This window comes from Draconibacterium halophilum (assembly GCF_010448835.1).
Taxonomy (GTDB): Bacteria; Bacteroidota; Bacteroidia; order Bacteroidales; family Prolixibacteraceae; genus Draconibacterium; species Draconibacterium halophilum.
Genome location: NZ_CP048409.1, coordinates 807,400 through 922,742 on the forward strand (window position 1 = coordinate 807,400; position 115,343 = coordinate 922,742).

General features: G+C 40.2%; 103 protein-coding genes (2 of these 103 only partly in view). 73 read left to right on the top strand and 30 right to left on the bottom strand.

Annotated features, from left to right (window positions below; genetic code table 11):
* From G0Q07_RS03165 to G0Q07_RS03225, 13 genes are all read left to right on the top strand, one after another.
* Positions 1–1,014, top strand: the final stretch of a protein-coding gene (locus tag G0Q07_RS03165) for an inorganic phosphate transporter (protein WP_163344722.1). 1,260 nt of this gene lie to the left of the window's left edge; only the last 1,014 of its 2,274 coding nucleotides appear in the window; the start codon falls outside the window, past its left edge; it ends in the stop codon at positions 1,012–1,014.
* A gap of 349 nt (positions 1,015–1,363) precedes the next feature.
* The gene (locus tag G0Q07_RS03170; RefSeq protein ID WP_163344723.1) at positions 1,364–2,365 is read left to right on the top strand and encodes a hypothetical protein; all 1,002 of its coding nucleotides are present in this window, start codon (positions 1,364–1,366) and stop codon (positions 2,363–2,365) included.
* Between the two features lie 87 nt (positions 2,366–2,452).
* Entirely contained in the window at positions 2,453–3,523 is a 1,071-nt protein-coding gene (gene pstS / locus G0Q07_RS03175) for a phosphate ABC transporter substrate-binding protein PstS (protein WP_163344724.1), read from the top strand.
* Positions 3,524–3,686: 163 nt separating this feature from the next.
* Positions 3,687–4,523 carry a phosphate ABC transporter permease subunit PstC gene (gene pstC, locus G0Q07_RS03180; protein ID WP_163348868.1) on the top strand — a complete coding sequence of 279 codons (837 nt, stop codon included), beginning with the start codon at positions 3,687–3,689 and terminating at the stop codon, positions 4,521–4,523.
* A gap of 1 nt (position 4,524) precedes the next feature.
* Entirely contained in the window at positions 4,525–5,409 is an 885-nt protein-coding gene (pstA, locus tag G0Q07_RS03185) for a phosphate ABC transporter permease PstA (protein ID WP_163344725.1), read from the top strand.
* A gap of 104 nt (positions 5,410–5,513) precedes the next feature.
* Entirely contained in the window at positions 5,514–6,296 is a 783-nt protein-coding gene (gene pstB, locus G0Q07_RS03190; RefSeq protein ID WP_163344726.1) for a phosphate ABC transporter ATP-binding protein PstB, read from the top strand.
* Between the two features lie 30 nt (positions 6,297–6,326).
* The gene (locus tag G0Q07_RS03195; protein WP_163344727.1) at positions 6,327–7,010 is read left to right on the top strand and encodes a phosphate signaling complex PhoU family protein; all 684 of its coding nucleotides are present in this window, start codon (positions 6,327–6,329) and stop codon (positions 7,008–7,010) included.
* 63 nt (positions 7,011–7,073) lie between these two features.
* Positions 7,074–7,763: a response regulator transcription factor gene (locus G0Q07_RS03200; protein WP_163344728.1), complete on the top strand. Its 690-nt coding sequence runs from the start codon at positions 7,074–7,076 to the stop codon at positions 7,761–7,763.
* 96 nt (positions 7,764–7,859) lie between these two features.
* Entirely contained in the window at positions 7,860–9,632 is a 1,773-nt protein-coding gene (locus G0Q07_RS03205) for a sensor histidine kinase (RefSeq protein ID WP_163344729.1), read from the top strand.
* 473 nt (positions 9,633–10,105) lie between these two features.
* Complete coding sequence (locus tag G0Q07_RS03210; protein WP_163344730.1) at positions 10,106–12,847, top strand: TonB-dependent receptor; 2,742 nt, start codon at positions 10,106–10,108, stop codon at positions 12,845–12,847.
* A 37-nt stretch (positions 12,848–12,884) separates the two neighbouring features.
* On the top strand, positions 12,885–14,861 hold the full coding sequence (locus tag G0Q07_RS03215; RefSeq protein ID WP_163344731.1) for an autotransporter outer membrane beta-barrel domain-containing protein: 1,977 nt from the start codon (positions 12,885–12,887) through the stop codon (positions 14,859–14,861).
* A 146-nt stretch (positions 14,862–15,007) separates the two neighbouring features.
* The gene (locus G0Q07_RS03220; RefSeq protein ID WP_163344732.1) at positions 15,008–15,466 is read left to right on the top strand and encodes a toxin-antitoxin system YwqK family antitoxin; all 459 of its coding nucleotides are present in this window, start codon (positions 15,008–15,010) and stop codon (positions 15,464–15,466) included.
* Positions 15,467–15,585: 119 nt separating this feature from the next.
* Entirely contained in the window at positions 15,586–15,939 is a 354-nt protein-coding gene (locus tag G0Q07_RS03225; protein WP_163344733.1) for a carboxypeptidase-like regulatory domain-containing protein, read from the top strand.
* A gap of 157 nt (positions 15,940–16,096) precedes the next feature.
* Here G0Q07_RS03225 and G0Q07_RS03230 read toward each other — a convergent pair whose 3' ends face one another.
* Together G0Q07_RS03230 and G0Q07_RS03235 are read right to left on the bottom strand one after the other, a co-directional pair.
* Positions 16,097–17,095 carry a helix-turn-helix domain-containing protein gene (locus G0Q07_RS03230; protein ID WP_163344734.1) on the bottom strand — a complete coding sequence of 333 codons (999 nt, stop codon included), beginning with the start codon at positions 17,093–17,095 and terminating at the stop codon, positions 16,097–16,099.
* An 88-nt stretch (positions 17,096–17,183) separates the two neighbouring features.
* Positions 17,184–17,603, bottom strand: a complete 420-nt coding sequence (locus G0Q07_RS03235; protein ID WP_163344735.1) for a hypothetical protein — start codon at positions 17,601–17,603, stop codon at positions 17,184–17,186.
* A 213-nt stretch (positions 17,604–17,816) separates the two neighbouring features.
* On the opposite strand from G0Q07_RS03235, the gene G0Q07_RS03240 reads away from it, so the two are divergent.
* Positions 17,817–18,764 carry a lipoate--protein ligase gene (locus G0Q07_RS03240; RefSeq protein ID WP_163344736.1) on the top strand — a complete coding sequence of 316 codons (948 nt, stop codon included), beginning with the start codon at positions 17,817–17,819 and terminating at the stop codon, positions 18,762–18,764.
* Positions 18,765–18,833: 69 nt separating this feature from the next.
* Here G0Q07_RS03240 and G0Q07_RS03245 read toward each other — a convergent pair whose 3' ends face one another.
* Entirely contained in the window at positions 18,834–20,210 is a 1,377-nt protein-coding gene (locus tag G0Q07_RS03245) for a TrpB-like pyridoxal phosphate-dependent enzyme (RefSeq protein WP_163344737.1), read from the bottom strand.
* Between the two features lie 644 nt (positions 20,211–20,854).
* On the opposite strand from G0Q07_RS03245, the gene ybaK reads away from it, so the two are divergent.
* The 6 genes from ybaK to G0Q07_RS03270 all read left to right on the top strand — a co-directional run bounded on the left by ybaK (position 20,855) and on the right by G0Q07_RS03270 (position 24,153).
* Complete coding sequence (ybaK, locus tag G0Q07_RS03250; RefSeq protein WP_163344738.1) at positions 20,855–21,328, top strand: Cys-tRNA(Pro) deacylase; 474 nt, start codon at positions 20,855–20,857, stop codon at positions 21,326–21,328.
* Between the two features lie 235 nt (positions 21,329–21,563).
* A complete protein-coding gene (locus G0Q07_RS20970; RefSeq protein ID WP_262887987.1) occupies positions 21,564–22,031 on the top strand; it encodes a tryptophan--tRNA ligase in 468 nt (155 codons plus the stop codon).
* Complete coding sequence (locus G0Q07_RS20975; protein WP_262887988.1) at positions 22,028–22,474, top strand: tryptophan--tRNA ligase; 447 nt, start codon at positions 22,028–22,030, stop codon at positions 22,472–22,474. The genes G0Q07_RS20970 and G0Q07_RS20975 overlap by 4 nt, the downstream gene beginning before the upstream one ends.
* 112 nt (positions 22,475–22,586) lie before the next feature.
* Positions 22,587–23,162, top strand: a complete 576-nt coding sequence (locus G0Q07_RS03260; RefSeq protein WP_163344739.1) for a PhnA domain-containing protein — start codon at positions 22,587–22,589, stop codon at positions 23,160–23,162.
* Positions 23,163–23,263: 101 nt separating this feature from the next.
* Entirely contained in the window at positions 23,264–23,908 is a 645-nt protein-coding gene (locus G0Q07_RS03265) for a class I SAM-dependent methyltransferase (RefSeq protein WP_163344740.1), read from the top strand.
* A 2-nt stretch (positions 23,909–23,910) separates the two neighbouring features.
* The gene (locus G0Q07_RS03270; RefSeq protein WP_163344741.1) at positions 23,911–24,153 is read left to right on the top strand and encodes a YkoF family thiamine/hydroxymethylpyrimidine-binding protein; all 243 of its coding nucleotides are present in this window, start codon (positions 23,911–23,913) and stop codon (positions 24,151–24,153) included.
* Between the two features lie 109 nt (positions 24,154–24,262).
* Here the strand turns inward: G0Q07_RS03270 and G0Q07_RS03275 are convergent, their stop codons facing one another.
* Together G0Q07_RS03275 and G0Q07_RS03280 are read right to left on the bottom strand one after the other, a co-directional pair.
* On the bottom strand, positions 24,263–27,664 hold the full coding sequence (locus G0Q07_RS03275) for a family 16 glycoside hydrolase (RefSeq protein WP_163344742.1): 3,402 nt from the start codon (positions 27,662–27,664) through the stop codon (positions 24,263–24,265).
* Between the two features lie 53 nt (positions 27,665–27,717).
* Positions 27,718–28,986 (bottom strand): Gfo/Idh/MocA family oxidoreductase, encoded by a 1,269-nt coding sequence (locus G0Q07_RS03280; protein ID WP_163344743.1) that lies wholly within the window; start codon positions 28,984–28,986, stop codon positions 27,718–27,720.
* 224 nt (positions 28,987–29,210) lie between these two features.
* Here G0Q07_RS03280 and G0Q07_RS03285 point away from each other — a divergent pair, with 224 nt between their 5' ends.
* The 6 genes from G0Q07_RS03285 to G0Q07_RS03310 all read left to right on the top strand — a co-directional run bounded on the left by G0Q07_RS03285 (position 29,211) and on the right by G0Q07_RS03310 (position 33,865).
* The gene (locus tag G0Q07_RS03285; protein ID WP_163344744.1) at positions 29,211–30,107 is read left to right on the top strand and encodes a thymidylate synthase; all 897 of its coding nucleotides are present in this window, start codon (positions 29,211–29,213) and stop codon (positions 30,105–30,107) included.
* Positions 30,108–30,579: 472 nt separating this feature from the next.
* Positions 30,580–30,996 (top strand): TM2 domain-containing protein, encoded by a 417-nt coding sequence (locus tag G0Q07_RS03290; protein WP_163344745.1) that lies wholly within the window; start codon positions 30,580–30,582, stop codon positions 30,994–30,996.
* Positions 30,997–31,230: 234 nt separating this feature from the next.
* A complete protein-coding gene (locus tag G0Q07_RS03295; RefSeq protein ID WP_163344746.1) occupies positions 31,231–31,779 on the top strand; it encodes a hypothetical protein in 549 nt (182 codons plus the stop codon).
* Positions 31,751–32,215: a membrane protein insertion efficiency factor YidD gene (gene yidD, locus G0Q07_RS03300; protein ID WP_163344747.1), complete on the top strand. Its 465-nt coding sequence runs from the start codon at positions 31,751–31,753 to the stop codon at positions 32,213–32,215. Before G0Q07_RS03295 ends, yidD begins: the two co-directional genes overlap by 29 nt.
* Positions 32,212–33,054 carry a tetratricopeptide repeat protein gene (locus G0Q07_RS03305; RefSeq protein WP_163344748.1) on the top strand — a complete coding sequence of 281 codons (843 nt, stop codon included), beginning with the start codon at positions 32,212–32,214 and terminating at the stop codon, positions 33,052–33,054. Before yidD ends, G0Q07_RS03305 begins: the two co-directional genes overlap by 4 nt.
* The gene (locus G0Q07_RS03310) at positions 32,993–33,865 is read left to right on the top strand and encodes a tetratricopeptide repeat protein (RefSeq protein ID WP_163344749.1); all 873 of its coding nucleotides are present in this window, start codon (positions 32,993–32,995) and stop codon (positions 33,863–33,865) included. Before G0Q07_RS03305 ends, G0Q07_RS03310 begins: the two co-directional genes overlap by 62 nt.
* Before the next feature lie 14 nt (positions 33,866–33,879).
* Here the strand turns inward: G0Q07_RS03310 and lipB are convergent, their stop codons facing one another.
* Both lipB and lipA read right to left on the bottom strand, forming a co-directional pair.
* Positions 33,880–34,548 (bottom strand): lipoyl(octanoyl) transferase LipB, encoded by a 669-nt coding sequence (lipB, locus tag G0Q07_RS03315; protein WP_163344750.1) that lies wholly within the window; start codon positions 34,546–34,548, stop codon positions 33,880–33,882.
* A gap of 78 nt (positions 34,549–34,626) precedes the next feature.
* Positions 34,627–35,490: a lipoyl synthase gene (gene lipA, locus G0Q07_RS03320; RefSeq protein WP_163344751.1), complete on the bottom strand. Its 864-nt coding sequence runs from the start codon at positions 35,488–35,490 to the stop codon at positions 34,627–34,629.
* Between the two features lie 220 nt (positions 35,491–35,710).
* Between lipA and G0Q07_RS03325 the strand changes: the two genes are divergently transcribed.
* Together G0Q07_RS03325 and G0Q07_RS03330 are read left to right on the top strand one after the other, a co-directional pair.
* Positions 35,711–36,379: a tetratricopeptide repeat protein gene (locus tag G0Q07_RS03325; RefSeq protein ID WP_163344752.1), complete on the top strand. Its 669-nt coding sequence runs from the start codon at positions 35,711–35,713 to the stop codon at positions 36,377–36,379.
* Positions 36,373–37,599 (top strand): tetratricopeptide repeat protein, encoded by a 1,227-nt coding sequence (locus tag G0Q07_RS03330; protein ID WP_163344753.1) that lies wholly within the window; start codon positions 36,373–36,375, stop codon positions 37,597–37,599. The genes G0Q07_RS03325 and G0Q07_RS03330 overlap by 7 nt, the downstream gene beginning before the upstream one ends.
* Before the next feature lie 58 nt (positions 37,600–37,657).
* Here G0Q07_RS03330 and G0Q07_RS03335 read toward each other — a convergent pair whose 3' ends face one another.
* Positions 37,658–38,071 carry a hypothetical protein gene (locus G0Q07_RS03335; RefSeq protein ID WP_163344754.1) on the bottom strand — a complete coding sequence of 138 codons (414 nt, stop codon included), beginning with the start codon at positions 38,069–38,071 and terminating at the stop codon, positions 37,658–37,660.
* A gap of 22 nt (positions 38,072–38,093) precedes the next feature.
* The gene (locus G0Q07_RS03340) at positions 38,094–38,936 is read right to left on the bottom strand and encodes a tetratricopeptide repeat protein (RefSeq protein ID WP_163344755.1); all 843 of its coding nucleotides are present in this window, start codon (positions 38,934–38,936) and stop codon (positions 38,094–38,096) included.
* A 273-nt stretch (positions 38,937–39,209) separates the two neighbouring features.
* On the opposite strand from G0Q07_RS03340, the gene G0Q07_RS03345 reads away from it, so the two are divergent.
* Together G0Q07_RS03345 and ruvC are read left to right on the top strand one after the other, a co-directional pair.
* Positions 39,210–40,115, top strand: a complete 906-nt coding sequence (locus G0Q07_RS03345) for a DMT family transporter (protein ID WP_163344756.1) — start codon at positions 39,210–39,212, stop codon at positions 40,113–40,115.
* A gap of 219 nt (positions 40,116–40,334) precedes the next feature.
* Positions 40,335–40,886 (top strand): crossover junction endodeoxyribonuclease RuvC, encoded by a 552-nt coding sequence (gene ruvC, locus G0Q07_RS03350; RefSeq protein WP_163344757.1) that lies wholly within the window; start codon positions 40,335–40,337, stop codon positions 40,884–40,886.
* Positions 40,887–40,889: 3 nt separating this feature from the next.
* Here ruvC and G0Q07_RS03355 read toward each other — a convergent pair whose 3' ends face one another.
* Both G0Q07_RS03355 and G0Q07_RS03360 read right to left on the bottom strand, forming a co-directional pair.
* Positions 40,890–42,059, bottom strand: coding sequence for a MalY/PatB family protein (locus G0Q07_RS03355; protein ID WP_163344758.1), 1,170 nt, complete (start codon positions 42,057–42,059; stop codon positions 40,890–40,892).
* A gap of 309 nt (positions 42,060–42,368) precedes the next feature.
* Positions 42,369–42,557, bottom strand: a complete 189-nt coding sequence (locus G0Q07_RS03360) for a 2-phosphosulfolactate phosphatase (protein ID WP_163344759.1) — start codon at positions 42,555–42,557, stop codon at positions 42,369–42,371.
* A 261-nt stretch (positions 42,558–42,818) separates the two neighbouring features.
* Here G0Q07_RS03360 and G0Q07_RS03365 point away from each other — a divergent pair, with 261 nt between their 5' ends.
* From G0Q07_RS03365 to G0Q07_RS03410, 11 genes are all read left to right on the top strand, one after another.
* Entirely contained in the window at positions 42,819–43,403 is a 585-nt protein-coding gene (locus G0Q07_RS03365; protein WP_163344760.1) for a hypothetical protein, read from the top strand.
* 491 nt (positions 43,404–43,894) lie between these two features.
* Positions 43,895–44,479, top strand: coding sequence for a hypothetical protein (locus tag G0Q07_RS03370; RefSeq protein WP_163344761.1), 585 nt, complete (start codon positions 43,895–43,897; stop codon positions 44,477–44,479).
* Between the two features lie 230 nt (positions 44,480–44,709).
* Positions 44,710–45,291 (top strand): hypothetical protein, encoded by a 582-nt coding sequence (locus G0Q07_RS03375; RefSeq protein WP_163344762.1) that lies wholly within the window; start codon positions 44,710–44,712, stop codon positions 45,289–45,291.
* A 293-nt stretch (positions 45,292–45,584) separates the two neighbouring features.
* The gene (locus G0Q07_RS03380; protein WP_163344763.1) at positions 45,585–46,478 is read left to right on the top strand and encodes an ABC transporter ATP-binding protein; all 894 of its coding nucleotides are present in this window, start codon (positions 45,585–45,587) and stop codon (positions 46,476–46,478) included.
* Between the two features lie 10 nt (positions 46,479–46,488).
* Entirely contained in the window at positions 46,489–49,830 is a 3,342-nt protein-coding gene (locus G0Q07_RS03385) for a golvesin C-terminal-like domain-containing protein (protein ID WP_163344764.1), read from the top strand.
* Positions 49,831–49,940: 110 nt separating this feature from the next.
* Positions 49,941–51,416 (top strand): TolC family protein, encoded by a 1,476-nt coding sequence (locus G0Q07_RS03390; protein WP_246222976.1) that lies wholly within the window; start codon positions 49,941–49,943, stop codon positions 51,414–51,416.
* 85 nt (positions 51,417–51,501) lie between these two features.
* Complete coding sequence (locus G0Q07_RS20205; protein ID WP_203532663.1) at positions 51,502–52,083, top strand: efflux RND transporter periplasmic adaptor subunit; 582 nt, start codon at positions 51,502–51,504, stop codon at positions 52,081–52,083.
* Positions 52,071–52,559, top strand: coding sequence for an efflux RND transporter periplasmic adaptor subunit (locus G0Q07_RS20210; protein ID WP_203532664.1), 489 nt, complete (start codon positions 52,071–52,073; stop codon positions 52,557–52,559). The genes G0Q07_RS20205 and G0Q07_RS20210 overlap by 13 nt, the downstream gene beginning before the upstream one ends.
* Positions 52,560–52,724: 165 nt before the next feature.
* Positions 52,725–55,841 (top strand): efflux RND transporter permease subunit, encoded by a 3,117-nt coding sequence (locus G0Q07_RS03400; RefSeq protein ID WP_163344766.1) that lies wholly within the window; start codon positions 52,725–52,727, stop codon positions 55,839–55,841.
* Between the two features lie 135 nt (positions 55,842–55,976).
* Positions 55,977–60,701: an efflux RND transporter permease subunit gene (locus G0Q07_RS03405; protein WP_163344767.1), complete on the top strand. Its 4,725-nt coding sequence runs from the start codon at positions 55,977–55,979 to the stop codon at positions 60,699–60,701.
* Positions 60,702–60,755: 54 nt separating this feature from the next.
* A complete protein-coding gene (locus tag G0Q07_RS03410; RefSeq protein ID WP_203532665.1) occupies positions 60,756–61,430 on the top strand; it encodes a hypothetical protein in 675 nt (224 codons plus the stop codon).
* A gap of 369 nt (positions 61,431–61,799) precedes the next feature.
* On the opposite strand, the gene G0Q07_RS03415 is transcribed toward G0Q07_RS03410, so the two are convergent.
* From G0Q07_RS03415 to G0Q07_RS03425, 3 genes are all read right to left on the bottom strand, one after another.
* A complete protein-coding gene (locus G0Q07_RS03415) occupies positions 61,800–62,297 on the bottom strand; it encodes a mechanosensitive ion channel domain-containing protein (protein WP_163344769.1) in 498 nt (165 codons plus the stop codon).
* A 265-nt stretch (positions 62,298–62,562) separates the two neighbouring features.
* Positions 62,563–63,159 carry a DUF4468 domain-containing protein gene (locus tag G0Q07_RS03420; protein ID WP_163344770.1) on the bottom strand — a complete coding sequence of 199 codons (597 nt, stop codon included), beginning with the start codon at positions 63,157–63,159 and terminating at the stop codon, positions 62,563–62,565.
* Positions 63,160–63,192: 33 nt separating this feature from the next.
* Entirely contained in the window at positions 63,193–63,513 is a 321-nt protein-coding gene (locus G0Q07_RS03425) for a hypothetical protein (RefSeq protein ID WP_163344771.1), read from the bottom strand.
* 273 nt (positions 63,514–63,786) lie between these two features.
* On the opposite strand from G0Q07_RS03425, the gene G0Q07_RS03430 reads away from it, so the two are divergent.
* Positions 63,787–63,996, top strand: a complete 210-nt coding sequence (locus G0Q07_RS03430) for a hypothetical protein (protein ID WP_163344772.1) — start codon at positions 63,787–63,789, stop codon at positions 63,994–63,996.
* 121 nt (positions 63,997–64,117) lie between these two features.
* Here the strand turns inward: G0Q07_RS03430 and G0Q07_RS03435 are convergent, their stop codons facing one another.
* The gene (locus G0Q07_RS03435; protein WP_163344773.1) at positions 64,118–64,855 is read right to left on the bottom strand and encodes a hypothetical protein; all 738 of its coding nucleotides are present in this window, start codon (positions 64,853–64,855) and stop codon (positions 64,118–64,120) included.
* Between the two features lie 216 nt (positions 64,856–65,071).
* On the opposite strand from G0Q07_RS03435, the gene G0Q07_RS03440 reads away from it, so the two are divergent.
* Both G0Q07_RS03440 and G0Q07_RS03445 read left to right on the top strand, forming a co-directional pair.
* A complete protein-coding gene (locus tag G0Q07_RS03440; protein WP_163344774.1) occupies positions 65,072–66,331 on the top strand; it encodes a peptidase U32 family protein in 1,260 nt (419 codons plus the stop codon).
* Positions 66,332–66,496: 165 nt separating this feature from the next.
* Positions 66,497–67,360 carry an outer membrane beta-barrel protein gene (locus G0Q07_RS03445; protein ID WP_163344775.1) on the top strand — a complete coding sequence of 288 codons (864 nt, stop codon included), beginning with the start codon at positions 66,497–66,499 and terminating at the stop codon, positions 67,358–67,360.
* A gap of 235 nt (positions 67,361–67,595) precedes the next feature.
* Here the strand turns inward: G0Q07_RS03445 and G0Q07_RS03450 are convergent, their stop codons facing one another.
* The 5 genes from G0Q07_RS03450 to G0Q07_RS03470 form a co-directional block, all read right to left on the bottom strand.
* Positions 67,596–68,504 carry a sugar phosphate isomerase/epimerase family protein gene (locus G0Q07_RS03450; RefSeq protein WP_203532666.1) on the bottom strand — a complete coding sequence of 303 codons (909 nt, stop codon included), beginning with the start codon at positions 68,502–68,504 and terminating at the stop codon, positions 67,596–67,598.
* Between the two features lie 32 nt (positions 68,505–68,536).
* Complete coding sequence (locus tag G0Q07_RS03455; RefSeq protein ID WP_163344777.1) at positions 68,537–69,661, bottom strand: acyltransferase family protein; 1,125 nt, start codon at positions 69,659–69,661, stop codon at positions 68,537–68,539.
* A gap of 131 nt (positions 69,662–69,792) precedes the next feature.
* Positions 69,793–71,433: an AMP-binding protein gene (locus G0Q07_RS03460; protein WP_163344778.1), complete on the bottom strand. Its 1,641-nt coding sequence runs from the start codon at positions 71,431–71,433 to the stop codon at positions 69,793–69,795.
* Between the two features lie 461 nt (positions 71,434–71,894).
* Entirely contained in the window at positions 71,895–74,801 is a 2,907-nt protein-coding gene (locus G0Q07_RS03465; RefSeq protein ID WP_163344779.1) for a sensor histidine kinase, read from the bottom strand.
* On the bottom strand, positions 74,801–75,679 hold the full coding sequence (locus tag G0Q07_RS03470) for a LytR/AlgR family response regulator transcription factor (protein WP_163344780.1): 879 nt from the start codon (positions 75,677–75,679) through the stop codon (positions 74,801–74,803). The genes G0Q07_RS03465 and G0Q07_RS03470 overlap by 1 nt, the downstream gene beginning before the upstream one ends.
* A gap of 189 nt (positions 75,680–75,868) precedes the next feature.
* Between G0Q07_RS03470 and G0Q07_RS03475 the strand changes: the two genes are divergently transcribed.
* The 3 genes from G0Q07_RS03475 to G0Q07_RS03485 all read left to right on the top strand — a co-directional run bounded on the left by G0Q07_RS03475 (position 75,869) and on the right by G0Q07_RS03485 (position 78,267).
* On the top strand, positions 75,869–76,465 hold the full coding sequence (locus G0Q07_RS03475; protein ID WP_163344781.1) for a hypothetical protein: 597 nt from the start codon (positions 75,869–75,871) through the stop codon (positions 76,463–76,465).
* A 439-nt stretch (positions 76,466–76,904) separates the two neighbouring features.
* Positions 76,905–77,486, top strand: coding sequence for a hypothetical protein (locus tag G0Q07_RS03480; RefSeq protein WP_163344782.1), 582 nt, complete (start codon positions 76,905–76,907; stop codon positions 77,484–77,486).
* A 232-nt stretch (positions 77,487–77,718) separates the two neighbouring features.
* Entirely contained in the window at positions 77,719–78,267 is a 549-nt protein-coding gene (locus G0Q07_RS03485) for a peroxiredoxin family protein (protein WP_163344783.1), read from the top strand.
* 78 nt (positions 78,268–78,345) lie between these two features.
* On the opposite strand, the gene scpA is transcribed toward G0Q07_RS03485, so the two are convergent.
* On the bottom strand, positions 78,346–80,502 hold the full coding sequence (scpA, locus tag G0Q07_RS03490; protein WP_163344784.1) for a methylmalonyl-CoA mutase: 2,157 nt from the start codon (positions 80,500–80,502) through the stop codon (positions 78,346–78,348).
* 95 nt (positions 80,503–80,597) lie between these two features.
* Positions 80,598–82,460 (bottom strand): methylmalonyl-CoA mutase family protein, encoded by a 1,863-nt coding sequence (locus G0Q07_RS03495; RefSeq protein ID WP_163344785.1) that lies wholly within the window; start codon positions 82,458–82,460, stop codon positions 80,598–80,600.
* 467 nt (positions 82,461–82,927) lie between these two features.
* Here G0Q07_RS03495 and G0Q07_RS03500 point away from each other — a divergent pair, with 467 nt between their 5' ends.
* The 5 genes from G0Q07_RS03500 to G0Q07_RS03520 all read left to right on the top strand — a co-directional run bounded on the left by G0Q07_RS03500 (position 82,928) and on the right by G0Q07_RS03520 (position 86,776).
* Positions 82,928–84,709: a fasciclin domain-containing protein gene (locus G0Q07_RS03500; RefSeq protein WP_163344786.1), complete on the top strand. Its 1,782-nt coding sequence runs from the start codon at positions 82,928–82,930 to the stop codon at positions 84,707–84,709.
* A gap of 135 nt (positions 84,710–84,844) precedes the next feature.
* The gene (locus tag G0Q07_RS03505; protein ID WP_163344787.1) at positions 84,845–85,348 is read left to right on the top strand and encodes a fasciclin domain-containing protein; all 504 of its coding nucleotides are present in this window, start codon (positions 84,845–84,847) and stop codon (positions 85,346–85,348) included.
* 197 nt (positions 85,349–85,545) lie between these two features.
* Positions 85,546–86,046 carry a hypothetical protein gene (locus G0Q07_RS03510; RefSeq protein ID WP_045031578.1) on the top strand — a complete coding sequence of 167 codons (501 nt, stop codon included), beginning with the start codon at positions 85,546–85,548 and terminating at the stop codon, positions 86,044–86,046.
* Positions 86,047–86,151: 105 nt separating this feature from the next.
* On the top strand, positions 86,152–86,598 hold the full coding sequence (locus G0Q07_RS03515; protein ID WP_163344788.1) for a hypothetical protein: 447 nt from the start codon (positions 86,152–86,154) through the stop codon (positions 86,596–86,598).
* A gap of 13 nt (positions 86,599–86,611) precedes the next feature.
* A complete protein-coding gene (locus G0Q07_RS03520; RefSeq protein ID WP_246222977.1) occupies positions 86,612–86,776 on the top strand; it encodes a helix-turn-helix transcriptional regulator in 165 nt (54 codons plus the stop codon).
* Positions 86,777–86,966: 190 nt separating this feature from the next.
* Here the strand turns inward: G0Q07_RS03520 and metG are convergent, their stop codons facing one another.
* Entirely contained in the window at positions 86,967–89,000 is a 2,034-nt protein-coding gene (metG, locus tag G0Q07_RS03525) for a methionine--tRNA ligase (RefSeq protein WP_163344790.1), read from the bottom strand.
* A 105-nt stretch (positions 89,001–89,105) separates the two neighbouring features.
* On the opposite strand from metG, the gene G0Q07_RS03530 reads away from it, so the two are divergent.
* The 7 genes from G0Q07_RS03530 to G0Q07_RS03560 all read left to right on the top strand — a co-directional run bounded on the left by G0Q07_RS03530 (position 89,106) and on the right by G0Q07_RS03560 (position 94,039).
* The gene (locus G0Q07_RS03530) at positions 89,106–89,759 is read left to right on the top strand and encodes an HAD hydrolase-like protein (protein WP_163344791.1); all 654 of its coding nucleotides are present in this window, start codon (positions 89,106–89,108) and stop codon (positions 89,757–89,759) included.
* A 68-nt stretch (positions 89,760–89,827) separates the two neighbouring features.
* Entirely contained in the window at positions 89,828–90,739 is a 912-nt protein-coding gene (locus tag G0Q07_RS03535) for a DUF2971 domain-containing protein (protein ID WP_163344792.1), read from the top strand.
* Positions 90,740–90,745: 6 nt separating this feature from the next.
* On the top strand, positions 90,746–91,651 hold the full coding sequence (locus tag G0Q07_RS03540) for a S66 peptidase family protein (protein WP_163344793.1): 906 nt from the start codon (positions 90,746–90,748) through the stop codon (positions 91,649–91,651).
* A 106-nt stretch (positions 91,652–91,757) separates the two neighbouring features.
* Complete coding sequence (locus G0Q07_RS03545) at positions 91,758–92,162, top strand: YraN family protein (protein ID WP_203532667.1); 405 nt, start codon at positions 91,758–91,760, stop codon at positions 92,160–92,162.
* A gap of 142 nt (positions 92,163–92,304) precedes the next feature.
* On the top strand, positions 92,305–92,655 hold the full coding sequence (locus tag G0Q07_RS03550) for an MmcQ/YjbR family DNA-binding protein (protein WP_163344794.1): 351 nt from the start codon (positions 92,305–92,307) through the stop codon (positions 92,653–92,655).
* A 98-nt stretch (positions 92,656–92,753) separates the two neighbouring features.
* A complete protein-coding gene (locus tag G0Q07_RS03555) occupies positions 92,754–93,833 on the top strand; it encodes a C1 family peptidase (protein ID WP_163344795.1) in 1,080 nt (359 codons plus the stop codon).
* A complete protein-coding gene (locus tag G0Q07_RS03560; protein WP_163344796.1) occupies positions 93,833–94,039 on the top strand; it encodes an RNA-binding S4 domain-containing protein in 207 nt (68 codons plus the stop codon). Before G0Q07_RS03555 ends, G0Q07_RS03560 begins: the two co-directional genes overlap by 1 nt.
* A gap of 220 nt (positions 94,040–94,259) precedes the next feature.
* Here G0Q07_RS03560 and G0Q07_RS03565 read toward each other — a convergent pair whose 3' ends face one another.
* The 3 genes from G0Q07_RS03565 to G0Q07_RS03575 form a co-directional block, all read right to left on the bottom strand.
* Positions 94,260–94,469, bottom strand: coding sequence for a dodecin family protein (locus G0Q07_RS03565; protein WP_163344797.1), 210 nt, complete (start codon positions 94,467–94,469; stop codon positions 94,260–94,262).
* A gap of 147 nt (positions 94,470–94,616) precedes the next feature.
* Complete coding sequence (locus G0Q07_RS03570; RefSeq protein ID WP_163344798.1) at positions 94,617–94,988, bottom strand: DoxX family protein; 372 nt, start codon at positions 94,986–94,988, stop codon at positions 94,617–94,619.
* A gap of 161 nt (positions 94,989–95,149) precedes the next feature.
* Positions 95,150–96,238 (bottom strand): HU domain-containing protein, encoded by a 1,089-nt coding sequence (locus G0Q07_RS03575; protein ID WP_163344799.1) that lies wholly within the window; start codon positions 96,236–96,238, stop codon positions 95,150–95,152.
* Positions 96,239–96,389: 151 nt separating this feature from the next.
* On the opposite strand from G0Q07_RS03575, the gene galE reads away from it, so the two are divergent.
* The 6 genes from galE (at position 96,390) to G0Q07_RS03605 (ending at position 101,994) form a co-directional block, all read left to right on the top strand.
* Complete coding sequence (gene galE, locus G0Q07_RS03580; RefSeq protein WP_163344800.1) at positions 96,390–97,418, top strand: UDP-glucose 4-epimerase GalE; 1,029 nt, start codon at positions 96,390–96,392, stop codon at positions 97,416–97,418.
* A 73-nt stretch (positions 97,419–97,491) separates the two neighbouring features.
* Positions 97,492–98,547, top strand: a complete 1,056-nt coding sequence (rfbB, locus tag G0Q07_RS03585) for a dTDP-glucose 4,6-dehydratase (RefSeq protein ID WP_163344801.1) — start codon at positions 97,492–97,494, stop codon at positions 98,545–98,547.
* A 108-nt stretch (positions 98,548–98,655) separates the two neighbouring features.
* The gene (locus tag G0Q07_RS03590; protein WP_317165136.1) at positions 98,656–99,300 is read left to right on the top strand and encodes a 30S ribosomal protein S16; all 645 of its coding nucleotides are present in this window, start codon (positions 98,656–98,658) and stop codon (positions 99,298–99,300) included.
* Between the two features lie 166 nt (positions 99,301–99,466).
* Positions 99,467–99,994: a ribosome maturation factor RimM gene (locus G0Q07_RS03595; protein WP_163344803.1), complete on the top strand. Its 528-nt coding sequence runs from the start codon at positions 99,467–99,469 to the stop codon at positions 99,992–99,994.
* Between the two features lie 143 nt (positions 99,995–100,137).
* Positions 100,138–100,839 (top strand): MarC family protein, encoded by a 702-nt coding sequence (locus G0Q07_RS03600; RefSeq protein WP_163344804.1) that lies wholly within the window; start codon positions 100,138–100,140, stop codon positions 100,837–100,839.
* A gap of 450 nt (positions 100,840–101,289) precedes the next feature.
* On the top strand, positions 101,290–101,994 hold the full coding sequence (locus tag G0Q07_RS03605) for a head GIN domain-containing protein (protein ID WP_163344805.1): 705 nt from the start codon (positions 101,290–101,292) through the stop codon (positions 101,992–101,994).
* A 52-nt stretch (positions 101,995–102,046) separates the two neighbouring features.
* Here G0Q07_RS03605 and G0Q07_RS03610 read toward each other — a convergent pair whose 3' ends face one another.
* From G0Q07_RS03610 to G0Q07_RS03625, 4 genes are all read right to left on the bottom strand, one after another.
* Positions 102,047–102,709, bottom strand: coding sequence for an L-threonylcarbamoyladenylate synthase (locus G0Q07_RS03610; RefSeq protein ID WP_317165139.1), 663 nt, complete (start codon positions 102,707–102,709; stop codon positions 102,047–102,049).
* Between the two features lies 1 nt (position 102,710).
* Positions 102,711–103,820 carry a glycosyltransferase family 4 protein gene (locus tag G0Q07_RS03615; protein WP_163344807.1) on the bottom strand — a complete coding sequence of 370 codons (1,110 nt, stop codon included), beginning with the start codon at positions 103,818–103,820 and terminating at the stop codon, positions 102,711–102,713.
* A gap of 89 nt (positions 103,821–103,909) precedes the next feature.
* Positions 103,910–105,169 (bottom strand): diaminopimelate decarboxylase, encoded by a 1,260-nt coding sequence (gene lysA, locus G0Q07_RS03620; protein WP_163344808.1) that lies wholly within the window; start codon positions 105,167–105,169, stop codon positions 103,910–103,912.
* A gap of 95 nt (positions 105,170–105,264) precedes the next feature.
* Positions 105,265–106,806 carry an NAD(P)/FAD-dependent oxidoreductase gene (locus tag G0Q07_RS03625; protein WP_163344809.1) on the bottom strand — a complete coding sequence of 514 codons (1,542 nt, stop codon included), beginning with the start codon at positions 106,804–106,806 and terminating at the stop codon, positions 105,265–105,267.
* 236 nt (positions 106,807–107,042) lie between these two features.
* Between G0Q07_RS03625 and G0Q07_RS03630 the strand changes: the two genes are divergently transcribed.
* The 8 genes from G0Q07_RS03630 to G0Q07_RS03665 all read left to right on the top strand — a co-directional run.
* Positions 107,043–107,828: an ABC transporter ATP-binding protein gene (locus G0Q07_RS03630; protein ID WP_317165137.1), complete on the top strand. Its 786-nt coding sequence runs from the start codon at positions 107,043–107,045 to the stop codon at positions 107,826–107,828.
* Between the two features lie 211 nt (positions 107,829–108,039).
* Positions 108,040–109,197, top strand: coding sequence for an ABC transporter permease (locus tag G0Q07_RS03635; RefSeq protein ID WP_163344810.1), 1,158 nt, complete (start codon positions 108,040–108,042; stop codon positions 109,195–109,197).
* Between the two features lie 27 nt (positions 109,198–109,224).
* The gene (locus G0Q07_RS03640) at positions 109,225–110,496 is read left to right on the top strand and encodes an ABC transporter permease (RefSeq protein WP_163344811.1); all 1,272 of its coding nucleotides are present in this window, start codon (positions 109,225–109,227) and stop codon (positions 110,494–110,496) included.
* A gap of 116 nt (positions 110,497–110,612) precedes the next feature.
* Positions 110,613–111,743 (top strand): efflux RND transporter periplasmic adaptor subunit, encoded by a 1,131-nt coding sequence (locus G0Q07_RS03645; RefSeq protein WP_163344812.1) that lies wholly within the window; start codon positions 110,613–110,615, stop codon positions 111,741–111,743.
* 181 nt (positions 111,744–111,924) lie between these two features.
* Positions 111,925–112,527 carry a TolC family protein gene (locus G0Q07_RS03650; RefSeq protein WP_163344813.1) on the top strand — a complete coding sequence of 201 codons (603 nt, stop codon included), beginning with the start codon at positions 111,925–111,927 and terminating at the stop codon, positions 112,525–112,527.
* Positions 112,479–113,261 carry a TolC family protein gene (locus G0Q07_RS03655; RefSeq protein ID WP_163344814.1) on the top strand — a complete coding sequence of 261 codons (783 nt, stop codon included), beginning with the start codon at positions 112,479–112,481 and terminating at the stop codon, positions 113,259–113,261. The genes G0Q07_RS03650 and G0Q07_RS03655 overlap by 49 nt, the downstream gene beginning before the upstream one ends.
* A gap of 161 nt (positions 113,262–113,422) precedes the next feature.
* Positions 113,423–114,955 (top strand): DUF5916 domain-containing protein, encoded by a 1,533-nt coding sequence (locus tag G0Q07_RS03660; RefSeq protein ID WP_163344815.1) that lies wholly within the window; start codon positions 113,423–113,425, stop codon positions 114,953–114,955.
* A protein-coding gene (locus G0Q07_RS03665; protein ID WP_163344816.1) for a hypothetical protein crosses the window boundary here: on the top strand, positions 114,952–115,343 show its 5' portion. 253 nt of this gene lie beyond the right edge of the window; only the first 392 of its 645 coding nucleotides appear in the window; it begins with the start codon at positions 114,952–114,954; its stop codon lies beyond the right edge, outside the window. Before G0Q07_RS03660 ends, G0Q07_RS03665 begins: the two co-directional genes overlap by 4 nt.

The window sequence follows — 115,343 nt, forward strand, 5'->3', positions numbered from 1 at the left end:
TCGGTAAATTTGGTAGTTGCAAGTATTTTAATCGCCATTGGTACTTCGCTAAAATTACCATTATCTACCACATACGTAACATTTATGGTTGCTATGGGTACTTCGTTATCTGATCGTGCGTGGGATCGCGAAAGTGCAGTTTATCGTATTTCCGGTGTATTTGCAGTAATTGGTGGCTGGTTTTTAACTGCGCTCATTGCTTTTTCCGTTTCGGGTCTTGTGGCACTGATAATTGCAGTTAGTGGCAAATTCATGATTTTTGTATTTGTTGTAATCGCTATTATTATGGTTATCCGCACGCACACTATGATGAAAAAGCGCGATCAGCAAATTGCAGAAGAAGATGAAGATATTGAAGAAGCTGATGCACACGAACAGATACTGGCGAAAAGCTCGAAACAGATGATTAAAGCTGTTAAATCGAGTGACCAGATTATTACCGACGGTATTGATTGCTTTTTGGAGGAGGACAGAAACGGGTTGAGAAAAGTACAGGAGGCGAGTAAGAAGTTCTCGAAAAAGGCAAAACAAAACCGCGACAAGGTTTATTCAACGGTTACAAAATTTACTGATGGGACATTGGATACCAGTCATTTTTATGTGCAAATGATGGAGCATAAACGAGAAATGGCACACGCCGTGCACTTTATGCTGCAACCAATGATAAAACACGTTGAAAATAATCATAAGCCTTTTATTGAAGAGCAGCACACAGAGCTAAAAGATGTAACAAAAAGAATTGACAAGTTCTTTAAATCTGTATTGAAAGATATAGAAGCTAAGACTTTTGAAGATCTTGATCAGATAATAGAGGAGCGTGACGATATTCTGGAACAAATTTATAAGATGGAGAAAAACCAGATAAAACGTATTAAAAATAAGATGGTTAATACACGAAACTCTCAGCTGTTCTTCAAGTTGATTTCAGAGATGGAATATCTGTTATTGCACACCGTAAATCTGGTAAAAGCGTACCGTGATTTTATAACCAATACGCTACAGAAGAACAATTAAAGGCTCGAAGGTTTTTCGATTGTAATTCGAGGAAAAATAAAAAACAATTATAAGGAGGCTAATGGCCTCCTTTTTTTATGCGTTAAGCGGTTCAAAACCGCTATGTGCGTTTACCTGCCGTAAAAGAAAATATCCCCCTGTAATTTATATTCCCCAAAGTAAAAAAAGCGTGTTACAGTTTTGTAATTTTATTGCAACAAATAAAGTTGCGTTGGTACACAGCGATTTACAATATGTTGTGCGAATTAAATTAATCGTTTTGTAATAATTTTGTAATTTCAGTGTAATAGCGTTGCTACACTTTTGCCCATGTAAAAAAAACAGACAAAATTCAATCTTAAGTTATAAAATGAAAAAAATGTTTTTGCTGTTATTATTGGTTCAAGGAATCATATCAGCAGGATTTAGCCAGTCTTCAGAAGAAGAATTTAAACCTTCAGGAAAAGCTGTAATAAAGGTGTTTACGAATTGGCATCAGGGATTTGGAGGAGACTCTGAAATGGACTACGCAGAGTATTCAGGCTTTGAACTGACTCGCGGTGTTATTGGGTATGAACACCAATTCTCTCCGCGCTTAAAGTCAAAAGTAATTGTAGATATGGACAATCCAAAGAGCGGAAAACTAACAGAGGTGGCATATTTGCGAAACGCTTATATTGCCTATAAAGACGACCGTTTGGATGCTGTATTTGGTATTCTGGGGATGAAACAATTCAAAACTCAGGAAAACTATTGGGGGTACCGCTATATTTATAAATCGGCAATGGACGAGTATAAGTTCAATAATAGTGTAGATGCGGGTTTATACTTAAAATACAAACTATTAGATTGGCTTGCAGCCGATATGGCCATTACCAATGGTGAGGGTGCAAAATCACAGCAAGATACAGAAGGAAAATACCGCATGGGATATGGTTTAGAAGTAGAACCTATAGATGGTCTTTCGTTTCGAACGTATTATGACTATTTCTATGCGCCCGATGCAACTGAAGATATTGTTAACGAAAATCAGGATATGATTTCTTTCTTTTTGGGTTATGAGAAAGACAATTATCGCCTTGGAGTTGAGTACGATATGTTAAAAAATTACAAGTTTAATTTGAATGACGATCGCGATATTTTCTCGGCTTACGGATCATTATTATTCAAAGAAAAATTTCAAGCCTTTCTCAGATACGACAAATTAATGGCAGAAAATGCGCTGGCGAGTGAGAATGTTGCTATTGCAGGTATGGAATGGGCTGTTGTAAAAGGAGTAAAGATTTCTCCTAACTTCAGGTATAAGAGTTTTCAGGATACAGCTCAGCCTGATGCCAAATATTTCTATCTAAATTTTGAATACAAATTTTAGTAAAAAATACGCTCTTTTTAATTCTTTAAGCACCATGAATAGAATTTAACAATCTATAGAAAACAGAAAATGATAAAAAAAATAGAAATGAAAAATTTAGCCCTACTGATTTTAACAGTATTTATTCTGGGAGCTTGCTCTAACTCGTCAAATAAACAAGGTGGAGAAAAAGCCGGAATAAAAAACGTGACTTTAACAGCGGCGGGAGCTACTTTCCCGATGCCCTATTACAACATGGTTTTTAAGGACTACACTTCTGAGTTTGGCACACTGCTTACTTATGGCGGAATTGGTTCAGGTGGAGGTATCCGCAGTTTAACCGACAAAGTGGTTGACTTTGGTGCAACTGATGCCTATTTGAGCGACGCTAAACTGGCAGAAATGCCTGCTGAAGTAGTTCACATTCCAACTGTATTGGGTGCTGTTGTTATTGCTTATAACCTTCCTGGTGTTGATGGCCTCAAACTTTCAGACCAATTGCTGGAGAAAATCTTCATGGGAGAAATTACCAACTGGAACAATCCTGCAATTAAAGCCAACAACGAAGGTTTGGCACTTCCTGATATGGAAATTACTTTCGTGCACCGCTCGGATGGTAGTGGTACAACCTACATTTTTAGCGACTACATGACAAAAATTAGCACAAAATGGGCTGATGCTGTAGGAACAGGAAAATCGTTACAATGGCCGGTAGGAATGGGAGCTAAAGGAAATCCCGGAGTTGCCGGTACCATTAGCCAAACCGAAGGAGCCATTGGTTACATCGGTTCTGAATATGCTTTTGCTCAGAAAATCCAAACAGCATTGGTGCAAAACAGCGCAGGAAACTATATCGAGCCATCAATTGCTTCGGTTAGCGCTGCTGCAAAAGCAGAGATTCCTGCAGATACACGTATCATGTTGACCAATTCTGCCGATCCTGAATCATACCCGATCAGCGGATTTACCTGGATCATTCTTTACAAAGAGCAAAACTACAATGGGCGCTCAAAAGATCAGGCGCTGGCAACAGTTACTTTCCTCGATTGGTTGGTAAGTGCCGATGCACAAGGTCAGGCCGAAAAAGTACACTACGCACCGCTTCCTGATGCTGCTGCCGAAAAAGCCAAAGCGATTTTACGTTCGGTTACTTTCGACGGGCAATCCATATTGAAATAATAAAAGCCCCTCCCGACCTCCCCTCGGGGAGGAGTAGGGAAAAAGATACGACAATTGACAACAGTTCAGATTAAAGAATTTAGCCCGAAATGAATAATTCCACGGTAAAAGGTTTTAATAAGTCCCCCTTTGGGGGATTTAGGGGCTTTTTAACAGCGATAAAATAACTAAAGTAGTTCTCCTGCTTTCCTCGTTCGTTATACTTTTTGTAGCCGGAGGGATGATCTTCTCTTTAGTGGAAGGAGCTATTCCGGCATTTAAAAGTTTTGGTCTGGATTTTATTTGGACGAACAACTGGAATCCAACCGAGGGGAAAGAAGATTACGGGGCACTTCCGTTTATTGCAGGAACAATAATAACATCGGTAGCTGCATTAATTATCAGTTTACCGTTGTCGTTCTCGGTTTCACTGTTTTTGGGTGAGTACTACCGGGGAACGAAAATTGCAAAAGTTTTGGGTACCATGGTTGATTTACTTGCCGGAATTCCTTCAATCGTTTATGGATTATGGGGATTTTATGTACTACGTCCGGTACTGATTGATATGGGTTTACCCAACCAGGGATTTGGAATTTTTACAGCAAGTATTATCCTGGCAATTATGATCATTCCTTACGCCACATCGCTTAGCAACGAAATTATTACCATGGTGCCAAACGAATTGAAAGAAGCTGCATATTCCCTGGGCGCTACTCGTTCTGAAGTGATTTTCAGCGTGATCGTGCCATCGGCACGCTCGGGAATAATAGCCGGTTACATCTTATCTTTTGGACGGGCGCTTGGCGAAACAATGGCTGTAACCATGTTAATTGGAAACGCCAATATTGTTCCTGAAGGATTCTTTGGCACCGGAAATACTATGGCTTCTGTAATTGCCAACCAGTTTGGTGAGGCTGATGGTTTAAAGCTCAGCTCACTTATTGCAATTGGTTTGTTGTTATTCCTGCTTACCGGAATAATAAACACCATTGGCAAATTCATTATAAAACGAATGGGTTAAAATGAATTCAGCAGCAAAAATAACAGCGGCAAACATTAGCCAAAGAACTTTAAAAGACAAGCTATTTAAAGGATTGGTACTCGTTTTATCACTAGTAACCATTTCTCCCATTGTTCTTATTATCTACAAACTGGTTGCAAAAGGTTATCGTCAAATCAGTTTAGAATTTATAATAAAAACACCTCCCAATACCTTCGAGGCAATGACTGCTGTAAGCAACGGCGAGTTAATACCGGGAGGTATCGCAAACGGAATTACCGGAACATTGTTAATGGTAGGCTTAGCTTCGCTTATTGCTATTCCCGTGGGAGTGGTTACCGGAATATACCTGTATGAGAATCCCGGTAAATTACTGGCAAATCTTACCCGAAATGTTTCGGATGTGTTGCAGGGTGTGCCATCTATTGTGTTAGGACTTATCGCTTACATGTGGATCGTTAAGCCCATAACCAGTGGGTTTTCTGCTCTGGCAGGTAGTGTGTCTTTGTCAATAATGATGTTGCCAATGATTGTGCGCTCAACCGAGGAAACGCTTAAAATGATTCCGCAGTCGATAAAAGAAGCGGCTGTTGCATTAGGTGTGCCTTACTATAAAGTAATTTTGCGCGTACTAATTCCAACCGGATTTAGTGGATTGCTAACAGGTATTTTGCTTGGAATATCACGCATACTTGGAGAAACAGCACCACTGATGCTGACAGCACTGGGTAGTTCAGTGATCAATTTCGACATTACCAAACCAACTAGTGCGGTGCCATTATTGATCTGGGAATTCTACAACGATCCGAATATGGTGGATCTGATCTGGAGCTCATCATTATTACTGATGGGAATGGTTTTAACCCTGAACCTGGTATCGAAACGAATAGCTGCCGGAACGAAATAGTTAAGAAAAGATGAAACGAGCATTTAAATTACTTACATCTATGAAATTGACTGAAGTTGTGCGAGTTACATACGATACCATACTTAATAAACAATTTTAATCGTATGAAAACAGATACATTAAATATTAAGGACCCTGTACTTTCCATAAGTAACCTATCGGTTGCGTACGATAAAGGAAATTACGCTGTAAAGAATGTTTCGGCTGATATTAAACGAAATGCTGTTACAGCAATAATGGGCCCGTCGGGATGTGGAAAAAGTACCATGTTGCGTGCCATTAACCGCATGCACGAGTTGTACGAAGACATCGAAATAAAAGGGTCGGTCGTATTAAACGGGAAAGACATCAGCGACATGCCATCCATTCAATTACGCCGAATGGCCGGTATGGTATTTCAGCGCCCAAATCCGTTTCCAACATTGAGTATTTACGACAATGTAGTGGCCGGTTATAAGTTGAACGGAATTCGACTGAAGAAAAAAGAGCGCGACGAAATTGTTGAACGATCATTACGCGATGTTACCCTTTGGGACGAAGTAAAAGATACATTACATAAAAAGGGCACATTTCTTTCGGGCGGTCAGCAGCAAAGGCTTTGTATTGCTCGTGCACTGGCTTTCGATCCTGAGGTGATTTTGCTTGATGAACCTACCTCTGCACTCGATCCTGTGGCAACTTCAAAAATTGAAGATTTGTTGGTTAAGTTGAAAGAGAATTATTCGATACTGATGGTGACACACAACATGTCGCAGGCAGCGCGAATCTCTGACTATTCTATGTTTATGTACCTCGGGGAATTAGTGGAATATGGAAAAACAAAAGATATGTTTACCAATCCAAAAGACCGGCGTACAGAAGAATACCTGACCGGTAAATTCGGTTAATTTATATAACTTCATTAAAATTCTACAATCATGACTTTAAAAAAGGATGATGCCATAAGTGCCATAATGAGTGACTTTGAAGATTTTGCCAACCTGGTGCTTCATCAACTCGATATATTGGAAACCCTTCTTTCATCAGGTGAAACAAAATTCCCGAAAGACCAAAGCAAGGAATTGTACGAGAACGAGGATAAACTGGATAAGCTAGAGGTTAAACTAAGCGATAAAATCATTAATACCATTACATTGTATCAGCCGGTGGCTTCCGATATACGTAAGATTATGGCCTGCTACCGAATTATCATAAGTCTTGAGCGGGTAGGCGATATGGTTATTAATGTATTGCGGTTTGTTGAAACCATAAAAACACCTAAAGTTTATAACGAACTTTCAGAAGTGGTTTCCAATATGCTCATTCAAAGTGCCAACATGGTAAGTAAATCTTTGCTTGCCTTTACAAACGATGATAAGGATTATGCCATCTGGACCATTAAAAACGATTCAGTTGTTGATGAGTTAAATAAAAAAATGTTGAAAAAGGCCATCAAAAAAAGTACATCTTCCAACGAGGAGAAGCAGCTGCTACTTAGTTTTATCAACATGAATGGCATGGTTACTACGATCGAGCGTATTGCCGATCAGGCAACCAACATTGCCGAAGCTGCTATTTATTCCATTGAAGGGAAAGATATACGACATAAAGATTTAAAGTAAGCTTGTTTTTATGACGGATAATGTATTTTTAGTATCCTGAATGTAAGTGTGAAAAATATTATCATGGGATCAAATCCAAAAATATTAATTGTTGACGACGAAAAAGATCTTTGTGAAATTTTAGAGTTCAACTTGTCGAGTGAGGGTTTTGAAACATCGGTGGCTCATTCAGCCGAACAGGCACTAAAACTGCCGTTGGATGAGTACGATCTTCTTCTGCTTGACGTGATGATGGGGGAAATGTCGGGGTACAAAATGGCGGATAAGATAAGAAGGGAATTGCAACTTACCGTTCCCATAATTTTTATGACAGCAAAGACCGCAGAAAACGATATCCTCACCGGATTTAATGTTGGGGGCGACGATTATATTTCAAAACCATTTTCTATTAAAGAAATGGTGGCACGCATAAAAGCCATATTGAAACGGGGGCGACAAAACATTAAGCAAAATAAGGTTTATAAGGTTGAAGGCCTTGAGGTTGATGCAAACAGTAAAACGGTACAGATTGACAACGAGCCCGTTAATCTTACCCGAAAAGAATTTGAGATAGTTACGCTTCTACTAAAACACCGCGGGCAATACATTGGACGAGATGATATACTTAACAGGGTATGGAACGACGATGTTATTGTTACCGAACGCAACGTTGACGTAAACATTGCCAGGTTAAGAAAGAAAATAGGAAAATACGGACAATATATAAAAGGGAAATCAGGCTATGGTTATGCTTTTAAAGAACCAAAAAACTGATCCTGCAATAAAAAGAAGGCTTGCAAATTAAAACAGCGCAAATAAGCAATTAGCAAGCAGCGAAAAAAGAAATTTAAACAATTAAAACAATACAAAGTGCCGATTCAGCAGACATTCAGAAAAAAAATATTTTACTACTTTATAGCGGTATTTTTATCGTTCACAGTAGCTATTTTGTTGTTTCAGTTGCAGCGCGAAAAAGATTATAAAACGTCGCAGCTGGAAAATACACTTCGAAATGTTACCGAGGTCGCTCACAACTACATCGAACATTACGAGTTAATGAAAAAGCAGAACTTTAGTAGTGCCGATACCCTAAAAGTTCTGATACCGCAAGACAATATACGATTGACAATAATCGATAAAAGAGGAATTGTTTTGTATGATAGTTTTGTGTACGAATACAAAAAGATGGAGAACCATTTTGAACGTCCCGAGGTGCAGAAAGCACTGTTTGGAGGCGAAGGTGCCAATATTCGTCATTCGGCAACTACCGGTACTGATTTTTACTACTATGCCCGAAACTACGACGATTATTTTGTGCGGGCCGCGATGGTATATGATGTAAACGTCGAGAACTTCCTCAAAGCCGAGCGCCTGTTTATCTTTTTTATTATTGCCATATTTCTGGTTATCTGGTTGGTAATTAACGAGCTTACAAAACGTCTTTCCATATCAATTACCAAATTGAAAGATTTTGCCATTAAAGCCGGGAAAAACGAACCGATAAACGAAGAAGAAGTCAAATTCCCGGATAACGAACTGGGCGAGATTGGTTCGCAGATCGTGAAAATATACAACAACCTTCACGAAGCAAAAGAATCTATTGCACTTGAAAAAGACCGGTTGGCCAATCACATGAATATACTGAATGAAGGAATAGGATTTTTTACCCCTCAAAAGGAGAAGATGCTGGTTAACAGTCATTTTATTCAGTTTATGAGCATCATTTCTGATACGCTGACTATTTCTGCAGAAAACTTTTTTACTATTCCTGAGTTTAAAAAGATCAACAAATTCTTAGAAAAAAACCTGCATAAAGACACTGTGTTTCAGAGTAACGAGCTGCCGCAAATAGAATTCACCATTCAAAAAGACGACAGTTACTTTAAGCTGATGTGTATTGTATTTGCCGATAAGAGTTTCGAAATTCTGATCACTGATATTACCAAACCGGAAAAACGCCGACTGCTTAAACAGCAGCTAACATCAAATATTGCACATGAGTTAAAAACGCCTCTGGCATCAATTAAAGGATACATTGAAACACTGATGTCGAATCCGGATATCGACAAAGAGAAGCAACAATACTTTATTGAACGGGCCAGTCGACAGGCCGAAAGATTGAATCTGCTGTTAAATGACATATCGTTACTGAATAATATTGAGGATGCCGGCGAATTATTCGAGATCAAACCGGTTCATGTAAAAAATATTGTGTCGGATGTGGTTGAGAATCTTGAGAGCAGAATGGCTATAAAAAACATTAAATGTAAGCTGGATATTGATAAAGATGTGGTTGTAAACGGAAACGACTCGCTTCTTTCATCTGTATTCCAGAATCTGCTGGAGAACTCCATTAATTATGCCGGAGAGAATATAAAGATTGAAATTCGAAATTATTTGGAAGACACCAATTTTCATTATTTCAGTTATTCGGATAATGGCAGAGGAATTCCGGAGGAGCACCTTAACCGTATTTTTGAACGATTCTATCGCGTTGATTCAGGCCGTACCCGCGAATTGGGCGGAACGGGCCTGGGGTTGTCGATTGTCAGAAACGCCATCCAGTTACACAAAGGAAATATCTCGGCCCGCAATAAACCCGAGGGTGGTGTTGAGTTCCTGTTCTCATTAGCAAAACAGTAGGTTCCGAGATAATTGTAAAGGATTAGATCAATTGATATATTAAGGCTTCCGGTAGATTCCGGAGGCCTTTTTCATTGAAACCCCAGGCTATTCTAGAACACACTTTCATGGCTTTTAATTAAGAGCCCCAACGGGGCGACAGGCAATAACCCGGTGTGACTGACGCCAGTCAGGAAGCGCCGGGTTAGTGGATGAAGTTGATCTCGTCCGGCGATGGAAGAAGATCGAAGCTGAAAGTTGTTCCGGATGAAAATGAACAAGAACTTGTGTAGAAAGGGTAAATCAGCACAATAATTAAGATTCGAAATCACTTATTACAATAACATTTCACCTTTCTCCCGATAATTACAAAACCGTTAAAACAATGTAATACAAGTTTAAATAGTCTTTAATTCGCCTGTAACATATATCGGGTTGCTTTGCCTGTATAAATTCTATGAGTTTATAAATAAACACTGCAACTTTTAAAATATATGAAACGTTTTTTTATTAGCATTCTGTTGCTAATTCAGGTAATGGTAGTTACGGCTCAAACAGGTACAATTAAAGGAACTGTAACCGACGCCAAAACAAAAGAGGCCCTGATCGGGACCACTGTATTAATCAAAGGAACAACACAAGGAACAATTACCGATTTCGATGGAAATTACGTAATCCCCAATGTAGCAGTTGGTAGTCATATCATCGCTGTTTCTTTTATTTCGTATGATCCACAGGAATTTCAGGTTGAAGTAAAACCGGACAATAACGTAGAGTTAAATGTAGCGTTATTACCGGCAACATTGGAAATTGAAGGTGTTCAGGTGGTGGCAAAAGCCAAGCGCGAGTCGGAAGCCATGTTGCTTATCGATCAAAAAAATGCCTCGGGAATTAAAGAGAGTATCGGATCGCAACGAATGTCGAGCATGGGGGTTTCTGATGCGGCTACGGCAACATCAAAAATTACCGGCGTAACCAAAAACGAGGGCAGCGGCGATATTTATATCCGTGGTTTGGGCGACCGGTATTTAACTACAACGATGAACGGATTACCAATTCCGTCGGATGATGTGGAAAAGAAAAACATCGATCTGAACCTGTTCTCAACGGATATAATCGGCAATGTTGGAATCAACAAAACCTTTGCCGTTGAAACCTATGGCGACCAGGCTTCGGGAGCTGTAAATATCGGGTCGAAAACTTATTCTGAAGATATTGAGTTGGAAGTTTCAACCGGAACCTCAACCAATATTATTAAAGATGGAACTTTTGGCAATTTCAAAGCCACGCAAAACATCAACGATGTAAATGTTTTTGGTGCTTATAGTCGCACTTACACAACCGGCGATGCTTTAAAATATCAAAGCTGGAACACTGAGGATCAGAAATTTCCTTTGAATAGAGGCTTGTCTTTTATGGGTGGTAAAAAGTTTGAGTTATTTGATAACGAATTCTCGGTTTTTGCTACGCTCTCTCATTCAAACGATTTCGAATACCGCAATGGTACCTACAAAAAATACCGGTCGAATGTGCTGGATAATTCGTATACCGATGCCGAAACCTTTCAGACCGAGTTCAACACAACCGGTTTGTTAAACCTGGCTTATGACTTTAGCACCGATCACACCTTGAATTTCAATAGTATGGTCATTTTTAAAACCGTTGATGAGTTGTACGAACAAGGTAGAAATGGAGAAGGTTACGCCTACGACCAGCTGCCGCAACAAGAGGCTGCATTTACGCGCGATCAGAACTTAAAAGAAACGCAGCTAATAATTAACCAGTTACTCGGAACACACAATATTACCGAAAACAACCGCCTGGAATGGGCAGTTGGATACAATATTGTTAATGCCGACGAGCCAAACCGTATTCATAACGAAGTGAATATGCTCGACGAAAATTCGGTTGGTTTTGCCTATGTAGGCGATTTCCAGCAAAAAAAGTCGATGCAAACCATTAGCGACGATGAACTGAACGCTTACCTCAAAGACAACATCACCTTAATCGATAAAGATGATAAGACCTTAAAGTTGAATTTTGGTGGAAACTTCAGAATGAAAGGGCGTGATTTCTACTCGCTGCCTTACGGAGTTCGGGCTAAAAATGTAACCGTACAGTCCATCGATAATTTGGATGAAGCATTCCTGAATCTTGACTTGTACGAAAGCGGAGACCTGAGAATTCGCGAAGTAGATCCGGATTTTTACGATGCTACATTAAATGTATATGCCGGGTATCTTAATGTTGATTTCGGGAAAGGAAAATTGAGTGGTAACGTTGGCGTACGTTACGAGCGCGATGAATTGGAGGTGAACTGGAATGTAACCAACTATGTAGGAAGAGTTGGCAGTCTTGATGAGTCGTACGATAATATTTTGCCTGCCTTGATGTTAAAATACCAGGCTACCGAAAAACAATCGTTACGTTTTGTAGCTAGCAAAACAATTACACTTCCTGAGTTTAAGGAATTAGCGCCCTTTGAATATGTTTCCCCAACCGGCCGTGTAACAAAAGGTAATCCCGAGCTGGTAAAATCCGACAACTATAACTTCGACCTGAAATGGGAGTTTTTCCCTGATCGTGGCGAATTGTTTTCGGTAACCGGATTCTACAAAATGATAAACGACCCGATTAACATGGCACAAACACGTGGTTCGTCGGGTAACTTTTACTTTGCCAACACCGGTGAACAAGCCGACGTTTACGGCGTTGAAGCTGAAGCACGCTTCGGTATCATTAAAGCCGTAACTTCCGGGACACCTGATTTGAACATGACACTGAACGCTACAAAAATGTGGCACAGTCAGGATTTGTACGATATTTTCCAATACAACAACAAAACCGAAACCGAATTACAAGGAGCTGCCGGGTTTATTTTTAACGGTGCTTTAAGTTATTCAACCAATACCGATAATGAGTTTCAGGCCACTTTAACGGGTAACTATTCATCGGATAAAATTCTGGCACTTGGTGCACCCGAAGACTTTGCCAACAGCGCAACCTTATTCAATAACGAAATTATGGAGAAAGGATTTACCACGGTTGACCTGGTAATGAGCAAAGTGATCAATAAAACATTTTCGGTGAAATTCTCGGCAAAAAACCTGCTAAATCCTGAAATCGAACAAACACAGGAAATTAAACCATTGTCGGGTGAGGCATTCACCGATGTGGTTAACTCTTACAAAAAAGGTATCAACCTAAGTTTAAGTCTCAAAATAAATCTGCATTAAAAAATTAGTGAAACGTATAATTAAAATTAGAGAAAAGATGAAAAAACAATTAATCAAATTTTTAGGTCTTGCTTTATTGGCAACAGCAGTTTTTGTCAGCTGTGATGACGATGATCCGATTACCCCAACGCTTACAGTTGTTGAAAAACTCGACAATGGTATTATGGAAGGAACGCTTGAAGAGAATTACACGCTTAGTGCAGGTGTATCGTATAACCTGAGTGGTTCTTTTATTGTAGCCGATGGTGCCAAACTTACCGTGCCTGCCGGAACCAACATTATTGCCGATGCAGGTGGTACAGGTGTTTACCTTGCCGTACTGATGGGTGGTAAAATTGAAATTAACGGTACTGCAAGCAGCCCTGTTGTAATGTCTTCGCCAAATGCCAATCCGGGCGACTGGGGTGGTTTAACCATTTGTGGTAAAGCAACCACTACTGCCGGTGCAAACTCAGAAGCAGAAGTAGGTGGATTTATCTACGGAGGTAATGATGATACTGATAACTCAGGATCGGTTACTTACCTTGTAATTAAAGGTACAGGTGCTCAAATTAACGAAGAATCGCAATACAATGGTGTTTCTTGTTATGCCCTTGGATCGGGAACTACGCTTAATAACATTGCTGTAATCAACGGATCGGATGATGGTATCGAATTTTTCGGCGGAACCGTTTCAGTTACCAACATCTTTTTGCAAAACAACGAAGACGATGCTATCGACTGGACTGAAGGTTGGAGCGGAACAGTAAATAATGCTTACGTTGAGCACACAATCGAAGGTTTTTCAACGGTAATTGAAGGCGATAAAGACAACAACAATCCAAAAATTAACAACCTTACTGCGGTTTCTACCACCGGTGGTACTGCTTTACAATTCAAAAAAGAGTCGGGAATGACCATCACCGGTTTATCGTTAAGCGGTTATTCAGTGTCTATCGATATGAAAGACAATGGCCCGTTGGCAAACGTAATTATCGATGGCGAAGAAGCTGACCCAACAAAATCATACAATGCTCCTGCAACTGTTGACCCAGCTGAGTGGACATGGATTGATGCAGAACTCGCAGAAGTGGTAGAATTGAGTGGGAATGTTGACTCAGATGTAACTCTTGATGCCGGTAAAACTTACCGTTTAACCGGTTCGTACATTGTTCAGGATGGTGCTTCTCTGACTATTCCTGCAGGAACAAAAATTCACGCTGATAACGGTGGAACTGATGTTTACATTGCGGTATTGATGGGTGGTCAGATCTTCATTAACGGTGAAGCAAACAATCCTGTAGTTATTTCTTCAGACCTTAGCCAGCCGGGCGACTGGGGTGGTTTAACAATCTGTGGAAAAGCAACAACTACTGCCGGCGTAAATGCAGAAGCCGAAGTTGGTGGATTTATCTACGGTGGAACCGACGATTCGGATAATTCAGGTTCGGTAACTAATCTTGTAATTCGTGGAACAGGTGCACAAATCAACGAAGAATCACAATACAACGGAGTTTCGTTGTACGCTGTTGGATCGGGAACAACTTTCGAAAACCTTGCTATTTTCGACGGATCTGACGACGGTATCGAATTCTTTGGTGGTACTGCAACGGTTACCAATATTTATGTAGAAAACTGCGAAGACGACGCTATCGACTGGACTGAAGGTTGGAGCGGTGGAATTACCAATACTTATGTATCGCACACTATCGCTGGTTTCTCAACGGTTTTCGAAGGCGATAAAGACAACAATAACCCGGTATTTACCAATGTAACTGCTACGTCGACAGTTGGCGGTACAGGGTTGCAGTTCAAAAAGGAATCGGGAGCTACAATTACCGGCTTACACATGGAAGGTTATACTATCGATCTTGACATGAAAGACGCAGGTGCATTATCGAATGTCCAAATTGATGGTGCCAATCCTGACGCTACTTTAATGGATGGTGAAACCAGCAAATACACGCTAAATTCAGGTAAAGATTCAGATGCCATCGACATTTCAGGATGGACATGGATTAGCGCTGAGTTATAAGATTTCATTAATGTATTTAAATGACAATCAAAAAGAGGTTATAAAAACATTGATTATGCAGTGTTTATTAAAGTCGGCCTAAAAACCGATTTTAAAAGCTCCGGTTCTTCCGGGGCTTTCCTCTTATTGAGTTTACTCAAATTGAAATGAAGAAATTATTGGTTTTAGTTGGATTTTTGGCTTTGATAATCACTGCATCGAAAGCACAAAAAATTGAAGAAATTGATGGAATCTACTACAAGAATTCCAAAAAGTACACCGGAACTTATCAGGGCTATTACGAGGATAATACGCTGCAAAGCGAGGTGAAAATAAAGAATGGCGAAAAACACGGAAAAACAACCATTTACTTTGAAAACGGGCATGTTAACGAAGTGCGTTCGTACAAACACAACCAAATGCATGGCAAATGGGTAATGTATAACGAGCACGGAATTAAGGTGTCGGTTGCACGTTATAAAAACGGCAAGAAAGATGGTAAATGGATTATTTGGAACGACTACGGGCATTTATTGTATGAACTGGAATATGATAATGGCGAAAAAACCGGAGTCTGGAAGAAATACGATGAGCAGGGAAACCTGATTAGTGAGCGAAAGTACTAAACGTTTTGGCTACTCAATTTAGAACGGATTTAATTAAACTGTAATCGTAGTGTAACCACTCCGTAATTGTCATCCTGTATTTTTGTAGTACAAGATCGACAAAACAAAAAATGAATATTATGAAGAAGGTATTAATAGCAGCATTACTTGTTATTTCAGTTTTAGCGGTAAATGCAAAAGAAGACGATAACAAATCGAAAAGTACTGAAACCGAAAGCCAGGCAACAATGATGATTTCAGGTTCTATAGCCGACGAATTATCAGGGGAGTCGCTTGTAGGTGTTGAAGTAAAGCTGGAAGGAACTGACAAAAAAGCTTACACCGATTTTGATGGAAATTTCTCGTTTGAAGGAGTAAAACCAGGAGAATACAAGGTGGTTACAACTTATATTTCTTACGAGAAAAAATCGGAAGTTGTAAATGTTGAAGCTAACAAGAACGATATTAAAATAAAGCTGCAATCTTCTAACTAAAGGTTGTAGTAACTTAAGATTGAATCCGCCTCTGAGAGCAGAGGCGGTTTTTGACGTTTTAGAATTTTTGGGAATTAAAATGTTAGGTTAAACCCGTGAATTAGCAATATGCTATATATGAACCATCCGTCGGTTGACGGGTGGTTTTTTTATGCCGTCAGGAATTTAGTATTTCTCGTCTCGACTTTACTTTAAGCTTTGAAAATATATTGTTAACATGAGATTTTACAGTACTAAGGCTAATACTCAACTCATCGGATATTTCTTTGTTTGATTTGCCTTTTTGAAGCATGGTGTAAATGTTTCTCTCCTGAATGGTTAGTTCCTGAAGTACATTTTTTGATGGTTTTTTTAATAGCCTTGAAATGAAACTCATCGATAAAACTCCGAGTAGCAGCCCTGAAATTCCAAATAGTGCAGGATAATAGTTCCTGTTTCGCTTTATATATACTTTCTTTCTAAATTCATTGAAATAAGGAGATCGTTCTTTTTCCCATTTTTCAAGAAAACGGATGTAGAAATCAGGATTAGTTTCAACATGAAACTCGAAATTACTCTTGTAAATGGCATAGAGGGCCACCAAAGGGAAGCTGCAGGTATCAGCAAATTGTCGTAATTTTTCGTACAACGCGTTTTCTACAAGTTCACGCTTTAAAAATGATCTGCTAAAACTCACGGTGTCAAAAAACAAAGCTATTTTATCGACTTCAGTTAATTGCCGGCTTTCAGGAGAATTTTTAATATCCACATTCCCAAACAAGGTCTCGGAAGGCTTGCAGTTAAAGAAGATATCTGACTCGCTATTGGCAATTAAGAAAATGTGGTTTTCATCTTTTCCACCAATAATTAGTGATGCCGGAGGATCTCCTTTTTTTGAAAGATGCAGACGGTACAATCGATTATCAGCTGGAAGATAAGTGGTCATGAACGAAAACTTTCCATTCTTATCAATCTCAGCCCTATCAATAATCATTTGGTTCGACATGGTGTTTAATTGATCGAAACCGGAGATCAAAGAAAGGTAAACAATCCGGTTCCAGGTAGTATCAACATTCAGTTTCCCTTCAATACGGTCTGCATTTGATTTTAGTGAAGCAAAGGATAAAAATGTAATGATTAAATAGAAATATTTTACCTGTTTACATTTGCTGATCATCTCGAACTCTTTGATTTTTCATTTTGCGTATTCGAAGATTGTTGATTGCGAAATGTTACTACCCCAAACGTATGATTAGGTATAATTTTTATAGTCCATACACCCGATAATGCATTTCGTTGCATAATCTCTCCGCTAACACGTTCAGTACATTCTTTCTTTTGTGCACCTTTATCATCTGTTTTAAGCGTAACAGAAGTTTCTTTATCCTTTGTTGTTCCGGTTGAGAAAACACCCTTTTTCCTTCCACGGGGTCATATATTTCGATTTTAATACTCCCTTTTTCAACGTTTGCATCAATGTCTAAGTTAAAATAACAACCTTCTTCCGTCACTTCAACCTGAAGTTCCCGGGTTTCAGAGCTGCCATTTAATCTGATCGAATTATTTGTTCTAACCAAAGTGAGTTCCTGAGCCTCTCCCTCTTGGTTCTGAATTGTTTGTGCATTGATTGGTCCCACGAACAAAAGGAAAATAATAATTCCAAAAAATACGTGTGTTGTTTTCATCTTAATTAATTTTATGATTTGACGAAACAAATCTACAGGAAGCAAGTTGTTAAGTTAATTTTTTTTGGTTTGAAATAAGAACGAAGAAAGTTGGAAAAAATGATGAGGAACCTTTAATTCTTGTAGTTTTCATCCGTTAATAATATTTTATACAAAAGAATGTTCCATTTTGTAACTTACATTTTGTAAATCGCAAAATGTAAAAATTTAAATATGCTTTGTATCGTACTTAAAAACAACAATCCTTTCTACTGCCTGGCTACCGAAGAGTACCTGTTAAAGAATTTCGATGATGATATTTTTATGCTTTGGCAAAGCGATAAAACGGTTGTGGTAGGTAAACACCAAAACGCGCTGGGCGAAGTAAATTACCGCTATGTGCGCGAAAACGATATAACTGTTGCACGCCGTATTTCGGGTGGGGGAACCGTTTATCACGATGCAGGAAATGTAAATTTTGCCTTTATTAAAAATGTTAAAAGTCCGGCAGAGATTTCATTTAAACAGTTTACGGAACCCGTTGTGGAAGCACTTGCCCAACTGGATATTGAAGCCACAACATCCGGGAGAAACGATTTGCTGATTAAAGGGTTAAAGATATCGGGAAATGCAGAGCATGTTTTTAAAAATCGTGTCTTGCATCATGGTACCTTGTTGTTTAACTCCGATCTGGAAAACCTGGGAAATAGTATAAAAGTTATCCCCGGGAAATACACAAGCAAAGCGGTGCAGTCGAACCGAAGCAAAGTGGCTAATATTGCTCCGTTCCTGAAAAACGAACTGGATATTGAGGCATTTATAGATTTTCTGATTAACGTGCAATTGAAAAAGGATGGCGCTGAAAGTTATACGATTTCTGCAGATGATGAGGAAGCCATAAAAAAGCTGGTTGACGAAAAATTCACAACCTGGGACTGGCGTTGGGGCTACTCGCCAAAATACACTTTTACCAATAAGGCGGGAATTGACGGACGGACACTGGAAATCTATTTAGAAGTGAAGAAGGGCCATATTGAAAACGCCAACCTACATGGCAATTATTTTGTTGAACCTTACGCTACTGAATTATCTGCTTTGTTGCTTGGGAAACCACACTTCTATGAGGATATTCGCGATTTAATGGGAACTGATAACGAAGAGTTGATTTATGCTTTTTTCTAAAAGGAGTAAAGAAAAAGCGCACCACAAAACTGCAGTGCGCCATTCCAATATTCTAATTCTCCAATCTTCCTATTTTGGTAATGGGTATCCTTCAAGTTTTTTCAGGTTAGCTGCAATTTCCGATTCCGGATATTCGTAATCGTGCAATTCACCACCTATGTATTTGTTGTAACCAACAAGGTCCATCAAACCATGACCGCTAAAGTTGAACAGGATTGTTTTCTCTTTTCCTTCTTCTTTGGCTTTTTTAGCCTCGCGGATGGTAGCAGCAATGGCGTGTGTTGTTTCCGGCGCAGGAATAATACCTTCAGTTTTGGCAAACAATAATCCGGCCTCGAAACATTCGCTTTGGTGAACAGCTACCGCATCCATTAAACCATCTCGCAAGGCAGCACTTACCAGCGGCGCCATTCCGTGGTATCGTAAACCACCTGCATGAATTGGTGCGGGAACAAAGTTGTGACCCAGGCTGTTCATCGCCAAAAGCGGAGTCATTTGTGCCACATCGCCGTTATCGTAAATAAAGGGTGCTTTTGTTAAAGTTGGGCAGCTCGATGGTTCTGCTCCGATAATCTGGATGTCGGCACCATGAATTTTGTCGTACATAAACGGAAACGAGAGTCCGGCGAAGTTACTACCTCCACCACAGCAGCCAATAACTACATCAGGGTTTTTAATGCCCACTTTTGCCAGCTGTTTTTTGGCTTCCAAACCAATTATAGTTTGGTGCAACATTACGTGGTTCAACACCGAACCCAACGAGTAACGAGTACCTCCGGTAGGATCGGTAACAGCTGCTTCAACGGCTTCTGAAATAGCAATTCCCAAACTTCCCGGTGTATCAGGAAACTGTGCTAAAATATCACGTCCGGCTTGTGTTTCGGTACTTGGACTTGCAATACACTTGCCGCCCCAGGTTTCCATCATCATCTTACGGAAAGGTTTCTGATCGAAACTGACACGAACCATAAAAACTTTGCATTCAATGCCGCCCAATTGTGCACAGGCATAAGAAAGTGCCGATCCCCACTGGCCGGCTCCGGTTTCGGTGGTAAGTTTTTTAATTCCAAACTCTTTGTTGTACCAGGCTTGCGCCACAGCTGTATTGGGTTTATGACTACCGGCAGGCGAAACACCTTCGTTTTTATAATAGATCTTTGCCGGAGTTCCCAGTGCTTCTTCCAGTTCGTAAGCACGAATTAGCGGACTTGGTCGCCACTGTACCAGAATCTCGCGAATTCCTTCAGGAATATCAATCCAGCGCTCTTGGCTAACTTCCTGCTCAATCAGGTTCATCGGAAAAACCGGAGCCAGCATCTCCGGGCCTACAGGATTTCCATCAGGGCCAAGTGGTGGGTTTAATGGCGATGGCAGATCGGGAGCCAGGTTATACCATTGTTTGGGCATCTCCGATTCTTCGAGAAAGATCTTTTTTTGACGTGTCATAATCTGTTATTTTATTGGTTTATGTATGCATTTTTTAGATTCCTCACTAGGTTCGGAGTGACAAGCTTTTATAGAGCGAAGGAGTTTAGCAGGCGGCAAACCGCCTGCTAAACTCCCAAAAACACGAAGTAAAATGTCATTCCGAGCAAAGCGAGGAATCTATTCCTTTTCCTTATCAGCCCAAAAAAATAAAAAGGGATTTGCCACACGCTTGCAGCAAATCCCTTTTCAGTTTATAGCAGAAAAAAATAAGCAGCATCTCGTGTTTCCATTTTCACGTTACGCCAGTGCCATTCTTTTCCGTATATGTTATTCTTGTACATCTATTTATATCAACAGTACGTAAAGCTAATTAATATTTTATTTTGAAAAAATATTTCAGATTCTTTAACGCTTGCTGAGTGCAGAGATATTGGGTTTTTATTGGATTTGAATGTCTGCAAATAATCACAATCAGGACGTCACCCTGAACTTGTTTCAGGGTCTTTTTTTCAAATCGCTTGAAATTAAATGTGAAAGATGCTGAAACGAGTTCAGCATGACGGACTACCTACTAAACTTGACATAAAAGGGATATTTTTATTGGATTGTTCATTTGCCCAGGCGAGTAAATTTTTCAACTTTTGTGCTCAAATTATTTTGCAATGAAGAAAACAAATGCTGCCCGTTTACTCGACAGCAAAAAGATTTCGTACGACTTGGTTGAATACCATGTTGATGAGGCTGATTTGAGTGCTGCTCATGTTGCAGAGTCGTTGGGGCAGAATGTTGAGCAGGTTTTTAAAACGCTGGTTCTTCGAGGTAAAAAAACGAGTGTGTTTGTGGCTGTAATTCCCGGAGCTGCTGAGCTAAATCTGAAAAAATCTGCAAAAGTATCGGGAAATAAAAGTGTAGAAATGGTGTTGATGAAAGAGCTGCTGGGGCTAACCGGATACATTCGTGGCGCTTGTTCGCCAATGGCTATGAAAAAACCTTACCCTATTTATGTTCATAAAACTTGCTTGAATTTCGAAACTATTTTTGTGAGTGCCGGGAAACGAGGAATGCAGATAAAAATCGATCCAAAAGATCTGATTACCTGCACTGGAGCAGAGATCGCTGATCTTATTGATGAATGATTTCCATCGAAATAAGCTATTCAGTATTAATTTTTAGAACGTAGCGAATTTTAGTTTTTTACTTTCCGTACGAATCTCTATTTTTGCACTCACTTAAAAATCAGAACGCTTTGCGCCATGCGCATTGCACTTCGCAAAAAAGAAAAATGAATAAACCGACAGTTGTTAGCGGTATACGACCGACAGGATATTTACATCTCGGAAATTATTTCGGGCCGTGCAGAATTTCTTAAAAATGCAGGACGATTTTAACTGCTACTTTTTTATTGCTGATATTCACTCGCTGACTACGCACCCAACGCCTGAGAATTTGCAGTCGGGTGTGCGCCAGGTGCTTGCCGAATATCTGGCTTGCGGTATCGATCCTGAAAAATCAACGATATTTATTCAGAGTGATGTTCCTGAGGTTTCGGAATTGTATGCTTTATTAAACATGAATGCCTATTTGGGCGAGTTGGAACGTACAACGTCGTTTAAAGATAAAGCCCGTCAGAATCCGGATAACGTAAATGCCGGTTTGTTGACTTATCCTGTTTTAATGGCTTCGGATATTATTATTCACAAAGCACATTTTGTACCGGTTGGAAAAGACCAGGAGCAAAACCTGGAAATGGCGCGTAAATTTGCCAAACGTTTTAACCGCATGTACAAATGTGATATATTTCCAATTCCGCGTCCGTATACCTTCGGTGGGGCGATATGATTAAAGTTCCGGGACTGGATGGCAGTGGTAAAATGGGAAAATCGGAAGGTAATGCAATCAACCTTTACGAAGATCCAAAATCGATACGTAAAAAAGTAATGCGCGCGGTTACTGATTCAGGTCCAACAGAAATGAATCAGGAAAAACCAGAAGCCGTTCAAAACCTGTTTACGCTGATGGACATCGTTTCAACACCCGATACAGTTGCACATTTCGATGAGTTATACAACAAATGCGAAATTCGTTACGGCGATCTGAAAAAACAACTAGCCGAAGATATTATCGCCTACACATCGCCAATTCGCGAGCGTATTATCGAAATTCTGAAAGATGATGCTTACCTCGCAAAAGTGGCGAAAATGGGTGCCGAAAAAGCTCAGGTGTCAGCTGCAAAAACATTGCAGGAGGTAAAAGATGTAATCGGATTCAAGAAACTGTTTTAGGAAGAACATTAAATAAATTGTCATTTCGACGACGAAGGAGGAGAAATCTGTTTATTGAAGCGTAAGATTTCTTTTTGTCAATCGACGGATTGAAATGACAAGAACAATCAAAATGAGTATAGAAAGAGAATTGCAAAAACGCACTTCGGTTTGTGAGTTGTGCGGATCGGAAGATAACCTGGACGTATACACCGTACCGCCGGCAACACAGGAAAGCGAAAAAGACAGTATTTATATTTGTGCCACCTGCTCGGGGCAAATTACCGAGCCCGAAACGGTGGATGCCAACCATTGGCGTTGTTTAAACGACAGTATGTGGAGTACCGTTCCGGCCGTTCAGGTTATGGCCTGGAGAATGTTAAATCGACTGAAAGCTGAAGGATGGCCGCAAGACCTGCTCGATATGCTTTACCTCGACGAAGAAACTAAAGAGTGGGCCGAAGCAACCGGCGAAGGAATCGATCCGGATGATGTAGTAAAACACCTCGACAGCAACGGCGCTGTTTTACAGGCCGGCGATACCGTTGTGTTGATTAAAGACCTGAACGTGAAAGGCGGTGGATTCACTGCCAAACGCGGAACTGCCGTTCGAAATATTTCACTGGTACACGATAATCCAGAGCAAATTGAAGGGAAAGTAAATGGACAGGGCATCGTTATTCTTACACAGTATGTGAAGAAGAACTAGGAAAACTAACTTTGAAATATGAAAAGATGCCATCTTTATTTACGTTTTGTAGAAAGATGGCATCTTTGTTTTGTAGCAATGATAGGCAAAAACAGATAAAAATGAATGTATTTACAAATAAAGAAATAGCAGGCGCTTACGATGCCTATTATCAAACTCCGGCAGGAAAAGAAATTGATACGATAGAAGAAAAGCTCATTACCAATGCGCTGAAAAAATTGCCAAAAGGGAAAATGCTGGAACTCGGTTGTGGAACCGGTCATTGGACAGAGCTGTTTGTAAACATGGGTTTTGATGTTGTTGCCACTGATATTTCGGATGCGATGTTGCGTAAGGCTATTGAGAAAAACCTGGCGACAGAAATTTTAAAAGCCGATGCAGCAGAGTTGCCTTTTAAAAACGAAAGTTTTGATGTGGTGGCTTCGGTAACAATGATGGAGTTTGTAAACAACAAAGAAGTGGTGTTGAACGAAATCTATCGTGTTTTAAAACCGGGAGGATATTTATTACTGGGGTGTCTGAATGGAACTTCGCAGCTGGCAAAAAATGCGGCTAACGATCCGGTATTCAAAAATGCAGCATTCTACGTTCCTGAAAGTTTAGAGAAAGATCTAATGAAGTTCGGAACGTCTGAGCTGTCGTCAGGAGTGCATTTTGCTCCCGATTTCAAGGTAATGGACCGAACTACTGAGAAAGATAATCACGAACCGGCTTTTATGGTTGCGCTGGTTCAGAAAAACAAATAATCATGCAAGTTGCTGTTGAAATTAGTCTTTACCCCTTAAGTGACGATTTTGATAAACCGATCGATACTTTTTTGTCACTTTTGGCAAACTGCGAAACAATTGATGTTGAGCCCGGTAAAATGAGCAGTATTCTAACCGGCGAGTTAGCTGAGATTATGAAAGTCTTAACTCAAGCCATGGATCAGGTCTTCGCAGAAAATCCGGCCGTTTTTAACCTGAAGATTTCGAATTGCTGCCCGGTGTAGCACTGAATCTTGAGCTGGTGACTTTTAATTCTCCTGTTCAACGGTCATTAAGAAAAGTGATAGCCTCACTCGAAGTGAGACCATCACCAATTATATTGTTTTGAATCGCTTATTCGCTTAATTCCTTAATTCGGATATTCCTGAACCACAATTCCGAGCCATGGCCCAGGAATCCGATAAAACCTTTTTCGCGTTGCAGACCGGGATGTTCCTTTCCATCCGGAGTGCCATTTTTGCGGGCATCAGCAAGATCGCCATCAAGAATCACTTCGCCGTTCAAGGTGATTTTTATTTTAGTTCCTTTCACCACCACTTCCTGCGTATTCCAATCGCCAACCGGATTTAAATAGCCGCGCTTGGCCGGAATAGTACCATAAACTGATCCGTGGTATTGATACTCGTGCAGGTTGGCATAAATAGGTGCCGTGTTATCCAGAATTTGCAGTTCCATACCTACATAAGCCGCGTCGCCTTCAAGCGGGGTACGAATTCCCAAACCATTGTTGGCGCCCGGAGTGAGTTTGAACTCAAAACGGAAAACAAAGTCGCTGTATTCTTTTTCGGTGTACAGGTTCCCGTGGCCACCTGCTTTCGGATTTACAACCAGCTCGCCGTTCTCGGCATAATAATCGGTTTTGTTTCCCTGCCAGCCATCGAGGTTTTTACCATTAAACAACGAAACAAATCCTTCGCCAATTTCTTCCTGTGTTAAGCCTATTTCGTCGGTATTAATTTCGCGCACATACACATCGCGGAAAGCCAACTCGTTGCCGTGTGCCTGCAGTTCAATTGTTCCTTCACTGAAAATCGGAATACTGCGGTCCCAGTAATTATCCATTTTTACGTTGTCAACCACCAGTTCTCCATTCAGATAAACGGTTACATTCTCGCCCACCATGGTAATGCGGAAGGTGTTCCACTCATCAATCGGATTGTCGGCAACCAGCAGAGGATCGCGCACATTGTCAGGATTGTTGTTGTACAAACCTCCTGAACCTACCTGTGCACCCACTTCAACACGCGAAGTATCCCAAACCTGCACTTGTGGTGCTCCGCGCAGATAGATGCCACTGTCGCCCTTTTTGCTAATGCGCCAATCAACAATCATGTCAAAATCCTTGTATATTTTTTTAGAAACCAGGTTGGCGCCCTTCCCGCTAAAAATGATCATTCCATCTTTAACGCTCCAGTTTTCGCGCATTTTAATGTTAGCTGCTTCCTGTTCTTTCGCACGTTCAGCATCAGTGAGTTTGGCAATCTTTATCGGGTTGCCATCCAGAAGCATACCTTGCCACCCATCCAGATTTTTACCGTTAAACATAGACACATAACCTTTGTCTTTTGGCATGTCGTTCAGGTAATTCTGAATGTTTATTTTGTCGTAGGCGCTGTCTTCACCCGATAAAGCTTGTTCTGCTTTGCCCAGAATTCGACGAACAATGTCGCCCGTTAAACCACCTTCTCCATTACTGTCTGGCATGGCGATATTCATAATGGCACGTGCAGTTGTTTCTGTCAGCTCATCTTCTTCCATATATTGTTCAAGGTAAACCAACGAAAGGAAGGTTTTTAAGCGCCCGATAGCAGCAATCACGTTTTTCTTATCGTCGGCTGACGACGCATAATTCATGATCTTACGGTATTGCAACAATTTCTGATCATCGGGAAGATTGGCACTTGCAACCATTCGCACAAAACTGTTAAAAGCCGGCTGACTGAAGGTTGCATTACCCGATTGGCAAATTTCATATAAAGGTTTCGAGGCAGAATAATCCTGCCAGTTGGTTAACGCAGTAAAAGCGGCTTCTTTCTGTTCGCCCGTTGATGAACTAAAATAACCGGTAATGGTTTCCAATGCTGTTTCACCACCAATTGTTGGCAGAATTGGGAACAGGCGTGCTTTTTTATTGGTTTGTTCCAGTCTGCTCAATACTTTGCCGGTTGATTCCTGTTCTGCAGCAACTCCATCAACCGCCGCAATTAGTGCCCATTGCGTTTCTGCTATTTCTTTAGAATCAGAAACTGCAAGCAACAATTTTAATAATGCGTCGGTATTTTCGTATGACGAAACTTGTTTCAACGCGGCAAACGCAGCTGCTTTTTCATCGGCATCGGCAGATGAAGTAGCGGTCAGTATTTCATCAAAATATTGTGTGCCGGCTTTGGCTCCGATAAGATCGATAAAAGCTGCCTTGGTTTTTCCGGTTGATTGGTCGAGATTCCCGGCAATCAGGTATAAATGATCTTTATCGAGCAAGGTATTTAATACTTTTTTGCTCGTTTCAATATCGTTTCCTTTTGCCAGATGCACTGTCAAAATAGGAATTGCTTTATTTCCTTGAAGTTTTGCCAGTGCAGTTATGGCTTCGGTGCGAACAAGGTCTGAGTTGGAATCAAGGCTGGCCAAAACAAAATCGTTTGCCTGTAAGCAACCACGTCTTCCCAGCATGTCGATTATTTCTGCTTTTACTTCAGGTTTTGCTGCTTCAGCTATCGCAATCCATTTGCGTGTATCGGCAACTCCGCCCAGGTTTTCAGCAATATTCAGTGCCGCATAGCGGAATGCTTTATCCGGTGAATCAACCGCTTTCAATAAAAGAGGGGTGGCTTCGTAACCAAGGTTGTCGGCATAAATACGAAGCGCGGTAGAATAATTATGCAGGTGGTTGCTTGCAGAGTTAGCTTTAAAAATTGCTTTACAAGCTTTCTCCATTAACTCTAGTTCGTTTTGCTCACCCAAACGTTTGGTGTAGGTGAGAAATGCTTCAGCGGCATTGGTGGCCTCGTAATTAAAATCCACATCCGATGCAGCTTTTAGCAAGGTTTTATAGGAATCAGGAGATCCGATATTTGCCAGTGCGGCCAGCGTTGTTTTCTGCATCGCCTTGCTTTCTGAACTTACTAATGGAGTAATCAGCGGAACGGCGTGTTTACATTTTAACCGGCCCAAAGCACGAACGATAGTCATTTGTGTTTCACCTTCAATTTTTGGGAAAGCAGCCAGAAATACTTCAGCTGTCTTTGGATCTTCCGTTGACAGAATAGTCTGTGTTGCCGGTTCTGCCAGTTGTTCATCTGTTAAGTAGCTTTTTACCTGCTCAACCGTCTTCTCGCCGGCAACCAGGTTCAGTTGATTGAGAAGATAAGTCTTTACCTCAACGTCATTCGCATTGCTGAGTGCTTTTAAAAGGTTATCTTCTGCAGAAGCACGTTCTTCACACTTGCCAAACTGACTGGCATAACGTGAAAAGCTGTTTAGCGCAAAACGTACGGCTGTGTCGTCGCCGGTGCCCAGCGGAACAAGTTGTGCTGCCAGTTTCTGATAACCTTCGTTGCCCATTAAAAAGATGTCGTTCATCGCTTTGTCGCGGTGTGTGAGATTCTTTGTTGGCATTTGTGCCAGCACATCGGCAACTTTGGTGTCGAGTGTTCGCTTATCCTGCGCAAAACCGGCTAAACTAAAACACGCCAGCAGCAAGATCGTAGTTATTTGAATTCTATATTTTTTCATTGTATTTGTCCTTAATCCTATGTGTTAATCCTTACTAATTCATCCTTCATCCTTTAGATCGTCCACGGTGCACGCATTGGCTGATTGATCAGCCGGTTTGCACCTTCATCATCAATAAACTCCAGTTTTTCAGGATCGAAATGTAATGTGCGTCCCAGTCGAACTGCCGTAATTCCAAGGTTTACCAATGTTGCTGACCGGAATCCATTGGTTTCATTCAGTGCAAACTTCTTACGCGTTTTCACCGATTCTGAGAAAATACCAATCTGAGGTTCAGGATCAGGTAAGGTTTTAATAAAGCTTTGCAGATTAGGAATATCCGAACGGAATCCCTGGTATATTTTGCCGTTGGGACCTTCAATATAGGCCGCATCTTTGTCGCGGTTCTCACCATCGAGAATGATTTGACATCCATCGGCATAGGTATAAGTTACACGTCGCCAGGTACCCACGGCATCGTAATGTTGTTGTGGTGCGTCAACCTCAATTTTTACCGGGCTGGTATCGTCTTTTCCCAGCATGTATTGTACCGGGTCGAGGTAGTGCTGCCCCATGTCGCCAAGGCCGCCGCCGTCGTAATCCCAGTAACCACGGAAATTGGCATGAACACGCGCTTCATTGTATGGTTTGTACCGCGCAGGTCCTAACCACATATCGTAATCAAGGTTTTTGGGTACCGGTTGTGGCGAGAGGTTGTGCTTGCCCTGCCAGTAGAATTTCCAGTTGTAGCCGGTAATTCCGCTAACCGTAACTTTTAGGGGCCATCCTAAAATGCCACTGTCAATTACTTTTTTCAGCGGTTTTACATCGGTTCCCAGTCCGTAAAACTGGTCTTTAAAACGGAACCAGGTGTTCAGCCTGAACATGCGGCCATGCGCATTAACAGCCTCAACCACTCTTTTACCCTCGCCAATGGTGCGTGTCATTGGTTTTTCGCACCAAATGTCCTTTCCGGCTTTGGCAGCCTCAACAGCCATTATACCGTGCCAGTGTGGCGGTGTAGCAATGTGTACAATGTCAACCTCGGGCAGCTGGCACACTTCTCTAAAATCAGTGAATTGTTTTACGTCGTAATCGATCAGGTTTTTGGCCAATTTCAGGTGTTCGGTATCCACATCGCAAATGGCAACAACACGCGTGCCTTCGTAAGGAATATGCCCGCGGCCCATTGAGCCAACACCAATAATAGCTTTTGTTAACTGGTCGGATGGTGCGAGGTATCCGTTACCGCCCAACACGTGGCGCGGAACGATAACCAGACCGGCTCCTACAGCCAGCGCACCTTTTAAGAAACTTCTTCTCGAAGTTGATTTAGTACTCATGGTTAATTGGTTATAGATTAAAATTTAAAATCTTTTAGTTGGATAAAAGTATAAAAGTTTTGAAAATAAATTCCTAAGAAATTAAAGACTTATTAAAAAAATGCAAAACTTAGTCAATTGTTCATGGTGTCAATTTATTTTTTATGCACGCCAAAGTTTCATTCGCTTGCCTTTTTTCTATCTTTAAAACCGATCGATCAATTGTATAGCTTAAACTTACAAAAATGAAAAACATTCCGGTGATATCGGTAACAGGAAAGTCCTTGGCCGAAGCTTACGAAACAGCACTAATTTACTTGTATGGAAAAGGAACCCGTTTTAAAACGCAGTACGACCGGCCGGGCGATCCGTTGAGTATTGACTGCACCATGAATTTAACGATTTTGGAACCGGAAATCGATCCGATGATTCACATGGCTTTTCCCGGTGGTGTTGACGATTTACGGGAATATGTGCTCGAGCTGGAGGGGTTAAAAGATCATCTGATAAAAGACATGAACGACCCGGAAGATAAACATCCGGAATATACTTATCACGGGCGTTTTCAAAACTACGGCGTTTGGAAAGAACTGATTGACGGAGAATCAAAAGAAGTGGGTACTTTTAAGGTTGATCAAATAAAAAATGTAATCGACAAACTGGCCGAACAGCCCTTTACACGGCAAGCGCAAATGATAACCTGGATGCCCAATATTGATTTCACCTGCGACGATCCGCCAAGTTTACAATCGTTGTGGTACAGGATTCTGGAAGACGAAGACGGCATTTGGTGGCTCAACAGTAATATCCGTTACCGTAGCAACGACGCCTGGAATGCCGGATTTCTGAATATGTTCGGTTTTATTCAATTCAGCAAAGATGTTATTGCAGCCGGAATAGCAGAAAAAACCGGAAAGACGGTAAAACTAGGCCGTATGAATTGGCAGGCCGACTCGTACCACATTTACGGAAAAGATATTCGCAGCGCCAAAGAACGCCTGTTTGAGCGCATAAATGATATGGCGTTTGAGGAGCGCACCATGAATTTTAATGATCCGCTAATTCGTAAAGTTTATGATAATGCCGAGGCAGAAATTGTTAAGAAGATTAAGGGAGCAGATGATTTGAAAACTCAGAATTGAGTGTTAATTGCCCAGAGAAATCTGTTCAGGGAAAGCATCGCGAAAGATTAACGAAGGATAACAGCCTGTAATTATTGACAGGCAAATTACGAGATAAAGTATACCTTAATATGTAAAGCAGGTTTAATGTCAATAACCTACATTTAAAACTATTCGAATAACTTCAATGTGGCAATCTGCACTTAAATTGATTTTAAGTGCAAAATTTCATCTGGACCGACAGACTTCTTTTCTGTTATAAAACAGAAAGCAAACATAATGTAAAGGAGATACAAGGTTGTAGAGGAAACCTCAATATAGCAATGAATTGATATGCTTATGTTCGGTTGCGAGGCGCTGTTCTCTATCGTTTTTTTGTATAATACAATAAGATGTAAGCCACAAGGTGCAGCTAAATTTATTTGACATATTACCGGATAGTGATAAAAAAAATTCTATCTTAGATTAACCAAATAATTTTAAAAGCAATAATATGAAGAAAGTTAGCCTTGCTATTTGTTTGCTACTCGCAGTATTCTTTGTGAAAAGCGCAAATGCATCTTCTTACTCAATCGATATGAATTCGATTGACAAGATGTTCTCGGAAGCGGTTGAAACCAGTATGGTTTCAATGAATGCCGGAGCGTTAAGCACGCTGCCGTCAAACGCTCCAGCAACCGCAGTTGTGAAAGAGAAATCTTTCGTAGCGGCAGTTCTGCTCGATTTCTTTTTAGGGGGATTCGGAGTTCACCGTTTTTACCTGGGAACAAAAACCATGACTGGTGTAGGTTATATTTTAACCTGTGGTGGTATTTTTGGAATTGTGCCTTTTGTGGATTTGATTGTACTGATTGTTGACAACGACGATATCAGTCCATACATCGACAATCCGAAGTTTTTTATGTGGTAACATGGTTTTTATTTACGAATAAAGAGATGCCTGTTTTTTGGAAAACAGGCATCTCTTTAATATCTGCTGTACAGTGATTCGAAAAATCGTTATTTTATTAATAGCCTTCGTTTTTAGTGTTTCGGTGAAAGCCCAGAATGGCAATTACATTTCGCTAAAACAAAAACTGAAGTACTCGATAACCGAAAGAAAGCAACAAAGAAAGTTGACTTGTATTTTGACAAGGAAAAGCAGGTGATTACTAAGTACTATTACTCGTCGCCCGACTTTGTGACCGTTGTAAATCCTTTTGGAGAAGTTAAAACCTATTACCCCGAAAGAAACGAAGTGGCTTACGAACAGCTTCCTGAACTCTCTTCAAAACGAACCCTCATTTACTACTTTACGAATAATTTTATTGAAGATCTGGGGCTGGTTGATGAAGGATTTCGTTTGGTTTCAAATGAATTTGAAGGGCAGTACTATGTTACTACCTGGCAGCCTCCTTCTACATTAAGAGGAATTATAACAGTAAAAATGGTTTTCGAAAACGGGCTACCGGTTTATTCTGAATATCAGGCCTCAAAAGAAAATATTCTGAAAAAAATTTATTACACCAATTACAAGGATTTCAAGCAATTCAGGCTGCCAATGAACATTGTGGAGATCAGCTATATTCCTGCAAAAGATTCCATTATCAGTCGTACTACTTTTTCCGATGTAAAGGTTTCCTGGTCGGATGACAGCCCTTACTTTAATTTCAAAATTCCTGAAGATGCAAAACCAATATCAAAAAGCAAATAGAACGTTTTTTTTGTTGCTGGTTTTTGTGTTGGTTTCTTTGGGAGCATACAGCCAGCAAATCGATTTAAAAAGCGACCTGTTGCTTATAGATTCGGTTGTTAAGCAACAAATGCCCGTGACAGGACACCGACCTTATATTTATAAGAATCAACCAAAAACGTTTAGAAACACTAATCCTGTCAGCCTGATTTACGGGGGATCGTTGTATGTATACCAAAATATGTTCTCGCAACACCTTTCGGCCAGTTGTTTGTTTAATCCAACCTGCTCCGATTTTAGTAAACAAGCTGTTGAAAATTATGGTTTAATAAAAGGTACGCTTTTGTCGTTCGACCGACTTAGCCGCTGTAACCGAATAGCAGCAACCGATCTTGATCCTGGCACCATTGATCCCCATGTTCACCGGTTTCATGATGCAATAAAAAAGTATAAATGAGGTATAGATTTCTGTTATTGATCGCTTTCCTGTTCGTGTTCGCTCAAAGCAAAGCTCAGATTCCTTTTATCCGGCATTTGGTGAACAGCGGATTTTACAAGGAAGCCATTTACGTAATAGAGAAAGACACGGCAGATTATTCGGCTCAACAGCGCGACTCCATCAATTACTATAAAGGATGGGCGCACTATTCGCTTAAAAACCTGCAGGAGTCTTCATCTTCTTTTCTTAAAGTAAGCCACACATCGCCTTTTTATAATAAATCATTCTTTTTTGCTGGGTACAACCAAACTTATCTGGGAAATTACAACGAAGCCCGAAGTATTCTGGATCGGGCCGATAGTAGTAAAGAGCCGACATTGTGGTTGTATAATTTTGAAATAAGCGGTATTGAAATGTTAAATGGAAACTGGCCTGAAGCTAAACAGTATCTGGAGCTTGTTTCTGAAGAGAATGCGGTATTAAACAAGCAGGTGCTTGCATTAAATGAGATCTGGAAAGAACATGAACAGCACCGGAAAAAGTCGCCGGTTGCCGCGGGAATAATGTCGGCGATTATTCCTGGCTCGGGGAAAATTTATGCCGGAAAAACCGGTGCCGGAATAGCCTCAATGATTGGCAATATTGGCTTTGGTTTAATAACCTGGGAAAACTACCGGAAATCGGGAATCGCGGATGTTAAAACAATACTTTTTGGTAGTATTTTTGCTGTAAATTATGTCTCAAATATTTATGGATCAGTTGTTTCTGTAAAAGTTATTGAAAATGAACACGAGAATGCAATACATAATCAAATTCTTTTTCAGCTTCATATTCCTCTGCGGAATTTCTTTGATTAGTAATTCTGCAGTATTAAAAGCTGATAGCTTGTATGCTTCGGGAAATTATTTTGAAGCCTCGATTGAATACGAACGCCTGGTATTTCAGGGAGATGCTGAAACCGACCTGAATTGGCTGCGTTATAAAAAAGCATTGTGCTATCGGAAAATGAACGATTTTGGGCGTGCAATAAGCGCTCTTCAAACCACTTATTTTTCAAACCCCGACGACTCGTTGTATCGTTTTGTTTGTTACGAACAATCACTTTGTTATTATCTGAACAATGAACCCGCCCGTGCTTTGTGGAAAATCGATGAATATTTTCATCGCAGTTCCGATAGTGTAAATATTGGTGTTTTTCTGCCTATAAAAATTCTTTCGTTACACGAAACATATAAATGGGAAGAAGCGGAACAGAATTTTGTTGAGTTTATAGAATTGCAGCATTTTACGCCTGAAAAAGAAATAACACTAAAACGATTGACGGAAGAACTTTACAGCAAAAAGAACCGTCCCCGCATAAAATCGCTTAAAGCTGCCAGAAACTGGTCGCGTTTTATTCCCGGATCAGGGCAAATGTATGCAGGTAAATCAGGCGAAGGAATCATCAATTTTTTGATCAATGCATCGGTGCTTACTTTTGCCGGAGTTCAGGTTTACAATGGCTTCTACATTACCGGTTACCTGGTTGGCCTTGGTTTTTTTAACAAAACTTACCACGGAGGAATGAAACGTGCAGAAGTAATTGCTTCACAAACAAATAAGCAGCACATGGTGGAATTTAACCGGGAGGTGAATCAGGAACTTATTTCAATAATTGCTTCGGAGTAAGTTTTTAACTGATTTTAGTAGTTCTGATTAAACTTCTTCTTTGCAATCTCTTTAACTTCATCCATCGATATTTCTCTATCCAGCTCTTGCTTAATGGAAGTTACCGCCGATGAGGCAAAACCACACGGGTTGATGTAATTGTAGTAACGCATGTCGGTGTTTACGTTAAGCGCAAAACCGTGCATGGTAACGTAACGACTCACGCGAACCCCAATGGCACAAATTTTTCGTGCACGCACTTTATGGTCGGCTTGCAGCCACACGCCTGTGGCACCTTCTTTTCTGCCAGCTTCCAAACCATATTCGCCAATCGTTGCAATAATGGCATCCTCCATTCTTTCAATGTATTCGCGTACACCAATTTTGTAATGCTCCAAATCGATTATTGGGTAGCCAACAAGTTGTCCCGGCCCGTGGTAGGTAATATCGCCACCGCGGTTTATCTTAAAATATGTCGCTTCTATCTTTTTCAGAAAATCGGCATTGGCCATCATATTGGCTTCATCGCCACTTTTCCCAAGTGTATAAACATGCGGGTGTTCCACCAAGATAAAATGATTGTCGGCAGTAGGTTTTCCGGTACTGCGTTTTTGGGTGGTGAGCTCCTGAAGGCGCTCTTCCTGGTAATCCCAGCATGCTTTGTATTCTTTTATCCCGAGGTCGACGTAATTAAAATTTGCCATATTTTTTTAGTTACAAGTTACAAGTCTCAAGCTACGTGTTTTACATCTGTTCGCTCCGACTGAAAACTGAATACTTTCTTACGCTTTTACATGTTCCTCTGCACGGTACGAACTGCGAACCAGTGGCGAGCTTTCAACAAACTTAAAGCCTTTACGGATGCCGATTTTGCGGTATTCCACAAATTTTTCCGGTTCGATGTATTCAACAACCGGCATGTGTTTTGTCGTCGGTGCCAGGTACTGCCCAATGGTCATTACTTTACATCCTGCTTCCAGCAAGTCGTCCATTGTTTTTAATACATCTTCTTGCGTTTCGCCCAAACCAAGCATAATCCCTGATTTTGCCCGTCCGAAATTGTCGGCAACATATTTAATTACATCCAGGCTGCGGCGGTATTTTGCAGCAAATCGAATAAACGGAGTGCGTTCTTCGGTAGTTTCTAAGTTGTGTGAGATCACATCCGGACCAGCATCAATAACCTGTTGTATCAATTCTGTTTTACCTCTGAAATCAGGAATCAGCACTTCGATTTTGGTTTCCGGGTTCACACGTTTTACTTCGCGAATGGTTTTGGCCCAAATTCCGGCACCCTGATCTTCCAAATCATCGCGGTCAACCGAAGTAATAACGCAGTGTTTTACGCCCATAATACGCACCGACTCGGCCAGTTTTTTGGGCTCTTCCAAATCGGGGGCAAGGGGCATTCCATTGGGTACGGCACAGAATTTACATTTGCGGGTACAGATGTTTCCCAGTATCATAAATGTGGCTGTTCCTCTGTTCCAGCATTCGCCAATATTCGGGCAGTTTCCGCTGGTGCAAATGGTATGCAAACCATGTTTATTCACCAGGTTCTTCACCTTCGAATAGCTTTCTCCCTTTGGCATTTTCATCTTCATCCACTTCGGTAGGCGTTCTCTGCCATTCAACTCATGTGCCATAATCTAAACTGACTAAAAATTATTATATCGTTTTATCCTGCGTCTTTTCCAATTACTATTTCTAAATGCAAATTCCATTCAGGCAGCTCATGAAAAGTTTCTGCAAATGTAAAAGTTTAAAACCAAACTAAAATTGATTAAACTCCTAACTCTCAAAATTGTTCTTAAAAAAAGCATAGTTCGAACAACTGTGTTATTTTTGTACAACAAGCAGAAAACAATGAGATATATATTCATACTATTGATATTAATTACGGGATTGAATACCGGATTTGCCCAACAGAAGCGATCCGAGATTCAAACAAAATCGAGTCTGGCTATTCGCTACTATAATGCGAAGGACTTTGAAAAAGCAGCGCCTTTATTAAAGGAGGTTCACCAGCTGACTCGTAACAGCACGTATTTCAGATATTACATAAACAGCTTAATCGGATTAGAACAGTATGATGAGGCAGAGTCAGAAATTCAGCGCGAGATAAAAAAGCAAAAAACACCGCGCCCGGAATATTATGTGCATTTAGGGCAGGTTTATAAAAAACAAAACCGCGATGAAGAAGCCGATGCCATGTTTCGCGAGGCGATTGAAAAAATACCTGCCAACCGCGGAGCATTTTTAACTACGGCCAATTCATTTTTAGCGTGGGGAGAATACGGTCTGGCCCGCGATGTTTATTTAAAAGGAAGAAATACCTTGCCCGACCAGTCGTTTAATTACGAGTTGGCACGGTCGTATTTGTATTTGCGCGATTATACCAATATGATGGAGGAGTATCTGAACCTGTTGCGCGAAGGTGAAAAACACCTGGCACGGGTGCAAAGCAGTTTGTCGTCGGCCATGCGGCTTGATATCGATAACGCACTGCGCGAACAGTTCAGGGGCAGGTGTTAAAACGTATTCAAACCGAGCCCCGTGTTATTGGTTATAACCGACTGCTGATTTGGTTCTTTTTGCAAGAAAAGAAATTTTCGAGTGCTTTGCGTCAATCCATTGCTTTGGATAGGCGAACCGGAGCTGAAGACGGGCAGATTGCACAGTTGGGCGATTTGGCATTGCGAAATAAGGAATATGCTCAAGCCCAAAAAGCCTACACCTATTTAATGGATAAAGGGCAAGATACTCCCTTTTATGCGCAGGCGTATGCCCGTAATATCCATGCAAAATACATGGAATATACCAATGAAGCGGACAGTGATTTGGAACAGGGAAAAGCTTTGGCCGATGAATTTGAAAGTGGGTTGCAATATCTGAATATTGGTCCGGCAACCTTAAATCTGGTGCGCGAGTATGCCCATTTACTGGCTTTTTATCTGAATGATACTGAAAGTGCAATTTCGGTGTTGGAGAAAGGTGAAAAAGTGCCACAACTAAAACCCGAACAGCTGGGGCAATTGAAGGCCGAAATGGCAGATATTTATGTGTATGCCGATGATCCGTGGGAGGCGATGCTGATTTATTCGCAGGTAATTGAAGCCAATAAAAAGAATTCGCTGGGCGACGAAGTAAAACTGAAAAAAGCGAAACTGGGCTATTACATGGGTAATTTCAGTTGGGCAAAAGCGCAGTTGGATGTGTTAAAAGCCAGTACTTCGAAACTTACGGCTAATGATGCCATGGAGTTGTCGATGTTGATAGGTAATAACCTAAACCTTGATACTACTGCAGTACCACTGCAACTATTTTCTCGTGCCGATTTGTTGTTTTTCCAGAACAGACCCGACGAAGCGATGTTGGTTTTAGATTCTATTTCCGAGACATATCCGTATCATTCACTGGTGGATAATATTCTGTTTAGAAAAGCAAAAATTGAGGTGGATAACAAAAATTACGCAATGGCTGCCGAATACCTGCAAACTATTGTTACCGATTTTAGCTACGACCTGCTGGGAGACGATGCCTTGTACATGCTGGCCGAAATAAATCATTACAACCTGGGACAGGAAGAAAAGGCAAAAGAGTTGTATAAACAAATGCTGACCAGTTACCCGGGAAGTGTGTTTACCGAAGAATCGCGTGAGAAATACCGGGAACTACGAAAAATATACCCTGATATAGAACCCGAAGGAAAAGACGGTTTGTTTGAACGTGCTATTGAAAGTTCAGAGTTTTAGGGGACGTTAGATTTCCAAAGAACAGACTTCTATTCCCCAGTTTGCTGGAATGTGTATTTTATTCTTTGTTTACGTTTAGCCATTTGTTCCTCCAAATCGTCAATGTTGCAATTATTCCCAGCAACAGTATAATCAGAATTACAATACCAATATTTTTTAATAGTTCATTGCTGCCACTGAAAAATACAATTCCGGTTAAAGGAAACAGAGTTCCAATAAAAGGCATTTGTTTGTTCAGAAATTTGTTACCGCATACTTTTACGGTTTCATCTTTATCGGAATCAGAGATGATTAATTTTTTGCTTCCACACCATAGATTTTTTGCCTGTAAACACGATTTGTCATCAACCAATTCAATAGTTTCTTCTTCTCCGTTTTTTAACTCGGCCACTTTTTCCTCATCGACCAAAATCTTGTAAGCATGATTTTTATTGAACGTTTCATTGGGGCGGTATAATTTAATTTTTTTCATATTTCGTTGGGGTAAAATTAAGTCAGCTTAACAGCGCCTTAAATTCCTTCGTGTCCTTTAGGTTTTCAAAATGTTTTTCAGCCTGAAGTTCTTCTGTTGAAACATCCGATAATTCAAGTGCTGTTTTAAGGTCCTTTATCGCCTCTGCTTGTTTATTCATTAGCGAATATGCACAAGCGCGTTGCCAAAATGCCAGATAGTAATTGCTGTCGAGCTCAATGGCTGTATTCGAAAGGTTTAAAGCCCAGCGTACCTCGCCTATTTCCAATAACGCATCTGCTTTGTAGGTCATGGCTTCAATATCATTGGGGTTTATTTGTAAAATTTCATCATAAATCGAAATCTTTTCTTCTGCACTCTTTTCAAGTCCGGCGCGCATCCACAACGAGTGAATGGTATTGGTGTTTGTAATATCCTGCTGTGTTTCAATGATTATCTTCGATCGATCGATCATTTTCTTTTCAATATCTTCCAGGCGGCTTTCATAATCGCCGGTAAGCATTTGAATTTTCTTCTCCATCTCAGCCTTTATGCTTTTTTTTATGTCGCTAAGCGACCGCCAGCCCAAAAGCACTAGTAACGAAGCTGCTGCAGTTATAATATAAAAGATATTATTGATGGTACTGGTTGTGTATTGTATTGCCCGGTCTGAAGATTCGAGCTTGGCCTCAGCGATTTGTTTTGTTACCTGCGCGCGCAATTGTTGGTTTTCCTGGCGTAAACTTTTTATTTCGTCAAGGATATAGCGCTCAATAAAAGGTTTGTACAAGGGATCGTCAATGGTGTTGGCTGTGCTGTCTGCCTGGTTGGCAAGTAAAACTGCGGGGAAGCTAAACAAAACTATTAGTGCAAATAATCTATTCATATTTTTTAAAGTCTAAATACCTGTGTAATGTTCTGGTACAAACATTAAATAAAAAATCGAAACCACAAGTTTTATTATCTGATTTCTATTTTTTGAATTGAAAATGCACCATAAAATTTGACTTTATTACCCGAAGAAGATTGCAAAGATTTTGTAGCAAGAGGATCATCGTAGCGTACCTGAGCTTTACGTTGTTTGTTTTGCTTGAGTTATTCTTTTAATGTCTGTCAAGTCAATTCTTTTCGTACTTTGGCGTTTTGATTTTTCCTGCTTATGTCGCGAATTGTAAAAACATATTTATATGCCGGTTTAGCCGTGTTGTTTTGGTCGACAGTTGCCACCTCGTTTAAACTGGCGTTGCGCGAGTATGATTTTATTCAGCTTATATTTTATGTGTCGGTAGTAACGGTAGTGCTGCTGTTTGTAGTTTTGCTCTTTCAACGAAAAACACATTTAATTTTCAGGCAAACACCGCGCGAGTGGTCGTATTCATTATTAATGGGGGCTTTTAATCCACTGCTTTATTACCTTGTTTTATTTAAAGCCTATTCTCTGCTTCCGGCACAAGTGGCACAGCCGCTTAACATGGTTTGGCCCATAACACTGGCACTGCTTTCGGTGCCCATGCTCAAACAAAAAATCAGCTGGATAAGTTTTGTGGCGCTGCTGATCAGTTTTGTTGGTGTATTTTTTATTTCGTCGCAGGGAGGATTCGAAGGATTTAGTAACACCAATCCGCTGGGCGTTGTGCTGGCGGTGGGAAGTTCCATTTTGTGGTCGTTGTACTGGATTTTTAATGTGAAAGACACGCGCGACCAGGTGGTAAAGTTATTCCTTAATTTTGCCATCGGGATGATATATCTGGTGCCGGTAGTGGCGCTGTTTTCGTCGTTTAAGGTACATTGGGGCGAAGCATTTATAGCTACCATTTACTCTGGCGTTTTTGAGGTGGGCATTACTTATGTGCTGTGGTTAAAAGCTATGAACCTTACCAGTAGCAATGCAAAAATTGGTAATCTGGTATTTTTTGCTCCGTTTCTGTCGTTGGTTTTTATTCACCTTGTTCTTAAGGAAACCATTTATATTACCACTTTTATTGGTTTGATTTTTATCGTTTCGGGGGTGCTGGTTCAACAACTCGACCGGAGAAAACGTAATGAAATGATGAATTACGATTAACGATTTTAAATTAAATAGGCAATTGGCAAATAGTAATAGGCAATCGAAAATCCTAAAATTGGCTAAATAATCTATTGTAATCTACGTGTCTAATGTGTTTCAATAAAAACAAAACCTGAGTGGTGTCCGAAATATCCTTTTTGAATTCAAGTTCCGCAGGAATGAAACAATATCAGTACTTTTGGCGGCAGCTTAGCAACAAATTACTATTTTCATCGAATGGATAAACCGCTTCGTATATTGGGTATCGATCCCGGAACAACGGTAACCGGCTATGGTTTGGTAGAGGTGAGAAATAAAAAGCCGGTGATTTTACACATGGGAAACATCACACCCAAAAGGTATTCCGACCATTATATGCGTTTGAAATACCTGCACGAACGGGCGTTGCATTTAGTAAAAGAATACAAGCCCGATGTTATGGCCATTGAAGCACCGTTTTATGGTAAAAACGTGCAGTCGATGTTAAAGCTTGGCCGCGGACAAGGTGTATTGATGGCTGCCGCACTGGTGCACGATGTGCCGATTCATGAATACGCACCTTTGCTGGTAAAGCAATCGATAACCGGAATGGGCCGCGCCTCGAAAGAGCAGGTCGCTTATTTTCTGCAAAAAGTTTACGACCTGAAGGATATGGATAAAATGCTCGACGAAACCGATGCGGTGGCAGTGGCCATTTGTCATTTTATACAAATGAACAAGCCGCAAAAATCGAAAGAGTATAAAAACTGGTCCGATTTTGTTAAAAAGAATCCCGGTAAGCTAAAATAACTTTTACCCGAATGCCTTCTCCAGTCGCTCAAGCGCTTCCTGCAATACACTGCGCGGACAACCGATGTTGAGACGAAGAAACCCATCGCCGCCAATTCCAAAACGGCCACCGTCATTCAATGCAACACCGGCTTTTTCTACCGTATATTTTGCCAGTTCTTCGTTTTTCATGCCATAATCCGAAAAGTCCATCCAGATAAGGTATGTAGCCTCCGGTTTCATTACATTTACACGTGGCAGCTTTTTCTGAATAAAGTTTTCAAGCAGTTGATAATTTCCCCACAGGTATTCCAGTAATTGATCCAGCCATTCGTCGCCGTGGGTATAAGCGGCTTCAAGTGCTATTGTCCCGAAAATATTTCCCATGCCCAGATGGCCAACGCCAATGGTGCGTTCGTAAGCAGCCATTTTTCTTTTGTTTGGGATGATCACCAGCGACGACGAAAGTCCAGCCACATTAAAGGTTTTACTCGGCGCCATGCTAACCATACAATTCTGCGCTACTTCGTCGGAAATGCTTGCAAGCGGAATGTGTTTATGGCCTTTATATATTAAGTCGGAATGTATTTCGTCTGAAATAATCATGATATCGTTCTCAAGGCAGATATCGGTAAGGGCAGCCAGTTCTTCTTTTGTCCAAACCATACCTCCCGGATTTTGCGGGTTACAAAGCAGCAGGAGTTTGGTATTTTCATCAATCTTCGATTTCAAATCTTTCAGATCGAAAGTATAGCGGCCATTCTCATTCTTCAGCGGGTTTTGAATCATTTTTCGTTTTGTGCCTTTTACACTGTCGAAGAATGGAAAATATACGGGTGGCTGAACCACAACGCCGTCGCCGGGTTTCGAAAAACTTTCGATGGCGTATGTCAAGCCTGCCACTACTCCCGGGCTAAACGAAATCCATTCTTTTTCAATTTCCCACTGATGGCGCCGGCTCATCCAGTTTATAACCGCCTCGAAATACGAATCAGGGCGAAAGGAGTAACCAAGGATTTCGTGCTCAGCACGCTTTTTAATGGCATCCACAATAAAATCGGGTGTTTTAAAATCCATATCGGCCACCCAAAGTGGCAATGCATCGGCCGAGTTGAAAAAACGTTCAAGTGCATCGTGTTTTAAGCAGTTGGTTCCTTTACGCGGAACTATTTCGTCAAAGTTGTATTGTTTCATTTGTATCAAGGCTTTTAATTTGTCAAAGTGTATGATTTGACAAACCCGTTTAAATTTTAAGTTTTCGAAGATAATTTAATTCACCTTTTTTTTCAACTTTCAGAATAAAATCAAAATGATTGATGTTTATGCATAGATGAAAATCATTTTCCGGCAACCAGCTTTTCGGTAGTCAGATCAACAAAACGACGCCGTCTTTTTCCTTAATCGGTTGCACCATTGTTTTGGCTGGGATTATAGCATCATTAATATGTGTTGGAGAATTGCCAAAACCGAAACCTTCAGGTTTTTGTTCATGATGTTCGTCTACTAAAAGCTAATCGGGACTCCTATTTTTAACAAGTAAGTTAATTCAATATCGCCCACTTGGATAATGGTTTCAATTCCTTTGTTTATAGTGTAACAGGCTGTAGTAAAAGCGCGTAGCACATCTAGTATTACAACTTTTCCTTTTGCAGCTTGCGCTCCCTCAAGCAGGTATAGTATGTTTGCCTTCATTATTAACCGTTTTTTTAAGATATGCTAAAAATTAATTAACATGGCTCGTGTGTAATTGGCACGAAGATTGTATAGTAAAAGCGTCATAAATACACAAAGCATATAAATAAAGGTAGTATGTAGCGTTTAAATTTCCCATGTTAACTCCAATGTTAAATATAAAGGCTTTATTTAATTATTTTAATATGTTATTTGGCATGCATGCTGTAAAACATATATGTTTGCACTGACAATTAAATTTTGAACAGAAAAGAAATGATTATGAAAACAATTAAATTATTATTTACAGTATTGGCAGTTGTTGCGGTGATAGCTGCAACAGCCGTTGAGAGGCCACAAATGAATGTAGTTCCTTTGTCGGGAGACAGAGCGGTGGTTTCTATTCAGAATGAAGAAGCGACTAATTTCGAATTGAGCATTTATGCAGAAGACGGAGAGTTGGTTTATTATAAACAAACTGCTGAGCCATCAAGTGCTTATCAGAAGGTGTTTGATTTTGCAGATCTTGAAAACGGAAATTATACAATGGACCTGCGTGTAAACGACACGCGTTTGCTGAAGGAACTTGAAGTGGCATCAAAAGGAATTTTTGTAGGTGAATCAAAATTAAGAATTGATCCTTATTTTGCATTCGCCGGCGATGTGTTAAAGCTTACTTATTTGAACTTCGACCAGGAGTCGCTAAATTTGAGTATTTATGATGAAAATGGCTTGGTTTACGAGTCGGGACTTGGAAGAGGTTTTAATGTTGCTGCTGGCTATGATCTTTCTGCATTGAAAGAAGGGGAGTATGAGGTGGCTTTGACTTCTATGAATAATGATTTTTCATTTAGTTTAGAGAAATAGTTTAGAAAATGTTATTGGTTTGAATGAGGCTGTCGGGATTTTCCGGCAGCCTTTTTTTGTTTATGGATGCCGATTTGTTAGAGTCGGTTTTTTTGTGTTCCGTCCTTTGTGTGGGGTTGTTGGGGTTGGGTAGTTTTTTTGGGGGTTTGATTCGCGATTTGTTCTTGTTTTGTTTCTTTCGTGGTTTTGCGCGTTGCTTTTTGGTTGTTTTGTGTTGGTTGGTGCTTTGCAGTTTAACTGTTTATTGCAGATATGCTAAAAATTATTTAACATGAATAGCAATAAAGTGGCACGGAAATTGATATGATTTTGTGCTGAGTTTTGAAAGCTCTGGAAACTAGCATTATAAGGTCATTTAAATGTTTTGATGTTAACTTCAATGTTAAATATAATGTAAATAATTAATTTTTTAAATATGTTATTTGGCATATATGCTGTAGAACATTTATATTTGTACTGTCATTCAATGTTAAACAAAAAAAAGAATGGTTATGAAAACAATTAAATTATTATCTACAGTATTGGCAGTAGCAATTGTAGCAATTGCAACAGCCGTTGAGAAGCCCAAAATGAATTTAGTTCCTTTGTCAGCCGACAGAGCGGTAATTACAATTCAGAATGAAAACGCATCTTTGTTCGAGTTGAGCATTCATGCAGAGAATGGAGAGTTGGTGTACTACAAACAAACAACAAAGCCATTAAATTCGTATCAAAAGATTTATGATTTTGCAAATCTTGAAAACGGAAATTACACAATGGACGTTCGGGTAAACGACACACGTATCCTGAAAGATTTCGAAGTTGCATCAAAAGGTATTTTTGTAGGAGAATCAAAATTAAGAATTGATCCTTACTTTGCATTTGCTGGTGATGTGTTAAAACTTACTTATTTGAACTTTGATCAGGAGTCGCTTAGTTTGAATATTTATGATGAAAATGGTTTGGTTTACGAATCAAAGCTAGGAAAAGACTTCAATGTTGCTGCGGGTTATGATCTTTCTTCGTTGAGAGAAGGAGAATACGAAGTTGTTTTGAGTTCATTGAATAATGATTTTTCATTTAGTTTAGTTAAATAGAATAGAAAATGTTATTAATTTAGATAAGGCTGTCAGAAATTCACTGATAGCCTTTTTTCTGTTTACTACTTTAATTTACCCCAAATTCTATTGTAATTAGCCGGTCGTTTGATTCGGTTTTTTTTGTGTTTGTCTACCGTAGCTCGTTGTTCGTCGATAAGCTAGTGTAAGGCCGTAACTAAGCTGTTGTTTTTGTGTCTATTATATAGAAAACAATTAAATAGAAAGTCATGAAAACAAAAATTTGGACTGTAATAGTCCTGGCATTTTTTGTTGCGGGAGCAGCAAGTGCCACCGAGTTACCAAAAATGAGTGTTGTACAGGTTAAAGGGAACACAGCAATGCTGGCCTATAGTTCGGCAAAAGAAGCACCTTTGCAAGTAACCCTCACCAATGCCGATGGAGAAGTGCTTTACCACAATCAAACCAAACGACAGACAGCGTTTAAAAAAATGTTCGATTTTTCGGAGTTAGGCGATGGTTTGTATTGTTTAAGTGTGAACTACGGCAACGAGAGCATTAATCGAATAATGAGCGTTAAAGATGAAAAAATTACGGTGAGTTCTGCCTCGCATTGTTATGAGCCTTATTTTAGGGTAAATGATAAAATGGTGAATGTGTCGTTCTTAAATACCTGGCAAAAACCAGTGTTTATTAATGTATACCAAAACGGAGAACGTATTAAAGGAGCCAATTTGGGCCGCGATATTAGTATTCACACTATGCTGGATTTTGGCCAGTTAAAAAAAGGCACCTACGAGATTGTGTTAACCGACTATGTTAAGCACCATAGTTATACCGTAGCATTATAGCGGATAGTGTTTTTAATCTGTAGTTGTTAACTCCCATATTTGCTTTTTTATGAATGCGCAGGAAAGCTTTGTAATCTTTTGCAGAGCTTTTTTTATGCCTCAATTGCTATTAAAGTTTTAGAAAAATTAGCCCTCATGCCTGATAATAAGTAGCATTTTCTGGCTCTTAACGGTGAAAAACAGAAGAAATGATTCAGAGCCTGTAATTATAGTAATAAAAGTGCACCAACAATATTAAACGATTTTAAGCTTTGTAAGTCCAAAGCAGTGTTCTCTTAAAATTTTATTGCAAAGTGCATATTAAAATAGAAAATCTAAACAAAATTTACAAGGGAGGTAGTTACGCTGTAAATAACCTGAACCTTGAAATTCCAAATGGTATGTTTGGCCTTTTAGGTCCAAACGGGGCTGGAAAATCAACCCTGATGCGTATTTTGGTAACCCTGATGAAACCATCAAGCGGGAAAGTATATTTTAACGATTACGAACTTTCGAAACATCGTAGACAAATTCGCTCAATGTTAGGTTATTTGCCCCAGGATTTTAGTTTCTTCTCGAAGTTGAAAACATCGGAGTTTCTTGATTATACTGCTCGTTTAGCAGGAATGAGAAGTGGCGCAGCCCGCAGGACTGCCGTTGACCAAATGCTTGAAGAAGTAGGTTTGTTTGAAGTGCGCGACAGAAATGCAAATAAACTTTCAGGAGGTATGAAACGGCGATTGGGCATTGCACAGGCGCTGATAAACGATCCGCAGATTATTATTGTTGATGAGCCAACTACGGGCCTCGACCCGGAAGAGCGAATTCGATTTCGGAACCTTCTCTCAACCATTAGTACCCGCGATGTAATTATTATCTTATCGACACACATTGTTGGCGATATTTCAAGTACATGCGATAACATGGCCTTGCTAAATGAGGGGAAGCTGGCTTTTTCAGGATCGCCCGAGCAGTTGGTAAAACAAGCCGAAGGACATGTTTGGCTAATTGAAGCTACTGAAAAAGAATATCACGAGATAAATGAAAAATACCCTGTAATTTCTACCATTCCTATTGACGGAGGTTGGGAAGTACAAGTTGTTGCCAATGAAATTAACGGTTTCCAGTGCACACCTATGGAGCCGAATTTGGAGCACGCTTATGTGCACTTTATGGAAAACAAACTAAACCAATGGTCTAACGCTTAAACCTGGAAGAATGATTTCGTTACATAACATATTTTCAATAGCAAAATACGAGCGGAAAACACTTTTTCGCAGTTGGTTTTTTCGCATATTCAGTATTCTTTCGTTGCTGGTATTGTTCGGAATAAACTTCGGAATGGTGATTGAAGGCGGTGGCGGCGAAAGTTGGGCTATCCGTGCCATTCCCAGTGCTATTCCTTATTTTAATTTGCTGATATTAAATGTGGCCCAGGCAGTAATTGCTGTATTTCTGGCCTCCGACTTTTTAAAACGCGACAAAAAATTAGATACAACCGAAGTTATTTACATGCGATCGATGACCAATGGCGAATACGTTATCGGGAAAACACTTGGTAACATGCAGGTGTTTATGATCCTTAATGTTGCTGTGGTTATTCTTGCCCTGATTTTTAACGCACTCGCAAAAAGTACTCCCATCGATTGGGTTTCGTACGGCGTGTATTTAGTACTGATAAGTATTCCAACCCTTGTTTTTATAATGGGCTTGTCGTTTTTACTGATGAGTGTAATTCGTAACCAGGCCATTACCTTTGTGTTGGTGCTTGGTTATATCGGTATCACGCTTTTTCTGTTACAGGCAAAATATTATTATATATTCGATTACATGGCTTTTAGCATCCCAATGCTAAGTTCCGATATTGTCGGATTTGGTAATCTCGGTGTTATTCTCATTCACCGTGGAATATATTTCGGATTGGGCTCAGGATTTATTTTTCTTACCATATTCTTACTGAAACGTTTGCCGCAATCGGTACCGATGACCTTTATATCACTTCTCTTTAGTCTTGTATTTATTGGAGGGGCGGGATATTTGGCGTTTAACCATATTAATAGTTTCAAAAAAACGGAAGCCTTACGAACTGAGATCATTGATTTGAATAATCAGTATGTCAGCGAACCGTTGGCCGATGTAATTTCGCATGATATTGTAATCGATCATAAAGGCGAATCGTTAAATGTACAGTCGACAATGATGCTGAAAAATAATTTGCAGCAACCCTTGTCTAAACTAATTTTTAGTTTGAATGCCGGCCTGGAAGTTAGCAATCTGACCGTAAATGGAAAGACTACTTCATTTGTACGCAACAAACATTTGGTAGTAATTTCCGATCAGTTTAGTTTGCAACCCGGCGATAGTACAAAAGTGGAATTTTATTACAATGGAACCATCGACGAAGCTTATTGCTACCTTGATATTGAGGAAGAGAAAAGACAAGAGAAATACGGACAATTCGTGCTAAATGTTGATAAACGTTATGCTTTTGTAACGCCGGAATATGTGTTGCTTACCCGCGAGGCAAACTGGTATCCAAAAGTTGGTGTTACTTACAGCTCGGAAGATGTGAGCTGGTATAAACCTGAATTTGTAGATTACACGTTAACGGTGAATACAGCAGAAGGATTACAAGCTGTTTCGGAAGGTGTGATGACCGAAGCTGCAGCTGGTGAATTTCATTTTGAACCCAAAACACCATTAACACAACTTTCTTTGGCAATTGGCAGGTATGAGTATAAAAGTTTAGCGCATAATGATTTCGAGTTTGGAGTGTGGCTTATTGAAGGACACGACCAATTCAGCGATGCTTTTCCAGAGTCGAAAGATACGTTGGCTTCTGTAATTTCCGAACGTTTCGAGGATTTCAAACGTGGTTATAACCTTGAATACAATTCTGATCATTTGGCACTGGTTGAAGTTCCGGCGCAGTTTAAAACCTACGATCGTATGTGGACATCGGTGCAGGAAGTTATTCAGCCCGGGCAGGTTTTAATTCAGGAAAAAGGTTACATGTTTCGCGAAGCTGATTTTGAAAAGCAAAAAGAACGAATGGGCCGTTGGAGAGGTCGTGGCGGAGGTGCCGATATGACTGACGAAGACAAAGAGTTGAGGGTGCTTGGGCAGTTTCTGGAGAAATTTACTGAAGAAAATGAAACTGACCGCCAATGGTCGCGTGGCGAGATGACTATGGAACAATTGCCAAACCCCTATTTTATCTTTCCATGGTTGTATAACTTTCAAAACAATATTCAATCGGATAAGTGGCCGATAACAAACCGTGTTTTTGAGGCTTACTTAAAGAGCCAGTCAACCGATATGCGATCGCTCTTTATGAGTAGCATGAATGGTGAAAGTCCGGAGATCGTTGCAAACATTGCTTTGCAGGACTATTCTTTCCAGGAAATCCTTGCTGATCCGGATCAAAATGAAATAGTAAAAGACGTAATAAAATTGAAAGGCGATGTACTGTTCTCCACCATAAAACTGGAAGCCGGCGAAGAAGATTTTGAAGATTTTCTGCGCTCGATACTGGAAAAGTACAAGTATCAGAATATATCGTTCGAGGAATTTGATGAAGAGATAAAAGCCAAGTTTGGAATTGAACTTGAACCGATGATGAACAGCTGGTTTAAAGCCAAAGCATTACCCGGTTATCTTGTTTCGCCAATAAAAGGAATAAAAGTAAAATCGGGAGATGCGATGAAAACCATGATCTCGTTGAAAGTTACTAATTTCTCAGATATTGACGGCTTGGTGAAACTTACCTTCCGACTTCCGGGCGGTGGCGGTGGTGGTCGCGGTCCGGGAATGGGATCGGAAGATACAGTAGATAAATTGATTGAACTAACAGCTCATCAAACCAAGGAATTGAGTTATTTGTTTGATGGTGCACCAAGAATGGTGATCTTCAATTCGATGACATCGAAAAATATTCCGCAAACCTACATGGAGTTTTTCCGCGATGTGGAAGAAGACCTGAAGGCAAGACCGTGGGAAGGAGAACGGATTAGTTCAACGCCGGTACAAACAAAACTACCGAATGAAACAATCGTTGATAACGAGGATCCCGGTTTTGAAGTAACTGAAAACCACCAGGTAAGTTTACTCGAAAAACTGATAGTAAAAGAAGAAGAGACAAAACAAAAATATGCAAGTATTAACCGGTGGAGACCACCAATTAGCTGGACAGCAACTACAAGCGACGAGTTTTATGGCGAGTACGTTCGTTCTGCTTATTACATTAAAGGCGGAAATGGCGAGCAGGTTGCCCGTTGGAATGTTCCGGTGAAAGAGCCCGGGTATTACGAAGTATATTACCACTTTTATAAAGGGCGCGGATTTGGTAGAAACCGGGGAGAGGAAAAAGGAAGTTTAAACTTCATTATTCACGCCGACGACGGAGAAGAAGAAGCTTTCCTTGATTCGCAAAGTGCCGAAACCGGATGGGTACACTTAGGCTCTTTCTATTTCTCGTCAGAAAAAGCGGTTATAGAGTTAACAGATAAAACCGATTTACGGATGATATATGCCGATGCGGTAAAAATTGTGGAATTATAAAAAATAAATCAACATACGTGATGAAACGAGTCCCGAAAAGTCGGGACGAGTTCCATCTTATCCCTTGATGAATTAACAATTTTAATAAGATGAAAACAAAAATCAAACTTATGCAAAAGCTCGCAATTGCCATTGTATTGCTGGCCTCTGTAACTTTTGCTGTTCAGGCACAAGAGGCCTTAACCCTTCAAAGGGCTTTAAGTATAGCCGAAACGGGAAGCCCCGATTTGAAGCTGTCGTTATTAAATCTTGAACGTTACCAGAAAAACCTGGAGGCACAACGAGCTGCACTAAAATCTCGTTTTTCGCTTCAGGTTGATCCTGTAAATTACAGCAAACAACGACGTTTCGATAATCGTGTTTCAGAGTGGTACACCAACGAAAACTTCGAATCAAGAACGCTGTTTACCGTTGCCCAGCCAATATTAATAACCGATGGTACCGTTTCGCTTACCAACGAGTTTGGCTGGTCGAGTAATAATTCTACATCGTCCTTTACGGAAAGTGAGGTATTTTTTAATAACCTGTATTTAAACCTGAATCAGCCATTATTTACTTATAATACCCTGAAGCTGGAATTAAAAGAATTGGAGCTGAACTTTGAAAATGCAAGGATAAGTTACGCGATGCAGTACTTAAACCTCGAACGAAATGTTACCGAGTTTTTCTACAACGTGTACATGGCACAAATGAACCTGAACATTGCAAAAGACGAGCTGGCCAATACACAAAATAGTTATGATATTATAAAGAATAAAGTTGAAGCCGGATTAGCTGCAAAAGAAGAAGAATACCAGGCTGAGCTGAACCTGGCAACGGCAAAATCGACCTTGCAAAACAGCGAAGTTAGTTTTGAAAATGCCAAAGATCAGTTGAAATTATACCTCGGAATGGATCTTTTTGAAGACATAATGATTTTGGCCGATGTAAGCGTTAACCCGGTTCCCGTTAATTTGGATAAAGCCATTGAAAACGGTTTGGAATCGAGGATGGAGCTACGTCAGCGCGAAATTGATGTGGAAACCAGTCAGTTCGATCTTATTCGAACCAAAGCACAGAACGAATTCAGAGGAGATATGAACCTCAGATTTGGTATCACGGGCGATAACAAAGATTTAGGTAACATTTACCAAAATCCAACAAAAAGCCCGTCAGTAGGAATCAGTTTTAATATTCCGATTTTCGATTGGGGCGAGCGTAAAGCACGAATTGCTGCAGCCGAAGCAGCCATCGAATCGCAGGAGCTGAACCTGAATGAGGAGAAAAAACAAATTGTTGTTGATATTCGCCAGGTTTACCGTAATATTCTAAACCAGTTGAACCAGATTGAACTGGCAAAACAAAACCAGCGGAACGCTGAGTTGACCTACGAAATTAACCTCGAACGTTACGAAAATGGAGACCTGACAGGTATGGATCTTAACCTGTATCAGAATCAGCTTTCATCGCAGAAAGTAGCATTGAGCCAGGCACTTATAAATTACAAAATCGAATTATTAAACCTTAAAATACAATCGTTGTACGATTTCGAAAAAGACGAAGCTATTATCCCATCGGAATTGTATTTAAACGAAGATCAAGAATAAAACAGAAACGAGTCCCGAATAATCGGGGCGAGTTCATAGGATACCAAAAAACAAACAATTTTAATCAGATGAAAATCATACTAAAATGAAGCATATAAAATTACTTATCCTGTTAGGTGTTGTTGTTGCCGCCATTTCGTGTAACAACCAAACCAGTTCTGAATCAACCGAGTTAGCTGTTCCCGTTTCTGTTGAAAACATTAAACTCAAAAGTATTCAGCAATTTGTAAGTACTACCGGTACTGCAAAATCAGTTTACGAAACTGAATTGAGTTCCGAGATTGAAGGAAATTACATTCTGCAAACCAATCCCAGAACCGGGCGCAAATTTCAGTTGGGCGATCGCGTTGCCAAAGGTCAGGTTATTGTAAAGTTGGAAAATGCAGAATACCTGAATGGGCTGAATATCGAATCAATAAAATTAAATCTCGAGATTTCGGAGCAGGAATACGAAAAACAAAAATCATTGTACGAAAAAGGTGGTGTTACCATGCTCGAAATGCGTAACTCCGAGGTGTCGATGATAACAGCCAAGAACAATTACGAAAGTGCTCAGATACAGTTGGCAAAAATGGAGGTTGTAGCTCCTTTTTCAGGGTTATTGTTGCACTGCCTTATTATACCGAAGGCACTCGTGTTGCCGCCGGCGAAAGTATGGTTAGCCTGATGGATTACAGCAAAATGTATGTTGAAATTAATTTGCCTGAAAAAAATATTTCGGAAGTAACAACCGGACAGGAAGTAATGATTACAAACTACACCCTGACTGAAGATACGCTTACCGGACGTGTTGCCCAGCTGTCGCCAATTATCAGCGACGAAACACGAACATTTGCGGGAAAATTGGAGATCGATAATCCAGAGTTGAAATTACGTCCGGGAATGTTTGTAAAAGCAAATATTATTACTGCTCAAAAAGACAGCGCAATTGTTATCCCGAAAGATGTGATTATGACCGGATCGCGCGGGAAATACGTGTTTATTGTTGGACGTAACAGTGCTGCCAACGATCGGCGTATCACAACGGGAATCGCCAACCAGGATGAAATTGAAGTAACTGATGGATTAAGCCAGAACGACCGTTTGATTATAAAAGGATTTGAAACACTCCGCGATAATTCAAAAGTTAAAGTGATATTATAATAAGGCGGAAGCTGGAAGCCGGAAGTCAGAAACACTTCCGGCTTCGTGCTTCGTGCTTCTAACAATATATTATGAAACAACCATAACCAATTTATGCCACAAACGTGCATAATTAAGATTATGGGAGTTCCATCTAATACATCTGAAACTAATAATTATAATTAGATGAAAAAATTAACGCAATTTTCTGTCGATTACCCGGTTACCGTGCTAATGGTAGTGCTTGGCGTTTTGTTGCTGGGCTACATTTCGTACGATAAACTGGGAGTCGATCTGTTTCCCGATCTGAATTCGCCGCGCATTTTTGTGGAAGTGACATCGGGCGAGCGGCCTCCGGAAGAAATGGAGCAACAGTTTGTTGAAAACATCGAAGCGCTTGCCATTCGCCAGTCAGACGTGGTTCAGGTAACTTCTTCTTCAAGGGTAGGATCGGCACAAATAACAGTAGAATACGCCTGGAATAAAGATATGGATGAAGCTTTTCTCGACCTGCAAAAGGCCTTGAATACGCTTACCCAGAATTCCGACATTGATGAACTTCAGATAACACAACACGATCCGAATACAACTCCGGTAATGATAATTGGGCTTAAGCACAACGAAATTACCGATATGAACGAGTTGCGGAAAGTTGCTGAAAACTATGTCCGGAACGAACTGGTTCGTTTGGAAGGTGTTGCCGAAGTTGAATTATCGGGTCAGGAAGAGAGTGAAATAATTATTGAAACCGATATTTACCGACTCGATGCGCAAGGGCTTTCAATGGATGAAGTGGCATCGCGTATTCAGAACTTTAACCGTAACGTTTCCGGTGGACAGATCACCGACATGGGAACACAGTACATTGTAAAAGGTGTATCGATGTTGCAAACTATTGAAGATTTTGAAAACCTGATAGTTGGTTATAAAGCTGTTCGCAGCACCGAAGCAACAGCCAACCAAAACCGGGTTTCAATGGCTCCGGTTTATCTGAAAGATGTTGCAGCTGTTTCTATCGGAAATAAAGAACCAACAAATATTGTGCATATCAATGGCGAACGTTGTTTGGGGCTTTCCATTTATAAAGAAACAAAATTTAATACCGTAAGATCGGTTGAGCAGATCAACGAGGCTTTGGTAAATATTGAAAAAGCACTTCCGGGTTACGAGCTTATTGGAGTTACCAACCAGGGACGCTTTATTAGCAATGCTATTGGCGAAGTGCAGGAAACGGCTTTGCTGGGTATACTTCTGGCAGTAATCGTTTTATTTGTTTTCCTTCGTCGATTTGGAACTACATTAATTGTAAGTGTCGCCATTCCAATTTCAATTGTGGCCACTTTCAACCTCATGTATTTTAATCACCTCACCATAAATATAATGACGTTGGGAGGGCTCGCCTTAGGTGCGGGTATGCTGGTTGATAATGCTATTGTGGTTCTCGAAAATATTTTCCGGAATCACGAAAACGGATTGAGTGTAAAAGATGCTGCAATAAACGGAACTGCCCAAGTGGGAGGAGCTATTACTGCATCAACGCTTACAACTATCATCGTGTTTTTGCCCATTGTTTATTTGCACGGAGCTTCGGGCGAGTTGTTTAAAGATCAGGCCTGGACAGTAGCATTTTCATTACTTTCGTCGTTGGTAGTAGCCATCTTTTTAATCCCGATGATGTATCACCGTTTCTATCGAAACCGAAAAGCTCCGCTGAAATCGAAATCGGTAAAAGTTGGCGGCTATGGCCGTTTTCTATCAAAAGTGATTGATGCGAAGTGGCTGGTGATAATTATAGCAACTTTGGCAATTGGTGGATCAGTATTGTTGGTGCCATACATTGGTACCGAATTTATGCCTAAAACACAAACACACGAACTTACCGTAAACCTGAAATTACAGGAAGGAACAAAGTTGGAACGTACGGAGTCGACAGTTAGAAATATTGAAAATATTTTAATCGATTATCTGGGTGAAAATCTGGATAAAGTCTATTCGCAGGCCGGACCATCCTCAAGTATTTCGGGAGATGAAAATTCTGTTTTTGAAGGCGAAAATACGGCAGAGTTAAAGGTGATTTTAAAACCGGATGCAACAATTTCAACCGAAAGTATTGTAAAAACACTCGACCAGTTAACCGCTAATATTGAAGGATTGGAAGTTAGTTTTTCTCAGGAAGAAAGTGCACTTCAGTCAATTCTTGGAACCGATGAAGCACCTGTGGTAGTTGAAGTACGAGGCGAAGAGCTGGATGAAATTGAGCGGGTTGTTAACCAGGTGAAAGAAAAAATGCAGTCGGTTAATGGTCTTTTTAATATTCAAACATCGATTGAAGACGGTGCTCCTGAGGTTGAAATTCGTGTTGACCGCATGCGTGCCGGAATGTATAACATTGATATTAGTAGTGTAATTACGCAAATGCAAGACCAGTTGCAGGGTAAAGATGCCGGCGAACTGGAACGCAGTGGCGAAATGCAGGATATTACCATTAAAGTTCCGGAGAAAAGTCTTGATGAGATCGGATCTTTAATCATCACATCGGGCGATCAGGTTTTCCGTTTAAGCGAAATTGCCGATATCAGTTATGGTGTATCGCCAAAAGAGATTTTCAGAAGAAATCAAAACCGCATAGGAAAAGTTACGGCACAACTTGAAAATGGTATTCCATTGGATCACGTGGCAAACGATATCCGTAACCAAACAGCAAGCATTGATTTATTGCCTGATTATCGGATAATGGTAACCGGCGAAGAAGAAAAACGTCAGGAATCGTTGAGGAACCTGACTTTTGCATTGCTGCTTTCTATTGTATTGGTATACATGGTTTTGGCTTCTCAGTTCGAGTCGCTCATTCATCCGTTTACCATTCTGTTAACTATTCCGCTGGCAGTGGTGGGAAGTGTTCTTATCTTCTTTATTCTCGGAAAAACATTCAATATAATGGCTATTATCGGAGTGATAATGTTGGTAGGTATTGCGGTTAATGACTCTATAATTTTGGTCGACCGAATAAACCAGCTCATCCGAGAGGGAGTAGAGCGAAAACAAGCCATACTGCAAGCCGGGCAGCAACGTATCCGGCCAATTGTAATGACCAGTTTAACAACCATTTTAGCCCTGATACCACTTACAATCGGTTTTGGCGAAAGTGCATCGCTTCGTTCGCCAATGGCGCTGGCAGTGGTTGGCGGTTTAGTAACATCAACCATACTTACACTTATTGTAATCCCTTGTGTTTACGATGTTTTAGATAGGGTGAGATTGTTATTTGTGAAAGAGAAAAAGCTGGCAGTTACTGATAATTAAGGGACGATTTGAAGATGTTTGACGAACAAATAAAGGTGTCTTGCAAGTTAAAGTTCAAGGTAAAAATTTTGTACTTCGTGCTTAAATCTATTGCTCCGATATTCGGTCTTCAGTCTTCCAACTAATTTATTGCAAATGAAATTTATTATCAATAGAAAAATATTCATCAGTATGCTGTTTTTGGGATTAACCATGTTGGGTTACATCTCTTACAAACAGTTGCCGGTGGAACTCATGCCAAATGCCGAGCTCCCGATGCTGTATGTTCAGATTCAGTCGCGGATTGAGGTGGACCCGAGCTACCTGGAAAACCAGGCGGTTATTCCGGTTGAAGGAGCTATCGGAACAATGGAAGGCATTGAGGATATGGAGTCGTTTATCACCAACCGATCGGCATCTATACAAGTTAATTTTAAACAGAACGTCAACATTAAATATACTTTTCTGAAACTTCAGGAAAAGATTGACCTGATAGCCGGTGAGCTCGACGATAACTTTATTGTTACGGTTAACCGCGTTGATCTGGATCAGCTCACCAACCAGTTTATGGAACTGCAGATACGCGGAAGCGGGGGAGTTGATCGTGTACGTAATATTGTTGATCAGGAAGTTACCGCCCAAATGGAAAATATCGATGGGGTAGCTTCTGTTTCGGTATACGGTGGTAAAGAGCGTTCGATTGAAGTAACCTACGATGCCGGTGCCTGCGAGGCGTATGGAATAACTCCGGCACAAATTCAAAGTGCCATTTCCGGAGGTTCTACCAACCGGACTTTTACCGGCTACCTGCACGATGCACAAAAGCAATATTTTGTGCACGTTACCGCCGAGTACGATAAAGTTTCGGATATCGAAAATATTGTTGTAGCCGATGGGCCGATCTATTTAAAAGATGTGGCCGATGTATTTTTTGGTGTTAAAGAAGAAACATCAATCAGCCGAATAAACGGATTGGATGCTGTTTCGATGAGCCTGGTTAGCGATTCGCAGGCAAATCTTATCGACCTGTCGCATAATGTGCAGGAAGAGATTGCTGAGTTAAATAAGAAGCTTGCCGCCAAAGATGTACAAATTGTGGTTCAGACCAACCTGGCTGAAACCATGGAGAAAAACATCGATCAGATTATCGACCTGGCATTGGTGGGTGGTTTACTGGCCATTTTTGTTCTTTGGATGTTCCTGAAAAATCTGCGCATTGTTTCATTTATTGCTCTGGCCATTCCAATTTCGGTATTTACTGCCTTTAACCTGTTTTATGCCTTCAATATATCGCTGAACAGTTTAACGCTGGTTGGTCTTGTTTTGGCCATTGGTATGCTGCTCGACAATAGTATTGTTGTGCTGGAAAATATTTACCGGCTCTCGGGAAATAAAATGAGTCCGGAACAATCGGTAACGCAGGGAACAAAAGAGGTTTGGCGCTCTATTGTAGCAGCAACACTCACCACCGTAACGGTTTTCCTGCCATTTGTTTTTTCTGCCGATTACATGGTAAAATTACTGGGCAACCACGTTGGAGTTTCAATTATTTCCACACTGGTTGTTTCGTTATTTGTGGCTTTGCTGTTAATTCCTATGGCTGCCCACGTGCTGTTACGAGGCAAACGTCAACACAACATATTTTACGAAAAGGTTACGACCAATAACCGTATTATTCAAATTTATATTCTGCTACTGAAAGCCAGTATGCGTGTTCCGGCACGTACGATAATCGGTGCGTTGGTGTTCTTCTTTTTAACGGTGTTTATTGTGTTGGCAATTAGCGTAACCAATTTACAGGAAGTTGAAGAGGAACAATTCAATATTTATGTTACCATGCCAACCGGTACAACATTGGAAGCAACCGATAAAGTAGTTGCCGATGTGGAAAGCCGCCTGGAAGATGTTGCTGAGAAAGAAGACCTTTCGGCCAATATTGAAGCCGAAGAGGCCATTCTGACATTCATTCTTCGCGAAGACTACAAAGATATTGATGACCGAACCATTGCTGAAATTAAAAAAGATGTTGAAGAACGTATTGGCAATGTTTCGCAGGGAGAAGTTGGCCTTGAGGCACCAACATCGAGCGCAAGTTTTCGCGGCGGTGGCGGCGGTGGTGGTCGATCCGGTACCCAGGGATTCCAGCAATTTATGGGAATTGGTTCCAACCAGGAACGTGTGGTTATAAAAGGCGAAAACTTTGAGGTGATGAAAGGTGTAGCTGAGGATTTACTTTACTACATCGAAGATCTTGAAACCATCCGTAGGGCCAATATCAGCGTGGCGAACAACCGGCCTGAAGTACACATGTATTTCAACCAGATGCTGCTTACCGAATATGGAGTTTCGCTTCAGAATATTATGTCGGAGTTGGGAACTTTTACCCGCGAGTTTACATCGGGAGTAAATTTCAAACAAGGCACGGAAGAATATGAAATTGTAATAAAAGAAAAATTACCTGAAGGTGTTGAAGAAGAAGAGAATAACAAAGGGATTGAAGATCTTCGCCGATTGCAGGTAAATAACGCCGAGGGAGCCACCTACGATATGGATGAACTGGCGGACATGGTGTATGCCGAAGGTATGGCCAGCATTACGCGTGTAAACCAGGAGAAACAGATTGAATTAACTTACAGTTTTGTTGACGAAGCCAGCGACTCGAAAGATTTGCTTGAAGCTTACCGACTTGAAATTGACGACATAATTGGTGCCTATAAATTGCCTTCGGGAGTTGCTGTTGAGGTTATTCACGAAGAAGATCAGTATGCGGAATTTAAGTTCCTGATTGCTGCTGCGTTCATTCTTATTTTAATGATTTTGGCATCAGTTTTCGAATCGGTATCAACACCGTTTGTACTGATTTTCTCTATTCCTCTGGCAGCTATTGGATCATTCCTGGCGCTAATTTTTACCGGGAACAGCCTTTTCAATGCCAATACTTTAATGGGCTTTATTATCCTAATCGGAGTGGTGGTGAACAACGGTATTATATTAATTGATTTTACCAATATTCTCCGAAAACGGGGGTACAGGAAATCGCGTGCCTTAATGGCAGCAGGACTATCGAGAGTTCGCCCAATTTTGATTACAGCAATTACCACAATTGTAGCCTTATTCCCGCTGGCAATGGGACAAGCTGAATATGTTGGTGCCATTGGTGCCCCATTTGCAATAACAGTTATTGGTGGTTTAGCCCTAAGTACGCTGTTAACACTTATTTTCATCCCAACATTGTATGCCGGAATGGAAAATGCACTGACCTGGATTAGGTCGCTGCACCTTGGCCTGAAACTGGGAATGTTAACTGTGTTTATTTTAGGCGCCGCGTTCATCTATTTAAAAGTAGATGGTTTTGTTTGGCAACTGCTCGACTTTGTTTTGCTTATTGTTCTGGTGCCGGGTGTGGTAGCCTTTACAATGACTAGTTTGCGGCAGGCCAGCGAAAAGGTTGTGGATGAGAACGAACCGGTTAGGATTAAAATAAGAAGACTGGTGAAAATTTATGACCGCGATTCGCGATTTATGCGTGAATGGAAATCGGGAATAAAGATCAGAGAACGTGCCGGTTTGACTAAAGACTATAAACACCTACGCGATTTTTCCGATCTCGTTTGGCACATCCCACTCTTTATTTTTACCGTTTATTTCACCTTCTTTTACATCGAAAGCCACTTGTGGATGTGGGTATTGTCGCACGGCGTTTTCTTTTTCCTTTTCTTGCTGCGGGTTCCGCTAAACCAGGTGCTGATCAATAAAAATGAAGCAACAGGTAAAACCTTTTATCTCAAACTGAATAAATGGATTTATAACATCATATTCTGGATCGTTCCGTTAGTATTCTTGTTCTACTTTTTTAAAGAATGGGATAACCTGGGAATGGTAATTTTTATTGCAATTATCTGGTATCTGTTGCTGGCTTTCTATGCAACGGCAGAGTATATTCATAACAAAGATGTGAATATTGCGCGCATTGAAGGGCGTTTTGGAGTTTTGCGCCGTGGTTACTTTAATATGGTTCGCCAGATTCCCGTTATCGGGAAACGTAAGAACCCATTCAGGGCGCTTAACGGTGTTTCGCTGGAGATTAAAACGGGTATGTTTGGTTTACTTGGACCAAACGGTGCCGGTAAATCAACCATGATGCGTATTATAACCGGTGTGCTCGAACAGAGTTACGGAAAGATATGGATTAACGGAATGGATACGCAGAAATACCGCGAGGAGTTACAAGGTTTGATCGGTTATTTGCCACAGGCATTTGGTACCTACGAAAATATGTCGGCCTGGGAATTTCTCGATTATCAGGCAATTCTGAAAGGAATAAAAGACACCAAAACGCGTGAAGACCGATTGGAATATGTATTAAAAAGTGTTCATATGTGGGATCGCCGTGCAGACAAAATCGGGGCATTCTCGGGAGGTATGAAACAGCGGATTGGTATTGCACAAATTTTGCTGAACCTGCCGCGTATTCTTGTGGTTGACGAACCTACTTCCGGACTCGACCCGCGCGAGCGTATTCGTTTCCGTAATTTGCTGGTAGAGCTGAGCCGCGAGCGGATCGTTATATTCTCGACACATATTATCGAGGATATTGCAAGTTCGTGTAACCAGGTAGCGGTAATTAACCGCGGTAACCTGAAATATTTTGGAAAACCAAATGATATGGTAAACATAGGGAACAATTTTGTTTGGCACTTCTCGCTTCCGGCTAAGGAATTTGATGAAATGGCCAATAAACAAATGATTGTTCACCACATGCGCGATGGCGAGAATATAAAAGTTCGTTGTCTGGCCAAAGAAAAGCCGGCACCCGATGCTGTTAATGTATTGCCAAATCTTGAGGATGCTTATTTGTGTTTGTTAAAAGACTTCGTTTAAGGAATTATGGAAAGACAATTCGATATAAAAAACAGACTGTATATTTTGATAAAAATGATACGGTATAATCTAAGAATCATCTTTGCCAACCGGTTTATATGGTTTTTAATAGCAGCACTTGCATTCTTTTTGTTTTTTGCCATACAAACTGTTTATAATGGCGGCTCTATGTCGGAAGATGTGGTGTATTACTTACTGATTTTTCCCGGAATCTTGCTCATTTTCTATCCCTCGGTTTTTGGGATCCAAAATGATGATGATTCGCGAATGCTGGAGATTCTGTTCGGAATTCCAAACTACCGCTATAAAGTTTGGTTAGTACGTTTGATAATGATTTATACCCTCGTATTTGTCATTATCGTACTTTTTTCGGCTTTGGCCTCGGTGCTACTGTACAAAATAAACGTGCTGGAGATGTCGTATCAACTCTTGTATCCAATCATATTCTTAGGATCTATGGCATTTATGTTTTCCACCATTATAAAGAATGGAAACGGAACTGCTGTGGCGATGGTGTTGATTGGTGTAGCGCTGTTAATTCTGAGAGAAGACCTTATGCAGGGAACACAGTGGGACGTCTTTTTGAATCCTTTTGAAATCCCAAATAATTTGAATGAGGTGATTTGGCTGGGAATCATTCGGAAAAACCGAATTTTTATGGGAATCGCCACTTTGGTGTTTGTCTTGTACGGACTTTATAATTTACAGAAACGCGAAAAATTTGTTTAAACTTCTATAAAGTGATGCCATCACTCCGAGTGAGGGCATCACTGTTTTCGCAGCCTTTTGATTTAACTCTTTTCAGCCTTGCAGGCTGAGACACGATTTACAAAATCGCGCCAGCGGGGGAGAAATCTGTATAATGTTTACCGGACACCACTGATTCTTTTCTTGTAAACACATCAAGCCAGTTAACAACAGTAAATGTTAAAAAGTAGCTTGTATTTTGGTCGGAGATGAAATAATTGTCTGCGGGCATTTTTGTTTTAAAGGTAAAGATAAATGTCGATACAATCGACTGAATGCGAGCCCCTCGTTGCAAACGAGGGGCAGGGCGAGGTACGATTTACAAAATCGCGCCAGTGGGGTTATTTTGTTTTAAACAGCTTGTTCCTTTTGAATCATTTTTTGCATAAAGACATTACTCGGGATTGTTATTTTCTTGTCTTCTTTCGTTTTTATGATAATGAAGAAGATACCAATATCATTTAATTTCCCTTCTATTTGGTAGTCTTTATCCATTATAGTTAAAGAATCTCCAATTTTAATTGGATGATTGAAAAAAATTATCAATGTAGAAGTGATATTTGAAATGATTGACCACTGCGCAAAAAACGCAACTCCCAAAATTGTTAATATTGTGGAAAGGAATAACAATAGTTCAGATTGGTCAACTCCCCAAATAATCATTAAAATAATAGTTAGTATTATCAGCAACAAAACACCTACTATTTTATTTGTGATTTTTATTCTTCCTGATTGATATTTAAACCTAACTCCTACTTTCGTTATTATTCTTTTGGTTATTAATTTCGTAATTAAAAAAACAAACATGATAATAATCGTTTCGGCTATTTGAAATTTATATTCTTCCATATTAATAATTTCTTGTTTCTAATGAATGTTAACGGTTGGTGCAAGTGGAGTGCGGAGCTTTGAAACGGCAACCTGTCAAGTTTGCACGGAGCCAAGCCGGCGTAGCACTTAATTTATTTTTAACCGATAATCCGTCAAAGACGGATTGGCGGTGGTTGAACAATGCGAAAACGCTGGAATACCACGCCCGCCCGCATTACATTTGCACTTTGTTATAGCCAGTTTTTTATTCGTTTTGTCTGCAAATCAATTGTTTGCATTTTTTCTACCATTCTGAATCTACTGGTGTGTTCTTTTTATCCATTGAAGAAATTAGGTCTTTCAAAATGATTTTAACCTGTGTGTCCAATTGATTTACAAAGCTTAGTCTTGTTTTTTTATTGTATTTTCTAACCCCCAAATTTTTATTGAAGTAAATATATTCAAAAGGAATGTCATTAAATTCTATTAAAGGAGAGGGTGACTGTTGCTGATAGATAAAGTCCGTCATTTCATATTTATATCTACCATCTTTAAAATATATTGAGAGTGTAAATAATACATTTTGCAAGTCATGTGTTACACCAAAAGATTTGTATATAATAGGAACAATGGCTTTTCCTATTAATACACCAGATTCCTTATCCTCCATTTGGATTACAGCTCCAGATGTTCTGAATGTTTCGGCAAACCATATTCTAGCTAGTGTAAACAGGTCAGCTTTTAAAAGTGTACTGTCGGTATGAACCACGTCTGTGTACATTATTTTATTGGTTGTCAAATCAATCGGTAATTCTGGGGAATTTGATTGGCTATTAACATTAAGTGATATTGAAAATAGTACCAGCAATAAAATTGTACTATTTTTTTGAAATTTTACCATTATCTCAATATTTATGTTTGGTAGTGATTATTGTTAATCTCGCATAAATTTTTCCCTGTCATTATCACACATCGGACAAAGACCGTTCTCAGATATGAAAATTAAGTCAGTCAATGATGTTACGTTTCCATTGGTACATCTATCACACTCATTCCTTTCTCGGTATGCTTCAATAAATTTGTCCACCACAGCACTTTGTTTCGGGCTCATTGAATTTACTCCCTTATCCACAACTTGTTTTGCAATTCCTTCTAAAGCTCCTTTAAATTCATCACGTCTCAACATTTCTTCAAGGAATTCAACAATGTTTCCATTTGCTTCGCTTTCTTCCCATGCTCGTTTTGCTTGTCCCATAATTTTTGATTTTGGTTTTAAATAAATTTGGTTGATTCTATTTTTTTAAAATTGGCTTTAACACTACTGTGTATCATCATTGTTGTTATATCGTTAATAGCCTTTTAAAAAGTGTTGATATCCACCCAAAACGGAGGGATAACAACACATATTATGATTCGTTTGTAAATTGCTATTTCAGGGTGCGTATTCAATGGTTTAAAGTTTTAGTGCAATAAATGTAGCAAAATTGTTGTAAATAGTTGTTGGCAGGGTAAAAAACAGGTTCCGCTGTTGGGGTTGAGCCTTCCGCAGCCAAAAAAAGTGCGTCCGCAGGTGTTGTTGGGCTTTCCGCAGCCGATAAAAATACTTCCGCAGGTGCTTTTTGATCGTCCGCAGTCGCTGGAAGGGTGTCCGCAGGTGCTTTTGGGGTGTCCGCAACCAAAAAACACACGTCCGCATTTACAAATGTCTTGTCCGCAGGTCAGCGGACGAGAAAAATGACAGTGCGGAGATTGTATTAGCAATCAAATATTTACATTTTGTTAGCGATGGCTGTAAATTTTGGCAAAAAAAACGGGACAACATTGCTGTTGCCCCGCACTGTCTAATTAATATACTGTCACTATTCCTCTGAGTCGGTATTATTTCCCGGTTTATTTTTTTTATTCTTATAAATATTTCGGTAACCTTTTAGCCGTTCTTCGTTTTTCCAGAACACATAGCGGCCGCAGTTTTTAATTTCGTCGGCCGCTTGTTGCATGTAGGTGTAGGCGCGGTCGCGGGTAATTTTCACCTGGTGGTCGATTCCCTTTTCGCCGTTGACTTGTGCCAGTATTATTGCCAGTTCGTCGGCAGTAGTAGTAGCCAGCGGGAGTAAGGTAACATCGAAATTAATTACTGCCAGTGGTTCGGGGTTGGCCTCGCCCAGGGCAGTCAGGTTGCTCAAATCCTGTATCATATCGGCATCGTCGTATCCTTCGGCTATAGCACTTACCCGTTTTAATAATCTTTCGTTGTTACGAAATGCATAACGAAAATCGTGTAATAACTGGTTGCGCAGTTCGTAAGCTGCAGGCGAACGTTTCTCCCATTCTTTTTGGGCATCCTGTGATGTATGCTGTTCGCGTTGCCACATGGCCTCGGCCGTGCGGCAGGCACCGTTGCGCACCGTTAACAAATCGATGGTGGTTTCGGGTAAACCCGCTCCCATTAACTCTGCTTTGTCGTCGAGGCTCCATAAATAAAGGTTTTCATTTTCCTGTATTGCCGCATTAACGGGCATATCAGGTGCTTTTACTTCTTCGGCCGGAATGGCCATAAATGCATTGTAACATGCATCGTAATCTTGTCGGTCTGACATGGTTTTTGATTTTTGTTCGTATCGGGGATACGAGGTTAAACATATAATTTGGTACAATTTATAACTTATGGTAAACATATGCACAATTTGTTTTTATGTTTTGTAGCAGGGTGCAGCTTGTAAAGTTATTCATCAGCTTACTTAAAAGGAGAGCAATCGGTAATTCCCAAAAACTCTTAACTTTGCACCGCAATTTTTAAAACGTCAGGTTAAGTAATGGAAAGAAGAGATGTGGAAATAATGGCGCCTGTGGGTTCGTATGAATCGTTAATGGCCGCCATTCAGGGAGGAGCCGGATCGGTGTATTTTGGTGTTGAAAATCTCAACATGCGTTCGCGCTCGTCCAATAATTTTAATCTCGACGACCTGCGTAAAATTGTGCGTGTTGCCACCGGGAATAAGGTAAAAACTTACCTTACCATGAATGTGGAAATTTTTGATGGCGAATTGGATAAAATGCACGAAGTTATTAATGCCGCTAAAGAAGCAGGAGTTTCAGCAGTTATTGCAGCCGATGTTTCGGTAATTCAATACGCCCGTTCGGTTAACCTTGAAGTGCATATTTCAACACAGGTAAATATTACCAACATTGAAGCTGTAAAATTTTACTCCAATTTTGCCGATGTAGTGGTGCTGGCTCGTGAGATGAACCTGGGGCGGGTATGGGAGATCAGCGACCAGATAAAAAAGCAAAATATTACCGGACCAAACGGCGAGTTGATAAAAATTGAAATGTTTGTGCACGGTGCTTTGTGTATGGCTACCAGCGGTAAATGTTACCTTAGTTTGCACGAAATGAACTCGTCGGCAAATCGTGGTGCCTGTTTGCAAACCTGTAGGCGGGCTTATACGGTAACCGATAAAGAAACCGGTGCCGAGCTGGAGATCGACAACGAATACATCATGTCGCCAAAAGATTTGAAAACCGTTCATTTCCTGAATAAAATACTCGATTCGGGCGTATCGGTGCTTAAAATTGAAGGGCGTGCCCGTTCTCCCGAATACGTTAAAACCGTTGTGCAGTGTTACCGCGAGGCGGTTGATGCTTATTTCGACGAATCGTTTACCGACGAGAAAGTGGAAGACTGGAACGAGAGATTAACATCGGTTTTTAATCGTGGATTTTGGGATGGTTATTACCTCGGCCAGCGATTGGGCGAGTGGAGTAATAACTATGGTTCGAGAGCAAGTAAACGCAAGTTGTACATCGGGAAATGTACCAACTATTTCAAAAAAATAGGTGTTGCCGAATTTAAACTGGAAACAAACAACCTGAAAGTAGGAGATGAGATAATAATTACCGGCCCTACAACAGGAGTATTTCAAACAAGTGTTAATGAAATTCGCTTCGAATTAAAGCCCGTTGATGAAGGTTTAAAAGGGCAACGAATTTCTGTACCCATTGATGCTGTAACACGCAGAGCCGATAAGCTCTTTAAAGTAGTTGATGCCTCACAGGTAAAAGAAAGGAAATAGATTTGTTTTACTTTGTTTCATCTTATCAAAATTGTTTATTGACTAAGGTGTAAGATGGAACGCGCATACGCTAAAATATTTGCCAATATGAAAATATTTTAGATGCTCGTTTCCTTTTTTGACAAAAACAGCTTAACTTAATGGCTGTAAGTCAAAGAGATGGATGTGAGAAAATTGGTTTTCATTTTTATGTTGCTTCTTGCTGCGCCCTTTTCTGTTCAAGCTCAGTTGATTGGATTCAGACTGGCAGCTAATTCCGGCATGTTAATTTCCGAATTCGGAACTTCCGACGTGCCACATCCTGATGCTTTATTCGTTTCTCCGGCTACCAGCAGCGAAAAATTTACACCGCAACTTTCGGCTGGTGTCGAAGGCGAAATTTTATTTCAGGTTACCGAAAAAACATATTTTGGCGTAGAGTTCGATTATTCTCATTTGAAGGGTTTTAATGATGATCCTCCCTATTTTAACTATTTTCTTACCCCTTATTTTTCTCCCCATTATCAGGATGAGTTTATGATTTCTCCGCTTGAGTATAACACGCGCTTATTTAACCTGGCTGTTAACTACAAATACTACTTTATGCCCGATAAAACCTTCACGCCTTTTGTAAAACTTACCGGTGTTGTGGTATTTGTAAGAACGGATTTAAGCTATCGGGAATTACCGGATCCGGATTTGGAGTGGGATGTGTTGTATTCACGAGGAACAAAGAATAGCGAGCAAGACAGCTGGCCGGCATTTCATTTTGGCGGCGGAATTGGTTTTGATTATGCCATTAGCGACAGATTGCTATTTGAAGTAGATGGAACCTGCACCGTTTTAAATTCCGGAATAATCGACGGAGTTCCTAATTTTACGTATGTACAGGAAGAAGGTGTTGATTTATTGCGATACAACCGGCGCCTGTCGTTAACAACGCAGATAAGTGCAGGCTTGGTATACTTATTTGAAATTGGCGATGGAAGAGGACGTGGAAGCGGCGGAAGAGTTGATCCGAATTTGCCATTCTACAGAAACAAAAATTAGCATTATAAACAAAGAAAGCGATGAATTTTCATCGCTTTCTTTTTGAAAGACAAACAACTAATTACCTTTTTCAACTTTGTATTAATTTTTTCAATCAACCTCTTTAAGTCCTTTATAAATACAAAGTTGTTTAAACTTACGGTTACACAACTTTATTGTTTCGAAATAAAGCACGATTAACAAAAATTAATGGTAAAAGATAATAAAAGAGGCCATTGTAAGAATGTTATTTTTCTTATAATGTTTTAAATACTTTTTCCAGTAAAGCTTTGGTGGCCATCACTCCTTGGCGTTCTGAGATTTCGCTTCCCTCATATTCAATACCTACAAAACCTTTGTAACCTGCATCGTCAACTATTTCCATCAGGCGGTAATAATCCATGTTGGCTTCATCGCCGTTAGCATCAAAAACATTGGTTTTGGCACTCACCCCTTTTGCGTATGGCATTAAAAGCTCCACTCCTTTATAGCGGTCGTACTCTTCACCGGTTTCGCGGTTAATGATAAAGTTGCCAAAATCGGGTAAAGTACCAACGCGTTTGTGATCAACCATTTTCATTACGCCGGTAAGCCATTCAGCATTGCTCGATAATCCTCCGTGGTTTTCAACAATAATATTTATTTTTTTGTTGTCGCCGTATTCGCAGAGCATGTGCAATCCGTCGGCCGCCAGTTTTTGTTGTTCCTTGTATTCGCCGCGGCTACCCGCATTTACGCGAATGGAATGACAACCCAAAAATGCCGCAGCGTCAATCCATTTTTTATGATTCTCAACTGTTTTTACGCGCTCTTCTTTTTCAGGATGGCCAACCATACCTTCTCCGTCGCACATAATAAGCACGTTTGTTACACCTTCGTTTTTGGTAATTTTCTTTAATTCAGCCAGGTATTTTTCATCCTTAGCTTTGTCTTTAAAAAACTGGTTTACATACTCAACTCCGTCAATTCCTAATTCACGGGTCACCTTTGGGAAATCGAGGTTTGTCATTTCTCCTCCAAACAAAGCCTTGTTAAACGACCACTCTGCTAATGAAATTTGGTAACGCGATTTTGCTGCATTGATAGCAAAAGCAGGTGAAACAAGCATGGTTCCTGCTGTAGCGGCAGCTGTAGTTCTTAAAAAATTTCTACGATTTGTTTTCATCATTTTAAAATTTAGTTGATATGAAGTACGTTTTAAACTCTAAATAAGATTCGTTTTGTAAACAGGTAATAACAAAGTAACCATTCCAGTGAGAGAACACTTAAAGCGGTTATGAGGTTTATTAAAAATTCAGGCGTTTTAAACCAGGCGAAAAAGCCTGTTGTAAAAATTGATACAAATTCGTTTAACCATTGTGCGCCAACGGTATTCGAAAAAAGGTAGATAAAGATGGAGTTGGTGCCAACAACCACAAAAGGAAAAATCCATTGGTTAATTTTTTTTATATCAATCAGCCAGTAGCTAAAAGCCAAAGCCAGTAGCGCCCAGCCACCCGATGCCAATACAAACGACGAGGTAGCTATGCGTTTAATGATGGGTGTTACCGAAGTCCAGTCGAGGATATAACCGGCAAATAATATCGTTAATCCTGCAACAGATAACAGTTGAACCTTTTTTGGCGCTATTTTAGTCGATTGTAATAATTGCCCGGCCACAACGCCCCAAATGGTATGGGCTGCTGTAGGAAGGCAGTTTATAGCTACCCAGCCCCCGCCATTGTTTATTTTCCCCATTAATAGCATGTCAACCCAGCTCCCAAAATTATGGTCTTTTACAAAGGGTTGATTGTAGCCTTCAAGAGGAAAAGTGCGGTAAAGTATTTCTGATAACAGCAGTATTGCAAGTGAAACAACGATTTGTGTCGACCATTTATACCGCATTAAAAAGTAAGCTATTAAAATGGTAACTGAGAGTTGTGATAAAACGTTCCAAAGTTCCCAAACCAATTTTCTGTTGTAAACACAATGCAGTGCAACACCAAATGCCAAAAGAATAATACAACGCTTTATAATATGCCGTGTAATTGTTGCCTCTGAGTCGCCCCGTTTTTTCCTTTTTGCATACGAAAAAGGCATTGCCACACCAACAATAAACATAAAAAAGGGTTGAATAAGGTCCCAAAATCTTAAGCCATTCCAGGGGTGATGATGAAATTGCCGGAAGAAACTTTCAACAATGGTTCCTTCAATGGGAGGCTGAACCAATACCGACCACAGATGCGTACTCTCGGCTACCAAAAGAAACATGGTAATTCCACGAAAGAAATCGAGAGATAATAGACGGTCTTCAGAAAAGAGTTTACTTGACTTTAAGTTCATCCAGGTATTAGTTAGTTAAAACAAATGTAGCAATATTTCCGGTTTGCCCGGAAAATGAAAATGTATTCTACAGGTTAATAGGAAGCACAGGAATTAAAAAAACTCCGGATGAATTGTCCGGAGTTTTTATTTTAGATGTATTTGTAACGTTTAATATTTCTTTTTGGCGTTTTGTCAAATTCTGTATCAACCAGTTCAATGCGACTTACGTTCTCGTAACGTGGCAATTCCGAATTGGCCTTTTTCCGATTATCGGCCATTATTTCTGGTAAATCTTTCTCGTTAATGCCTTCTGTTTTCATCGATTCAAAATCGGGGTAAACCAGAGCTACCAGTTTGTGGTCGCGCTCAACAACCACACATTCGGCAATATAGCTTTGGTTGCTAAGCTTTGCTTCAATTTCTTCGGGGTATATATTTTGACCCGATGGGCCAAGCAACATATTTTTTGATCGTCCGCGAATATAAATGAAGTTATTTTGATCAATTACACCAAGGTCGCCGGTTTTTAGCCAGCCATCTTCGGTGAGCACAGCTTTTGTCTCCTTCTCGTTTTTGAAATAGCCTAGCATTACATTTTCGCCTTTTACCTGTATTTCTCCAACCACACTGTAAGGATCTTCCGAATCGATTCGTACTTCCATACGGTCGACAAGTGTTCCGGCCGACGACGGCATTGTTTTATCCCACGATTCGTAACTAATCAGCGGGCCACATTCTGTCATTCCGTAGCCAATTGTAAACGGGAAATTTATACGTTTAAAGAAAGCTTCAACATCGGCACTCAGTGGTGCTCCGCCAATAACAATTTCGAAGAAGCGTCCGCCAAATGTTTCAATCATTTTCGTTCTAATCTTTTTTAGAATTATATTGGAAATGATCGGAACTTTCAGCATGATTTTTACGGCAGGCTTTTCAATAGCAGGCAGAATACGTTTTTTGTAAATCTTTTCAATTACAAGTGGCACCGATAGAATCAGGTGTGGTTTTATTTCGCCAAACGCTTTTGTTATAACAGCCGGCGAAGGCATTTTGCTAAGGAAAGTAATGTGGCAGCCTTTACTCACCGGAAATAGAAATTCGAACAACAAGCCGTAAACATGCGCCATTGGTAAAAACGAAACAATTTTATTCCCGGCTTCCAGTGGCATGTGCTCCCGGGCAAAAATAATGTTCGAGAGCAGACTCCGCTCCGGTATCATTACTCCTTTTGTAAACCCCGATGTTCCCGATGTATACGAGATAATACACATTTCTTCGGGTTCCCATTCTTCAAAAACAAAAGCTTCTTTGCTTAATTTGTTTTCCTTGTAGTACTGAAATCCATCGTTCAGTTTGTATCGGATGTTTTCATCTATTCCCGAATGAAAGCTAAAATCTTCCAGTTTAACTATTGCCTGCAGGTTTTCCGACAATGTAAGGTCAACTTTTTCTAAAAGGGCGGTTGCTCCAATAACCAGCTTCGATTCGGAATGGTTGATAATGTGATTTGTATCATTTTTATTGAAATCGGGCAGGATTGGAACAATAACCAGTCCGGCAGAAATGGCCGATAGAAAAGTGGCAGCCCAGTGTGATGAGTTTCGTCCCAGAACGGCAATCTTATCACCTCGCTGCAGCCCGGCAAGTTGGTAGAACAGGTGCAGTGATTTTATTGTTGCTGCAATGTCTTTATAATAGTAATCTCCACCATCAAAATCAGAAAAAGCTTGTTCTTCCCAATTTTGATGAAAAGTGGCAGTAAAAATTTTTGCTAATGTTTGATCACGCATTTATAGCACTTTAAAATTTAACTTTTAAAAATACCATATTTAGCATTAAAACAAATTGTTTGAAGGTAAATATGATAACATCGTTGGTGGTGAAACCGCTAATTGCCCGAAAAGTTTGGGGTTGAAGCAAAAAAAAGGCCAACCCTGTAGGTAGCGGGTTGGCTTTGTATTCCTTGTTATGCTTTTTCTTGATCTAATTATTAGTTTGCTTTCAGGGACAGTGAAGGACAGTTTGCGAATGTGAATTTTAAACCGCGGTGTTTTTAACTTCAATCAAGTCCTAACAAGGAAACGAATGCGAGGAGATAAATTTTTATATTTTATCTGTTCAGTATAAAAAGAACTGTTTCTGAATTACGATTCAAAACTACGAAATTGATGTGAAACAAAATGAGGTAATATATAAGCGGTAGGTTCTGGCGAATAAGCGGTAGGTTCTGGCGAATAAGTGGTAATTTGCTTTACTCAACAATTGGAACCAAAAGTGTAATTTTTGCTCCCGGGTTTGTTTTTCCCGGGTATAGTTCTTCATAATAAAGTGTAGTTTTAACATGATATTTTTCGCCAATCAGCTGAATTCTTTTTTGGGTGAGGCTGGAGGCCATATTCAGGTGGCTTTTTGTTTTTGAGAATGCTTTTGATTTCTCAAACCCAATTCCATTGTCTTCAATTACTATTCGAATACTTCTTTCATTCACGTAAATAAATCGGATGATTATTTTTCCATGGCTTTGCAATTGCGATATCCCATGCCAAATAGCATTTTCAACAAAAGGTTGTACAATCATTGAAGGAATGTTATAATCGTCTTGCTGCAATTGCTCGTCGATAATAACACTAAAATCAAAATGGTTTTCCATTCTGAATTGTTCCAGTTCGATATAATTTCTCAAACGTTCTACTTCATCATCCAGTAAAACTGAGTTTGATTTAATGGAGTTCATCGTTTGTCTGATTAGCCGTGCAAACCTCGATAGATAAGTACCTGCTTCTTCCGATTTATTTTGAAGTAAAAATTTCTGAATAGAACCAAGCGAATTGAAAATAAAATGAGGGTTCATCATCGATTGTAAAGCCCTGTTTTCAAGAGTAACAAGCTGGTTGTCCTTTTCGCGTTCGCGAAGTTGCCGGCGATAATAACTCCTGATAATCAGAAATCCTAAAAACAGGAAGATGAGTACCCCTGCAATTTTTGTAATTAGTAGTTGGAAAAAGGTGGGAACCACAGTAACCGGAAGTTCAATTACCTCACTGTAGGGCTCCATGTTTTTTCTTGATTTCAGTTTAAAAGTATAGTGCCCGGGTTTTAGGTTCAGATAAACTACCCGGTTTTCTGTGCCCGATATCCAATCGTCGTTTACACCTTCAAGCATGTAAGCATAATCAGATGGCGACGAAGAGAAATTAAGACTGGAGAATTCAATGCTTAACCGGTCTATGTTTTTATAAACTATTTCTCCGTGAGTTAGATTGATCTCTTTTTCGTCGAGTGCTACTTTCGAAAAGTAGGGTTTTGTTGGTACAGATATGGCATTAACACATTCGCTTACCGGAATAAGTGTTAGTCCGTCGTCGGATGCAACGTATAAAATATTGTTTTGAGCATACAGGTCGTTAATGTTGTTGAATGTAATGTTCAGGCGATTGAGTACTGCTGTTTTACCCGCAATAATTTCTTTCGGATTTGAAATAAAATAAACGGTTCTTTGATTAAACAGAAAAAGTGTTCCGTTATAGTAAATCATATCTTTTAATTTCTGAATGATATGATTTTCAAGGTTATCAATAAGGTTATAAGTTTTATTATTGTGTATTAGAACCAGTTCCGATTTGTCGGCTTCCTCAATTTGCAATACCTCGCTGGTTGAGTCGATTGTAATATTCGAAGCTATCCATTTTCCGTCAAATGCGCTGTAAATTGGATCGGGAATAATGTTTCCGTCTTTAATAACATGGTTTGTATTTCCATTTACAATTAAATCCTGTTTGTAATTAAGAAAGATATTGCGAATTCGTCCCCAGTCGGTATAGGCTATGCGGAATTGCTGAAAATCGTTTTTTAGTTCACGATAAAATAAATTATCATTTAAATAAAAATTCACTCTTGATTCGGAAGGGTCGACTACCGGTTTTTTAACGTAGATATTTGTTTTATTAAACTCGTCGTATTTGATTGTATGGGTTGCCGGGTCGATTCGAAGATTCTTGTATATGTATAGCGGCGTACTGGAACCGGTCAACAGCAATGTATTGTTAGCTAGTTGAGTTATATTATCAAGAATAAATTCACCCACCTCTAATTTATCTTCAAGTATTTTCCCATCTTTAAAAGCAAATACTGATTTGCCATTGGTAAGCCACAAGAAATCTTTATTTGATGGTGAAATTGTTTGTACTCCCTTATCTTCAAATTTATCTGTTTCAATAGTTTTGAATTTTAATATGCCGTTGTTTATTTTATAAACACCATAAGTGGTAGAGCTGGTCCATAAATTATTTTGCTTGTCGATAACGAGGTTTTGAATTTTATCCATCTTATGGTGAAAGATCAGGCTATCGTTTTTATAACAAAACAGGCCGTTGTCGAATGTCGATACCCACAAGAGTTCATCCTTAACCAGCATGTCGTTAATCACCTTTGCATCAATCTTTACGTAGTTCTTCGAAACCAACCGAGACCCCTGGAACAGATGAATGTTTCCCTCCATGTCGCAAACGTAGGTAACTCCTTCGGAATCTGTTGTTACTCTGGTAACATAAAAATCAAGCCGGTGTATTTCTGCAATTTCATCTACTGAATTTTTTTCAACTATGCGGTTACTGTCCCAAAAAAGGAGATTATTATTTGTGTTTCTGGTAATATCAAAAATAATTGAACCGTTTTGGTCGGATGGTATATAATCTATATATCGGTTGCTTTTTATAACAGCAACTTCTCCGGCTCCGTTGTACATGTAAATGGTTGAGTCATTATCCTGGAAAAAATTGTGGTAATAAAAGTTTGTTTTTATTTCATCCAGAAAGGGCGAATTTTTTTCGTTGAATACCTGATTTTTATAGATATAATTAACCGAACCATCAATGTTCATACACCATATTCTTCCTTCCACATCTTCTTTCAAACGAACAGTTCGGTTATAACTCATCCCTTCGTTGGTGGTATAGCGAACATAGCTTGTTCCATCAAAACGAACAAGGCCGGCAGTAGTACCAAACCATAAAAAATCATTTCTATCCTGTAATACACAAAAAACCTTGTTGGTTGGCAATCCGTCGGCAATGGTATAGTTTGTAATAAACGGATTTTGCCCGCAAAGAAGCTGGGTAAAATATAATATTAGTGTTGGTATTAACAGGAGTTTTTTCACTATTCGATTGATTTGGAATAATTTGAAACTGCTTCTTTAAACTCATTGTATTTTCTACGCGATATTGCCAACTCTGTTTTGTCGTCCAAAATAGCGTAGTAACCCTCGAAGCTTGAAAACCCCTTCAGAAAATTTAGATTTATTAAGGTGGATTTATGGATGCGGACAAATATTGAAGGATCAAGAATTTTTTCAATTTCTCCAACTGGTTTACTCGACACCACTTGCTCCAGTCCCGATAAATTAATTACCGAGTAAGCTCCATCGGCCTCAATATACCTGATTTTCTCAACTTCAACTATCTCAAAACCAAACTTTTCAATTACCGTTATTTTAGGGGCGTATACAAAACCATCGTTAGCCTGGCGGGTTAAGTTGTTTAATGATTCGTCATAAGTATTTTGTATTTTCTGATTTTGCCGGCGAAGATCGAGGTGCGAAGTTGCTTTACTTACTGCTTCTTTCAACTCTTCCGGATCGATTGGTTTTAGCAGGTAATCAATGGCATTTGTTTTAATGGCGCGTAAAGCATATTCTTCGTAGGCTGTTGTAAAAATAATAGCGTAGTCTTCTTTTTGAATACTGGCCAGAAAATCAAACCCATTCTCTCCGGGCATCGAAATGTCAAGGAAGATTAATTGCACATCCCAATTGTTCAATAACTCCCGTCCCTGGCTGGCCGAACTGGCCGTATCACAGATATTAATATTCGGGCAATTACGCTCAAGTAATATTTTTAGTGCCTCCTGTACATTCTTCTCGTCGTCAATTATTATGGCGTTGTATGTGGTCATCACTAACAAAGATAGAATTAATTGCAAAAAATATTTTGTTTTTATATAAGCGGTAGGTTCTGGCGAATAAACGGTAATTTTCATTACCTCCGATTGATCTGTTCAAGCGTTTTTCTATCCAAACTCGCCGGTTAACATGGTATTAACATAAGAGTTAGTTGCTGACAATAAAAGACTTAGGGGTCTTTAACAATCGGTTAACGTTATTGCTTTAAACTTTATACATATATTGAAGTCATAGTTAATGAAAACAATAAATAGAAACAACAAGTTATGAAACGATTAAACAAAGTTCTTTTAACAGCAGCTCTTGCACTAATTGCAGGGGCAACATTGGCAACAGGAAATCTAAAAGTAAACATTTCAGAAGGCGAAGGTGCTGAAGCCCACGTTCGAGTTACAAATGCGGTAGAAAGTCAATTTGAAATGGAAATCCGCAATATGAAAAATGATATTATTTACTACAAACAGATCCAGCAGCCATTGAAGATGGTTTTAAATACGTATGATTTTTCAAAACTCAGAAATGGCGAATATACCTTTACGGTAAAACTTGATGAAGAAAAGAACACAACAGTTCTTTCAGTGAATAACGGCGATGTTGAAGTTATAGACCAAACCAAACAGGTTCGTCCGTATTTTGGTTTAAACAACGACCAATTAAACATTACGTATCTGAATTTTGCAACACGTGATGTAAAGTTGTATTTGTACGACGAATCAAACGATAATTTGATTCACGAAGACATGCTTGGATCGGAGTTTGCACTTAATCATGCCATCGATCTTTCGAAACTTAACAATGGCAGCTATGAGGCTGTATTGGTAAGTGATAATGGAATATACGAATATCAAATTAATCTCAATTAATATTTTTCGTAAGTTTAGGTAGTTAAATTAGTTAGTTTTGGTAAAGCGAATCCGCAAGGGTTCGCTTTTTTTATGAGCTAAAATCAGTGGTTAATGCAATCGCTTCTCTTTGGTTTTAGGTCAGTAATTACAATTTTCTTTACACTTCTTCTGAAATTTTCGGATTATGCACCTGCACATGTCACCCCTGGCTGGGCAAACGATAATCTCAAAGAAGGTTCTCATATCTTCAATTTTTAACTCAATTAGCTTCGCGCTGTTATTAATCACGGCAAAATTAACAACTATTAACATATCCCTGAAATGCCTATGTATAAAGCAAGTGAGGGTGTAAAATAAAAAATGTTTAATAAAAAACATAAAAAACTAAACAAAATAGAGCACTTATTCCTTATAGTATTGAAAATGAATTGAAAACAATAATTTAAAATTTAGAAACATGAAAACTTTATTTGTAGGAATTTTTGCAATGCTGATAACAAGTGTTGCTATGGCGTCAGGAAATTTAAAAGTGAATATGACTGACAACGAAAGTGAAACAACTGTAATGGAAATTACGAACGCAGAAGTGGTTAATTACGAAATTGAATTAACCGATGCATGGGGAAACAAAATTTACGAGATGAATACTGAAATCCCGCGCGGTGACTTTGAAAAGCGTTATGATTTATCTGGTCTGGAAAATGGAACATATTGGTATTTTGTAAGAACAGGTGATGAGGAAGTTAGTAAGCAGCTATCAGTTGAGTACGGAGATGTGGAAGTAATGAGTATGCGGAAAACTGTTGATCCTTATTTTCATCAAGTTGGAGAAAAAGTAAACTTGACTTACTTAAATTATGAGAATGAAAAAATTAATCTTTATGTATACGAGAATAGTACTTTGTTAAAAGAGATTAGTTTGGGTAATGAATTTACTATTCACAAAAGAATAGACCTTTCGGATTTAAATCCAGGCGAGTACAGCGTGGTTCTAACCAACGAGATGGATATTTACGAAGAAAGTATTGTAATCAATTAATAAACGCGAAGACAGAAAAAAGGTGATGAGCGGATTTCCAATTGGAAGTCCGCTTCTTACATTTAAAACGTTTGCCAAAAACGAACCCGGGTTCCTTTTACATCTTTCAGTCTTAAACTGAATCTTTAGAATTTGAACATCAATAAGGTTAGTAAGAATATTTTCATGGGCTTACAAAAAAAAGAACTTTTCTGAATTAGGCGTGTTTTAATACTATCAAAAATACTGCATCATGAAAACGATTATTACCATTTTGCTCGCCTTTCTTTTAGTTCCGGCATTTTCGCAACCCGATGCAAAGGTAAAAACCGGAGATAAAATCATTGATTTTAAAGTTCTGTTAATTGACAGCAAGGAAATTCCGCTAAATGAATTATACGGCCAGTCGCCAATTGTTCTAGTTGTTCTCAGGGGGTGGCCCGAATATCAATGTCCGATTTGCACGCGTCAGGTAGGTGAGCTTGTTGCTGAGGCCGATCAATTTAAAAGCTACGGAGCAAAGGTTTTGATGATTTATCCGGGGCCGTCGGAAGTACTGCGGGAAAAGGCAGAGGAGTTTACTGAAGACATTACTTTTCCAGAAGGATTTTATTTTGCACTCGATCCAAATTATTTGATGGTAAATAAATATGGCCTTAGATGGGATGCACCCAAAGAAACAGCTTATCCTTCTACTTTTGTGATTGATAAAGGAGGAGAAGTAGTTTTTGCCAAAGTAAGCTCGGGTCACGGAGGAAGAGCCGATGTAGAAGAAGTAATGGCTGCTTTAAAAGGATTGTAAGCAAAATAAAAGCCAGCCCCAAACGGAACCGGCTTTATATTTTATATCTGGATTCTAATCTTTTAATCCTCCAATATTCTAATCTTCCTTATACGCTTCAATCAAAATCTCAAGAATTTTTTTACCTGCACCGGCAACGCTGGTACCAGGGCCAAAAATGGCTACTGCACCTGCATCGTACAAGTATTGGTAATCCTGATGAGGGATAACACCACCGCAAATAACCATGATGTCGTCGCGACCTAGTTTTTTCAGCTCGGCAATAATGGCAGGAACCAGTGTTTTATGACCGGCTGCCAGTGAAGAAACACCTACAACGTGCACGTCGTTTTCAACGGCTTGTTTAGCACTTTCTTCCGGAGTCTGGAATAATGGTCCCATATCAACATCGAAACCAAGGTCGGCATAACCGGTAGCAACAACTTTTGCACCACGGTCGTGACCGTCCTGACCCATTTTAGCGACCATAATACGTGGCTGACGACCTTGCAATTCTGCGAATTTCTTCGCTAAAGCCTGAGCTTCCTGGAATTCAGACTTGTCTTGTGCTTCTGCTTTATACACGCCTTCAATAGTTCTGATTACTGCTTTATAACGTCCTGCGATTTTTTCGCAAGCATCTGAAATTTCACCCAACGAAGCACGTTTCTGTGCTGCTTCAACAGCTAGTGCCAATAAGTTGCCTTTACCTGTTTCTGCAGACTTTGTAATTGCTTCCAATGCTTTTTGTACATCTTCTTCGTTACGCTCAGCACGCAGCTTCTCCAAACGCTCGATTTGCGACTTACGAACTGCAGTATTGTCAATATCTAAAATATCAATCGGATCTTCTTTATCTAAACGGTATTTGTTGATACCCACAATTGTTTGCGATCCACCGTCAATACGTCCTTGTGCACGTGCTGCAGCTTCTTCAATACGCATTTTTGGTACGCCGGTTTCAATTGCTTTGGCCATACCGCCAAGTTTTTCAACTTCCTCGATATGCGCCCATGCTTTTTGTGCCAGCTCGTGCGTTAATGCTTCAACGTAGTACGAACCTGCCCATGGATCGGCTGCACGACAAAGTTCAGTTTCCTGTTGGATGTACAACTGCGTGTTACGTGCAATACGTGCCGAGAAATCGGTTGGCAATGCAATCGCTTCATCAAGCGCGTTGGTGTGCAAACTCTGTGTTCCACCCAATGTGGCAGCCATTGCTTCAATAGCAGTACGGCCAACGTTGTTAAACGGATCCTGCTCAGTTAACGACCAACCAGAAGTTTGCGAGTGCGTACGCAATGCCATCGATTTTGGGTTTTTCGGATTAAATTGTTTAACCAGTTTCGCCCAGATCATACGCGCAGCACGCATTTTTGCAATCTCCATAAAGTGGTTCATTCCAATTGCCCAGAAGAACGACAAACGCGGTGCGAAAGCATCGATGTCTAAACCGGCTTTAACACCTGTGCGTAAATAATCTAAACCGTCGGCAAGGGTGTAAGCCATTTCAATATCGGCAGTTGCCCCAGCTTCCTGCATGTGGTAACCCGAAATCGAGATTGAGTTGAATTTTGGCATTTTTTGAGAAGTGAACTCAAAAATGTCGGCAATAATTTTCATCGAGAACTCAGGTGGGTAAATGTATGTGTTACGCACCATAAATTCTTTCAGAATATCGTTCTGAATAGTCCCTGAAAGTTGTTCCAGAGTAGCGCCTTGTTCCAAACCTGTAACAATGTAAAATGCCAATACAGGAAGAACAGCACCGTTCATGGTCATCGATACCGACATTTTATCCAACGGAATCTGATCGAAAAGGATCTTCATATCCAGAATCGAGTCGATAGCCACACCAGCTTTCCCAACGTCGCCAACCACACGTTCGTGGTCTGAGTCGTATCCGCGGTGTGTTGCCAGGTCGAATGCCACTGACAAACCTTTCTGACCGGCCGCTAAGTTACGACGGTAGAAAGCATTTGATTCTTCGGCAGTAGAAAAACCGGCGTACTGACGGATTGTCCATGGACGCATGGCGTACATTGCCGAGTAAGGTCCGCGAAGGTAAGGTGCCAAACCTGCTGCATAGTTCAGGTGCTCCATTCCTTCAAGGTCTTCTTTGGTGTAAACCGGTTTAACAGGAATCTGCTCCGGTGTTAACCAATCTTTTTTGATGTTATTTTTTGCAGCCCAGTCAGATGCTTTCGCCTGCTCGGTAGCTGCTTTTATGTTTATGTCTTTAAAATCTGGCTTCATAATTTCAGCTATTTGATACTTGATACTTGATACTTGATTCTCGATACTGGATTTCTTATCCAGCATCCAGTGACCAGTATCTAGCATCTGTTGTTTTATATTCCCAGTTTATTTTGATATCCCTTCAGTTCTTCCAAAATATTGCTTTTCACGTGAATGAAGTTTGTGATTCCTTTTGCTTTCAGTTCGTCTGCACATGCAGGAGCTCCGGCAACAACCAAAATTTCTTCATCCAATTGCTCAGCAAGTTTCGGAGCAATTTCAGCATACTCATCATCCGAACTACAAATAACAACAATGTCGGCGCCTGCTTTTTTAGCTGCGGCAACACCTTCTTCAACTGTTGCGAATCCGTTGTTATCCTGAACACTGAATCCGGCAACTGCAAAAAAGTTGCAGGCGAACTGTGCACGTGCCTTGCGGAAAGTAAGATTACCAATGGTAAGCATAAATGCCAGCGGACGTTTGTTCTCGCGTGCGTACATATCAGTAGTGTAACGTAATGTCTCAAATGGTTGAGCTCCGCGGTAAGGTTTCAGTGTTTCTACTCCAGCACCTTCTTCAGTCAGGTCAACTGCTTCGAAAAGTGAACCATCGAAATCCGCTTTCATTTCTTCCGTGAAATTAGGGAACTGGTTGGTACCCAAAAAGTTTTCGCGACGTTGAGCGATCTTTTTGTCACGATCAGCAGCCATTGCTTTAACCTCTGCCTGAACAAATCCTTCTTTAAAAGCAGCAATAAAACCACCTTTCTCCTGAACAGCAAGGAAAAGTTCCCATGCCTGATTGGCTAACGATTCAGTAAGTGTTTCAATGTAGTACGAACCTGCTGAAGGATCGGCAATCTTATCGAAATGCGATTCTTCTTTTAACAGGATCTGCTGGTTACGTGCAATACGCTCCGAGAAAGGAGTAGTTTCTTCGAAAACCGCGTTAAAAGGAAGAACAGTAACCGAGTGTGCGCCGCCCAAAGTGGCCGACATTGCTTCGGTTTGAGTACGCAGCATGTTTACATACGGATCGTAAACCGTTTTGTTAAAGCGTTGAGTTTCGCTATGAACGATCATTTTAGCCGAACTTTTACACTCCGGTCCGTAAGCTTCAACAATTTTCGACCATAAAAGTCGGCCGGCACGCAACTTGGCTATTTCCATAAAATAGTTGTTGCTGATACCCATGTTGAATTTAATTGCTTTTGCTGCATCGTCAACACTTAAACCGGCTTCGGTTAATTGTGTTAAGTACTCAGCACCCTGAGCCAGCGAGAAAGCCAACTCCTGAGTAATTGATGATCCGCTGTTGGCGAAGAATTTTCCGTGAACGCCAATAACGCGGAAATTCTTTACCGCTTTTGCGGCCTCAATTGCCGGAACAAGTTTTGTTACTGCATCTTTTTCAATTTTACCTTTTAAAGTGAAAGTACCAATGGGATCGATGGATGCCGAAGCAATCACATTATCGTTGTCCCAGTTGCCTTCCGAAACGTAAGCTGAAAAAACTTCGGCGCAGTTGCAGTTGTCGCAAGGGCAAACCAGGTTAACTTCGGCTGCTTCCAGACAAATGTCTTTTAGCAACACTCCCAGGCTTTCCTTGGTAACCGAACCACATTCGCTGAAAAGGAAACCCAAAGAGGTAATCCCTTTTCCAAGAATTTCCAAAGCTTTTTTGTTTGCTTCTTCAAAATCGGTAACAAAGATGTTTTGACGAATGAACCAATCGTTGTTGGTTTTATTATTTCCCCGCACATATGGAAATTCTCCCGGTAAGCTATCCAGGTACTCTTTCCCTGCAAGGTTTTCCTGACGGTAATACGGGCGCACTTTGAATCCCTCGTAAGTTTTCCAAACCAGCGAACGCTCGTAGTCTTTGCCTTTTAAATCGGCATTAATTTTTGCTTCCCACTCTTCTGTTGATATGGGTGCAAAATCGGTGAACAGTTTTTGCTCTTTATCTGCCATGTTGAAAATTGTTATTGAAAATCGAGTGGCAAAATTAGGGATTTAAATGTTTGTACCTCAGAATCACTATGGTTTTTGGCCAATGTTAACAAAAATCATATTAATCATGGGCTCAATTTAATGTTGAGGTAAAGTAGATCATGAACGCAGGTAAATAACTCTGAATTAAAAGCAAAGAACAAAGAGGAAGAATTCTACAAAACCGGGTTCCTAATTTTCTGATAAATGTACTTGTGTAAATTTTTTCACAACAGTTAATTTTTAAATTAACATATATTAACAAAACCTCTGTAAGTGTTGATAGTAATGACATATGGATGTGTTTAATCAGTTAGTGTTTAATGAAAAAAGTAAAAGAATAAACAAAAAGTGTTTAAGATTGTATTAGTTGTAGTTAAACAAATTGAAAACAAGAAAACAGTTTCAGAGAACGAAAACAGAAACATTTAACATTTAAAATCAGAATTATGAAAACAATTGAATTTATCAAGAAGACAAAAATCCGGTTTAGTTTACTACCGGTTCTATTACTGGTAATGACGCTAAGTTTTACCGCATGTAATGATGACGATGATCCGATGCCTGATCCTGAAATGGGAAAAACGATTGTAGACGTAGCTGCCGGGGCAGGTTCGTTTAGTGTATTGATACAGGCAGCCCAAAAAGCCGGGTTGGCTGATTTTTTAAGTACCGAGCAAAATATTACCGTATTTGCACCAACTGACGATGCTTTTGCAGCCTTGTTAACAGATTTGGGTGCAAGCAGCCTCGATGATCTTGATGCAGCTACTTTAGCAGCGGTTCTTAAATATCATGTTGTAGGAGATTTGGCGTATTCGAACAATCTGGAATCGGGTGCAGTGGCCACATTAAACATGGGGTCTCCCGACGGTACTCCGCTTTCACTTCTGGTAAATGTTGATGGCGGTGTTATGGTTAACAATGCCAATGTTACCACTGCCGACGTAATGGCCTCGAATGGTGTAATTCACGTAATCGACAAAGTGTTGATGCCACCAACAGTTGTTGATTTGGCCACTTATTCCGATAATTTCTCATCGCTGGTGAGTGCAGTTGTTAAAGCTGACCTGGCAGGTGCTTTAAGCGCCGACGGTCCTTTTACCGTGTTTGCACCAACAAATAATGCTTTCGCAGCACTTTTTGCAGCGCTCGAAATATCAGGTTTGGATGATGTGAGTGTTGAAGATCTGACATCGATATTAACCTATCACGTGGTTGGAGATAATGTTTTGTCAACCGAACTTTCGGCCGGAGCAGTTGCAGCAATTTCGGGAGAAGAATTTGAAGTGACCATTGACGGTGACGTAATGCTTAACGGAACTATTAAAGTAGTTGCTACCGATATACAGGGAACAAATGGTGTAATTCACGTAATCGATGCTGTTTTGGTTCCTGCAACGCAAATGTCGAATACCATAGCAGACATTGCTGTGGCTAATTCGGAGTTTTCAATTCTGGTTGAAGCGCTAATGAAAGCAGACTTGGTAGGTGCTGTTGCGGATGGTGAGGCAGAGTTGACTGTTTTTGCACCAACCAACGATGCTTTTACGGCGCTTCTATCTGATTTGGGAGCCACTTCGCTCGATGACGTTCCGGTGGAAACGCTGACCTCTATTCTATTGTACCACGTAATTGGCAGCAAAGCTATGTCAACCGATTTGGCTACTGGATATTTTTCAACCCTGTCAACTTTTAGCGACAACAACATGTCGATGTACATTCAGGTGGGTGAGGGCGTAACCATTAACGCGAATACAAGTGTTACCACTGCCGATATTGAAGCGGACAACGGAGTGATCCATGTGGTTGATAAGGTTATTCTTCCGCCATCGGTCGTTGATATTGCTATTGCAAACGAAAATTTCAGCACCCTGGTAAGTGCAGTGGTTAAAGCCGGGTTGGTTGATGCCTTGAGCGCTGACGGCCCATTCACCGTATTTGCTCCAACAAATGACGCATTCGATGCATTATTTGCTGATCTTGAAATTTCAGGAATCGATGAGCTGACTGCTGAGCAGTTGACCCCAATTCTATTGTACCATGTGGTATCCGGAAATGTACTGTCAACCGGTTTGATGAATGGAGAAGTTCCAACCTTAAAAGAGGGCAGTAATATTACCGTGGATCTTACATCAGGTGTAATGATAAACCAAAGTAACGTGGTGGCAGCCGATGTGCAGGGAGCGAACGGAGTGGTACACGTAATCGATAAAGTATTGATCCCATAATTTGAAACATATGGATTGCAATTGAGCCGATCACCTCTCTGGCTCATTGCAATCACCATCTCCACTCGAGTGGAGAACTAAAGAGGGGTGAAATGAGAAGATTACAAGTAAAAATAAATATTAAAATTAAATATCATGAAAACAGTAAAACAAATTTTTTCGATCGCCCTGGTGGCAGTAATGACTTTCGGTTTGACTTTAAACTCAGAAGCCAAGAGTAGTGACGACACATCATCGTCGACAGTAGTAGAAATTGCCGTTTCGAATCCTGATTTTTCAATCCTGGTTGAAGCGGTAACAAAAGCCGACCTGGCAGGAGCTTTAAGTGCTGACGGTCCGTTTACCGTATTTGCACCGACCAACGACGCTTTCAAAACATTGTTTGCCACTTTGGGAGTGAAAGGTGTTGAGGATCTTACAGCTGATCAACTGACCCCAATTTTAACTTATCATGTTGTTTCGGGCAATGTTATGTCGAGCGATCTGTCGAACACTTCGGTGAAAACTCTAAATGGAGAGAAGATTAAAATCGACTTGTCAGACGGAGTAAAAATCAACGATAGCAATGTAATTGCAGCCGACATTAAAGGGAAAAACGGAGTAATACATGTAATTGATAAAGTGCTTATTCCTGAATAGAAATCAGGTGAATAGATTTTGATTGCTTAAATACGCTTTGACACTTAAATTAAGATTTACCATGACTTTGAACCGGCTTCGAAAGGAGCCGGTTTTTTCGTTAAAGATTGTAAAAATGAAATGAAGCTGTCGAATTCCTTTTAATTATTCCTGCTAATTTTTATAAATTGCGTTTCTTGAAATGGAGGATATTTTGAATGGAAGAGCTAAGATGGAGTAAGCAAATATTTGGGTCGAAGCTGGAGATCATGCAGGGCGATGAGAAAGTTGGTAACATTGACTGGGAGAGCATGGTTGGTTCGAAAGCGCAGGCTATTATTAATGGCCGCTACTTTACGCTTAACCGTGAGTTTTTCCTTTCGAAGCTGGAGATCTACGACGGCAACAGCAAATCGCTGCTGGCCATGGTAATGGTAAATATATTTAACCCGCGCAGCGATGTGTTAATAAACGGCAAACGATTTGAACTGGAAATAAAAAACTTCTGGCAATCGCGTTGGAGCTGGAAATATAACGGACAAGAAATTGTCACTTTTACCTCGCACGAATTCATATCAAAAGACAAAGGAACAATCGAACTGGCAACACCAATGAACGAAGAGGTGGAGATTCTTATTCTGCTGGGATTGTTTGTCCGCAACCAGTTTATCCTGTTTATGCTGCTTATTTTGGTGGTATTGTTCTTTGTGATTGTCTGATTTCAAAACAATTGATTTTTAATTTTATAATCCCTCAATTTCTATTTTGTTTGTCTTTTGTAAATTATTCTTTACATTTGTCATGTAATCCTAACTTATTACACAATGAAACTATTACCACACTACTTTAAATGGATCGGATTGGTTATTTTCTTCGGAGGTTTCACCTTGAGCTTAATAGGCAGCATTGGAAGTGAGGACTTTATTGAAGGAATGGAAATGGCACGAGGTGAGCCAATTGAAGTTGTAATGGAACCTTTATTTTCGATGACATTAGTACATGTTTTTGAAGTTGCTCTAATCGTTGGTCTGTTGGTTTACATTCTGGCTAAAAACAAAACAGAAGATGAAATGATGCAAAAAATCAGGAATGAGTCTGCCTTTATTGCATTAATTCTTTCTCTTGTAATTATTCTGATAATTTATGTATTCAACCCAGAATACAGAATATATCCATCAGACTTACTTTCCCTTCAAATGATAGCGTATTTGATAATTCGAGTGACTAAACGTAAATACATTCTTGGAGGGGATTATGAAGAACAAGCTTAAATTTCATCGGGTGATGCTCGATAAAACGCAGCAGGAACTGGCGGATGCAATAGGTGTTTCCCGTCAAACAATTCATGCGATTGAGAAGAATAAGTTTGTTCCTTCGGTGCAAACGGCCATGCTTTTGGCAAAGTATTTTAAGCTGTCGGTAGAAGAACTATTTGAGTTGGAAGATTAAAAAAACCGTTCTTGCGTACAAGAACGGTTGTATATGTTGGGTAAGTTTTCTACCCGTCCGTCAGCTGACGGACAGCAAGAAACCTTACGGAAAAGCGCCAACGCTATGTTGGCACTTGTATTTATAAGCCCCCTTAAATTCCCCCGGAGGGGGAAGTATTCCTCCCCAACGGGGAGGTTAGGAGGGGCTTTTATCGTATTTCCGATCCGTTTTTAACGGCTTTATCCGGCGAAACGATCGACAGTGTTCCGTCTGCATTTTCAGCACACAAAATCATTCCCTGCGATTCGATACCACGCAATTTTTTCGGTGCAAGATTTACCAAAATAGAAACCTGTTTCCCGATCAACTCTTCCGGCTGGTAATACTCGGCAATACCCGAAACAACAGTTCTTTGATCGATTCCGGTGTCGATTTTTAGTTTCAGCAGCTTTTTGGTTTTGGCTACTTTTTCGCATTCGATTACTGTTCCGGCACGAACATCCATTTTTACAAAATCATCAAATTCGATGTTTTCTTTTGCTGGAGTTGCTTTTGATTCCGCCATTTCGTTGGCCTTTTTGGTGTCGGCCAGTTTTTGTAATTGTGCTTCAATTACGCTATCTTCAATTTTTTCGAAAAGTAATTCCGGCTTATTCACTTTGTGGCCTGTTGGCAACAAATCAGTTTCGCCCAATTTTACCCAATCCATTTTCTCCAAATTCAGGAAGCCACGCAGTTTATCCATGCTAAATGGCAAAAATGGCTCAAGGCAAATGGTAAGGTTGGCGGTAATCTGCAAACAGATATTCATAACGGTTTTTACACGCTCAGCATCGGTTTTTATCACTTTCCAGGGCTCTTCGTCGGCCAGGTATTTATTACCCAAACGCGCCAGATCCATTGCATTTTTCAGCGACTCGCGAATACGGAAACTGTCAATACTCTTTTCAACCTCGCCTTTAATTTTTGCAATTTCTGTAAGTGTTTCCTTGTCGTGATCAGTCAATTCGCCACGGGCAGGAACTTCGCCTTCGTAATATTTCTGTGTAAGCACCAGTGCGCGGTTTACAAAGTTTCCGAGCACAGCTACCAACTCGTTGTTATTTCGGTTCTGGAAATCTTTCCAGGTAAAATCGTTGTCCTTAGTTTCCGGCGCATTGGCAGTCAATACATATTTCAATACGTCTTCTTTTCCCGGGAATTCTTCCAGATACTCGTGCAACCAAACAGCCCAGTTTCGTGAAGTTGAAATCTTATCGTTTTCAAGGTTCAGGAACTCGTTGGCCGGCACGTTTTCCGGCAGGTTGAATGTTCCTTCGGCCTTCAACATACTTGGGAAAATGATACAGTGGAAAACAATATTGTCTTTTCCGATGAAGTGCAACATGCGGGTTTCCGGATCTTTCCAGTAGGTTTCCCAGTCTTCGGTCAACTCTTTTGTTGCCGAAATATAACCGATTGGAGCATCAAACCAAACGTAAAGTACTTTGCCTTCAACACCTTCAACGGGTACAGGAACACCCCAGTCGAGGTCGCGGGTTACGGCACGTGGCATTAAACCACTGTCGATCCACGATTTGCACTGACCGTAAACGTTGGTCTTCCATTCTTTATGGCCTTCCAGAATCCATTCTTTTAACCATGGTTCGTACTGGTCGAGTGGCAGGTACCAGTGTGTGGTTTCTTTTAAAACCGGCTGGTTTCCGCTGATTGTTGATGTTGGATTGATCAGCTCGGTCGGGCTCAACGAAGTTCCGCAGCTTTCGCACTGGTCGCCGTAAGCTTTTTCGAAACTACATTTTGGGCAGGTACCAATAATATAACGGTCGGCCAAAAACTGGTTGTTGGCTTCGTCGTAATATTGCTCCGATGTTTTTTCAACAAACTTACCTTCGTCGTACAATTTCTTAAAAAATTCAGAAGCAGTTTCGTGATGAACCGGAGAACTTGTGCGTGAGTAAACGTCAAACGAAATACCAAATTTCTCGAACGAATCCTTAATAATTCCGTGAAAGCGGTCAACCACATCCTGTGGTGTAATGCCTTCGTTTTTAGCCTTCAGCGTAATGGGCACACCGTGCTCGTCAGAACCACCAATCATAATTACATCCTCGTTTTTCAGGCGAAGGTAACGTGCATAAATATCGGCAGGAACATAAACTCCGGCAAGGTGGCCAATGTGAATCGGACCATTGGCATAAGGCAGTGCTGTTGTTATCAGCGTACGTTTGAACTTACTCATTTCGAAATATTTTGTCGTTCTTGAAATATCAAATTTAGGGCTGCAAAGATAACAAAATTCAGGGAGCAATTTTAAAACTATTACCTTCGCAAAAATTTTAGTTGAATGGCACAATTTTCACATATTATATTCGATCTCGACGGTACGCTCACCGACAATACGCTGGGCATAAAAAACTCGCTGAAATATGCACTGGAGCAAATGCAGGTAGACGGTTACCACGAAAATATTCTGGATACTTTTATCGGACCTCCGCTGCAGTGGGGTTTTAGCACGCAGTTTGGAATGAACGAACGCGACACAAAACTGGCCGTTGATTATTTCCGTGAATATTATGGCGAACACGGTTGGCACCAGAATGATCCGTACGACGGAATTATGGAATTGCTGGCCGAGTTGGATGCGCAGGGAAAACGAATGTATGTGGCTACCGCAAAACTGGAAAAATATGCCAATAAAATTATCGAGCATTTTGAAATGGATCGCTACATAATTCAGTTAAAAGGAGCGGATTATCATGCAAAAAAAGCCACGAAGAATAAGATCATCGCCGATGTGCTGACCATGCAACAACTGGTTCCGTCGGAAGAAATTGTAATGGTTGGCGATACGGTTTACGATATTGAGGGTGGTAACGAAAACGAAATTTCTACCATTGCAGTGGGCTACGGTTTTGGAAAAGAGGAAGATTTACGTGCTGCCAATCCTGATTATTTTGTGGAGGATGTGGACGAACTGTTTGAGCTATTAGCCGGGTAGGAAAGCTACGAGAGGCTTTTTTTACGCCTACTTTTTTTATGTTTATCTTTGGGTAAAAAGAAGATAACATGACAACAGAAAATGTTAATCCAAAGCGAGAATTACTTTTTCATTATACTAAATTTGATTCAGCTCTTTTTTATATTCTTGGGGGAAAAGAATATGAAATTGTGGGTTTTAATGGTTCCAGAATGCGAAAAGGGTCATTGCTGTTGAATCCAATTTCAAGGATGAATGATATCTATGAAATGCGCAGTAACCTTAAAGTAATATCTGATGATTTCTTTGAAAAAAATGAAGCAAATAATGTATTTGAGTATTTAAAGAGTAATAAAATTAAAATACTGAGTTTCTCGAAAGATAATTGTATAAAGAGAGGTTTTGATAATGGTTTGATGTGGTCGTTTTATGGTAATGATTACAAAGGTGTTTGTTTGGTTTTTGATAAGGTTAAATTTGACCAATGTTTTAGAAATCAATATGATGATGGATATAGGAAGAATGATGATATTCAATACGGTTACAAACCGTTTAAGCCTGTTACTACTAAAATGATAGAAAATCAAAAGATTGAAAAAGAAGATCATTTTGAAATAAGGATAAGCAAATATGAAAATATGTCTGCTCAGATTTGGGAAGTTTTAAAAAAAGATGAAAGATTAGATGATATATTTTTTCGAAAAGGAGAAGAATGGGACAAAGAAAATGAGTTTAGATATTTGATCTATGATCATAGAGGGAATACTCCAATTCCTGGATCTAAAGAATCTTCATGTTTTATTGATTATGAAGATTCGTTGATTGGTATAATTTTGGGACCTGATTTTGAAAACAGAAATAATAAAATTGAGCTTTTAAAGAATTTCGTTGGCGAAAAAATAAGAATATATCGTTCAAGATTTGAAAATAATAAGGTTCAACTATGGACTTTTGGGGAAAAGACTCAAGTAGATTATAATAAAGCTCTATTAACTGATTAAGAAGGAATGAAAAAGCTACAACCCATACAACCCGGCTCAATAATTCGAATTGTTTCTCCGGCTGGTAAAATTGATAAAAAACATGTGATGCCTGCTGTTAAGTGGCTGGAAGAACAAGGTTACACCGTGAAATTGGGCAAACACGTTTTCGCCCAACATTTTCAGTTTGCCGGCACCGATGAACAACGTGCTGCCGATGTGCAGGAGGCATTTGATGATTCGGATTGCGATGCGATTATTTGTTCGCGTGGCGGTTACGGAACGGTGCGTATTATCGAACGCCTTGATTTCTCTAAATTTCTTGAAAATCCGAAGTGGCTCATAGGTTTTAGCGACATTACCATTTTGCATTTGCGTTTGCATAATCTTGAAGTTCCGACAATTCACGGAGTGATGCCGCGCTACTTTTTTGATGACATAGGTGAACCTCGTGAGGATTTGACCTCAATGATTACACTGGTAAAAGGAGAGGGGATCAGTTACAATGTTGCTGCCACTGAATTTGATCGTCCGGGTGCAGCTTCCGGGCAATTGGTTGGTGGGAATTTATCGATCGTAAACAGTTTGCAAGGCACAAAATATGATATCGACACAGCGGGTAAAATCCTTTTTTTGGAAGATATTGACGAGTTTTTGTATCACACCGACCGTATGGTTCATCAACTGAAATTAAGTGGGAAACTGGATCATCTTGCCGGGCTTATTTTGGGTGATTTTACCGACATGAAAGACAATGAATCGCCTTTTGGCCAAACGGTTCATGAGATTTTTGCAGAAGCGGTAAAAGATTTTGACTACCCTGTTTGTTACGGATTTCCGGGAGGACACGATAAAAAGAACCTTGCACTTACTTTTGGCCGGGATTGGGAACTGGAAGTTGCTAAAAGCGGAACGAGGTTGAGATTGGTGTAGATTGAAATGAGATTGATGCAGATTGAATCTGAGTCTGATCATATTTGATCTTGAATATCGAACTTTTACTTTTGCCTTTGTACTTTTACCTTAAACTTTGAACAACATGGTATCAACACGCGAATTGGGTGATTTGGCGGAGGGCCTGGCACAGGATTATCTCCGAAAGCTGGGTTACGAAATTAAAGCCACCAACTGGTATCACGGACATTTGGAATTGGATATTGTTGCGCTAGATGGCGATGAGTTGGTGATTGTTGAGGTAAAAGCGCGGTCGGGTTTGCGTTACGAACATCCGTCGGAAGCAGTTACCAACACCAAAATTAAACGTATTGTTGAGGCTGCCGATGCCTACATTCTTGAACATGAAAGCGAATTGGACACTCGTTTTGATGTGATCACCGTTATCTTTTTCAGCAAGGCCACGAGCTGGAGCATTTTAAAGATGCTTTTTATCCAACGATGTAATATCGTGAAAACTCACGTTTATTCAAAAGTCACCCCTCTTTAGTTCTCCCCTCGAGGGGAGATGTCGAACAAAGTGAGACACAGGGGTGAATGGTGGAATAATAATTAACCTTCAATTTTTAACCACCACATCATTTTTATTTCTTCCCGATTCTACTATTTTTAGACTTTCCAAAGAACGTATCATGAATGTTGAAGAGATTCGCGAATATTGCATCCAGAAAAAAGGAGTTACTGAAAGCTTTCCTTTTGATGAAACCACTTTGGTTTTTAAGGTGATGAATAAAATGTTTTGTTTGCTGGGCCTCGATGATCATCGGGTGAGCTTAAAAAACGATCCGGATAAAAACATTCAGTTGAGAGCTCAGTACCCGGCAATTTACGAGGGTTATCATTTACACAAGCAACTTTGGAATACCATTGAGTTGGACGGAACAGTTCCATCTAAATTGCTTTGCGAGATGATTGACGAATCGTATGATTTGATTGTTGCGAGCCTCACAAAAAAATTAAAAGAAGAATTGAAAAATTTATAAGCTCTATTATGAAACGAGCATTTGTAGTCAAATCATCAAAGGAAAAGACTAAAGTGCGAGTTCCATATGATACTTTAGAAAATAAAAATTTTAATCATATGAAGTTATTATCGTTATTTGCGGCATTGCTGCTATCTGTATCTGTGGTTTCTGCGAAGGGAGACAAAGAGGATTTTACCATTGTTAAAGAAGTAAAACATACACCGGTTATCAGCCAGGGGCGTACCGGAACTTGCTGGAGTTTTGCAACAACCAGTTTTTTAGAATCGGAGATTATGCGCAAAGGATTTCCTGAAACCAATCTTTCCGAAATGTTTTTTGTGTATTACAATTATAAAAACAAGGCTTTTCAGTACCTGCTTTATCATGGTAAAAATAATTTCGGTGAAGGCAGTTTGTCGCACGATGTTTTAAAAGTTGTAGCTGACGAGGGCGTAATGTTATACGATGAGTTTCCCGGAATTCAAAAGGATGGAAAATACAACCACTCGGCGTTGGTTAAAGAGCTTCGGGATGAAACGGATAAAATTGACAAGGAGAAAAGAGGCAAAATTGATGTGTCCGATTTAAAAGGATTTAAGTCTGCGTTGAAAAACGAACTAGGCAAGTTGCCGGCGAAAGTGGAGTTGGAAGGCAAAAAATACTCGGCAGCAGAACTTCGCGATAAATTCGAAATCAATCCGGATGATTATGTGGAGCTTACCTCGTTTAGTCATCACCCGTTTTGGAAGCAATGTGTTGTTGAAGTGCCCGATAACTGGGCGCATGCGTCGTATTACAATCTGCCGTTAGACGATTTATTGGATGTAATGTATAATGCGCTGAATAACGGTTTTAGTATTGCCTGGGACGGTGATACAAGCGAAAAAACATTTGTACACAAAGAGGGTAAAGCCGATGTGCCAAAAAAATTACAGGGAAAAGTTGATCAGGAAGTGCGTCAGGAAACGTTTTACGACCGCACAACCACCGACGATCATCTGATGCATTTAGTTGGTCTGTCGAAAGACGCCGAAGGGAAAAATTACTTCTACACCAAAAACTCGTGGGGTGGCGAAAGTAACGATTACGGAGGTTACCTGCACATGACCGAAGATTACGTACGCCTGAAAACAATCGGGATTATGGTACACAAAGATGCCATTCCTGAGGCCATAAAATCAAAACTTGGAATATAATGCGCGAATTTCAACTGAGCAGCGAATATATTGAACTGGTAAAACTGTTAAAGCTTTTGCGAATTGCACAAACGGGCGGCCATGCAAAAATTATCGTTGAGGATGGCGAAGTGGTTCGCAACGGCGAACCCGAGTTCAGGAAAAGAGCCAAGCTGGTTAAAGGTGATGTGCTGGAAATTATGGGAGAGAGTATTAAAATTGTATAAAAAGAATAAAGCCGGTAATTAATTATCGGCTTTACTTTTTGGCAATAATTGTAAAAACATTTGCGAGTGTTAAAAAATGCTGCCCGTTCTATTCGTCAGGCTTGTTTTTGCTTTAGCACTGCTACTTTTCGGCCAATCCAAACACCATAAATTTATCGCACCGATAGTGCGAATTGCAATTGCGGGTTATTACTATGTATTGGCAATGGTCTGTAAGCGGCTAACCTTCGTATTTAAACGATACTTTTAGTTTAACACGATAACATTCTATTTCACCTTCGGTAATGTGAATGTCCATTTTGCACACTTCCGCAATTCTTATGTCGCGCAATGATTTTGATGCCATGCTTATGGCATTCTGGGATGCTTGTTCCCACGATACAGGGCTGCTTCCAATCAGTTCAACAATTTTGTAAACACTGTTAGGCATAACGTTTCAGTTTTTTGGTTATTAATAAATCTTTAATAGTTCTATTTTGTACGGAGTGCACAGAGAAATAGTTTTATACGCGCAGCTTTTATTTTCACTGAACAATAAAATCAATAAAAAAACTAAATTATGTAAGTCAAAAGTGTACTATAATCTAACGAGGAATAAACGTCCTGCAACGATAAGCACAAGAAAAACCAAAATAACTATATTTAAGATCACTTCTTTTGTTTCTTTTCTTTTGGAATGAAGAAAAGTTGCCAACACCATAATAATTGTAAGCCCAATGGCTGCTAACGGAATTAAAATCTCGAAAGTAGAATAAACGCCCGGCAGGAAAAGACCTAAACCGCCCAACACCTCGAATGCACCAATTAATCTTAGTCGTTGTTCGGTGAAATCTTCGATCCATTCAAAAACTTTTCTCAGGTTCTCTTTAGGCAAAACAAGTTTAAGAGAACCAGTTGTAAGAAAGAAAACGGCAATAATAATCTGTATAATCCAGAGCGCTATATTCATAATAACAATTTTTAATTAGCGATGAGTTGTTGTATTATGTATTATAAAAATGGATCGACTGTTTAATAGTAACCCAATATCAATTAAATTGTTGCTTTTTGCCTAACAATCCTTTCTTCTCTTTTTCCCGTTTTACAATTATTTGAAATAACTGTTGCTGATTATTTTCTATAAACCCATACTTCCGACCCTGGATTGTCTTCCATGTATTTCATCTTAGCAGTATTAGCCTCGTTAAAAGTTTTATAACTACTTATTCCTACTATAAAGAAACGACCTTTTTTGCCAACATGAAAAGCTTCGTACCCTTTTTTCTGTAATTCAAGCAAATAATTATCCGCATTTTCTTTAACAGAGAAGCTTCCACCAACAAGGTAGTAACGAACCGAGTCTTGTTCCAAGGGCAATGTTTCAGCCGGTTCAGGAATATTTTTAATGGTATCGGCAACCAAAGTTGTGTCTTGAATTGTTGCAGTAGAATCTGCCATTGTGCTATCAATAACTATAGGTTCTTGTTTTGCAGGTAGTTCTACAATAGTGTTTGTGGTAACTATTTTTTCTTCGTCGCCATTGTCATTGTTAAAACCTTTCATAAATATAAAGACGGATACGGCAAGTAACGGAATAATAATGAGTAGAAATAACCAGGGTTTTTTCTTCTTCTTTTCTTTCTCCTCAGAATGAATCTCCGGCTCTGTCTCTTTTGGTGCTGTTTCATCAGTTATTGGTCCTTCAATAACTGTCTTTTTTTCATCCTGCTCTTCCGGTTCTGTTACTTCGGGCTCTGCTTCCGATTGTTGCTCTATCTTGTCATTGGTTGGAACTTCAGGTGGCTCCGGTTCGCTGATCGACATGGCGCCAAGACCAAACGAATCAAGTAGCAAATTCTCTTCTTCCGATGCCTGAAAAATGATCTCCCCCTTTTCGTTGTGCGAAAGCGTGCCTACTCCTTCAATAAAAACCTCGTCGCCTTTGTCGAGTTTAAAAAGCATCTCGTCACGTTCCTTTTCAATACGAACCAATGCATTAAAATGTGGTATATGAAGCTTTTCTGCAATATGGCCAACCAGCACTCCATCATTGTTTTTTAATTGCTGATTAAACGAAATGGTTTTTGAGGGAGGTTTTATTTCGTCGCTTTCATTATTAATGTCTGCGGGGTGGTATTCCGAAACAAAAGCCCCCAGGCCGGGGATAATTACAATGTAGTGTTGTAACAGAAGCGTGTATATTTCTTTTCCGAAGCTCACTTGAATGAATTTAGACGTCAAAATTACAAAACATAAAGTAAACTGCAACTGCCCTAAAATTAAGTTTTTACAAAAGCCTGTTCTGCAATGGCGTAAACTGTCGATTTCTGTATCGATTTTCCTACTTTTATTGCTCAAATCAAAAAAAAACATGGCAAAAAAGATTTTAGTTACAGGCGGAACCGGATACATTGGTTCTCATACAGTTGTTGAATTACAGAATTCGGGTTACGACGTAATTGTTGTCGACGACCTATCAAACTCAAGTATTGATGTATTGGATAATATTGAGAAAATTTCGGGTAAAAAACCGGCATTCGAGCAGTTTGATTTGGCGGATGCTACAAAAACCGATGAGTTTTTTAGTCGTAATTCAGATATTAGTGCAATCATTCATTTTGCAGCTTCGAAAGCTGTTGGTGAATCCGTACAAAAACCTTTGCTGTATTACCGTAATAACCTGGTTTCACTAATGAATTTGTTGGATTGCCAGTTAAAATACAATGTGGCAAATATTGTATTCTCATCGTCGTGCACGGTGTACGGCCAGCCCGATGTGTTGCCGGTTACCGAAGAAACACCACGAAAAGATGCCGAGTCGCCCTACGGAAATACCAAGCGTGTGAATGAAGATATTTTAAGCGATAGCATCCTCGCTTTTCCGCAGTTGAAAGGAATTGCACTGCGTTATTTTAATCCCATAGGCGCACATCCAACTGCTTTGATTGGAGAATTACCGCTGGGAGTGCCACAAAACCTGGTGCCTTTTATTACGCAAACAGCGGCTGGGTTACGCGACGAGCTTAAAGTGTTTGGCGACGATTACGATACGGTAGATGGATCGGCCGTTCGCGATTACATTAACGTTGTAGATTTGGCGAAGGCTCACGTAGTAGCAATTGAGCGATTGCTGGAAGGCAAAAACAAAAAGAGCTACGAAATATTTAATCTTGGTACCGGAAATGGATTGTCGGTACTGGAAATTGTAAATGGTTTTGAGAAAGCAACAGGCGTGAAACTGAATTATAAAGTTGTTGATCGTCGTGCCGGCGATATCGAAAAAATTTGGGCCGACACTACTTTTGCCAACGAAGAACTGGGCTGGAAAGCTGAAAAAGGAACAGAAGAGACCTTACTTTCAGCCTGGAACTGGGAGAAAAAAGTTAGAGGAATAAAATAATAGGTTCGAAATACAGCCTTTGTCAGTTTTATTTTGATCAATTCCTGTATTTTTGTCTGAAAACAGACACATTATGAAGAAAACAATTCTCATTACCGGAGGTGCCGGATTTATCGGTTCGCATGTGGTTCGTTTATTTGTAAATAACTACCCCGATTACAACATTGTAAACCTCGATAAATTGACTTACGCAGGTAACCTCAATAATTTAAAAGATATTGAGGACAAGCCAAATTACGAATTCGTAAAAGGCGATATTGTAGACAGCGATTTTATTCAGCAACTGTTTGAAGAACGTCAGTTTGATGGGGTCATTCATTTGGCTGCCGAATCGCATGTCGATCGTTCCATCTCGAATCCTTCCGAGTTTGTTTTTACCAATGTTATTGGCACCGTTAATTTACTGAATGCTGCAAAACACATTTGGGCAGCCAATTTTGACGCCAAACGTTTCTACCATATTTCAACCGATGAAGTCTACGGCTCGCTGGGCAACGAGGGAATGTTTACTGAGGAAACAGCTTACGATCCGCACAGTCCGTACTCGGCATCAAAAGCCAGTTCCGACCATTTTGTGCGTGCCTACAACGATACTTTTGGCGTGCCAACAGTTATTTCAAACTGTTCAAACAATTATGGGTCGTTTCAGTTTCCCGAGAAGTTGATTCCACTCTTCATTCACAATATTAAAAACAACAAACCGCTTCCGGTTTACGGTAAAGGCGAAAACGTACGCGACTGGCTTTGGGTGGTTGATCATGCCCGCGCTATCGATGTAATTTTCCACAAAGGCAAAATTAACGAAACCTACAATATTGGCGGGTTTAACGAGTGGACGAACATCGATTTGATTCGCGTGATGTGTCGCAAAATGGATGAAAAACTTGGCCGCCCGGAAGGTGAATCGGAAAAGCTGATTACCTATGTGAAAGACCGTGCCGGCCACGATTTGCGTTACGCCATCGATGCCACAAAAATTAAAAACGAATTGGGCTGGGAACCATCGTTGCAGTTTGAGGAAGGTATTGAAAAGACCATCGACTGGTACCTCGAAAATACGGAATGGCTGGAGAATGTTACATCAGGCGATTACCAAAAATATTACGAGCAACAATACGTTAAAAGATAAGTGACAAAAGCGTCGTATAAAATTCGGGGCAAAACTTTCAGGAACAGATTTTTATACTATCTTTGCGCCACATTTTTCAAAATTTAAAATAGAATTATGCCAGTAAAAATGAGATTAACGCGACACGGTCGCAAACGCTACGCATACTACCATATTGTAGTAGCTGATAGCAGGGCGCCACGAGATGGCAGGTACATTGAAAGAATTGGCACGTACAATCCTAACACTGATCCTGCTACTATCGATCTCGATTTTGACAAAGCTTACGACTGGCTTGTTAAAGGCGCACAACCAACCGACACTGTAAGAGCAATTTTGTCTTACAAAGGTGTAATGTACAAAAAACACCTTGCGGGTGGAGTTAAAAAAGGAGCTTTCGATGAAGCTGAAGCTGAAAAACGTTTAGAGAATTGGCTTTCAGAAAAAGAAGCTAAAATTCAGGCAAAAATTGATCGTCTGAAAGGTGAAGCTGATGCTGAGACTCAAAAACAATTGGATGCTGAGAAGAAAATCAACGAAGACAGAGCTGCTGCTATTGCTGCAAGAGAAGCAGAATTAGTTGCTGAAGCTGAAGCTGCCGTTGCTGCTGAAAGAGCAGAAGCCGCTGCAGAAGAAGAAGCAAGCGCTGAAGTTGAAGAAACTCCGGAAGCTGAAACTCCGGAAGTTGAAACCCCGGAAGTTGAAACTCCAAAAGCTGAAGCACCTGCTGCAGAAGAAGGCGCTTCGGAAGAAGAAAAAGGTGCGAAATCTTAAGAAAGAGAACTCATCTTATTATAAAAAACCACTTGTCGATTGGCAGGTGGTTTTTTTGTGTATTATGGTATCATTTGGCCTTCCCGGGAAAAAATTATGTCGCACATTTTTGGAACTTTCTACTGGCAACTAGCGTTTCAAGGTAAAAATGCTTTACTTTTGAAGTATGGAAACGATACCTAAAACCGATTGCCAAAAAGTTGGATTCTTCAGAAAAACGCACGGCGTACATGGTGAAGTAGTTCTGGAGTTTGACGAACAGTTTGAATATTCAGTGGAAGAAAGCGACCGCTTTTTTGTTGAGCTCGATGGTTTGCTTGTTCCTTTCTTTCTTGAAAAAGATGGTTTCCGTTTCCGGTCGTCAAAATCGGCCATTGTCAAATTCGACTGGGTTGACGATGAAAAATATGCCAAACGACTGATCGGCGCCGGAGCTTACTTGTTTCATTCAGAGATTATCGACGAGCAGGAAGAAACAGAATCGATGTTTGAAGGACTGATGCTAATCGATAGCAAGTTGGGCGAAATTGGTATAATCGACCAGGTTGAGGATTATTCAGGGAATATTGTTTTTACCGTTTCGTACAGGGGCGAAGAATTGTTGATCCCGTTTCATGAGGAGATATTGGTTTCGTATAGCGAAAATGAAAGTACCTTAACGCTAAATTTACCCGACGGATTGATCGACGCTTAATTGAGGCTCAAAATCTGCACAAGTATTCCTTAGTATCATTTCGTGGTGGATGAATTCAATAGTCATCTGGCATTTTTCTCAATGCTGTTATACAATGGCACAATTCTTTCAAAAGACATGGTCAAATAAAAAAGTCAACCAGGATGAATTGGAATTTTTATCTAAATTTTTTGGCGGCCATTGTAGCCATTGTCAATCCGGTGGCCATTGTTCCCATGTGGTCAGAGCTCACCCAGGATGTGTCGACACAAGTAAAAACCAGACTCGCGTGGTTAACCATTGGTGTGAGTGTTATTATGCTCGTTATGTTTTTACTGGCTGGAAAATATATTTTGCAGTTTTTCTCCATCGATTTGGTAGTTTTTAAAGTAGCTGGCGGCATCCTGTTATTACTTACAGGGATAAGAATGATTGACGGACAAAATGTAAAAATGGGTTCTCAAGAACTTGAAGAAGGATCAGCCCTGTATATTGCCAAGATGAAATTCAGGCAGATATTTGTGCCTATGGTTATTCCCTTTATTGTTGGTCCCGGTTCAATTACCACACTTATTTTGTTTGGAGGAGGTCTTAATAACTGGACGGATTCCATATTATTAACCGTTGTTCTTGTTTTTACTTTATTCTTGTTGTTGCTTAGCCTGATGTCCTCAAGCTGGTTGGATAAAAGGATAGACCCATTGGTATTCACTGCCATTTCTCGCTTATTTGGTATTATTGTTACTGCAATTGCCATTCAGTTTATTCTGGAAGGTTTAGGCAGTGCATTCCCTACATGGATTAATGGTGCTTCTCCTTTAATTGAAGAAAATGGTACGGTTACAGAGGCCGGAAATAATATTTAACAGGGTATTTCGTGGTTTTCTAAATATACTTACAATCAACATCATTAGAGCGTTGAAATGGGGTAAATATCGTGGAAGAATTTCACACATTGTGCAACATTGTAATCAACATTCTATTCCTTCGTTTTTCAGTTCAAATTAATTTACAAACAACAATCAGCTCCGGATTACTTGGTATAAAAAATAAAAGATAAAATTATTTTTACCTCGTGTGCAACTTTGTGCGGGTTTGCACGTCATTAAAATGTTGTAAGGCTATTGGCAGGGCAGTATTTTGGCTGAATACGACTTATAATCGTCAATTATTATTCTTAACAATGAAAAAAATAAGCAGAAAATTTAAATAATAATTACATGAAATGAGCATTTAACTGGAATCGCACCAATAGTAATTATAAAAAGTAAAATGCGAATTCTATACGATGCTTATCGCATAAACAATTTAATCGCATGAAAACCAGAATTTTATTATTGAGCCTTTTTGTAATGGGCTTGTTTATTGCCTCAACTGTTCAGGCAGAAGAAGAAACACGCGATGTTTCAAGTTTTTCGGAAATTAATTTGCGCATACCGGCAACCGTTCATTTAGAGCAAGGCAGCACACAAAGCGTGCGGATAGTTGCTAAAAAGTCGACTCTTGAAGATATTATTACTGAAGTAAATGGAAGTAAACTGGTGATTCGTTTTCCGGGTAGAAGTATTTTTCAACGCAATTACAAACCCGGAAAAATCGATATTTACATTAGTGTGCCGGACGTTGATGCACTGGGAGTCTCAGGGTCTGGAGACATTTTAGCCGACGAAATTAACGCAAGGATAATCGATTTGGCTGTTAGTGGCAGTGGAAATATTGAAATTGATGATCTAACATCGGATAAAGTAAAAGGAAGCATTTCCGGCTCGGGTAATATTCGAATAGCTGGCGATGGAGTTGCAAAAGAACTAAACGTTTCAATTTCCGGTTCGGGTAATTGTAAGGCCGACGGATTTGAAGCGGAAGATGTTACGGTTAGCACATCAGGGTCGGGCAATTGTAACGTTAGATCAAATGGTTCGGTGAAAGCACGAATTGCCGGTTCAGGAAGCGTGTATAACAAAGGTAATCCAACTGTTGATGCTTCGGTAGCCGGCTCAGGAAGAGTGAAAAGTATGTGATAGAATAGAACAGAAACGAATTAATGGGCCATCTGTTTTTCAGGTGGCCTATTTATTTTCTGAGAATATCGATTTGTCCGCCCGGTCTCAGTTTTATAATGCTCGATGGTTTTGATGAAGAGCGATCTTCCTGGCGGAATTCAACAACGTAATCAACCGCATCTTTTATTTCTTCCGAAATAGCATCAAAAAAGTCCGGCGATTTCTCTCCACTTATATTTGCTGATGTGGAAACTATTGGCCGGCGAAAACGCTGTAGTAACTGGCGTGTAAAATCCTCTTTGGTAAAACGGATGCCGATACTGCCATCGTCGGCAATTAAATTGGCGGCCAGATTTTTTGCTCCGGGGTAAATAACGGTTAGCGGAGTTGTACTAATCTCAACCAAATCCCAGGCAACTTCCGGCACTTCATCCACATAACGATCAAGTAATGCCGGGTTTTCCATCAATACAAGCATACTTTTCGAGTCTTCACGTTTTTTTATGTCGTAAATGCGTTTCACTGCTTTTTCATCAGTGGCATCGCAGCCAATGCCCCAAATGGTGTCGGTTGGGTAAAGAATTATTCCTCCGTTTTTCAACACCTCAACTGCTTTTTTTATATCGTCATGCATAATCCTTTGTTTGTGTAGCTTATCGTAACCTCTGTCGCTTCTTCGGCGCTCCTGCCGCCAATGTCGGATAATCAGAACAAAGCGCCGATAGGTGGATATATTACTTTATTAATTCAGCGTACAAAGAAATCAATTTTTCAACATATTTTTTGGGTTGAAATTCATTGGCCCTTTCCCGCCCTTTTAAAATTAATTCTTTGCGGAAATTCGTATCAGTAAGAATTTTTTCAATTTTGTTACCAAGATCCTCTATGTTTTGTGGCGAGCAAAGTACTGCTGCACCACCGGCCGTCTCCGGTAAACATGAAGCGTTAGATGTAATTACCGGACAGCCACATGCCATCGATTCGATAACAGGCAGTCCAAAACCCTCGAATACCGAAATGTAAATCGAAAGTTGTGCCAACTGATAAATACCCGCCAGGTCTTCTTCAGGAATATTTTTCAGAAAAATTACACGGTTATGAAGTTGCTTTTCTGCAATGTATTTATGTATGTCGTTACAATACGATGTTGGATTTCCTACCAACACCAGCGGCATATCGATGTTTCTTTCTACCAATGCTTTTATAATCGAGAGTTGATTTTTGCGTTCCTCCACCGTGCCAACTGCAAGTACAAATTCGTTAGGTAATTTGTATTTCTCTTTGATTTGCCCGGTGTTGGCATTTTCGAAAAATAGGGGAGAAATAGCCTGGTGGATAATTTCAATTTTCTCCGGATCAACATCAACAAAATCGATAATATCGTCTTTGGTTTGCTGACTGATAGCTAAAATTCGTGTAGCGGCATTACAGGCATATTTTGTTTTTCGGAAATAAATAGCGCGGTCGAGGGTTTTATAAAATTGCGGATAACGAATAAAAATCAGATCGTGAATAGTTACCAGCGTTGGGATGGAGGTTTTATGAATTCCTTTGGGAAGTTCATTGCTCAATCCATGGAACACGTCAAGATTGTGTCCCTGAATTTCTTCGCTAAGTTGCACCGAACGCCAAATTGCTTTTTTAAAACCTGACTGACTATGATCTGGAGCTATTATCTCGAATTTTTCCTGTTCTTCCAACATCTCTGTTTTTATCTCAGGAGTATAAAGAGAGTAGTCGTGCTCCGGAAAATATTTCTTAAGAGCATTCAACGTATTTCGGCTATAATTGCCCAACCCGGAGGTATTCAGAAATGCTCGTTTTGCGTCGTATCCTATTTTCATTGTTTGCTGTTTAGTGTGCTTTTAAAAATACAAAAAAGGCCGGGTTTTGTTGCCCGGCCTCATTAATTTATTGTGAAGTATTCCTTTTTTTAAAAGTGTTTCACACCATCGAAGTCGAGTGTCGCAAAATAATCCTCGAGAGTTTCTGCACGTCGGATTTCTGCCACATTTCCATTCTCGCGAAGTAACAACTCGGCAGATTTTAGTTTGCCATTGTAATTAAATCCCATTGAGTGACCATGTGCTCCGGTATCGTGAATAACAAGAATATCATCCGGCTCAATTTCCGGCAACATGCGATCGATGGCAAATTTATCGTTGTTTTCGCACAACGATCCGGTAACGTCGTATTTTATTGTTGCCTCATCATTTTCTTTCCCCATAACGGTAATATGATGGTAAGCTCCATAAAGTGCAGGGCGCATCAGATTAGTCATGCAGGCATCCAGTCCGGCATAGGTTTTATATGTTTTTTTAATGTGGCGAACTTTGGTTACCAGGTAACCGTAAGGTCCGGTTATGGCACGACCCGATTCAAAAAATAATTTCAATGGAGCAAGTCCGGCCTTAATAAGAATATCGTCGTAGTGTTTTTTTACTCCCGCACTAACAAACTCCAGGTCTACCGGTTTTTCGCCCGGTTTATATGGAATTCCAATTCCACCACCCATGTTCACAAATTCGATCTTCACACCGGTTTTTTCGTAAACCTCAACAATTAGTTTAAACAGCAGCTCTGCAGTTTCCACAAAGTAACTTGAATCAAGTTCGTTTGAAGCTACCATGGTGTGAATACCAAAATGTTTAACACCTTTTTCTTTTAGTATGCGGTACCCTTCAATCATTTGATCGTGCGTAAAACCATATTTGGCTTCTTCCGGATGACCGATAATCAGGTTGCCCTCTTTTAAACTGCCCGGATTATAGCGCATACAAATGGTATCCGGCAATCCAACGTTTTTTTCCACAAAATCAATATGAGAAATATCGTCGAGGTTGATAATGGCACCTAAATCTTTTGCAAGCTGAAATTCGTAAGCCGGAGTATCGTTGGAGGTAAGCATAATTTCATCGCCACTCATTCCAACTCGTTTTGCCAGCTCTAACTCAGCAACAGAACTACAGTCGATACCAAATCCTTCTTCCTTTAAGATCTTCATCAAATATGGATTTGGAGCTGCTTTAATCGCATAATATTCCTTAAATCCTTCGTTCCACGAAAAGGCGTTTTTGAAATAACGCGCATTCTCACGAATCGCTTTTTCATCATAAATATGAAATGGAGTAGGGTGGTTTTCAATAATGCTATCAAGCTGTTCTTTACTAAAAGGTAAATCTTTAACTGCCATGTTTTGTCGTATTATTTTAAGGACTACAAAACTAATTCTTTTCGTGTAATTAATAGAATCAATCTAAATAAAGAACAGCCTAATTAACCGGAAGTTTACAATGATTTGGTTTCAATGTAGTGCGTGGCCGCTTTAATCCCGTCGGCGGCACTCGAAATAATTCCGCCTGCATATCCGCTTCCTTCTCCAACCATGTATAAATTGTCGAATCCTTCGCATAGCCCATTTCTGTCGCGAATAACCTGAACCGGAGATGAAGTTTTACTTTCGAGACCCAACAAATTGCCGTTTTCAAATCCCCGCATTTTACGCATAAAATCCTGCAAGCCAACTTGCATCGATTCAACAACCTGTTGGGGCAGCAATTCCCACAGCGGAGCCGGTTTTAATCCCAGTGGGTAACTGGTTTCAAACTGCGATCCTTTTCCTTTTTGTTTCAGGAAGTCGTTAATAGAACACGCCGGTGCTGCATAACCCGCTGCATATTGATAAAAACTTTCTTCCAGTTTTTGCAGATTGTCCAGCGCTTCAATTGCAGAAACTGTTTTACCTGCCAGCTCATCGGGATGAATTGCTGCAACACAGGCAGCATTAGCGAAATTGCCGTTGCGTTTATAATAGCTCATGCCATTAACGATGTTGGTGTGTTCGTAAGCTGCTGCCGGAACAACCATGCCGCCCGGGCACATACAAAACGAAAAAACCGAATGTTTGCCATCAGCCTGCGAAGTAAGACGGTATTCGGCCGCTTTAACGCCCGGAAGTTTTGGTTGTCCCCATTGCGCTTTATTTATGGTTTCCTGCGTGTGTTCCATCCGGCTGCCAATGGCAAAGTTTTTAGTGCGGAAAGGAATGCCTCTTTTGATCAACATTTTATAGGTTTCGAAAGCAGAATGGCCGGGCGCAATAAAAAGCGCATCAGCAGGAAAATTACCTTTGGATGAAATAACCTCTTTTACTTTTGAATTGGTTATTACCACATCTTCCAACATTGTTTCAAACAGAAATTTACCTCCAAGACTCTCAAAAGATTCACGCAAATTCTGCACAATTTTTCGAAGGTTGTCGGTTCCCAAATGTGGGTGGGTCATGTATAAAATCTCCTCCGGTGCACCGGCTTCCACGTAACTTGACAGGATAAATTGTTTCTCTTTTGAAATGCGTTTGGATCGCGAAGTCAGTTTCCCGTCAGAAAATGTTCCTGCGCCACCTTCGCCAAAAGCGTAATTGTTTTGCGGATTAAAAACACCGGTTCGCTCAAAGCTGGAAATGGCTTTGCTTCGTGTTCCGACATCCGATCCACGCTCAATCAATGTAACCTCAAATCCAGCTTTTTGCAATACCAAAGCATTGAAAAATCCTGCCGGACCACTTCCCACAACCACAATTTTTTTGTTGCTTTTTTTGTACGGTATTTCCAGTTTCTCCTTTTCAATGTGTTCATCACCCTTCATCTCCGAGGATGTTACAACCGCTTTTACCAGCCAGTGGATATTCGATTTATTTCGGGCATCGAGGCTTTTGGTCTCCAGCTGGTACGAAAAATTTTTAATACGAAGTGTTTTGGCGATTCTGCTTTGAAGCAATTCCGGACTGAAGTCGGTAGGCAATTTTAGTGAAACTGTTGTTGTTCCCATTTCCTGAAATATTAGAAATCAAAAATACGGAAAGATTATAGGTTTATGCCAGGCATTTCTAAAAAACGATATTTCGTTGTAACGTAACAAAAAGTTGTGCGTCCCATAACTGAAACAACGAGCAAGCTTTAAAGCCATAAAAAACAAAAAACGTTCAAGTTCATTTTTTTACATGTTAAAACGGGCTGTTCATCGAAAAAATGATAAGGGTAAACCTTTTTTTAGTCAATTTTAACATGAAAACAAAAACAAAAAACAATCTCGGGGGAATTCCTTCGAAAAAACAAGTTCAAGCCATGATTAGTCTAAACAATGTTCACAAGTCGTACGTAACGGGGAGTAACTCGTTGCATGTATTAAAAGGAATCGACCTCGAAATTGAAACAGGAGAATTCGTTTCCATTATGGGGTCTTCGGGTTCCGGAAAATCAACCCTATTAAATATCCTAGGTATTTTAGATAATTACGACGAAGGGTCGTATTATTTAAACGGATCGCTGATAAAGGACATGTCGGAAAAGAAAGCTGCCCAATTAAGAAACGAGTTGGTAGGTTTTGTATTTCAGTCTTTCAACCTTATTTCCTTTAAAAACGCCATGGAGAATGTGGCCCTTCCGTTGTATTACCAAGGAGTAAATCGTAAAAAGCGAAACAAAATTGCAGAGGAATACCTCGATAAAGTTGGTTTGTTGGATTGGGCAACGCATTTGCCCAGCGAAATGTCGGGCGGACAAAAACAACGTGTTGCCATTGCACGTTCGCTTATCTCTCAGCCAAAAATTATTTTTGCCGACGAACCAACCGGTGCACTCGACACCAGCACTTCGTACGAAGTAATGGATATTCTGAAAGAAATTAACAACGACGGAATTACAGTTATTCTGGTAACGCACGAGCATGATATTGCTTCGATGACTCAGAAAATTGTCCGTTTGAAAGATGGCCGGATCGATGAGATCATTAAAAACGGCGAGTTAAAAAACTTTCAGAATCAGTACGCCAAAGAATTGGAAACTGCTTAAGGAAGTATTCAGTCACCGTTTTCAGTTTGCTCCCGACGTTTCAGTCGGGATTTCGCCCAGCTTAGCTGTGCTCAACTTGTAACTTTTCACTTTAAACTTAAGCTATCATGTTCGATATTGATAAATGGCAGGAGATTTTTGCCACCATCAAAAAAAATAAAATGCGCACTTTCCTTACCGGATTTAGTGTTGCCTGGGGATTTTCATGCTAATGATCTTGTTGGGAGCCGGTAATGGTTTAAGCAATGGTGTGTCGCAAAACTTTATGCGCGATGCCGTAAATGCTATGTGGCTATGGACTGGCCGCACAAGTATTCCTTATAAGGGAATGCAGGAAGGACGCGAAATTCGATTTACCAATGCCGATTACGATATTCTGAAAGACCTGGAAGGAATTGAAAAAACTTCGGGTCGGTATTTTATTGGTGGCAACCTTTTTTCATACGGAAATGAATACGGCGAGTACACTGCAGTAACCTGTCACCCTGATTTAAAAGATGTGGAGTCGATAGATATTGTTGACGGCCGTTTTGTGAACCAGGTTGATATCAAGCAGACACGAAAATCGGTGGTATTGGGAAAAGATATTTACGATGCACTTTTTGATGGGAAAGAGGCTATTGGTGAATATGTTCGTGTAAATAATATTCCGTTTAAAGTGGTTGGAATTTGCACAGAAGGAGGTGGTACTCGTCACCGAAATGCATACATTCCAGTAACAACCGGGCAAAAAGTATTTAACGGCTCCAACCGCCTGCACAATTTTGCATTAACTATAAATGCCGAAACACTGGAAGAAAGCCAGGCCATTGAAAAGCGTGTGCGGGAAACACTGGCGCGCAAACATAAATTCGATGCTACCGATGATTCCGCTTTGGGATCGTACAACAAACTGGAAGACGTGATTCAAACCATGAAGATTTTCCAGGCCATTGATATTTTTATTTGGATAATCGGAATAGGCACCCTCATTGCCGGTGTGGTTGGCGTAAGTAACATCATGCTGATTGTGGTAAAAGAGCGTACGAAAGAAATTGGTATCCGTAAAGCCATCGGTGCCAGTCCTGCCTCAGTAATTGGATTGATTCTTTTGGAAGCTGTAATGATTACAACCATCGCCGGATATATTGGTTTGGTGCTTGGAACCGGGCTGATGGAGGGATTGAATTTTGTTGTGGAGAAACAATTTGAGGCATCAGCAGCAACTAACGGCGGAAACGGAGAAACCTTGTTCCGCAACCCAACGGTAGACCTGGGAATTGCCATGTCGGCAACATTGTTACTAGTGGTTGCCGGAGCTATTGCCGGTTATATTCCGGCAAAACGAGCTGCAAAGATCAAACCGATTGTAGCATTACGCGACGAATAACAGAAACAAAAACAAAAGCAGAAAACGATGTTCGACTTAGACCTTTGGAAAGAAATATTAAGCGCCTTGAAGAAAAACCGGATGCGTAGTTTTATGACCGCTTTTGGTGTGTTCTGGGGAATATTTATGCTGGTAGTTATGTCGGGAGCCGGCCGTGCCCTCGAGAACGGGGTGATGGACGGAATAAAAGCATTCGCATCCAACTCGGCATTTTTCTGGACCGAACCCACTAGCAAACCCTATAAAGGATTTCAACGGGGACGACGCTGGAACTACAAAAACACAGATATAAAATATATAAAAGCCAACATCAGCGATATTGAATATTTGTCGCCGCGTTTGTTCGGGCCACGAAGCGGAAATGGCGATAACGTAATTCGCGGTAAAAAAACAGGTTCCTTCAATATTTTTGGCGACTACCCCGAGTTTTTCAAGATTGATCCGTGGACTCCGCTGCAGGGGCGATTGATTAATACCATCGATATCCAACATACACGAAAAGTGGTAAACATTGGCGAACGAGTAGTGGAAGTGCTATTTGACGAAGATGAAGATCCGATTGGTGAGTACCTGAAGATTAACGGTGTTTATTTCCAGGTAGTTGGTGTGGTAAAAGGCGAAACCCGTGTAAACATTGGCAGTGGCAGAAAAAACGAGACCATAATAATGCCTTTCACGACCATGCAAAAAACCTTTAACATGGGCGACGATGTGCATTTTTTCTCGGTAACATCTCAACCCGGAGTGCCGGTGAGCAAGGTTGAAAATCGTTTAAAAGAATTGATGAAAGAACGCCACAGTGTTGCTCCCGATGATCAACAAGCTGTTGGATCGTTTAATATTGAAGTGGAATGGAAAAAATACATGGGACTGTTTAACGGAATTCAGCTTTTAACCTGGATTGTGGGAATTGGAACTTTGCTGGCCGGAGTAATTGGGGTAAGTAATATTATGCTGGTAATTATTAAAGAACGTACCCAGGAAATAGGTATCCAGCGCGCTATTGGTGCCACGCCCGGCAAAGTAATTCTTCACATTGTTGCCGAAAGTGTTTTCCTCACCGTTATTGCCGGATACATTGGTTTAGCGTTGGGTGTAGGATTGCTGGAACTGCTGAATATGGTGCTGGAAATGAATGCCGGTAGTGGCGATGATATTTTCTTTCGCCACCCGGAGGTTAGTTTCCAAATGGCAATTGGTGCACTTTCAGTATTAGTGGTTTCCGGAATTTTTGCCGGATTGATTCCCGCACGCCGGGCCGTAAGTATTAAACCGATTGATGCTTTGCGCGATGAGTAGATTACACAAGGCAAAGTAGTTAATGAGTAACCGAGCGAATGGTAGGTAGTATGCAAAAACTTGAGGACTTTGAGTCTTCGTGTAAAAAATAATAAAGAACAAAAAACAATTTAGCCATGAAGAAAGTATTTAGAATTTTAGGAGTTGTAGTATTGGTTGCAATATTTGGAGGAACACTTTTCTTCCTTTACAACAAATCGAAAAAGAAAACAGATTTTTTTGAGAACAAGAAACCTTTTTACAGCGATGTGGTAATGAAAACGGTAGCTACCGGTTCGGTGGTACCGCGCTTTGAAATTGAGATCGTTCCGCAGGTTTCAGGAATTATTGATGAGCTGTATGTTGTTGCCGGCGATAAAATTACCAAAGGCCAGGTAGTGGCACGTATCAAAATTATTCCTGATATGGTAACACTTAATTCGGCAGAAACGCGTGTAAATCGTGCAAAGATTAATTTCGAAGATGCACAGATCGATTACGACCGCCAGCAAAAACTGTTCGACAAAGAAGTGATCTCGTACGAAGAGTTTAAATCGGCAAAAGTAGCTTACGATTCTTCCAAAGAAGAATTGACAGCTGCCGAAAATAATTTAGAATTAATTAAAAATGGTGTAACAAAAAAGGCTGAAACGGCTACTAATACGCTGGTGCGCTCAACCATTAACGGAATGGTGTTGGATGTTCCGGTTGAAGAAGGTAACTCCGTAATACAGGCAAATACCTTTAACGCAGGAACTACCATTGCATCGGTTGCCGATATGGGCGATATGATCTTTGAAGGAAATGTAGATGAAACCGAGGTAGGGAAAATCCGCGAAGGAATGCCAATTGAAATGGAAATAGGTGCTATCGATGAAGAAAAATTTGCTGCTGTTTTGGAATATATTTCGCCAAAAGGGGTGGAAGAAAATGGAGCCATTCAGTTTGAGATTAAAGCAAATGTAAAACTGAAAGAAGGCCAGTTTATCCGTGCAGGGTACAGTGCAAATGCCAATATCGTTTTAGAGCGCAAAGAAAACGTAATGGTTATTCCAGAAGGTCTGCTACAGTTTGAAAACGATTCGTCGTTTGTTGAAGTGAATACAGGAACAAACGAGGAACCAAACTACGAAAAACGTTTCGTACACACCGGCCTTTCTGACGGAATAAATATAGAAATAACAGAAGGATTGAAAGTGGAGGATAGCGTGAAAGGCGAAAAGATCGATCCGAAGAAAGTACAGGAAGCGCAAGCCAATAATGGTTAGTGTCAAATTAAGTATCAAGTCGCAGAATGCGTCATTCCGAACTTGTTTCGGAATCTCTGTTATTTAAAAGATGCTGAAATGAATTCAGCATGACGGAATGAAGTTGAATCTTTGACTTGATACAAACAATAGGTAATTCACATTGCTTTATGTAAATTAGTCGCAAAACAAAAAACAATACATGATGAAGAGTCTTTTAACCTTTTTTTTAGGAATTATACTGTCGGCAGGAGCCTTGAATCTGCAGGCGCAAAACGTTTGGGATTTGCAAACCTGTTTCGATTATGCCATCGAAAACAATCTTCAGGTAAAACGACAGGAAATATCAACACGTTATAACGAAATACTTGTTAAGCAGGCAAAAGATGATAAGCTGCCTAATTTGAATGGTCAGTTGAGCAACGATTTTAGTTTCGGTCGCTCGCTAACCTACGACAATACTTACGATAATATCAACTCATCGAGTGTTGCCGGTGGCTTAAATACCAATATTACGCTTTATAACGGAATGACACTGAGTAATACCGTTAAAATGCGCGAGCTCGATTTGCAGGCTACCATGGCCGACTTGCAAAAAACAAAAGATGATATTATGCTTTCCATATCGGCAGAATATCTTGAAATTCTTTTTGCCGAAGAACTGGAGTTGGTAGCCGAAGCAACTATTGAAGTTACAAAACAACAAATTGAACGCACCCGCCAATTGGTTGATGCAGGTAGTGAAGCCCGGGGGCATTGCTCGAAATTGAGGCGCAACTGGCACGCGAAGAGTTGGATTTGGTAAATGCTCAAAACCGGGTTCAGCTGGCGTATCTGAATTTATTTCAGCTTTTAGAACTGCCCATGGCCGAAAGTTTTACGATTGAAAAACCATCGTTACCCGAAATTCAGGCCAACCTTACTATGATTAATGCCTACGATATATTTAGCACAGCTATTAACGTACGTCCTGAAATAAAAGCCGCCCAGCTGCGCGTTGAAAGTGCATCGAAACAATTGGCAATTGCAAAGGGAGGCCGTTACCCGAGTTTGAGCTTTGGGGCTAATTATTACAACCAGTACAATAACCAGTATAAAATAGCTAACGAGACGATTGATTTAGGAACACAACTAAAAAACAACAGCCGCTCAAGTCTGGGGCTTACATTGAGTATTCCAATTTTTAACCGTTTCCAGGTAAAAAACAATATTACTAACTCCGAACTGCAAATTGCCGATTACGAATATCAATTACAACAAAGCCGTAATGTTTTGCGCAGAGATATTGAGCAAGTATACACCAATGCTCTGGCAGCGTTAAACCGTTACATTTCGTCTGATAAGGCAGTGGCTTCAATGAAAGAAGCTTTCCGTTACACCGAAGAAAAATTTAATGTAGGAATGATTAACTCCGTTGAGTACAACCAGAGTAAAACAAATCTGACCAATGCGCAGTCGAATCTGCTACAGGCAAAATATGAATATATTTTCCGCACGAAAATACTTGATTTCTACAACGGGGTACCAATCTCCTTGTAGCAGATCTTGCTTGAACATTGTTTTTTGTGCCCTGACGGTTACCGTCAGGGCTTTTTGTTTGTAGAATTTTATTAGATGTGACAATTTGCACATTGCGATTGAGACAATTTGATATCTTTGTCGACAACTTATTTTACCTAAATCAATTAAAGCTATTTCTTATGAAGTTGTCTTTGGTCTTAATCCTCTGCTTATTTTTCTCGGTAACCGCTGTTGCCAGTAATTTTATCTTAAAGTCGGATACCACAATTAATACCTTCAACAAAGATTATGTCTATCAGGTTAAGAAATTGCAATCTGAAATAACCATTGATGGTGTAATTGACGAAAACGATTGGGAACGCGCGCAAAAAGCCGATAAGTTTTACCGGGTTTTGCCCATCGATACCGGGTTTGCCAAACAACCTTCAACAATGATGATGGCCTACGACGACAAAGCTTTGTATGTAGCGCAAATTTTTTACGACTACATTCCAGGCGATCGGATTATGGAATCTTTCCGGCGCGATTTTAGTTTTGGAAGTAACGACAACCTGCTTATATTTTTCGATACATTTTTAGACCAGACAAGTGGTTTTTCGTTTGGGGTTTCCGCCTCGGGCGCAAAATGGGATGGAACCATGAGCAACGGAAGTAGTATTTCGTTGGATTGGGATTGCAAATGGGAGATTGAAACCAAACATTACGACGACCGCTGGGTAAGCGAAATGCGCATTCCGTTTAAGTCGGTTCGTTATCCAACAGGAAGCCGCGAGTGGAATGTAAACTTTAGCCGCCTCGATTTAAAATCGGATGAAAAGTCGGCATGGGCACCTGTTCCAAGGCAGTTCCCAACGGCATCACTGGCGTATACCGGACGTATGAAATTTGAAGAGCCGTTGCCAAAATCAAAAATGCAGTTTTCGGTAATTCCGTATTTACTAGGCGGAGCGGCAAAAGATTTTGAGGCCGGAACAAGTACCGATTATCGTACCGATATTGGTTTTGATGCCAAAGTGGGTATCTCTTCTTCCATGACACTCGATTTGACTTACAATCCGGATTTTGCCCAGGTTGAAGTGGATCAACAGGTAACCAATATCGATCGTTTTGAATTGTTCTTTCCCGAAAAACGGCAGTTCTTCCTAGAGAACAGCGACCTGTTTTCAAGTTACGGCTACGCACATTCGCTTACTCCATTTTTTTCAAGAAGAGTTGGTTTGGATGCTCCGGTGCTTGCAGGAGTCCGGTTGAGTGGAAAAATTGGTAACAACTGGCGGGTTGGTTTTATGAATATGGCCACCGAAGAAACAGGTGAAAACCTGGCGCGGAATTTTACAGTAGCTTCCGTTCAGAAGAAGATTTTTACACGATCGAGCCTCGGATTTATTGCCGTTAATAAAGAATACTTTGATGTGCCCTCGGATACCAGCATGTTTAACCGTGTGATTGGTTTCGACTATAACCTGGCTAGCAAAGATAATGTTTGGGATGGGAAATTCTTCTACCATCGCTCATTTCAGCCTGATAATCCCGACAAACAATACTCGCAGGGAGCCATGTTAATGTATAAAACCCCTCATATTCAACTTGGACTTTTCGAAACTTCGGTGGGCGAAAATTACCGCGCTGAAGCCGGATATGTGCGCCGAACAGGATATAATTTTATTGGTGCCGAAGCCGGTTACACGTTTGTGCCGAACAAAAAGTGGTGAGTCATGGACCAAGTATAAAACTCGATAATTATTATAATCCGGATAAGGATTTGATTGAACATGAATACCAGCTTGAATACGATTTTACATTTGCCAACCGTGCACAGTTGAGTTTTGAATATACCGACCAGTTTGTAAAGCTTCGTGGCGATTTTAACCCAACGCAGGATCCTGAAAATTATTTACCCGAAGGATCGGAATATAATTTTGGTGCTTTAGCGGTTTCATACAGATCCACCCGTAAATCGTTATTTACCTGGCAGGCCGAGATTGTGAAAGGTAGTTTTTATAGTGGCGATATACAGTACGTTGAGGGTGAAATTGGTTACCGTTTTCAACCCTATGTAAACCTTGCCATGAATTTTAATTACGCCGATATGGATTTGGG

Bases quoted from the DNA above. Each gene is read 5' to 3' on its own strand.
- G0Q07_RS03400 (WP_163344766.1), top strand. From the start codon at position 52,725: ATGAAAAAATTAACGCAATTTTCTGTCGATTACCCGGTTACCGTGCTA.
- G0Q07_RS03265 (WP_163344740.1), top strand. From the start codon at position 23,264: ATGAATGTATTTACAAATAAAGAAATAGCAGGCGCTTACGATGCCTAT.
- G0Q07_RS03340 (WP_163344755.1), bottom strand. From the start codon at position 38,936: ATGAATAGATTATTTGCACTAATAGTTTTGTTTAGCTTCCCCGCAGTT.
- G0Q07_RS03560 (WP_163344796.1), top strand. From the start codon at position 93,833: ATGCGCGAATTTCAACTGAGCAGCGAATATATTGAACTGGTAAAACTG.
- G0Q07_RS03475 (WP_163344781.1), top strand. From the start codon at position 75,869: ATGAAACGATTAAACAAAGTTCTTTTAACAGCAGCTCTTGCACTAATT.
- pstB (WP_163344726.1), top strand. From the start codon at position 5,514: ATGAAAACAGATACATTAAATATTAAGGACCCTGTACTTTCCATAAGT.
- G0Q07_RS03335 (WP_163344754.1), bottom strand. From the start codon at position 38,071: ATGAAAAAAATTAAATTATACCGCCCCAATGAAACGTTCAATAAAAAT.
- G0Q07_RS03645 (WP_163344812.1), top strand. From the start codon at position 110,613: ATGAAGAAAGTATTTAGAATTTTAGGAGTTGTAGTATTGGTTGCAATA.
- G0Q07_RS03260 (WP_163344739.1), top strand. From the start codon at position 22,587: ATGAGTATAGAAAGAGAATTGCAAAAACGCACTTCGGTTTGTGAGTTG.
- G0Q07_RS03495 (WP_163344785.1), bottom strand. From the start codon at position 82,460: ATGGCAGATAAAGAGCAAAAACTGTTCACCGATTTTGCACCCATATCA.
- G0Q07_RS03505 (WP_163344787.1), top strand. From the start codon at position 84,845: ATGAAAACAGTAAAACAAATTTTTTCGATCGCCCTGGTGGCAGTAATG.
- G0Q07_RS03660 (WP_163344815.1), top strand. From the start codon at position 113,423: ATGAAGTTGTCTTTGGTCTTAATCCTCTGCTTATTTTTCTCGGTAACC.
- G0Q07_RS03290 (WP_163344745.1), top strand. From the start codon at position 30,580: ATGAAGAAAGTTAGCCTTGCTATTTGTTTGCTACTCGCAGTATTCTTT.
- G0Q07_RS03390 (WP_246222976.1), top strand. From the start codon at position 49,941: ATGCAAAAGCTCGCAATTGCCATTGTATTGCTGGCCTCTGTAACTTTT.
- scpA (WP_163344784.1), bottom strand. From the start codon at position 80,502: ATGAAGCCAGATTTTAAAGACATAAACATAAAAGCAGCTACCGAGCAG.
- G0Q07_RS03365 (WP_163344760.1), top strand. From the start codon at position 42,819: ATGAAAACAATTAAATTATTATTTACAGTATTGGCAGTTGTTGCGGTG.
- G0Q07_RS03550 (WP_163344794.1), top strand. From the start codon at position 92,305: ATGAATGTTGAAGAGATTCGCGAATATTGCATCCAGAAAAAAGGAGTT.
- galE (WP_163344800.1), top strand. From the start codon at position 96,390: ATGGCAAAAAAGATTTTAGTTACAGGCGGAACCGGATACATTGGTTCT.
- pstS (WP_163344724.1), top strand. From the start codon at position 2,453: ATGAAAAATTTAGCCCTACTGATTTTAACAGTATTTATTCTGGGAGCT.
- G0Q07_RS03275 (WP_163344742.1), bottom strand. From the start codon at position 27,664: ATGAAAAAATATAGAATTCAAATAACTACGATCTTGCTGCTGGCGTGT.
- G0Q07_RS20975 (WP_262887988.1), top strand. From the start codon at position 22,028: ATGATTAAAGTTCCGGGACTGGATGGCAGTGGTAAAATGGGAAAATCG.
- G0Q07_RS03195 (WP_163344727.1), top strand. From the start codon at position 6,327: ATGACTTTAAAAAAGGATGATGCCATAAGTGCCATAATGAGTGACTTT.
- G0Q07_RS03650 (WP_163344813.1), top strand. From the start codon at position 111,925: ATGATGAAGAGTCTTTTAACCTTTTTTTTAGGAATTATACTGTCGGCA.
- G0Q07_RS03220 (WP_163344732.1), top strand. From the start codon at position 15,008: ATGAAGAAATTATTGGTTTTAGTTGGATTTTTGGCTTTGATAATCACT.
- G0Q07_RS03485 (WP_163344783.1), top strand. From the start codon at position 77,719: ATGAAAACGATTATTACCATTTTGCTCGCCTTTCTTTTAGTTCCGGCA.
- G0Q07_RS03535 (WP_163344792.1), top strand. From the start codon at position 89,828: ATGACAACAGAAAATGTTAATCCAAAGCGAGAATTACTTTTTCATTAT.
- rfbB (WP_163344801.1), top strand. From the start codon at position 97,492: ATGAAGAAAACAATTCTCATTACCGGAGGTGCCGGATTTATCGGTTCG.
- G0Q07_RS03450 (WP_203532666.1), bottom strand. From the start codon at position 68,504: ATGAAAACAAATCGTAGAAATTTTTTAAGAACTACAGCTGCCGCTACA.
- G0Q07_RS03370 (WP_163344761.1), top strand. From the start codon at position 43,895: ATGAAAACAATTAAATTATTATCTACAGTATTGGCAGTAGCAATTGTA.
- lipA (WP_163344751.1), bottom strand. From the start codon at position 35,490: ATGGCACATGAGTTGAATGGCAGAGAACGCCTACCGAAGTGGATGAAG.
- G0Q07_RS03305 (WP_163344748.1), top strand. From the start codon at position 32,212: ATGAGGTATAGATTTCTGTTATTGATCGCTTTCCTGTTCGTGTTCGCT.
- ybaK (WP_163344738.1), top strand. From the start codon at position 20,855: ATGAAGAAAACAAATGCTGCCCGTTTACTCGACAGCAAAAAGATTTCG.
- G0Q07_RS03285 (WP_163344744.1), top strand. From the start codon at position 29,211: ATGAAAAACATTCCGGTGATATCGGTAACAGGAAAGTCCTTGGCCGAA.
- G0Q07_RS03545 (WP_203532667.1), top strand. From the start codon at position 91,758: ATGGTATCAACACGCGAATTGGGTGATTTGGCGGAGGGCCTGGCACAG.
- G0Q07_RS03345 (WP_163344756.1), top strand. From the start codon at position 39,210: ATGTCGCGAATTGTAAAAACATATTTATATGCCGGTTTAGCCGTGTTG.
- G0Q07_RS03210 (WP_163344730.1), top strand. From the start codon at position 10,106: ATGAAACGTTTTTTTATTAGCATTCTGTTGCTAATTCAGGTAATGGTA.
- G0Q07_RS03590 (WP_317165136.1), top strand. From the start codon at position 98,656: ATGAGATTAACGCGACACGGTCGCAAACGCTACGCATACTACCATATT.
- G0Q07_RS03555 (WP_163344795.1), top strand. From the start codon at position 92,754: ATGAAGTTATTATCGTTATTTGCGGCATTGCTGCTATCTGTATCTGTG.
- G0Q07_RS03510 (WP_045031578.1), top strand. From the start codon at position 85,546: ATGGAAGAGCTAAGATGGAGTAAGCAAATATTTGGGTCGAAGCTGGAG.
- G0Q07_RS03460 (WP_163344778.1), bottom strand. From the start codon at position 71,433: ATGCGTGATCAAACATTAGCAAAAATTTTTACTGCCACTTTTCATCAA.
- G0Q07_RS03355 (WP_163344758.1), bottom strand. From the start codon at position 42,059: ATGAAACAATACAACTTTGACGAAATAGTTCCGCGTAAAGGAACCAAC.
- G0Q07_RS03410 (WP_203532665.1), top strand. From the start codon at position 60,756: ATGATACGGTATAATCTAAGAATCATCTTTGCCAACCGGTTTATATGG.
- G0Q07_RS03520 (WP_246222977.1), top strand. From the start codon at position 86,612: ATGCTCGATAAAACGCAGCAGGAACTGGCGGATGCAATAGGTGTTTCC.
- G0Q07_RS03245 (WP_163344737.1), bottom strand. From the start codon at position 20,210: ATGACACGTCAAAAAAAGATCTTTCTCGAAGAATCGGAGATGCCCAAA.
- G0Q07_RS03420 (WP_163344770.1), bottom strand. From the start codon at position 63,159: ATGGTAAAATTTCAAAAAAATAGTACAATTTTATTGCTGGTACTATTT.
- G0Q07_RS03270 (WP_163344741.1), top strand. From the start codon at position 23,911: ATGCAAGTTGCTGTTGAAATTAGTCTTTACCCCTTAAGTGACGATTTT.
- G0Q07_RS03600 (WP_163344804.1), top strand. From the start codon at position 100,138: ATGAATTGGAATTTTTATCTAAATTTTTTGGCGGCCATTGTAGCCATT.
- G0Q07_RS03385 (WP_163344764.1), top strand. From the start codon at position 46,489: ATGATTTCGTTACATAACATATTTTCAATAGCAAAATACGAGCGGAAA.
- lysA (WP_163344808.1), bottom strand. From the start codon at position 105,169: ATGGCAGTTAAAGATTTACCTTTTAGTAAAGAACAGCTTGATAGCATT.
- G0Q07_RS03235 (WP_163344735.1), bottom strand. From the start codon at position 17,603: ATGAAAACAACACACGTATTTTTTGGAATTATTATTTTCCTTTTGTTC.
- G0Q07_RS03625 (WP_163344809.1), bottom strand. From the start codon at position 106,806: ATGGGAACAACAACAGTTTCACTAAAATTGCCTACCGACTTCAGTCCG.
- G0Q07_RS03325 (WP_163344752.1), top strand. From the start codon at position 35,711: ATGAGATATATATTCATACTATTGATATTAATTACGGGATTGAATACC.
- G0Q07_RS20205 (WP_203532663.1), top strand. From the start codon at position 51,502: ATGAAGCATATAAAATTACTTATCCTGTTAGGTGTTGTTGTTGCCGCC.
- G0Q07_RS03440 (WP_163344774.1), top strand. From the start codon at position 65,072: ATGGAAAGAAGAGATGTGGAAATAATGGCGCCTGTGGGTTCGTATGAA.
- G0Q07_RS03405 (WP_163344767.1), top strand. From the start codon at position 55,977: ATGAAATTTATTATCAATAGAAAAATATTCATCAGTATGCTGTTTTTG.
- G0Q07_RS03435 (WP_163344773.1), bottom strand. From the start codon at position 64,855: ATGTCAGACCGACAAGATTACGATGCATGTTACAATGCATTTATGGCC.
- G0Q07_RS03360 (WP_163344759.1), bottom strand. From the start codon at position 42,557: ATGAAGGCAAACATACTATACCTGCTTGAGGGAGCGCAAGCTGCAAAA.
- yidD (WP_163344747.1), top strand. From the start codon at position 31,751: ATGCAAAACCAATATCAAAAAGCAAATAGAACGTTTTTTTTGTTGCTG.
- G0Q07_RS03565 (WP_163344797.1), bottom strand. From the start codon at position 94,469: ATGCCTAACAGTGTTTACAAAATTGTTGAACTGATTGGAAGCAGCCCT.
- G0Q07_RS03615 (WP_163344807.1), bottom strand. From the start codon at position 103,820: ATGAAAATAGGATACGACGCAAAACGAGCATTTCTGAATACCTCCGGG.
- G0Q07_RS03480 (WP_163344782.1), top strand. From the start codon at position 76,905: ATGAAAACTTTATTTGTAGGAATTTTTGCAATGCTGATAACAAGTGTT.
- G0Q07_RS03635 (WP_163344810.1), top strand. From the start codon at position 108,040: ATGATCTTGTTGGGAGCCGGTAATGGTTTAAGCAATGGTGTGTCGCAA.
- G0Q07_RS20970 (WP_262887987.1), top strand. From the start codon at position 21,564: ATGCAGGACGATTTTAACTGCTACTTTTTTATTGCTGATATTCACTCG.
- metG (WP_163344790.1), bottom strand. From the start codon at position 89,000: ATGAGTAAGTTCAAACGTACGCTGATAACAACAGCACTGCCTTATGCC.
- G0Q07_RS03225 (WP_163344733.1), top strand. From the start codon at position 15,586: ATGAAGAAGGTATTAATAGCAGCATTACTTGTTATTTCAGTTTTAGCG.
- G0Q07_RS03375 (WP_163344762.1), top strand. From the start codon at position 44,710: ATGAAAACAAAAATTTGGACTGTAATAGTCCTGGCATTTTTTGTTGCG.
- G0Q07_RS03230 (WP_163344734.1), bottom strand. From the start codon at position 17,095: ATGATCAGCAAATGTAAACAGGTAAAATATTTCTATTTAATCATTACA.
- G0Q07_RS03595 (WP_163344803.1), top strand. From the start codon at position 99,467: ATGGAAACGATACCTAAAACCGATTGCCAAAAAGTTGGATTCTTCAGA.
- G0Q07_RS03455 (WP_163344777.1), bottom strand. From the start codon at position 69,661: ATGAACTTAAAGTCAAGTAAACTCTTTTCTGAAGACCGTCTATTATCT.
- G0Q07_RS03630 (WP_317165137.1), top strand. From the start codon at position 107,043: ATGAAAACAAAAACAAAAAACAATCTCGGGGGAATTCCTTCGAAAAAA.
- ruvC (WP_163344757.1), top strand. From the start codon at position 40,335: ATGGATAAACCGCTTCGTATATTGGGTATCGATCCCGGAACAACGGTA.
- G0Q07_RS03570 (WP_163344798.1), bottom strand. From the start codon at position 94,988: ATGAATATAGCGCTCTGGATTATACAGATTATTATTGCCGTTTTCTTT.
- G0Q07_RS03170 (WP_163344723.1), top strand. From the start codon at position 1,364: ATGAAAAAAATGTTTTTGCTGTTATTATTGGTTCAAGGAATCATATCA.
- G0Q07_RS03640 (WP_163344811.1), top strand. From the start codon at position 109,225: ATGTTCGACTTAGACCTTTGGAAAGAAATATTAAGCGCCTTGAAGAAA.
- G0Q07_RS03530 (WP_163344791.1), top strand. From the start codon at position 89,106: ATGGCACAATTTTCACATATTATATTCGATCTCGACGGTACGCTCACC.
- G0Q07_RS03240 (WP_163344736.1), top strand. From the start codon at position 17,817: ATGCTTTGTATCGTACTTAAAAACAACAATCCTTTCTACTGCCTGGCT.
- G0Q07_RS03470 (WP_163344780.1), bottom strand. From the start codon at position 75,679: ATGAAAATTACCGTTTATTCGCCAGAACCTACCGCTTATATAAAAACA.
- G0Q07_RS03310 (WP_163344749.1), top strand. From the start codon at position 32,993: ATGCAATACATAATCAAATTCTTTTTCAGCTTCATATTCCTCTGCGGA.
- G0Q07_RS03540 (WP_163344793.1), top strand. From the start codon at position 90,746: ATGAAAAAGCTACAACCCATACAACCCGGCTCAATAATTCGAATTGTT.
- G0Q07_RS03425 (WP_163344771.1), bottom strand. From the start codon at position 63,513: ATGGGACAAGCAAAACGAGCATGGGAAGAAAGCGAAGCAAATGGAAAC.
- G0Q07_RS03500 (WP_163344786.1), top strand. From the start codon at position 82,928: ATGAAAACAATTGAATTTATCAAGAAGACAAAAATCCGGTTTAGTTTA.
- lipB (WP_163344750.1), bottom strand. From the start codon at position 34,548: ATGGCAAATTTTAATTACGTCGACCTCGGGATAAAAGAATACAAAGCA.
- pstA (WP_163344725.1), top strand. From the start codon at position 4,525: ATGAATTCAGCAGCAAAAATAACAGCGGCAAACATTAGCCAAAGAACT.
- G0Q07_RS03415 (WP_163344769.1), bottom strand. From the start codon at position 62,297: ATGGAAGAATATAAATTTCAAATAGCCGAAACGATTATTATCATGTTT.
- G0Q07_RS03280 (WP_163344743.1), bottom strand. From the start codon at position 28,986: ATGAGTACTAAATCAACTTCGAGAAGAAGTTTCTTAAAAGGTGCGCTG.
- G0Q07_RS03605 (WP_163344805.1), top strand. From the start codon at position 101,290: ATGAAAACCAGAATTTTATTATTGAGCCTTTTTGTAATGGGCTTGTTT.
- G0Q07_RS03515 (WP_163344788.1), top strand. From the start codon at position 86,152: ATGAAACTATTACCACACTACTTTAAATGGATCGGATTGGTTATTTTC.
- G0Q07_RS03200 (WP_163344728.1), top strand. From the start codon at position 7,074: ATGGGATCAAATCCAAAAATATTAATTGTTGACGACGAAAAAGATCTT.
- G0Q07_RS03215 (WP_163344731.1), top strand. From the start codon at position 12,885: ATGAAAAAACAATTAATCAAATTTTTAGGTCTTGCTTTATTGGCAACA.
- G0Q07_RS20210 (WP_203532664.1), top strand. From the start codon at position 52,071: ATGGTTAGCCTGATGGATTACAGCAAAATGTATGTTGAAATTAATTTG.